The following is a 115,343-nucleotide window of genomic DNA, read 5'->3' as shown; positions in this document are numbered from 1 at the left end:
CGGTGCATCCTGCTGCTGTCCGCCATGAACCGAGCCGCAGGGCTCGACCCGTTCGAGATCGGCGACGTGTGGGCGAAGGTCGGCGACCTTCGCCCGGCGGTCAACCCGCCGGATGCGCCCCACCGGGTGTCTGCGATCACCGCCATGCGGCGCCTCATGAACGCCGACGCCGCCCAGCGCGACACCACCGAACCCGGCTGGCCTGACCGCGTCGCCGCCTTCGAGGACACCGGCCGACGCCTGGCCCGTCTCGCGGCTGGCGGGCAACTCCGGCGAGGGCTGCGCGCGGTCCTCGCTCACCACGTGATCTTCGCTTTCAACCGCGCCGCCATATCCGTGGCCGAGCAGGCCGCCGCGGCCTGGCTGGGCCGGCACGTCGCCTTCGGAGACGACGAGCCGGCCGTCGTGTCTACCAGCCAGTCCGCACCCGCAACCCCTACCTTCGAGAGGATGGAGAGCACCATCACCACGACCGATCCCACCGAGCTGCGCAACGCCATGGTGGACAAGTTCACCGGCTCGGGCCACCTACGCACCCCCGCGATCATCGACGCCTTCCGGGAAGTCGAACGCCACCACTTCACCCCGGAAGCCGACATCGCCGCCGCCTACGTCGATGACGCCGTGTCGGTGAAACACGACCACGACGGCGAGATGATCTCCTGCATCTCAGCGCCGTCCATCGTCGCCACCCAACTGGAGCAACTGGGTGCACAGCCCGGAGACAAGGTCCTGGAAGCGGGGGCGGCCACCGGGTACAACGCCGCCCTCCTCGGGCGGCTCGTCACCCCCGGCGGGCACGTGTGGACTGTGGACGTTGACACCGACCTCGTCAACACCGCCGCAAAGCACTTGGACGCCGCCGGCGCGTCGAACGTGACCGTGATGCTGGCCGATGGCGCGGCCGGGCTGCCCGAGCATGCCCCGTTCGACCGGATCCAGTTCACCGTGGGCGCCGGTGACATCCCCCTCCCCGTCCTGGACCAGCTGGCCCCTGACGGCCGGCTCGTCATCCCGATGCGGATCCGTGGCAGTATCTCCCGATCCTTCGCCTTCGAGCGTGACAGCGGAACCTGGAAGACCGTGTCCTGCGAGATGGCCACATTCGTCCCGCTGCGCAAAGGCGTGTGTGACGACGTCCGGACCGTGGTCTCCATGGCGGGAGAGGGCAACGTCCGGCTGGAGACCTACAGCGAGCAGCTCGTGGACCGAGAGGCGATGCGGACCATCTTGGACGCGCCCTCCCACAAGGAGTACACGGGCGTGAAGTTCCGGCAGGGCTCGGCCTGGGAGTGGGTCTACCTGTGGCTGGCGTGCGTCCTGCCCAACGGCCTGTCCCGGATGCCTGGCCGGCGGCCCGGGTTCACCCCGCACTTCGGGTGGGGTTCCATGGCGGCGCTCGACGGCGACAGCCTCGCCTACCTGACCGTCCGCGAGGGTGAAGACAGCGACGGCCGATTCTGGGAGATCGGCGTCATCGGCCACGGCTCGCGCGCCGCCTCCCTCGCCGAGCACGTCGTCACCGAGGTCCAGGAGTGGAACCGCGACTACGGTAACGACGCTCCGGCCCCCGGCTTCCGCATGGCCACGGCCGCCAACCGCGACCTGCTGAAGGCCGCTGACCCACGCTTCGTCATCGACAAGCCCAACAGCCGACTCGTCATCGACTGGCCGTAGGAGAGGAACAGCGTGATGAACCCCGCGATCGCCCGCCGTATCCCGCTCGTCTGCCGGCCCAAGCCGCCTGGACTTCCCCTGGACAGGCGCATCGCAGAGCTCACCGCGCTGACCGTCGACATGCCCAGCGCGGGCCACTCCCGGCGGGTGGCCCGCGCAAGCGGTGTCCTCAACATGGCCGCGCTCATCGCCTCCGACAGCGGGATGCCCGACCTCGCGGCCGAACTGTGCTGGAGGCAGCACAAGGTCTTCGCCGAAGCCAGGAGCCTCGACCAGGACATCGCCGTGATGTCGCTGATGCCGCTGGTGAACATAGCCCGGCTGCTGATCCGCGAAGGTGACGGCACCGCCGCCTTCGCGGTGCTTCAGGGGCTGTACCGGGCGGCCCAGCAGCGCGGAGCCACCGTCATCCGAGACCACGACGTCGACCTTTCACCGCTGATCCGGACCGTCGCAGATCACCGCAAGATCTGTACGGAGCTGTGGGTCGCCCTGCTGGTCGACGGCGCCAGAGCCCTCGCGAGTGTCGGCCGCTGGACCGAGGCAGCCGAATCCATGGCCGCGCACCGCGGCGTCGGCCAGCGACTCCTCGACGGCCGCCAGATCGCGATCATGTCGCTGATGGAACAGGACCTCCCGCAGCAGGCCGCCGCCATGATCGACTCCAGCGTTCCCGCAGAGCCCTGGGAGAACACCGTCGCCGCCATCCTGCGCATCTACTGCCGTCCTCCGGCCACGGCAGCATCACCGGACGAACTGGACCATGTGGTGCGTGAAGCGCTCACGCTGATCGCCGAGCCCGCACCGTTGACCGCGGCGTTCCGGATTCGGCTCGGCCTGACCGTGCTCGATCTGACTGCCGACCGGCCCACAGCACACGACTCCGGCCTTAGGTCCGCTGTCATCGGCGTGGCCTGCTCAGACGCCTACGCTGCCCGAGAGGTCCTAGGGCACCACGGGATACGTTCCCTCATGACCCCGCAACAGGAACAGCAAGTCGCCGACGTGCTCACCGCTTCGGGGTTCGGCGCCGGAAACCTCCCGGCCGTCCACCTGGATGCGCTCACTGCCGCGGCCCGTCAAGGTGAGGACAGCCTGCGCGACCTACTCGGCACAGCCACCCTCCAGAGCGGCCCTGCGTAACTTCGAACCGCGCGCCCGGCCGTCTACCCGAGAGACCGCCCAGGGCCTGCCTGATGAGGACCGTGCGATTTCAAGTCACCAGCAGCAGGAGTGACACCTGTGTCAAGCTGGTTCCGGTGGCAAGCGTTCGCACCCGCATCCGCGCGTGGTCGTGTACCCCCGCGAGGGAGGAACGTGATGATCAAGCGTTCGACGGCCTCTCCGGCTGGTGTGGGGGCGCCTTGTGGCGATCAGTGACGCGGACATCTCAAGCACACTTTCCGTCTACCTTGAGCGGTAACCAGACGAGGCCGCGCTGCTGTCCGAGCCGGTGCAGTTGCTGTCTCAGGGGCAGGATTTCGCCTCGCGACGGACCTTTCCGATGCACGTGACCGTCGGCGCGCTGCTGGTCCGTGGTGACGCCGATGACGCCGAGATTCTGCTTGTCGAGCACCTCGCTTACGGGATCATGTTGCAGCCAGGCGGCCACCTTGAGCCGACCGACACCACACTGATCGACGCGGCAGTGCGCGAGCTGGCGGAGGAGACCGGTTGTGACCCCGGCAAGGTCTTCCCGGCGTCGCAGACCCCCGTCTACGTCGAGTACGCCAGGGTTCCGGCACGACCGGAGAAGGACGAACCGGATCATTACCACCTCGACCTCGGGTACGCCTTCGTGACAACGCATGCGGACGTTGGGCGTATCCAGGAGTCCGAGGTGACGGGTGCCGCCTGGTACCCACTTGCCGTGGCCGAGCGCCTTGTCGGGCACCGTATTGCGCAGGCGCTCAGCGTACCGACCGAGATCGGTCGGACGAGCCCGTCGAATGCTTCCGGCCGGAGTTGAACGATCAGATGTGGTCGGCGGCACCGCTGGCGGCGTGGACCTGGAGGGCACCGGCGCCCAGGACCGCGACAATGAGGCGATCCTGGAGATCGGCGTCGCCTCGCTGGTCGACGGGCGTCCCGAGGGCGCGGGGGCCTACCACTCGATCGTGAACCCCGAGCGGCACGTGATGCACCGCCCTTGGTCACCGCCCGGTCTGACCAACGAGAAGCCGGCGCTCGGCCCGAGGCTGCGGCAGATCCTCTCCGAGTCGGCGGTGTGGCTGGATGGCACGTGGATCGTTGGCCACACCGTCAGCGTGGACTGGCGGTTGCCGTCGATGCGCTGTCCCGCGATCCGTCCTGCCGCGCTGATCGACACGCTGAAGCCGGCCAGGGCGGTCCGCACGGGGGAGCGGCGCGACAGGCTCAGCGCGTTGCTGACGCACTTCGGCTTGGTAGAGGCGCCAACCGCGCTTTAGCCGACCCGCAAGACCTGATCACCGCCGTCCGCCAAGGCCTACGCCGACTCCAGTATCGCCACGACGTTCTTGACGGCGCCCTTGTCGGCACCGGCCTCGTCCTCCACCCGCTCTGACTACATCATGCTTTCAACCCCTATAACAGGATTCCTAATTCATCCATTGGCCAAAATGGGCACCTCGAACCCGTCCAGTTTCATCGCCTCGCCCAAGCGGACGGCGAAGGTCTCGGCTGAGAAGTTCGGGTCACCCGCGTATGGGGGACGCCCCCACACCTCGGCGAACATGGCCACCAGTTGATCGGTGAGAGGGTCCGCCGTCTCGGCGTCGAGGTACCGCAGCTGCAGGTCGGGTACTGCCATATCCCATCGTCTGGCCTTGTTCAGGCGATGCTCATAGTGTTGCGGTCACCGTGCTCGCCTGGTCACACCTGCACGCGGTAGAAAACCTTCCCATCATGAACCTTCGCCCCCAGCGAGGCGTAGAACGCCTGCGCGTCCTGATTAGTGGTTTCGGTCTGCCATTCGACTCGGGTGCAGCCCTCGCTCCGGGCGATGTCGTACAGGCGCTGCATCAGCAGGTTCGCTACGCCGCGGCGCCGGTCCCCTTCGCGGACGAACAACTCCTTCAGGAACATCGATGCTTCGGCGGCGGCCGCCGGCCAGTGGTAGGAGTAGGCCGCCATTCCGACGACTCGGTCATGGTCGCGGGCCAGAAGGACCCATGCGGCCGGCTTGTCGCCGAACAACCACCTGTTGATCATCTCGACTTGTTCGGAGTCCGGCAGGATGTCGGCCGACCCGTAGTGGATTTCGATCTCCTGCACGAGCTGTGAGATCACGGATGCGTCGGCGGGAGTGGCCTGGTCCACCGTAAGGGACATAGATCATCCTTCGTTCACGTCTTGACCGGTCGAGGAGGAGACCAGCTCGCGAAGAGTGCGCACCTCCGGGAGCAATTGCCGCTTTTCGGGCGCGAGAGATGATCAGGGTGTTGCTGTGTGACACAGGGCGCAGGCGGCTGACTTGACAGCGTTTAGGGATGGCACCGCTTAGAGAGGGCGGGAATGCTGTTGATCTGATCTTCGCTCAGGTCGCCCCAAAGGATGCCTGCCGGTCGTCGTAGGGTCGGACATCGGATGACCTCCACCGGCGTAACGATGAAGTCGACCCGGAAGTCGTGCGCGGTTTCGGGTATCTCTTCGTCAATCACCTGGAGTTGATGCACCGGTGTGACGATTGCTGTCTCGTCGGTTATCAGCCCAGCTTCGATCAGCAGAGCCACCTCAAGGTCGGAGTAGCCTGCGCCCTTGCCGATTCGCGCACCGGAATGGTTGACGGCCACGCTTCCGCACACCACCAAGTCGATGGGCCTCATATCCTCAACGGCGACATGTGAGGCCACCCGCGCCGCGCCCTCCTTCTGTGCGGCCTCGTCGATGGAGGTGTCCAGCGCCACAGGGTCAAGCAGGTAGAAGGGATGAACGTCGGCCATTCTCGGGACGGCCATATAAAGCAGCTTGCCGTCCTTCAGCGCGCGTGCCCGTACATGCCGTTGCGCATAGTCGGGGTTGGCCTTCACGGTGGATGCCCGCCGCCAGACGTCCAACTCGGCGAGGTGCTCGGCAGTGGTGGCCGTCCCGCAAAAGTCGGGGATCGTGCCGTAGGAGTCCCCAGGAACGGCGTCGGCATCCAGGAGAAGTCGCCACACCCGGTCGCGAACGGCTTGCTTGGCCTGTTCGATGCTCATGTACACCTGTCCTACATCGTCGACATCAGGGCAAGGAGACGATCGTGGACATCCTGTACCCACGATTCGCTCCGCCATGGCCGCAGCGCTCTCCCCGCCGTAAACGCGAGATTAAGCCCGCCGCCTCCTCGAGTGAGCTCGACCGCGTCGATGGTGGCGTGCACGGCTTGTGCGGCTTCGTCCAACTTATGTTGCCGGATGAGCGACAAAGAGAGATTACCCAGAGCGATCGCTTGACTCTTTTCCTTAGATGCCAGTGCGTCGACCGTGGCGCGCAAGATCGGTTCGGCGCGGCTGGCCAGGTCGAGGAAAAGGTAGCAAGACCCAGCCATCCGGTTGAACTCGTCGATCGTGTAGTACTCCGCCGCCACATCGTCGGCATCGATCCGATCGAACTGGGTCTCGGCGCTTCTCAATGCTTCCTCGCATGGCTCCAGTTCGCCCTTCATGGCGTGCGCCTCGGCGACGTGGAGAAGCGACAGCCCGGTGAGCGCCGGACTCGTCTGTGCAGCAACCTCGGCGGCGTGGCGGGCGAGAGTCAATCCGATGACCGGGTCTTTGGCGCCGTACAGGGCCAAGAATGCCTTTCGGAGAAGAGCGTATGCCTCCGTCGAAGGATCTCGGACATGCCGGGCCGCCCGCACCGCATCATCGAGGTATTGCTGCGGAACGTTGTGATCACGTCTAAAACTTGCGTCCCAGGTCAATTGCCCCATCAATATCGCTGACGAGGCTTCCACTTCGGACAGGGCGCGTCGAACGCGAGGGTTGCGCGTATTCTCCCGAAGAAATTTCACCTGGCCATGTATCTGGCCGGCCGGGCCAAGAAGAGTCGCCGACGGGGCCTGATAGTAGGAGTCGTCGACCTCTCGAAGACGATCGTGCAGAAAGGCGACTGCCGTCAGATCGGTCGAAGCGGGATTGCGAAGCGCATAGGTCATGTGCTCGCTCGGTGGACTCTCGGTGACTGCTACGTCTTCGAGTAGTGATTGCAGCTCTTGCGACGACACGCGGAGGGCCCGGCTCAACTTCGGACGCAGCCACGGCTGCGGATCCGTCTCGGCTCGTTCCCATCGGATCACGGTGCTCCGCTCGACCCCGAGATGCTCGGCGAGACCCTCCTGCGTGAAGCCCATGCCTTTTCGACGCTGGGCGAGGCGCAGGCGTTTGGCCGCCATGACGTCATTCCTCCTAGGTCGGCGTGCATGTCAACCATAACGGCTGCTCGTCGATTGCGCAGGTCAGAGGCAGTGGTGCGACATAAATGCATCATTAATGCGACGTTCTTGCTGTGGGTGTGCCCCCGGGGGAGGGGCTTACCTAGCTGCTAAGGCTTACATGGCTCGTCGCGAAGTAATGATCAACCAGATCAGTGCAACACGGTGCGACCTGCGTGAACGCCGACAAGTGTGGACTAGGAATGCGGAGCCCGCTCGATGAGGCCATCACGCCGGTGGGTTCACTTGATCGCACATGGGAGGTGCGCCCCGTGAGGGACGGTACAACGGCGGGGGAGGCTTCGTGAGGGACCTGGCTCGTCCGCTGACTCCGGAAGAGGCTGCGAATCTGTGGAACCGCCCGTCGGCGGCCGGTGTCTATGCGGCTCTCCTCGGGCAGGACAAGGACGCCATGTTCAAGGAGCGGGAACTCGCCGCCACGCTGATGGCCATAACGCCTGGCATCACGAACATGGTCGAGCAGAACCGGGCGTTTCTCCGGCGGGCGGTCATCGCACTGGCGGCCGAGCAGGGCGTCCGCCAGTTCCTCGACATCGGCTCCGGGCTGCCGACCGGTGACAACGTCCACCAGGTCGCGCAACGCGTCGCCCCGGGGAGCACCACGGTGTACGTGGACAACGACCGGCGCGTGGTCGCACACGGCCATGCCCACCTGGCGACCGACGACCGGACGCATTTCCTGTGTCATGACCTGCGCCACCCAGGGGAGCTGCTGCACGTGCTGAGCACGCAGCGGCTGCTCGACTTCGACCGGCCGGTCGCCTTGTTCCTGGTCGCAGTCTTGCACCTCATCGGCGACGCCGACGAGCCGGAGGTGATCGTGGACACGCTGATGGCCGCGCTCCCATCCGGTTCGTTCCTGGTGCTCAGCCACGCGCTGGACGGGCCCACGCTGCGCCGTGCCGCGCAGGCGTACCGGGAGGCCGGCGTCGCCGGTACGGAGGCGGCGTTGCGCGCCGAGGAGCAGGTCGCCCGGTTCTTCTCCGGGCTGGAGATCCTCGAACCGGGTCTGGTGCCGGTGCCGGCGTGGCGGCCGGAGATCGAGGGCATGCCGCAGCCGCTTGGGAGGCTGCCGGTGCTCGGCGGCGTGGGGCTTAAGCCGTGACCGGGTCGCTGTCCGGTGGTGACGTAGAGGTCCTGCCGGAGGACGCGCGAGCGGCGGTGCGGTGCACAGCGGCTCGCGCGAGCGCAGCCGTCCGCCGCTCGGTGACCGAGCAGACCGGGCAGCAGCGATTCGAGCGCGCGGAGCTGGACGCTGCAGCTGATCGTCTCGGGAGACAACGGCTGACCGACGAGGAGTGGGCGGCTTACAGCTCTGGCGCCGGAGATGCTCCTGGCGGAGAGGCGGAGCCTCCCGGCCTGCGCGCGTAGGCCCTTTCGACCCCTGGCCGGCCGCGTACCCCCGTCCGTCAATGAGTCGATGCGGGGTCGGCCAGGTTCCATTCCTCCGGGTGTTCCCGGGAGATTCGCATCGGATGAGGACTGCCTCATGAAACTACATAGGGCAACAGCCCTGTCACTTTTAGTCGTTGCCGTGGTGGCGGCCGCTTCCTGCGGTCGCGGCACACCGACCCCGGCGGCCCCTGGCGTGGAGAAGGCCACGATCGTGGTCGGCGCCATGCCGAACCCCGACAGCGCGCCACTGCACATGGCCGTGCAACGCGGGTACTTCGCCCAGCAGGGGCTGACCGTCAAGATCAGGGAGATCCAGAGCGGAACCGCCGCTTTGGTTCCTCTGCAGGGCGGCGGCCTGGACTTCACTCTCGGCAATTACGTCAGCACCTACGCGGCCCAGTCGCAGGGCGCGGGGCCGTTCCTCCTTGTGGAGGACGCCTATGAGGCTGCGCCGGGCACGTTCCTGCTGATGGTCCCGCCCAAGTCCCCTATCAAGGGCCTCACCGATCTGCGGGGTAAGCGCATCGCGGTCGCGTCGGTCCGCAGCATCGTCACCTTGGCGGTCGACAACGCCCTGGAGACCGCCGGCATGTCGGAGCAGGACGTGCAGTTCGTCTCCATGCCGTTTCCGGACATGTTGTCCCAGCTCATGAACGAACGGGTTGACGCGGCCGTGCTCATCGAGCCGTTCATCTCGCAGTTTCAGAAGGACTTCGGGGGCCGGGAGGTCTGGGATCTGATGAGCGGATCGATGGGGAACTTTCCCATCGCCGCGTGGACCACGACCGTCCGGTTCGCCAAGCAGTACCCCAACACCACCGCGGCGTTCCAGCGGGCGATGGCTCGCGCGCAGAACGACGCATCCTGGTCCCACAAGGCCGTCGTGGACATTCTCCCGACCTTCACGAAGATCCCGTCGACGGTCGCGGAGCACATCACGATGGGGAACTTCCCGGTGAACCTGTCGGTGACGCGTGCTCAGCGCGTCGCCGACGTCATGGCCGAGCACGGCTACCTGGACAAGCCGCTCGATGTCAAGGCGATACTGGCCGCCCAGCCAACGGCAGGAGGGGCGTCATGAGCGACCTCCCTCGCCGCGGCGAGCCGGTCCCGTCCCTGGAACAGGCCCAACTGACGTCTCCTGCTGATGTCATCCAGGAGATGATCGCCGGAGCCTGGCGCCTGGAGGCTCTGCGGGCGTTCGTGGCCTACGACTGCGCGCAACTGCTGCGCGCCCATGGCGCGCTCACGGTGCGCGAGCTCGCCGAGCATGCCAACGCGCACCCGGCCGGTCTGGAGCCCGTGCTGATGGCGTTGGAGCCATTCGGGTACGTGCGGTACCAGTCACGCGAGGAGGAGGCCGGGCTGTACCGGCTCGGCCCGGTGGGTGAGTACCTGCTGCCGGACCACCCCACCACGATGCTTCCCGCTGTGGAGTGGAACGCTTACCCCCTGGTCGCCAGAGCGATGGACGACCTGGTGCACACCGTGCACGAGGGCAGGCCCGCCGTCGTTGACGCGGCCGGTGGCATGTACGGCTACCTGCAACGGCACCCCCGGGCCCGGGAGCTGTTCGACCAGGTCATGGCCGTGCGGACGGCCCGTATCGCCCCGATCGTCGCCGGCCGCGAGTTCGGGGACGAGATCGTGGACCTGGGCGGCGGCATCGGCGTCCTGCTGGCCCACACCCTCCGCGCGCACCCCCAGGCACGGGGATACCTGATCGAGCGTGAAGAGGTGGCCAAGCGCGCTCAGGAGCACCTCGCCGGCGAGCAGGGCATCGAAGGCCGCTGGGAGGTGCGCGCCGGGGACATCTTCAACCCCGTGCACATTCCCGAGGGTGTCGGTGACTACGTCGCGGCGAGCATCGTGCACAACCTGCCCGAACAGCAGGCGCGCGAGCTGCTCACCACGATCCGCGGCCGCATGGCACCGGGAAGCCGGTTGTGGCTGGTGGACATGGTGGTCCCCCCAACCCCCGAACCGCACCCCAGCAGGGACCTCGGTCTGCGGATGCTGAGCCTCTTCGGCGCCGGGGAGCGGCGCCTGGAGGCGCACGTGTCGCTGCTGGAGAGCGCGGGCCTGCGCATCGCGGAGCGGATATTCCCCCTGCCCGGAGGGCTGTCCCTGATCATATGCGCGCCGGACGGTTCCGAGGAACCGCGCTGAACACGCGCCCCGCGCTCTGTGGGGAGGCGCGGGGCGCGTGAGCCCGGCTGTGTGGCTCGCCACCGCCGATGGCTGGAGCCCGGCCGGGACACAGGTGCGGGGAGAGAGCCGCCCCCTCTCTCCCCGCGCCACTCCTCCCTTCTCCCTTGTCACTGTTCGCGCCTTCAAATGGAGTGCTACTCGCATGGCTGATGAGCTGCGGCCCGGCATCAGTGTCACCGGCGACGACCCAGGCCCGGACCGGTGGGCGCATCAGGGCGAGGCGACCACCGCGCTGGCACGAGCGTTGGGCGGGGGTGGGCGGGCGATCCTGGAGATGGCGTGCGGGACGGGCAAATCCGCCGTCGCCGCCAAGGCGGTCGATCGCCTGACTCCGTTCGGGCGGGTGCTGATCGCGGTGCCGAACCTGGAGTTGGTCGCGCAGATGGTCGGCACGTTCCGCGCGTACGGCACGACCGGTCTGGGCCAGGTGGTCGGCGTGTGCTCCAACTCCGAGATCCGCTACCTGCCCCGCGGCGAGGGGTTGTCGTCGTATCCGCGGGTCACCACCCGGCCGGCGGAGGTGGCGGCGTGGACGGCGGTCGGCGGGCGGGTGACGGTGCTGACGACCTATCACAGCCTGCCGGTGATCGCCGCCGCGCACGCCGATCACGGCATGCCGGCGTGGGATCTGCTGATCGCCGACGAGGCGCACCGCACCGCAGGCCGGCCGGGTTCTCCCTGGACACGGATCCACGACGACGTGGCCTTCCCGGCGGCGCGCCGCTTGTACATGACCGCGACCCGGCGCATCTACGAGGACGGCGGCGAAGCCACCGCCGTGTCCATGGATGACGAGAAGGTCTTCGGGCCGGTCGCCTACCGGCTGTCCTTCGGAGAGGGCTATCGGCGTGGCCTGGTCGCCGGCTACGAGATCGTGGCGGCCGCGGTGACCGACGGCGCGGTCAAGGCTCTCACCGACGACCCGGACGCCCGTGTGAAGCTGGACCGGGCCGCGGTCAGCCCCCGGGTTCTGGCCACGCAGATCACCGTGCTGCGCGCTGCCGCCGAGTACGGCGTGCGCAGGGCGATCACCTTCCACAACCGGGTCGCCGACGCGCGCGGATGGGCGCAGACCATCGGGCAGGCGTGGAGCGTCATGCCGCCCGATCAGCGGCCGGCCGCGGTCAGCGCGTCCTTCATCCACGGCGATCAGGACCTCCAGGTCCGCAAGGCCACCCTGCAACGGCTGCGTGACTCGGCCGCTGATCCAGGCGAGTTGCGCATCGTGTGCAACGCGCGGGTGCTGACCGAAGGCGTCGATGCGCCGGCGGTCGACTCGGTGGTGATCGTCGACCCGCGCAGCTCTGTCGTGGACATCGTCCAGTCGGTGGGGCGGGCGCTGCGCGCCGACCGTCCCGGCAAGGTCGCGCGGATCATCGTCCCGGTCTTCATGGAACCCGGCGACGACCCCGAGACCGTCGTGGAAGGCTCCGAATTCGCCAAGGTGTGGCAGGTGCTGCGCGCGATGCGCGCCCACGATGAACGTCTGGCCGCCAACCTCGACGCCAGGCGGCTGAGCGTGGGCACAGCTCACACCACCCGGCGCGAAGCCGACACGCCGCCCGCCGGCCACGACGCCCGCGCATCCGACACTGCCATGCCCGCGTGGCTGTCCCTGACCGGTATCCCGGTGCCCGCCGGGTTCGCACGCGCGATCACCCTGCGTGCGGTGACCGCGGCCTCCTCAAGCTGGTGGGAGGCCTACGGTGCAGCCAAACAACTCCATGACAGCGGGCAGGACGTTAACGTGCCGGCCACCTACGTCACTGAGTCGGGCCTGCGTCTGGGCCAGTGGGTGCGCTCCCAGTCCCGGCATCGCGCCACTCTGCCCGCCGAGCGGATCGCTCTGCTCGAGGAGATCGGCATGGTGTGGAACAGGACCCAGCACGTATGGGACCAGGCTCTGGCCGCCGCGCGGGCCTTCGCGTCCGCCAACGGCAACAGCCTGCATGGGATCCCGACCGGCTATATCGAAAATGGTGTCCGCTTGGGGCGCTGGCTGATCAAACAGCGAACGCATTACCGCGCCGGCACTCTGGCACCGGAACTGAAGGCGGCGCTGGATGCCATCGATCCCACCTGGCATGACGGCGACCACGCCATCGTGGCCGAATGGGAGGCGCATTACTGCGATGCGCGGGATTACTTCACCCAGCACGGCCATCTACGCCCGCCGGACGACTACCGCCCGCCAAGCGGACGAGACCTCGGAGCCTGGCTCAAACGGCAGCGTATCGAGCACCGCGCCAAGCGGCTGTCCGCCGAGCGCCACGACCGGCTCTGCCAGATCGGCATGGTGTGGTCCATTCTCGATGACGGGTTTCGGCGCGGCCTGGCCGTGGCCAGGGCCTACGCCGCCGAGCACGGAAATCTCACCGTTCCGGTGGCCTTCGTCACCGATGACGGCTTTCACCTCGGCTCGTGGCTGTACCAGCGTCGCAGACGGGTGGACACCCTGCCGATCGAACAGCGTCGGGCGCTGAACGAGATCGATCCTCAGTGGGCGGCGCGACGCAGGTGAACGACCATGTCAACTACAGCGAGGTCAGACAATGACAAGACCCGTCGAGTGCGTCGCCGTCGATTTCGGCGGCACCATCGCCACAGGCGGCGAGGTGACGCCTGCAGCGGTCAATGTTCTGCACGAGCTGGGCCGGCGAGGGGTCCGGCTGGTGCTCGCCACCAACGTCGCCGCTGAGCGGGACCGGATGCCCGCGCTGCGCTCGGCCGGTGTCGCAGGCCTGTTCGCGGCGGTGGTGCAGTCCTACGCCGTGGGCGTCGCCAAGCCTGATCCGCGGTTCTATCAGCAGGTGCTGCTCCACGCCGGTTGCGACCCCGGTCAGGTGCTGTTCGTGGGCAACAACCTCGACCATGACGTCATCGGCCCGCTCGCCGCCGGTATGCGCGCGGTGCTGTTCCGGTCCGGCGCGTTGGGTGCCGGTGACGTGCCGGCGGGGGCGCTGCAGATCGGTGAGCTGGCCGAGTTGCTGGACCTGGTCGACGGGCGGGCAGACGACGTGGGCGCCACCGAGTTGACCGTCGCCACGGTCAACCTGGAGACCGGCGGCTGGGACGGCCACCACGGGCAGCACTACAGGTTGGACCTGCTGCCCGAGCTGGTCGCTCAGGTGCCCGAGGTCGACGTTCTGCTGCTGCAGGAAGGCAAGGAGTACGGCTTCCGCGGCCAGAGGTTGCGCTTCCACGCCGAGCGCCTGCTGAGCGGTTTCGGGCTGCGCAGCTTCATGACGCGCAGCACCCGGGGCGAGCTGCACGAGGTGGTGTTCGTTCGCTGGCCACGCCTCCGGCCGACCGCCCACTACACCCCGGACCTGCCCGGGGTGTTCCACGACCAGATCGGATGGCTGCGCTTCCAGGTCGACGGCCTGGAGGGCGAGGTGGCGATCCGGTCGGTGCAGTGGGCGAGCTGGAACGGCGACATCCGCCTGGACGAGGCACAGAAACTCACCCGGTACGCCGCCCCCGGCGTGGCGGCGATCATCGGCGGCGACTTCAACTCCCTGTGGCCGGACTGCCCAGGGCATCAGGAGTTCGAACCGGACTGGGAGGCGTTGCCGCCGCACAAACGCCTCCACAAGACCCTGCCTCCAGGGCTGCGCCCGGCCGGTCGGCTGGTCTCGGACCGGCGCGCGTTGACGGTGCTGGCCGAAGCCGGGTTCGTCAACGCCGGCTGCCTGGCCCGCGACCCGACGCCGACCGTGCACGGCACGGTCGACTACGGGCAGGGAGCCCGCATCGACCACATCGTGCTCAGCCCGTCACTCGCCGGCGCCCTTGTTCCAGGTTCCTACCGGGTGTGGACCGGCGAGCCGGGCGAGCGGGTGAGCGACCACCGGATGGTGTCGGTCCGCCTGGACCTGGATCGGCTGTCCAAACCGGGCCGGCTGCCCCCATGACGGCCCGGCCATGCGCCCTGGCCGATCGGCGCCCTCGACCTCCCGCGCATTGTGCCCTGGTCGGCGCCGCCGCACAGATCTCCCGTCCCCTACACCGCCGAACCGGCACCCGGACCAAGCCCTGAGCAAGCCCTGAGCAAGCCAATGAGTAATGCGGAGCAGCAGTGACCCACCCCCCATCTCCTAACGGCGCCGGAAGGTGCCCGATCTTCGGTGTCGACCGTACGCCGCTGTACGACGAGGCCTTCCACTCCGATCCGGCCGCGGTGTTCCGGCACCTGCGCGACACCGAAGGGCCGGTGGCCAAGGTCTGGCTCGAGCCCGGCGTCCCGGGGTACATCATCGTCGATCACCAGACGATGCTGGAGGTGTCCCGGGACGACACCTGGTCGCACGACTCGCGGCTGTGGCGGGAATGGCGAACCGGCCGCATACCGGACCATTCCGAGCTGGTGCCGATGATGATGTGGCGGCCTAACCTGCTGTTCGCCGACGGCTCCGACCACACCCGGCTCCGCCGGGCGGTGGCCGACAGCCTGGCCGAGATCGACCTGCGTGCGATGGAAGCGGACATCGCCACCATCGCCAACGATCTCATCGGCGCCTTCGCCGCGCAGGGCACAGCGGATCTGATCGCGCAGTACGCCGTTCAACTGCCGCTGCTGGCGTTCAACCGGCTGTTCGGCCTGGACGACCGAGCCGGGCGGGCCCTGGTGGGGATCCTGCGCCGCATCTGGGACGGTAGCGACGCCGTCCGCGCCAACACCGAACTCGAACGCATGATGGGCCGCCTGATCGGTACCAAACGCCGCACCCCGGGCAGGGATCTCACCACCTCGCTGATCAAGCACCATGCAGCGCTCGACGACGAGGAACTCATCCACCACCTGGTCGTCATCATCGGCGCCGGCAACACCCCGGTGGCCGATCTGATCGGCAACACGCTACGCATGATCCTGACGGACCGGCAGGCCGGCACCAACGTCGCCGGTCTACGCGACCACCTCACCATCCCCGAGGTGATCCACCGGGTGCTGTGGCTGGACACCCCGATGGCGGTCTACCCCTGGGTGTACCCCCGCCGGGACACGCGACTGGGCAACGTGATCATCCCCGCCGGGTCGGCGGTCGGCATGGCGCTGGCCGCAGCCAATCTGTCCGTGGCCGAACAGCGCAACGGTGCCCTGCTGCGAGGTAACCGGGCCTACACATCCTTCGGTGTCGGACCCCACAAGTGCCCCGCCGACGAGCTGGCGCTGCGCATCGCCGGCATCGGCGTCCAGACCGTATTGCACCGGCTACCCGAGCTGCGCCTGGCCGTGCACGCCCCGGCTCTCGGCTGGCGCAGGTCGGTGTTCGCCCGCGCGCTCACAGCACTGCCCGTGCAATTCACCCCCCTCGACCACCAGTCCTTTCGGGAAGGCACATGGAACCCTTCGTCCTCGACCCCCACGCCGACGTCCACGATCAGGCCACGACGCTCCGCGAGCTCGGGCCCGTGGTCCCTGTCGAACTTCCGGGCAAGGTGGCGGCGTGGGCGGTGACAACCCACGCCGCGGTGGAACGAGTACTGCGTGACCAGTGTTTCGCCAAGTCCCGTCGGCATTGGCGCGACTGGCAACGCGGAGACATCCCCTTCGACTGGCCGCTGATCTCCTGGGTCGCGGTCGACAACATGCTCACCGCGGACGGCGCTGACCACCGGCGGCTCCGCACGCTGATATCGGCGGCGTTCACCAACCGCCGCGTCCAAGAACTACACCCGCGCATCGTCGCGATCACCCTGGACCTGCTGAACCGCATGGCCGACATGGACGGCCGTCACATCGATCTCAAGAGCGCCTTGGCGTTGCCGCTGCCCTTGACCGTGATCAGCGAACTGTTCGGGGTCCCCACCGGTAAACGCCAACGGTTACAGAACCTGTGCTCGACCGTGTTCGACCAGACCATCAGCCCGGCCCAGGCGGCAGCCGCCCACCAAGGGCTGCACGACACACTGGCCGACATCGTCGCAGCCAAACGAGCGCACCCGGCCGACGATCTGACCAGCGCCCTGATCGCCGCCCGCGACGGACACGACCGGCTCAGCGAGACCGAGCTGATCTGGACGCTGGTCCTGATGATCGGCGCCGGCTACGAGACCACCACGAACCTGATCACCAACGCGGTACGGGCCCTGCTCACCCACCCCGACCAGCTCGCCCTGGTGACCAGCGGCCGGCGCCCATGGGACGCGGTCATCCAGGAGACCCTGCGCTGGGACCCGCCCATCGCCAACATGCCGCTGCGCTTCACCACACGGCCGGTCCAGATCCAGCGCGTCCGCATCCCCAAAGGCAAGGCGGTGCTCTTGTGCTTCGCCGCGGCCGGACGCGACCCCGCCCAGCACGGCGCCGACGCCGGCCGCTTCGACATCACCCGCACCCAGCGACGAAACCTCGCCTTCGGCCACGGCCCACACGTCTGCCTCGGCGCCGCGCTCGCACAACTCGAAGCACGCATCGCCCTCCCCATGCTGTTCGACCGATACCCCGACCTCGCCCTAGCCGTACCGAAATCCGAGCTTGAACACCTTCCCTCCATCGTCGCCAGCGGCCTCGCCGCCCTTCCCGTTACCTACTGACGGAGATGTGGGGGCACCGTCGCCGGGGCTGACGCAACAACTGACCGGCAGGGATGGGGCCAGCGGGTCCTGGCTACCCAGCGCAAGCAGTGACCACTGTGTCAAGCTCAAGCTTGCTGGCTTCCGGGGCCGAGCGCACATGACCGTATCCGTGCGTACTCGCGTGCTTACACAAGGGGGAGCGTAATGATCAAAACACCTGCGGTCTCTTGGGCCGGCGTGGAGGTGTCCCGTGGCCATCAGTGACGAGGCCATCTCCAGCGCGGTTTCTGCCTACCTTGACCGATACCCCGACGAGGCCGGGCTGCTGACTGAGCCGGTGCAGTCGCTGTCTTCGGCGCAGGGCCTCGCCTCCAGGCGGACGCTTCCGATGCACGTGACCGTCGGCGCGCTACTGGTGCGCGGTGAGGCCGATAACGCCGAGATCCTGCTTGTCCAGCACCGCGCGTACGGCATCACGTTGCAGCCAGGAGGCCACCTTGAGCCGACCGACGCGACCCTGATCGACGCGGCAGCGCGCGAACTGGCGGAGGAAACCGGCCTTGACCCCGGCAAGGTCTTCCCTGTGTCGCAGAGCCCCGTCTACGTCGAGTACGGCAGGGTTCCGGCACGGCCAGAGAAGGACGAACCGCCTCACTACCACCTCGACCTCGGATACGCGTTCGTGACAGCGCATGCGGACATCGGGCGCATCCAGGAGTCGGAGGTGACGAGTGCCGTCTGGTACCCGCTCGCCGTAGCAGAACGCCTTGTCGGGCACCGCATGGCTCGAGCGGTCAGCGCACCCACCTGGCTGGTTTGACCGGACCGTCGAACGGCTTTCGGCCGTGCGGCGGCACCAGGTCGTCGTGCCCACAAGCCGAGGCCCCGCGGTCGTTGTCGCCCTCGCTCTACCGCGCGCTCGCCGACGCAGACACCAGCAAGGCGTAGTCAGTGCTCGGGACGAAACGACCTCTGCATGCTCTCGTCTGATGACACTGACCGAGAGGTGGGCCATTTCGGCGTCGCCCCTTTTCCTGATCAGCCTGTCTCGATGTGAGGGCAGGGACGCCGCTGGGTGTAGCCGCCCGGCACTGCGGCTCCAACCGCGTCCCAGAAGGGGACGGCCTGACGGGAGTGGCCACCGAGTGTGTGCCAGGACAGGCCCGGGTAGTCGGAGCGCAGGGCGGTCAGCGCCGTGCGGGCCAGCCCGGAGCGCTGGAACACCGGTTCGGTGTAGGGATCTTCAACCCATCCCAGCCCGCAGGTGCGGCAGACCTGGTAGTCGACGGCGAAGGCGAAGGCGCCCGCCAGGTAGGCGGTCCGGGTGCGCCAGGTAGGGCGGTTGAAGGAGGGGACGTCGGTCCACGGCACGTCATCGGGCAGCCGGGTTCGGCGGGTGCGGTAGCGGCGGTACAGCCGGCGACCGCTGAGCCGATGGATCAGCTCATGCCACCGATCGCGATCCGGCGCCCACGCCACCTGGTCGGCGCAGGCGACCAGCTCGGCGATGGCCGCCCGATCGATCAGCGGCTCACGGTCGATATCCGGCAGCCCCGCAGCCGCGTTTTCCAGCTCCTGTTCGATGAGAGGGGAGGCGCTCGCGTCGTCCGGCGGACGGCCGGAGCCAAAAGCCGGTTCGGGATCAGCCGGTTCCGCGTCGATGACGGCCAGCTGCTCGATGAGTTCCTGGGCGCTGGTCTCGGCGACGGCGGGGATCGAACCCAACGCCATCATCATGGTCTCGTGCCGGCAGGAGGCGACCACCCGCTGCCGGGCCTTATCGTCGCGATGGCCGCCGGCGCCCTCGACCATGGCGGCCGCCAGGTTGCACAGGTCGGCCGCGCGAGTCCACTCGCGTGCGCGGTGCGGGCTCGCTGGAGTGCGGCGAATCGCTTCGGCCTGGCACTCGCGGGCCGCGGCCAGCAGCCGGGTATGGTCACCGTCGCACTTCACCAGCACGTTCATGGCGTACCCCTGCTGCCAGGCCAGGGAACGGGGGACCAGGTGCGGTTCCTGCGCTGTCCCGACGTTGAGTTCGGCGGGGCCGGGGTCGTTCTCGTACAGCAGGCAGTTGCGGGCATAGACCCATGCCTGGAACGCGTCTTGCTCGACCGGGGTGCGCTGTCTGGTCACGGCACAAGCCCTTCAGGCCACGGGGAGAATCGGCATTCACCATAGCTGGCGGGTGTGACAGTCCCTTCAACCTCGCGGCGTGACCACCAAGAGCCTGACCCGCCATGGCCCGGCCGGGGTCTGGACAAGCGTCAGACGGCCAGGCCGAGGTCCAGGTGGGATCGTTGAGGGACCAGAATTGTGTGAGGAACACGAGCACCGCCTACAGGACTGGTGCGCGGAATTCACCGCCGCGGGCTTCGCCATCGAGCAGATCGTCGAACACCAGCCGCCCGACGGCATGGAACTCCACCACCCCGCCGCCTACGCCACCTTGTCCCGCGAGCCCGGGTGCATCGCCTTCCGACTCGCCAAAACCGCGTCGCATGCGCCCGTCGATGCCGATCGAACGGGGCTACGCCATGGCTGAAGTGCCACAATGCAGTATGACCGTGCCGACCCTGACGGTGGTGTCCGGACCTCCTGGAACAGGGAAAACGACCCTGGCCCACAAGATCGCCCAAGTGGTCGGTTGCCCCGCGATCATCCGGGACGAGATCAAACAAGGCATGGTGCTCGCGGCCCCTGGCCACGATCCGTCCGGCGACGACCCGCTCAACCTGCCGACCCTCGACGCTTTCTTCGGCGTCCTCACCGTCTTGGTGAAGGCGGGTGTGACCTCGGTCGCCGAGGCCGCGTTCCAGGATCGGTTGTGGCGGCCGACTCTGCAGCCGCTCGTCGCGTTGGCCGACATCCGGGTCATCCGCTGCACGGTCGATGCCTCCGTCGCCCTCGACCGGATCGCCGGCCGCGCCGATCTGGACATCCGACGGGCCGCCCACGGCGATGCCGATCTCCTCAAGGCCATCGCCGCCGGCCGGCACACGATCGACTCATGGGTCCCTATCGCCATGGACCTGCCGACCCTGATCGTGGACACCTCTGACGGCTACCACCCGGCAATCCCCGACATCGTCAAGTTCATCGGCCAACCCGCCGGAGCCACGGCACATCCCACGACGTAACCAGCGGTCCACCCTCTGCGGCCCACGCTACCGGTCGCAGGACGCCGCCCTCCCGAGACGACTGAACACCACGTCAGCTGAGCTTGTCCGGCCGAGCCCTGGCGGGCCGGCCGGAGGGGTGTGTACGACGCTCTTGGATGGGCGCCGCGCCCGCACCACTGAGCGCCGAAGCCGCTTACGTGGTGGTGCGGGGGGCGAGCTGGGAGACGCGCTGGTGTGACAGAAGCAGGGCGCTGCCGATGTCGCGGGTGCTCCACCCTGCATGGATGAGGAGGCGGACGGCATGGCGGACGGCGTCACGTTCGGCCTGCTCGGCGAGAACACGCGCCGAGCGGGCGGCAATGACGTCGTGCAGGGCGGCCGCGGCTTCCGGGTCGGCGGGGAGAAGGTGGACGCCGATGGTTGCGTCGTCGTTGTGTATCTCGAAGACGAGGTCGGCCACGTTCCGCTTGACCTCGCGCCAGCTCGCGCCTTGGGCCTGGACGGTGTGTCCGCCGGGAAGATCGCGGGCGGTGGCGGTCCACTGCTTTCCGGTCCGGGTGGCAGTCGCGACGTAGGTGACGGCTTCGACCTCGGGTTCGTCGGTGGTGTCCACGAGGTCAGGCTGGTTGAAGATCGCTCCATGATCTAGACGCATGACCAGGATTCTGAATCGCCGACACACCACTGTCTAGTGCGATAGCCAGAAACCGTCTAGTGCTGTTACCGGAACGATCACCTGGTGGGACGCCGCCAGGCTGCTGCGGTTGCGAGTGGTCGTCCGCTCCACCGGATGCGCTTGCGGTCGCCTTCCCGGCATTAGATCGAACTTACCGTCCTTGCTCTGACGTGTCGTCCTGCGCAGTGGCGTTCAACGGTCGAGGCGGCGTTCCTGGCGTTGGTCGTGCTGCTGGGCCGGTGGTTGGAGTTGTTGGGTTGGCTGGGCGCGTTGGACGTGGCGGCGGTGTTGCTCGGCGCGTTGCTGTTGCTGTCTGCGGCGGGCTTGTGCTGCTTGGCTGGACAGGCGAGCCCGCTCTTTGCGGGCCTCGCGTTCGGCATCCCGTTGCGCTCTTCGTTGGATGGCCGACTCCACTTCCACCGGCTGCGGCTCGGTCGAAGGTGCGCCTTGCGGTCGCTCGGCTGCGCGCTGGGCGACCCTCGTCGAAGAGGCGGAGAGGTTGCCGCGTTCGAGGAGGATCTGTCGTAGGTCTTGGGCGTAGACCGGTCGGGTGACGGCGTGGTCGTCGATGCTGTGCCGGTCGCCGAACCAGAGTTCGCCTCGTCGGCGGGCGAGGTCGGCTTGGACGGCGGCCCGGCTGTCATCGGGGAGTGCGAGGTAAGCCTCGGCTGCCCCTTGGAGTTGCGTGGGATCGGGGACGGCGGATTGTCGTGGTGGTTCCAGGCCGGTGATGGTGCGGGCCGCGGCGATGGAGTCGACGGCGTGCCAGTACGCGGAGTGCTCGGGGCTGCCGGGCCCGGGGTAAGGGCCGAGGATTTGGTGGGGATCGTCGGTGGTCACCTTGTGCTGGTCGCGGTAGGCGGCGACGACCCCGATGTGACGTTCCCATTCGTCGCGTTGGTGCGGATCTGCGGGCGGGGTTCCGAGCGGGGTCAACCATGCCGGCTGGGTACCGGTGGCGATGCCGGTAAGGTGCCGGACACGGGCGGAGATCAGCTCGTCTGCATCGGCGACGTAGCGGACGAGGTGGGGGTCGCCGTCACTATTTCGGCGACCGGTGATGAGCCAGGGCAGGGGAGTGGGCTGCGGGGCGGCGTGGGACGGAGCCGGGTGCGCAGGCGCCGGGTGGCTTTGGAGATGGTCGCGGATGCGCCAGGCGAGCAGACGTCCCGGCGTCTGGGCGGTCAGTAGGTCGTCGTCTCGTGCGATGAGGGCGAGGAGGTATCGGGCCGGCCAGCCGCGAGTTTCGGCTTGGGCGAGGGCGGTGACGGCGGTGGGCCATGCGTCGCAGCCGGTGATGGTCCGCGCGAGTGGGCGGGGCAGCGTCTGGTGGGCGAGGTCGGTGTAGGTGTGCTGGGCGAGCAGGGTGGCGGCGTGCTGGCGGCGGGGGACGAGCGTGGCGAGGGAGCAGGCGTCGTCGGCGGCTCGCTGGATGCTCTCGGTGGCCGAGATCTCGTTGCCCTCGCGGCTGAGGATGTTGTGCAGGATCTCGCGGGCGGCGTATTGGCGGGCGTCGTGGCGGACCCGGTCGAGGCGGTCGTCGGGATCGTAGGCGAGCAGTTCGTGAGTGACGACGTGCAGGACGGTGCGCTGGCGGGCGCGGGAGAGCACGACGTAGAGGTTCTCTCTGGTCATCTCGGAGGTGATCAGCGGATGGGCGGTGTCGACGGTGGAGCCTTGGGCGCGGTTGGTCGTCGTGGCGTACAGCAGCTCGACGTTCGCGGCGGCGTAGTCGGCGGGTAGGCGCACGGTTCCGCGGTGCTCCATGTGCTGGACGGTCAGCGATCCGTCGCGGTGACGGGACACCACCGACCAGGCGTCACCGTTCTTCACCCAATCCTTGCCATGGTGGACGCGCAGGGTGCGGTCGTTGCGCCGGGTGACGATCCAGTCGCCGACGCCCGCCCGGTTGCCGTCGTGCAGCGCGATGCCCTCGGTCTCGACCTGTCCGGCTTCGACGCGGTCCAGCCGGGCCTGGGCGGCCAGTGCGGTGACGTTCACGCCGGTCGCGGCGGCCATGAGTGTGGTACGTCCGGCGAGCATGTCGGCCTTCCAGCTCGCGTAGGCCTCCTCGATCATGGCCTGCCGCGATCCTGACCTGATCCGGTTCTGGGTGAGGTAGAAGTCCAGACCGGCGGAGTCGCCGAGGCGGATCTTCAGGGTCGCTTCGGCTTCGGCGGGGTCGTCGAACCGGTAAAGGGTGGTGAGCTCGACCGCTCCGGCCTCGGTGGCGATCAGGCGTAGCGCGCCGCCGGATTCGACCGCGCCGAGCTGGCGGTGGTCGCCGAGCAGACGCACGACAGCGCCGCGGCTCGCGGCGATCTGGACGAGCTTGTCGAGCGTGAGAGTGCCCGCCATTCCGGCCTCGTCCAGCAGCACCACATCACCTGGGCCGAGGGCGAACATGCGCGCCTGTTCGGGCACCGGTTGCCCTGCCCGGAGCTGGTCGGCGTAGCGTCCGCTGGTGTGCTCGTGGACGAACTTGTGCAGGTTTTCGGCCCGCACGCCCAGCTCTCTGCCCAGGACGTCGGAGGCGGCCGAAGAAGTGGCGAGCGCCACGAGATGTTGCCCGGCATGTGCGGCGACGTGTGCGTAGGCGCGCATCGCGGTGGTCTTCCCGGCACCGGCCGGGCCCAGCCCCGCCACCACCAGCCGGTCGTCGGTGGCGAAGGAGGTCACAAGCCGGCGCTGCCCGGCGTCCAGCGTGATGCCGTGGGCGTCGAACGCTTGCAGCGCCGCGGCGACCTGAGCAGCGGTGACCCGCACACCGGTCGAGGTCGTGGCGGCGGCGACCAGGCGCTGCTCGGCGTCCAGGATGAGGCGGCTGGTGTAGCGCGTGGCGGCGTGCTCGGCGAACACCGAAGACCCGTCCGAGCGCCGCAGCGGCTCCGGTTCCGAGAGCGGGGTCGTCCCGTCCACTCGTATGCACAACGACGGTGACAGGCACGATTCGACGACCCGGGTGACCAGTGCCTGGTGCTGTTCGGGGCCGTCCAGGACAACCTCCGCTCGGACGAGCCGCTCGGCTTCGGCGCGCAGGTTCCACACCGTCCAGGTGGAGCGCATCTGCGAGACACCGGCCACGACCGTGGCGGCCAGAGCTGCGATGTCGACATCCGATGCGGCTGCGGATGCGGGCGGCGGGCCGTCCGGGACGGCGCTCATGAGGCGGCCGATGGCGCCAGGCCCGAACCGTTCGGTGAACGACTGCGCCCAGTCGGCGCGCATCTCCTGAAGGGAGCGCGGGGTCTTCTTTGCGTCGCGGGTTTCGAGGTTGGCTTGGCGGGCGAGCCGGTGGGCGATCTGCCGGTTGGGGTCGTGGCCGTGCTCGCGGCGGAACCGGCGCAGGAGCTGCTCGTAGCGGGCCTCGATGTCGGTGCGCCGTGAGGAGAAGAACTCGATGAACTCCAGACCGATGCCGGTGATCTCCCGGATCGGCTCCCGCTGGTCGCGGGTGTCGGATCGCACGGTGAAGGTGACCGGGATCCGCCGGCGCAGCTCGGTCTCGAAGGCGGTGTTGTAGAACTCGCTGGCCGCCACCGTGATGCGGTACAGCGCGCGGGCATCCAGGCTGCGCCACTTGCCGTCGACGCCTTGGACCTTGCTGGAGATGGCGACGTGGGTGTGCAGGTTGGGGTCACCGGCCCGGCTGTCGTAGTGGTCGAACATGGCGGCGATCAGGCCGTTCGTCTCGATCTGCGCGAGTCCGCCCTTGCCGGTCCGGGTGAACGCGGCGTGCTGCTCCAGCATCTGAAGCGCGGCGTCGCGGGCGGCCTCATGGGCGTGGCGGACGGCCTGCCGCACGTGCGGGCGCGTATCCAGCGCCCACAGCAGGGCGGCCGACTTGACCGGCGCGAACACGACGTCGAAACCGGCCACGGCGGCCCGCGCGCGGCGCGATTCCTCGGCCTGGACGCGGCTCACCTCGGCCTGGGTGGCCGCCCGGCCGGTCTGCTGCTCGATGACCTCCAGCCGCGTGCCGACCCGGCGGGTGAACTGCTCCAGTGGCTGGTACACCGGGAACCGCGCCCCCAGCGTGGCCGCGCGGATCGCCGCGTCCTGGAGCGCGTCGAGCTGCCGCTCGGTCATGTCGGCCCTGACGTTCTCGGCGAGGTGGCGCTGAATGATGGCGTCGGCACGCGGGTGCATGCCGGCTCCGTACAGGGCCTGCATCTGATCCTCGCTGACCTGCTGACCGTCCAGGCCCAGCAGAGCCGCACCCCGCCCCGTCCACCGGCCCGGGGGGTTGCCTTTGGCCGTGTAGTAGTCGGCCGCGGACTGCCCTCGTTCCCACTGCACGTCCCCGCCCGCGACCTGCCGGGTGAGGTAGGTGTAGCCGTCGCCGGCGGTCAGTTTGTGGATGGTCATCAACGTGACCACCCCGATGAACCTGGACCTCGCCAGGCGCGCCACCACCGGTTAGAGCCGTCGGACGGACGTGCCCCGGCCGGCTTGCGATCCGGCCCGGATGCACGCGGCGAACGCTCCAGCGTGCCAAGCGGGAAGGCCGCCGAAGACTGTTCGACGGGCGTGCGCTCGGCGCGGCCGCGGGGCTGGGCCGCACTCGCGGCGGGCTGATGCCGCTGGAGGTGCAAGAGGTGTCTTGTTGCTCTTTGGGTTGAGGTGGGCTGGTTCGCCGTCCTGGTGGATGGGCGGTGGGGAAGCGAGAGCTGGTGCGCGGGCCGGTGCGGGCAGGACGCGAGCGCGCACGCTGCGGCGGGGAACGGCCGGCGTGCGTGTGCGGGGAGTCTGGGGCGGATGCCGCAGTTGGGTCCTGCCTTGACAAGGCTCATATACGACAGTTTAAAGTAGGGGAGTTTTGTAAGCCAGTGTGTAAACGATGGTGAGGTGGGTGATTGGGGCAACGGACGACTTCTCGGCGTGCGGCCGCGCTGAGGAAGGCCAGAGAGGCCAAGGCCGCCCGGGACGCCGAACGACTGCTGCGCGAGCGTCGGGTCGAAGCGGCGCTCGCGGACTTCTTCGAATCAGCGAGCCTGGCGGAGCGGATCAGACATGATGCCGGTCGCAGAGCGGAAAGGATTCTGGCTGAGGCCGAGCGTGAGGCGCGCAACGCCGATGCCGCTGCCGGCGCGGCGATCGGATCGCTGCGCGAACTCGGCCAGACCAACGCGGAGATCGCCGAACTGTGCGGGCTGAGCGTTCCGGTCGTCAGGGCGATGGCCAACAGCGCTCCGGACAAGGCACCTGATGATCGCGTTGACGAGGTTCCATCGGTCCCGGCGCAGGAACACGACGGTGGGAGTGCTGGAAGTGGACCAGGGGCGCGTGCGGCGCCCTTGGTGACCACGCCGGCGCGGTTCTCCACCGGCCTTGCGCCCGAGGACGGCATCGGTGCGCCAGGCGTTCAGCTCCCGTAGGGATAGGAGGCCGGGCGGGGGCTCGCCTCCGCCCGGCGCCGCTCACCAGCGGGCGGCCGTCTCCTCGGGCAACTGCAGGACGGAGGTCTTGGCGTCGGCGATCCACGCCGCCACCTCAGCCTGCCACGGGTCCTGCTCCCCGCAGTCGTCCGCTTGGACGTCGAAGCCGCACAGGTCAGCGGGGGCAGGGAGCCACGCGGGACGCTCGACGTCGGTCGTGAAGGTCTGGAAGGCGGGAGGGTTCACGGGGGGGCTCCGTTCCGGGGCGGGAGGCTGAGGGCTCCCGTGCGGTGTTCCTGTGCCTCGACCCCAAGCGGGCCCGGTCGTGGCGCGCAACTTCCGCGCCAGGAGTTCCAAGATGTTTCGGACGAAGGAGAAAGATCTTGGAACTCCTGAGCCGACGCCGGTGCGGCACTTGGTTCGCGGAGCTGGCGGCAGGTTGCGCGACGCGGACGGGTCTGCTGCGCTCGTGGCATTGGAATGCCGTGGGGGAGCCCGACCCGTCGACCATGCGGTGCCCGGCACTCGCCCAGTCGGCCGATGCGGTGGCCACGGCCACCATCTCGCGCTCATGCCGTCGGCGCCGCTGAGACAGCGGGGATGCTGCACGTCGCGCAGCCATGCTTCCGCGCAGGACGACGGCCAGCCGCTGGGGAAACGGCAGGCGCGTCCAAGGAGGTGCCAGGGCCCCTCCCGGGACGCGCCGTCTGTGTCCTCACGCGTCGGGAAGCATCTCCAGCATGCCGTTGAACCGCTCACGCACGGTCTGCGGCGGGAGGCCGTAGCGCAGGCAGTCCTCGATCAGGGCGGCCATCCGGTAGGACGGGGCGACCTCGGCGCATCGCTCAAGGGCGATCTTGGCCAGCGTGCCGTTCCCATTGACGTAGGCGAGGAAGGCCAGCAGCGCCGCCGGCGCGGCGGCGTACTCGCCGACCGCGCGACGAGTGGTGTCCTGCCACAACCGCAACTGCTGCTGGGGATCCAGGGTGAGCAGCCGGGCCCATGCCTCGTCGCGTACGCGAAGGTTCGTCAGGACGATCGACAGCCGCGCCGTCTCCTCGTCGGTGAGCCTGCGATCCTCACCGATGAGCAGACGGACCAGCCGCAACCCTTCGTCGAGCAGCAGCCGGGAGGCCGGCCCGTCGCTCAGGAACTCCTGCTGGGCGCGCTCGGTTTCGGCTGCCATCCACACCCGATCCTCGCCCTCGACCGGTGCCACCATCACGGCCATCTCCTCGCGGCTGCGGTAGGCGACCAGCCCGGCGAACGTCGCCTGGGCGGCCAAGTGGGAGGCGTTGATGTCATAGGGCCGTCCTTCTGCGGGACAGCACTGCGGATCGGTGCACATCAACGACCACCAGCGGCCGCCGTCCACCCGGACCACGTCCTTCACAGTGAGAGCGTCGGCCAGCGTGTCCCACGCCTGGGCCAGCAGCGGGACCGCCATGTCCTCGCTGCCGTAGCCGAGCAGGACCGCGGCCTCGGCGTCGTTGCGAATCAACAGGTCGCGCATGTGCGCCAGCAGGACGCTGTAGTGCTCGCGCCCCACCAAATCGAAGCGCAACGTGAAACTGCCACCCGGTGCCAAGCCGATGACGACCAGTGAGTCGGTGGGGTGGAAGCCGAGCAGGTACGGCGTGATCGCGATGGCGTCGGACGGGCTGGTGATGACGAGCTTGCAGGGAAGATCCACGGCGAAGTCCTTTACATACCTCGACAGGCAACAGGAGCAGCGAGAGCGGCAGATTCCGGCGGGCACGCGCGGCCGGAACCGTGCAGGGGGAGATGAGGGCCGGTGTGCCCCGGGCGGCCTCCGCCGCCCGGGGCCAAGGACCGGTCAAGCGGCAGAGACCCCCGCCAAGACGGGGTCGTTCTGCGGGGTCTGGACCGAGACGTGGCGGATCTTCTCCAGCGTGAAGACGGCGCTGCCGGAGATCCACTCGCCCTTCTTGTTCTGCCAGGGCTTCTCCACCCGGACGTTGTCGGCGACGATCTCGACGAAGGCACCGATGGCGAAGTCGCGCACCAGGCGCTCGGACATCACCGTGTCGTAGGTGACGACCTTGACGCGGGTCTCGGCCGTGGTGGGAATGCCGGCGGAGTTGTAGAAGCGGCGGGTGACCAGGACCCGCAGCTCGCAGCCGACGCCCTCGCGCAGGGAGAAGGTGCGGGGCGCGGTGATGAGGTGGCCGACGATGTGCGCGGACAGCTGGCTGTTCATAGGGTTCCTCCCAGTCTGCTGCCGGGCGGGCCGGCCGCCCTGGGTGGCGGCCTGGGGTGTCTGCCCCGTCCCGGCAGCAGGCGCCCGCGCCGCACGCTCGCCGGGAGCGCAACCGGGTGGTCCCGGCCGCCAAGACGTTTTCCGACGAAGGAGGAAAAGATCTGTGGCCGGCCGGGGATGAGCGCAGCGAAAGCCCGGTTGCCGGGCACGGCCAGTGCGGCGCAGACTGCAAAGCCGGGTCAGGGAGCAGACAGACCACCGGCACAGGCGGCTGAGTCACCGTCCACAACCGGACCCGATCCCGCGAACGGCCCCGGCCGTGTCCTGACGGACGCCTCTGCTCGTCCGTCGTCCTCGTGCGCGCAGAGAACGACGAACATGCGTCTCAGAGATGATCACACACTCGGCAAGCCTGCGGACGCGCCGCGAATTGAGCCTTCCATGGTGAATACGACCTGAGCGTCTGATCGGTTACGACTCAGAACGACGGCGATCCGTCATGCCCGACGCCGGCAGGGACCGGTGCGCTCGCCCACGGGTCGGCCGGAGCGCCATTCCAGGAGCTGGGGGACGGCTGAGGCAGGTCCGCTGCGAGAGCCATGGTGGTGGCGCGCTGGGTCCTGGTCATCCTGGCGGTGGCGGTGGCCAGGCTCGGACCGATGTCTTCGGCGTCCAGCTCCACGACCGTTCGGCGTTCACCCTCCGGTGTCTCGTAGGAGCGCTGCTTCAGCCGCCCGCGCACGATGACCTTATGGCCGCGCTGGAGGCTTTCGGCGACGTTCTCACCTTGCTGTCCCCAGACATTGCAGGTGATGAACAGGGTGTCGGCGTCCTTCCACTCGCCACTGCTGCGATCGAGGAACCGGGGGGTCGAGGCTAGACGGACGGTGGCGACGGCTCGCCCCGAGGGGACGAACCGGAGATCGGGGTCGGCCACCAGGTTGCCGACCACGGTGATGACGGTGTCGTTACTCATGCGAATGCCTTTCGATGTGCTCGGCTGTAGGAAGGGCCAGGTCGCCGCGCTGCGACGATGCGGAGCCAGGGGTGAAGGAGGCGGCAAGGGGGAGTGGCTGAACGGGGCTGCCGTCGAGCAGGAGACGAAGGCGCCTGTCGCCTGCTTCAGTGCGCCGGTGCACGTCGACCACGATCGCGTCGAGGTCCTCCCCGGCCTGCGTGCTGGAGGCGGTGGGCTGGCTAGCGTAGAGGAAGACGACGACGTCACCTGCGTCGACATAGACGACCAGTACGCCGTCGCGGCGTTCCAGGCTTTGTACGGACATCGCCCCGGCGCCGGGCTCAGTCCTGGACGGGACCTCGGGCACGCTGGCGCCGCGCAAGCCTGACGCCTGGTCATTGCATGGGAAATCCGGTGAGGGTGGGGAGCCTCGAACACCGGATGCTGAACCAGTATGAGGATGAGGCGTCAATATGCGGCTTCCTGTGCGAGGGAAGAGAAGCCGCCGACTCCGCCCGGCGGCAGACCAGGCGGAGGAGGCGACACGGAGGGAACTGAGGCAAGCGGCGGATCAGCTGCGGGCGGCGAGCTGAAGGACCTGCAGGGCGCGTGACTCCATCTCGTGCGCGGCGTCGGCGTCGGTGAGGCTCTGGGCCACCGAGGTGACCGCGTGCATCACACCTCCGGCGGTCAGATCGCCGCCCTTGATGAAATGCCCCAGGATCGCGTCCTGGTGCTCCTCGGAGAAGCGCAGCTGCTGGGAGACGATCTGGATCGTCTCGGCGGGGTGCACGATGGGGACGCCGGCCTTGGCCTCCATCGTCGTGACGATCTTCCGCACGTAGGCGGGGGTGAGGAACCGGCGGACGGCGTCGGTGGTCTTGGCGGTGATGAGCTCCAGGTTCTTGCGGTGGGTTCGCCCGCTCCAGTCGATGACGCCTTCGTCGAGCTTGCCGCCCAGGTGCACAGCGCGATGGGAGTCGGCGGCGATGGTGTACCCGTTGTCGCAGACCCGGACGACCAGACGCGGGGTGATGGCGGCGGCTCCGCACCCGGTCTCGGAGTTGGTGATGACGAACCCGCCCCAGATCACCGGGTTGGCCGCACCTTCGGCACCGGTGAACGGGCTGCGGTAGCCCTCCAATAGCCGCGGCGCCACGACCTCGACGGCCGGGGAGAAGACCCGCACGTACATCCGCTGCTCGGTCAGATCGCACCCCTGGATCTGAATCGGCACGCCGGCCTGCTCGACCCCGTCCAGCGCCGCGGTGAGCACGTCCAGGTGGTCGACCCGCTTGTAGGAGTCCGACAGCAGCGCCCGCGCGACACCGGCCCCGCCGCCCGAGCCGCGGAAGGCGCGGACCAGGAACTTCTGATCACGGGGAAGCCGGTCCAGCCAGCCGTTGACGTTGGTGTCCCACAAGTCGACGGCCTCACTGCGGCATCGCCGCAGATACGAAAGGTTGATCTTCAGCTTCTCCGCGATGCCCTTTTCGCACGTGACCGTCGGCCGATATGCACCGTCAGTGCTGGTTACACCGGTCGAGGTCAGAATGGGCTCGGCGCCGGAGATTATCAGCCGGCCGTGGTCGGCTCGCAGCGCCGTGGGCGGGGTGACGATGTCGACCTTGCGGCCCTGCTGGTCACGCAGCAGCGCCACCAAATCCTGCAGGTCAGCATGCCGAGTGGTGAGTTCCTCAGCTGGAGCGGGCGTGGTCATGGGCTGTGGTCCTTCCGGTCCGGGGGAGGAGCGGAGGGCCCGCCCTCCCGGCGGAAGAACCCCTGCGACGGCCGCCCGCGCAGGGCAATCCCGCGGTCCGGACGGACAAGATGTTCTCCGACGCAGGAGGAGAAGATCTCTGCCCGTCCGGAACGAGCGCAGCGAGAGCGAGGATTGCCCTGCGCCAGGCCGACGCCACACCACCACCGCCCGGGAGGGCGCGAGTGCCAACGGCCGGGCAGTGGCCGGTGGCAGAACCCGCGATGCGGCGGTCGTGATGCGGCGGCGACGACCTGTCACAAACTGCGGACCGGGTAAAGCCAGGTGGTGCGGTACCTAACTGAGCAGAGGAACGTCGCACAGGCTGGGATCGCGAGTGCGACGCATCGTTGGTGCGATCACCTCAATGATGAGCATTTCGGTGAGGAACTGCACCTGCGCGTAACTGATGCAGTCGGCTGTGCAAGGCGGTGGGTGCTGCAGGCATACTCACCGGAGTTGGCCCGTATCAAGGACACGAAGCGTAACGGCATGACTCAATGGTGTTATGGACGTTGGTGAGGTCTGGGCGTTCAGAGATCAGCCGAAGGCTGTTGGCGAGCAGGTGTATCGGGTGGAGGTGGTGCGGAACGGTGGACCGCGGAAACGAGGTGATCTGCATGTGCGTTTCCTCGACGGCGAGGAGGCTGGGCTGCAGGAGTGGGTGGCGCGCGGGCAGTTGCTCGCTCAGTGGACGGATGTCGAGGCGCTCTTAGACGATGATCGTCGCTGGGCGTCGGTATTCGAGTGCTCGCGTGAGGTCCGTGGTAGTGCGGAATTCGAGGCTGCCAAACTGGTAATCGGTCACGTTCGGCCGAAGAACCGTATCCGTCTTCGGCATGCTGTCGCAGATGCCGGCGTGATGGAGATCGCCGATCTTGACGACGTGACGTCATGGCTTGATCTCGACCCGAAGGAACTACGCAGGCAGCCGCTGGCCTTTGAGGACAGGTTCGGGACATTCGTAACGGCGTGGCCGACGACTCGTCAGATTGCCAGGCGGGTGGCTGAGGTGCTCGGCAGCGACATTCTCAAGAAGATGATCGCGCAGGAAGAGGCGATGAAGACGGATCGCCGGGGCCAACGTTGGTACCGAGACGAGAAGACGGACCGTGAGCTCGAGCGGTTGGAGTCGATCGTGGGCGTGCTGCATGAGTGGTGTGGTAGCGACGACATAGATCGTTACGACGAGCTGAAAGCTCTGCGAGCTGAAGTCGAACGTCTCGGCGAACTGGTCCAGCGCGCAACCAGGGAGCTACGGCAGCGCAAGTGTCATACTATTGCCGCCACCATTGAGAGCGACCTCGGTATCCACGCCACCGACTTTCGTGGTCGGTATCGCTGACCTGCGCTCGCTGGGCGGATTGAGGCCGGTAGTACTCCTTATGGGGGCCGTAGGGACTCCAGTCGCCCAGGTAGGGGCGGAGGTCATCTGGAGCGGGCTCAGCGTCGAAATCCGCTTGGGCGAGTTGAGACGGGTTACGGACCGGATCCAAGCGATCGGCAAGAGATCGCCCCCACCCGACCCAGGATTGCAAGCACATGGCTTCCCCTGTCTCCTGGTAGTCGCCTGAGGCTCGTTCGAGCGCGGCGCAGAACTCACGGATTTCGGTGGCCGCCGCCCACGCCCCGAGTGCATCGGCGAATGTCCTATTGCGGTAGTCATCGATGGCGCTACCACGCGCCTGCGCCACCGCGGCCTCCCATCTGGCCCGTTCCGCGGCCTTCTGCCGTTCTTCTTCAGCGTCCCGCTCTTCTTGTCGCCGTTTCCAAGCCAGGGCAGCCTGTTCTTCGGCCTCGGCACGGTGCTCGATCTCCTTGATGATCTCGAGTACCTTGCTGTCCACCTGAGAGCGCGCAGTATCTGTCCAGTGGTCGCGTCGACCATGCTGTGAGTGGGTCAACTCCACCTGGAGGCGCCCAGACGGTACCAATTGGTACTGCACGGGGATTCGCTCCCAGGCATAGCGTGGTCGGCGTCGTCCTTTCTCCGGTTCCGGCTCGCGGACCACTTGGTCCTGTTCCTCTTTGATGGCAATGGGGTAGTGCCTTGTTGCGAGCTGTACGTACAGCCCCCGAGTCTTGCGTTTCTTGGACATCGCGAGCTTGTGGCCGCGGCGGCGAGCCGCTTCGGCGAGGGACCTGACGAGCTCCAGCGCGCGCGGCATCAGGGACTCGGAGACCGCTAAGACCTCCGGGTGATTCCGGAGCATTTCGACCAGCGCGCCGGTGTCGGTGACCTTGTCGCGTGCACCGAGGCGGATCCGGTTCCAGTCGGTCTCGTCCGGATGCGCATCGTCGAGGAGCCGGATGATGAGGTCGCCACCGTTGCGGCCGGTGTGGCGGAGTTGAAAACCCGCCGGCACGAGGCTGTGCTGTTTGGCCGCGTGAATCGCCCGCCGATAGCACGCGCGGGTCTCCTCGTCAGGGTTCTCGATCACGACGGTCCCCCCGTCGTTTTGCAGGCGCTTAAGTAACTCCTCCGCCACGCTGATGGGGCCTCGGTTGAGGCTACGTCGCCCGGAGGTGGTCGGCGTCGGGGTGGCGACGCTGCTCGCTCTGCCTAGGGTGGGCCGGTCCGGGTGATAGCCGTGATCCAGGTAGAACCGGCCGGTGTCGGTGATTTCGGCCTGCCAGACTCCGTCCTTACGAGGTGTGGTGACGAGGCCGCGGTCACGCAGTGCGTACACCGTGTTCGCCAGCTCGGGCGTCTTCGCGCTGACCGGCTCCAGGCCCTTGCCGATCCGCTGTAGCACCGTCCGTTGGCGATCGTTCAACTTGTCCCATCGCTGCACGTAACCAGATAACACCGCAACGTTGCCAAGTGCGGTCGATTTCTGGGTTTGCAACCCCATCGGTTGACGGCGAGCGCTTCGCTATCCCTTACCTGTCGAATGATCGATGGCGCGATATCCGGATTTGTCTGCTTCGGTTCGGTAAGAAGCGTCGAGGCGCTACGCTACGCCGCTCGGTGTCTCGGCGGTCGGTATGTGAGCGGACGTAGCGTGTGACCCCGGAGGTGGCCCCGCTTCAGATCGGAAGGTATGGGCTGGGCTTGCCGTGCCAGCTCACCGTCAGGGCGTCGCGGGCGCGGGTGGTGGCGACGAACAGTAGGGAGCGGGCCTTGCGCTGCTCGTGTTCTCCCCGTCCGAAAAGAGCGCAGCGAGAGCAAGGGTTGCCCTGCGCCAGGCCGGCGCCACACCACCACCGCCCGGGAGGGCACGGCTCGGCGCCCGAGGTGATGGACGCACAGGCCTGGTGACTCCGCCCGCCAGCGCCATCGGATGGGCTACATGCTCGTACGGACCTTGAGAGCCGGTGGCAGCCGAAGACGCTGCCCTTCTTCCCCGACAACCTGAAAATGTCTGTAGAGGAGCGTACCTTGGTCACGCAACCCAGCCGAGAGCGTACCGAGAGCAACATCGGGCGCCTGAGGGAAGGTTGGGCAAGTTCGGACTGTCCGCCTGAGAAGGTGGCTCACCACCAAGGTTTCGCAGCCATGGATGAACTGCTTAGCACTAACCATCATGCCCCGCCGCATGGTGATCGATCGGTGTTGCACTTCATGTTCGTCGTGACGGAGGTGTCGCGGTGATCCTGCCTGAGCCGAAGGACACTGACGTTGTCCAGTTGGCTGCATTGAGTGCGGTTGGCTGGGCCGAAGGGCTGTCGTTCCGACAGGAAGACGGTGACTACATCACCGTGATGCTGTTGGCGGCAGGGCTCGCGAGGATCAGGGACGATCGACGTCGTATGGATGCCGGTGAGTATCTGACCCGCACATCGGCGGACCAGGGACTGCTGCCAGTGCCGTGGCGGTCGGGAATGACGCGGTTGTGGTGGCGCTTCCGTACCGCGGGAGAGATCCCGCCGCAAAACGATCTGAAGCTTTTCGAGCTGTGCCGGAAGCCGTTCAGCGAGTGGCCGATCAGGCTCCGCCTGTCAGTGGCCGATATCGAGCAGAGCTTGCTGGACGGCGACGAGTTGACGCCGATGGCGGAGCAGGCGGCACGGCTGTCGGTCCGGGATGTCGAGGCTGAGCTGATTGAGAACCTGGTGTTCCGGGAGCTGATGCTCGTCGCGGAATTGAACGCGAGGGACGAGGCCGAAGTCCAAACCCACTACTGCGAACTGCGTCGGCTCCTCATCGACAACCCGATCTTAAGCGAAGCGCAGGTACGACGGCTCACCGGCCGGTTTCCCAAATGCGGAGGCAACGGACAGCCGGTCCTGCAGCGCTTTATCCAGGCGGCTTACGTGCATCGGGCGGCCCCGGGCAGAGTGAAGATCGCTGTCTGCGACAGGTGCGGTAACCCGACGCAGCAGGGTGTGGATGGCTGTGGCACCGTCGGCTGCTCTGGCCATCCAGCGGATCTCGTCATCGAATCGGTAGGCGGCTACTACGTCCAGCACCGAGCGACCAGGAGATTCTTCCACGATCCCGGACTGGTCGAGGCCAGAGTTCTGGACCGGCTCGCAGAGATATCGACGGAAGGGACCATCAGGGTCGAGGAGTGGCCGGGCCTGGATGCCTACGACATCCGGGTGTCGTTCCTGTCCGGACTCGATGTGATCGAGGTGTGGGGCGCGGACGCCAAGGATCAGGTGAGCCCAGGCCTCTTGGGGCTTGGATTCTCGTGGCGGCCCGACCCGCCATGCGACAGGCGTTTCCTCGTGCTGCCCAAACACCGCGCCGATCAGCCGGGTTATGTAGCCGACCTGACAGCTGAACTGCAGGGGAGGGCGTCGGACGTCTCGGTGGTCAGCGAGGACGCCTTCGTCGCCAGTGTTGTCGCCAGAGCTGAGGAGGTGACGGGGCGGTGAGGGATCATTCCTCGTGGCACCGCGAGTTGGTGGACGAGCTGAAGGCCAGCGGCGTTATCCCGGAAGGGCGTCTGGCGGCACGTGACTTGGTGGCGCTCGAACTCGGCCTACATTTCTTGCACCGTCATTTTGAAGGCGAGCCGATCGGTGCGCTGTGGCCGATCCTGTCCGGCTATGTGGTCGTGAGGCCTGAGCTTCAACCGGTAGTGCGCAGGCTCAGGCACCGGATGGGCGACATGGGCCGGCGAGGGTACTGGCGGCTGTCCCTCGATCTCTATCGTCGGCTGCCTGTCGAGGTCCGCGGTTTTGACCGCATGGATGACCCGACCCGGAAGATCAACGACAAGACCTGTTTCGTCCCGCACCGCTCGTCGGTGTGCCCGCAGCGGTTCGCCTACTATGAGGCGGCGCTGGCTGATCCAGTGCCCTACGCACTCGAATCCGTGCGGTCGCAAGCTGAGCCGGGCAAGCTCTACACCTTTTTGAGGCGCGACAAGGTCGAGGAACGCGTCCGCATCCCCGAGGACGTCGACGTACTGCCGCCTCCTCCTGCCTTAACGCTACGGCAGCATCGGGAGCGCCACGCTTGGCGAATCAGTTTCGAGGAGGATCTGGCACCGGTCGCCACGCGCTTCGATGGCGCGCTCGCAGGCAAGCCGGAGATCACGAACCGGAACTGGGTCGACCGCCTGGAGAAGATCGTCTTCTGTGCGGTCGACGACGAGACCGGCAAACTCATCGAGATGCCCGAGACCTTCGACATCGACGGAGTCGAGCACTTCGTCGGGCTGATGAACAGCGGCAAGTCCACGCTGGCCGATCTGATCACCGGGGACCGGGTCGAGAAGGGTTACCACGTCACCCTGGTGGTCGGGTCGGTCACCGACGTCTACGCCAAGGTGTCGTTCCTACGAAGCGTGGGGATCGATGCTGTGCCGCTGGTCGGCAAGAACAGCCGCACTGAACACGCGGCACGCTACTGGCGGTCGACGCTGGCAACCTCGACCACTGTCTTCCCCGCTGACGATGATCCCGCAGCCGACTTCGTCAACGCGATCTGCCTGCTCGACCCGCTGCGCGAGACGAATCATCCCGAGTGGGCACCGCTCTCCCCCGAGGACTTCCCCTGCCGGAACACCCTGCGCTCCACCGATGGGGAAAACAAGGTTCACGACTGCCCGCTGCTGGCCGTCTGTCCCCATCAGGAGACCGAGCAGCGAGTGGCTCACGCGCAGGTGTGGGTGACGACCGCCCCCGGTCTTGTCGCCAGCCGGGCCGAGCCGTCTGAGGCGAAAATGCGGTGGCTGGAAGCCTCCCAGCACCACAGCGACCTGATCATCATCGACGAGGCGGACAACGTACAGCAGGACCTCGACGACCGGTTCGTGCAGTACGAGACCCTCGTCGCCCCCGGTGAAGGCTGGACCGACCGGACCACGATCAGCAAGGTGAACGGCTTTGACCGGATCGGCCGGCTCCAGCTCCGAGACCGCAACGTGATCCGGTTCAACGACTACGATCGGATCCACCAGCGTGCCATCGACAAGTTGTACGAGCTCGTCCTGAACGACGAAAGCCTGTACGAGGTGATAGGTAAGGCGCCGTTCACCGGGTTCTCGCTGCTGCTGCAGGTTGCTCGAATCATGCACGGGCTGCCGCTGAAGCGCATGGACGACAACGCCGCGATCGAGGACGCTGCCGATGACTTCTTCCGCCAGCACTTGGAAATCTTTACTGAAGGGGTCCTGACCGAGGTTCCCGAGCAGGTCGCTCAGATGGTCATCGCGCTGCAAGCCGACATACCCGACGAAGACGCCATCGACAAGGCGATCAGCGGCTGGTTGGTGGAACACGCTCCGCCGGGACATCAAGCTCATGTTCGGGCCAATCTTGCCATGCTCACGATGCTCTTCCATGCGGGATTCTGGGCGAGCCGCATCACCACCTCGTTCTTCGAGATGTCGACGCTCTACCCGGCGGTGGCCGAACCCCTGCATCTTGACGATGAGGACACTTTCTGGCGGCAGCAGCCTCCCCGCGACTACCAACCGCTGATCCCCGAAGCACCCATGGGGAACCTGCTCGCGCTGCAATGGCTGCCCAATCGGCTGGGGAACACCGGCGCGTTAAGAATCATGTGGATCCGCGGCGTCGGCCGGTGGCTCCTGCACCACATGCACGACCTCCTGGAACCCGAGGGTGTCCAGGGGCCGCACGTCATTCTCACCTCGGCCACCAGCTGGGCGCCGGGCTCATCGTTCTATCACATCCCGATCCCTCCGTCGGCGGTCCTGCGGGAACCCCCGGAGGACCGGCGCGCGTTGGCACAGAGCAAGCTCTGGTTCCGGAAAATTCTGCGCCCGGACGGCAAGAAGTCCATCGCGGTGTCCGGGCGGCAGGGGGCGGAGCGCAATGATGCCCTCCGGCAGCTCGTCAGCGGGATCTGCCTGCCCCGGCCCGGAGCAGTTGTCAGCCTGCTGGAGCAAGTGCGGGCCGACCTTGACGACAACCGCAAGCAGGTCCTGTTCGTCGTGCTCAGCGGAGCCGAAGCGAAACTGGTGGCCGAGCACATCAACCTGAGAACTCCCTACCGCGCCCGCAACGTGACCCCGGACGCCAACGACCCCGGCCAGTACGGCCTCCACCGCCGCATGATCACAATGTTCCCGGAGTCCGGAGACGACATCCTCGTCGCTGCGGAGATGGCGATCCAACGTGGATACAACATCCTCAACGCCAACCGCACCGCCGCCCTCGGAGCGGTGTTCTACCTGGCGCGTATTCACCCGCCGCCCACCGACCCCAAGTTTCCGCTCTCCCTTATCAACCAGCGGGCCATGGCCTACCTCATGGACCCCGCCGGGGCCTCGTCAACGATGCCCCTGTCGTCGATCGCGGAAGCGGCCAAGAAACTGGGCAACAAGGCGCGCGCCGACTGGTACAACCTGATGAGCCGTCCAGTGTTCTTCCGTCGGCTGGACGATCGGACCGAGCGGCCCGCCTTCGTCGCCAACGCCCTCGTCCCGATGGGCCAGACCATCGGACGCAGCATCCGTGGCCACCAGCCCACGCACGTGATCCTTACCGACGCGGCATTCGCTCCCCGATACGCCGATCCGGACGAGCGGGCACCAGACACGCACAAAACCAGCCTGATCGTGGCAGCCGACCAGCACTTGTCCCGACTGCTGGCAGAGCCCGCGAACAGTGCATCTACGGAGAAGATCCGTGACCACGCCATCGCTGAGGCCGTGTGGGGCCTGCTCGGCGACCTGTTCCGCAACCGAGACATGGGGCACTGATGCCGCGTTACGACCATCTCCGACTCATCGCTCATGAAATTGCACCCGGAGCGTCGCTACCGGTGACCTGCCTAACGGCAAGGTTCCCGAAACTGTGGCTGCGTCGGATCAGGAGCCAGGCCCCTTATGGAGATGACCGCAAGCTGCCCACCTGGTCACTCGTCGAGCTCCTGGACACCCTCGACCCCAACATCATCCACGTGGCCAGCAAGGTCGACGACGAGCACTGGCTCATCAGCCACGCCCGCGTCGACAGGCAGGTCGTCCGCACCGCCGTCGCTGTCTGGGCGTCGACGCGCGTCACGCCCGACCGGCCGGACCTGGACTGGTTCGACCTGCTCAACGATGAAGAACTCGATTGGCAGCCGACCGAACTCGACCTTCTCGCCGGCCGGACCCACCCGAACGGCACTGCCAAACCCGATCCGGCCGTCTTCCGAATGCTGCCCGGCTATCTCGCCGGGCTCGTCGCAGCCGTGGGGATGCAGATCCGCGGAGGACACCGGCCGTTCATCCTCGGCCCGGTCGACAACTCTGGCCGCCGCTCTGCCATCTGGTGGCCGCCCGAGCGCATCGACGATCCCAAGCTCGGAGCCGGTCTGTGGGCCCCAAAGATCGACTTCCATGTGGAGACCGTGCCGACTCACGGCCGAGCCCGCGTCCATGCCGAACTCAGTACTGTCCGCTTCCCTCTGCAACCCGTCCGATACGTGCCCGCGAGAGGAGGTAAGTCGCCAAGCATGACGCTCTGGCTCCTCGCAGGTAGCGGCTACCTTCGGGCGGCCGAACAGCCCACCCTCGTGAGCGCCAGCATCGGGCGGCGCCGCTTCGACGAGGGCTACCGGTGGGCTTGGAACCCCGGACTCGCCCACGCCCTGGCCCGCCTCACCCACCACGACTTCCCCGACCCGCACGACGTCGTCATCGCCCCTGCCGCCTATGTCGGTCGGCCGGTTTCCGCCTACGTTCTCTACTCCACCGGCACCAAGCTCAGCGCTCCCAACGATGAAGAGGCCGACGATAAGACAGTGAAGTCGGTGCTGCACGCGGCCAAAACAGGGTTCCTGCCCATCGACCACTACGACCTCCACACCAGCATGAGGGAGATCCTCGAGCCACTGGGAATCGTGGCGGTGCCCGACCTCAGAGAAGCCAAGACCCCTGTTCCTCGGCTCTTCCGTCCCGCCGCAGACGCCCATGCGCCCTACACGCTCGAGTTGTGGACGGAGTCACCGGTCACCAGACAGGCCATCCTCGCCGCGATCACGCAAGAACTCGGCTACAACGAAACAACTTCAGCTACCCGAAGCGCAGAGGATGGTGAGGTCATCGAGGTCCGCAGCTACAGCGGTCCATGCAATCTCACAGTGGAAATCCGCGACCAGCACGACATTGCCGCAGGCATCCCCCGGCCCGCTAAAGGCGAGAAGCAAGGAGACCAGGCGGCCCACCGGATCAGGCACATCGAACGAATGATCGGTAGAAGCGCCGATCGCCGCGCGGCCATCGTCGAGATCCGCACCCCGGCCTACTTCGAGGCGATCAATAAGGACGACCCCTACAGCACTCTCAAGCAGGCATTTCCGCCGCTGAACCGGCGCCTGCAGTGCATTCACCCCATCAACCACTACATTCCGAAGCCCGGCGCCAAGGTGGTCAAGAAGACTCTCCCGGGCACGCAGTTCACTCTGGGCGACATTCACCGCGCCACCGCATCGGTCCAGGACGCACTGCGATCCCTCGGACGCGTCGGCGTGCTCCCTGCCCCACCCGGAATCACCGGTGACTTCGAACTGATCGGCATCTGGCTCGAGACCCACAACGGCGCCGACATTCCCATCGTCGTCCGCATCACTAACGACGGCACCGCGACCGCCCAACTCGCCACCAACGACGGAACCGAGGAACTGCCCTACGCCGATCTGCCCCTCGCCCTGACCGCTGGCCAAGGAAGGCTACCCCGGCCGAAGGGCGGCAACTTCCGGATCCGGATCGCCGAGTTCCTCACCGCAGCACTTGGCATCGACCTGGCCACCCACGACCGTGCCGTCTTCATCCGGACCAGCACCTTCCGCACCCGCGGTTGGGACTGGCTCCAAGACCAGCACCTCACCCCCGACCGCCTCGTCCTACCCGGCCAGGACCCCGTGGACGACAGCGTCGAGCACCTCACGCCCGTGAAATGCCCCGGCCTTCGCGTTATCCGCATCCGTGAACGCGACAGCCAGGAAGAGGTCCCGCGAGGGCTCGGAGTCAAGGAAGAGGCGTACGGCCGGACCAGCGGCGTATACCCGTTCAACGATCATGTCTTCTACGCCGTGAACCCCAGATCCGACCAGATGCAGACTCCCCTCACGGTCACCAAGCTCGATCCCGACCAAACCAGAAACGCCCTCAAACAAGGCAGCAACCCCAACCCAGTCGAGGTCGTCACCGCTTTCCTCCAGCCCGGAGACGACCGCCACGCCTGGGTCGCCTACACCCAAGCACTTCGCCGCGCCTCCCTGCACACCGATATCTCCTCAACCCTTCCTCTACCACTCCATCTGCCCTCCCTGGCCGATGAGTATCTGCCCTGAGGGGAGCGTCGACGTTCCCGCACTAAAGCCCCTGAGACAGCAGCGGATGTGCCCGACAGGCCCCTCTTCGCGATTCGCTTGGGTAAGTCGGGAACCGATCCACCACAGGCGCGGACGAAGATGATCGGAGTGGAGCATCCTCCGTCTTGTGCACATTGCGCTGCAGTTTGCCGAGCTGTCACGCAGGGAGGCTGGCTTTGCCAGCCATTCGAACCTCCCTCCGCGTCGCCTGAGGATTCGCTGCCAGTTCAGCGACAATACGACTCACCTGTGACAGGATCACCTCCGGTGGTTCGGTGAGGTCGAGCGCGTGACAAACGATCTCTATCCCCGCATGCTGCACGACATGCGTGGCTGCATGTACGTTTCCCTTCGCGTAGATCAGATGCCCGCGCGGCAGCCGCAGCGCCGTACAGTAGGCCAGCATCTGGTACAGGTCCGCGTCCGGGTACCCGCCCGGCTTCTCCTGCTTGTATTTGGCGTCGGCTACTGCCTGAGGGCGGCCATGCATCTCCCACACCAGGTCGGGCCGCATCCGCACGGCCAGCGCCTCGTCCAGGTGACACTCGTACTGCGGGTAGGCCGCTCCGCCGTACTGGGCGTGTAACTCCTCCGAGACCGCCACGGTCACGAAGTCCTCGAAGATCTTCGGGAGGTCGAAGAGGAATCCGTTGGCGGCCACCGCTCCGGGGGAGTGCTCGGGGGACGTCGCCCGCCACACGATCTCCGACAGCCGTAGCGCGGTGTGATAGCGGGTGTTCAATCGTGATGGCTGCCAGGCTGGCAGCTTGGTGCCGCGGACCAGGCTGGTCACCTCCGCCAGCCTCCTCCGCAGCGCGGCCAACCGCCGCCGAGACTCGCCGTCCACCCGTGGCACGGTCAGCAGGCGCGTGATGGCCGCCAGCAGGATCTGGTTTTCGGGAATGTCGACGGTGAAGTCGTCGTGCCGGATCTCTATCGGGATGACCCGTCCGTGGTGCCACCGCAGCTGGTCGCCCTCGCGGAGCCGCCCGCGGAGCACGTACGAGGACTCCTCAACAGTCCGGTACCCCTGCAGCAGCCCTTGCCGAAGGACTCGTTCGGTCTGCCGCCATAGCGCCTGTGCCACGGCGGGGATCAGTCCTGTCCGGACGTCAAGGAGAACCGTTTCGTCGCGCCACCCTTTCGGGTCAGCTGTGTACCCGACCAGGAACAGCAGCCGGTCGATCGCCAACTTCGGGATCACCCACACCTCGACGTCCCCGACGAGGGCGACGCCCACCTTGCCGCGCGGGGTGATCTCCCACAGATCCGTCTCGTACGGCGAGAGCCGCGCCTCCACGACACCGGAGCCGGCGAGCCGACGACCCTGCTCAGGCGCGAGCCGCACCAGGATTTGGCCGGTCTCGGCGACCTCTACCCGATTCATTCTGGTACGGCCAGCGCTCGGCGGAGAGTAGGAAGGCGGTAGCGATCCAGGACGTTGGGCGGGCTGCCGTAGTGATGCTCGGCGAGCAACGGCAGGATCGCAGTCTCCCAGACGACCGCTAGGCCGTTCTCTCGCCGGTAAACGCCGGATTTCATCAGGTACGACGGACCGATCGCCAGGTCATGGTCCTCGATGCGTGCGTTGAGGGCGTCGAGCACATCGGGGGCGTCCAAATTGTGCACGGCAAGCTCGTCGGTTTTGCGTAGATTCTCCAGCCAGCGGCCGAGCAGACCCTTGATTGGATCCAGGCCCGGGTGGAGTTCGACGAACCGGAACCGGCGGCGCATCGCCGCGTCCACCAGCGCGATCGACCGGTCGGTGGTGTTCATGGTGCCGATGACGAACACGTTCGGTGGCAGCGTGAAGTCCGCTTCGGCCGAGTACAGCAACCCGATCGCGTCGTCGCGGTATTCGAGCAGAAAGTACAACTCGCCGAACACCTTGGCCAGGTTCGCGCGGTTGATCTCGTCGATGATGAGGATGTACGGGTCGGACGGGTGCTGCCGGGCCGCTTCGACGAGCTGTCGGAACGGTCCCGGACGCAGCTCGAAGGCCAGTTGCCCGTCCGCCTGTTGCACAGGACGAAAGCCTTCGAAGAAGTCCTCGTAGGTGTAGGACGGGTGGAACTGCACCAGCTTGACCGCGCTTGGCTCGGCGAGCTCCCCGGCCAGCTTGCGGGCAACGAACGTCTTACCGGTGCCGGGCGGGCCGTACAGGATGAGCTGCTTGTTCTCCCACAGTAGGTCGGCTAATTGCTGGAGCTGCTCCCGGTCGATCAGAATCTCGCCGGCCAGGTCCTGCCCGATTGCGGGGAAGGCCAGCAGTTCCCGGGGTGGTTCGGACGTGGTTTCGCCGAGGTCGATGTCGAGGGCGGTCAGCAGCTCCTCGATCGCCGCGATGTCATCGGTCAGCTCGACCACGTCGGACTGGCCGTGCAGTTTGGCCGGGAGCGGCTGTGGCAGGTTCGCGAATGGCACTGGCCGGGTAGCGTTCAGCCACTCCACTGGACGGCGGATATTGGAGCGCTTGTCCGAGGAGGCCACATAAACGGCGTCTCCGGTGATCCGCCCGACGTATGCCTTGCCCTGCGTGGTGGTGAGCACGTAGTCGCCGGGCCGCATCCGGTTGCAGAACGCGTCGAACTCGGCGAGCTTCGCCTCCCGGACCGCATACGACTTGTGCTGGTAGTCGTCTTCGACGATCGTCTTCAGTTCATTCCGGCTGATCGGGACGGCAATCTCCCGCAGGCTTGACGCGGCCAGCGAAGCGGATTCCTTGTGCAGCCACACCGGCACCAAATCACGCCCGTCGACCGACGATCCACGGACCAGCCATGCCCGCTGCACGGGAGGTACCTGCACCACCTCGGCCAGAATCTCGCGGAAATCATCAGCGGTAACCAGCTGAGTACGATTCGCACGGCCTTCTGAGTCGAATTCCAGTCCTTCGCGCTCCAGTACCTCTCGCGGGTCGTCGGTCCGGTTGGGCCGCGCCCACGAAAAATGTAGTGGAATTTCTCCCTGGTCGGAAAGCACTCGGTGGGAGGTTGAGGACGGGTGCTCATCGAAGAATCGGCCGACCCTCGACCTGATGTCGGGGTCAGCTAATTTCCTCAGCTCCTCAAGGGTGGTCCAAGTGCCCGGTTCAAGTCGTGCCATCGCTTCCGCAATGATCAACCAACTCCTGTCCGAGTACCGCTGACGAGATGTCGGCCGCCGAGCGCGATACTCACGCATCAGTTCCTCGTACAGTTCAACGCCGGGAAAGTCATCCAGCGCCTGAATGCCCATCTCTGTGATCGACCAGGCGCCCCGCTTGGTCAGCCATCCGATGACCCCAGCCTCGCTGGTGCGAAATCCTAGCTGCACTCGCCAGCGGACGCGGCCGCCCGAGTCGACGACAGCCAATCCGGGAGGGATATCGACACGGCGCTCGACCTCGTCCATCACTTCCTGACGGGTCAGCGGTCGGTCCGTGTCACGCAGCACCTCCAGAGCTGAGCGGATGAGCGGCGCGATGCGTTCGGCGTAGGTCGACACTGTGACGCCCTTCTGTTCAGTTGTCAGTCCGGTTGTCAGTCCGTGCGGGGTGACGGGGACCGTGGCCTGGTGGAGGGGCAAGGACAGTCCGGTACGGTTTCTGCTCGGCGATCGCGTCGCTCATGGCATCGTAAATCTCAACGATCGACTTCTTGGTGCGCGCGAACAGGTCAGGATTGACGTTCCGGAACGCCCGGAAAGTGTCCATAATGTAGTCGACGTCGTCCCGGGGCACCCCGTAGAGATGAAAGTAGGCCGCGTCGAGTTCGGCCCGAAGCCAGAATCGCCGCTCCTCATCCCAGCGGTACGGCGGACCGTCGTCGCCGTGATCGTGGGCGAACGCCGCCATGCCGTACGAGGTGTACGCCAACTCCAGCGCTCGCGCTCGCACCCAGTTGTCCAGTTGCTCACCGCTGTCCCACGAGCAGTCCTTCTCGTACGCCGAAGGCGGCAATACGGGAAGCTGCTTAAAGATGAAATACTTCAAGGACGTGCCGGAGACCTTCTGCCGGGCACAGAAGTCGAGCACGAATGACGACAGGTTGGCCTGGAGGAGGAGGCCACTTCTCTGAGGGAGCGCCAGGAGGAACTTGTCGCCCACCGCGGCACGTGGGATCGCCGTGCTGATCACTGTGCGGGTGTCGGAGCTGCGGCAGATGTCGCGCCAGCCGAGCAGCCAGTCGCGGTCCCACTGGAGGACTCGGCGATTACCACGTGACCCTTCAACAGGGCGGAGCCGAGCTGTGACCTCCCTCTCGGGCACCCAGTACGACGGAGTCGTAGCATAGGCCGGGTTGTCCTTGTCCTCCGGTGTGGAACGGGGGAGGGTGCCTTTGTTAAGTTGCGCCTGAGTCGCGCCTTTGTAGGTGCTGAACCGGTCATCGAAGTGGTGCAACATCTTCGCTTCGTACAGCGGCAGCAGCCGTTCACCGTCGCGAACAAGAATGTTGCCCGTAGGTTCCCAGCCGGCGTCGAGCATGTCCTGGAAGGTCTCGTTGTCGGCGGCGCTGGGCCGGAACAGGCCGGAGTCGTTTGCCATGTCCAGCATGCGAAGGAAAGAGAGACCCCAAGGGTTGATCCCTTCTCCGCTGCTGGCGGACTCTTGCCAGAGGACGGGGATGCGACGGTAGATGCCAATCGTGATGTCGGCGTTGCGCTTGAAGTCGAAGACCGGGAGGGTGCCGGTGTTCGGGTTCAGCCGGATGATGTCCTCGGGCGTCAGCGTGAACCGGCGTTCGGCGATCTGTGGGACTTGTCGGGCCCGGAACGCCAGGGCGATCCGCTGCTGAGGGGCGAGGCGGCCCGATGCGCTCCATAGGCAGAACCGGAACTGGTTATGAACGTTAGGAAAGACCTTTTCCTCGTTCTCGAAGTCATACAGTGAGGCGAGCGTCTTGGTCTCCACCATGTCCTTGAAGAAGAACTGGGTGGTGGCATCGGTCGCGATGCCGGTGGGCAGGACCATCCCGACCCGGCCGTGCGGGGAGGTGATCATCCTGCCGGTCTCGGCAAACACGGCGTAGGTGTTGATGTCGCCCCGGCCGGTCAGTGGATAGCGGCCGGAGTCTCGCAGAAGCAGTGTGGTGCCGTCCGCTTGCCGCAGTTCGTTAGCGAACGCGGCGTAGAGGTTACGGTCGGCCTCCTCTTCGCTGTCCTTGAGCGTGGCGATGGCCCTCTTACGGGCGGCAGCGTTCTTGGCGCCCGCGATCTCTTCGCTGCGCGAGGCGAAGAACTCCTTCTCCTGAATCTTTACCCGCTCCCAGGGCGGGTTGCCGATGACGCAAGTGAAGCCGCCGTTCCAGCCGGTACGCGGATCCTCCCGGCCGTCTTGCGATACCTGGAACAGGTGCGGGAACTCCACGTGCCAGTGGAAGAACCGGTAGTCCTTGCTGAGGTCGTCGACCCGGCTGGCGATCCGGCGTTGGCGCTCGTCGTACTCTTCGCCACCGATCCAGTCCAGGGCAGATTGAGTGATCGCGGACAGGCGGGTCTCGGGGGTGAGCGCTTGTACGAATGCGGCGCACCAGGCATCGGCGACACGCTTGGCCGATCGGCGATCGGTGTCGATCAAGCGCAGCCTGCGCCGTTGCACAACGGCTCCGGTGAGCTCGTTGGGTAAGGCGGTGACGATTTCACGGGTGTTTGTTGCGATCTTCGAGTTGGAACGGTCGAGATTGGTCTCGTCGAACAGGCTGTCCTGGACAAGGCCGTGGGATCGTTGGTCCTGCTGGGTCGCGCTCTCCTTGGCCACGGCCGAGGCGACCATTCGGTCGTCGCCTTCAATCGGCTTGAACGCCTCCTTGGGGATGCCTCTCTCGATCAGGGCTGGCGTGGTGCCGAGTAGGGCGTTGCCGACGCGGATGTTGGTGTCGAGGAACGCCAAAGGCTTACCGGGTTCAACCGACTCGATCCACAGCGACACCTTGGCCAGTTCGGCGGCCATCTCGTTGAGATCCACACCGTAGATGCACCGCGACACGACCTCACGCATCGCTCGCCGTGCGAGATCGGGGGAAGGTTCGTCCTCGCCGGAGCGGATCTGCGCGACACGTCGGGCGATCCGGCGAGCGGCCGCGACGAGGAAGTGACCCGAACCGCAGGCCGGGTCGCAGACCGTGACATCCAGCAGGGCTTCGACCTTGGCCTCAACCGTGTCGGCGCCGCTCGCGGCTTCGTCCAGCACGGGGTCGAGCGCGGTGTCGAGCAGTGCTTCAGTCAGTGATGAGGGTGTGTAGTAGGAGCCGGTGTTCTTCCGGTCGCTGCCGTCCGCTTTCAGCAGAGTAAACGTGCGCGCGGCGGCGTCGAGGTCGACGTGGAACTCGAGCAGCCACTCGTAGACGCTGCCCAACTCCTCCGAGTCGAGCTCGCGGAAGTTGACCGGCCGGCGCTGGGATTGGGAGTCCACGACGGCCAGATAGCGAATGGCCTTGAGCAGGTATCCGTTCTCGATCCGCATGTCCTCCAGCGGCGCGTCCAGTTCGTCTGGTCGGCTTGATTCCAGGACTGTCTCGTCGTCCAGTCGCGTGATGCGCTCGAACAGGCCACCGAGGCCGGGGATCGCCAGTTCGGGGCGGCCGTCCTCCTCGCCGAGCCCTCGCAGCACGAGTTGCACGGTCTCCCAGAGGTCGTCGTGGTGATCGGTGCCGCCTCGGATGGCACGGTCGCGCAGTCGCTGTGCCGAGAAGTACCGGGTGTAACGGTCACGTGCGGCCAGGATTTGCTTGCGTTCGCCGGCATGGGCCGGGTCCTCCGGGACCGGGATCAGCAGGACGTCGCGGTCCTCGGCCACGAACCAGAACAGCAGCCGGTAGACAAGGCGCAGGATCGCCCGGTTGTAGTCCTCCTTGCTGAGCCGACCGAGCCTGCCTGGCCTCCCCTTATCCCCGGTCGCCTGGACGGAGTCCGGTAACGACGTCCGACCTTCGAGCTGTCTGCGCAGCCGGTCGTTGGAGGCGTGCCTGAGAAGGCCTGTGCCGAGGGTGTTGATGGCCTCTTCAACGCCCTTGCGTAGCCGGGCCAGGGCACGTTCGCCGACCTGGACGGCGTCGGACCGCCAGCGCTCCAGCCAGCAGTCGGCAGGGGTCTTGTCGGCGGGTATGGCGAAGCGGGACGCGTGGGCGAGGCGAAACAGCAGGACGAAGTCGGCGAACAGCTGCTCGGAGAAGATCAGCTCAAGGTCGAACTCGACGAACGCCGACCCGGCCAGCGAGCGGGAGTCGCGCAGCAGCCGCAGCTTGCTGCCGTTGGACAGGATCGCCCACAGGTGGTCATCGCTGCGGTTCAGCAGCTCCTGCACCATCGACTGCGGCGCCTGTGCGGTGATGCGCGGGGTGCGGTGGTCGAGGTCGACGTTCCAGCCGAGCAGGTGGATAGGGACGTGCTCCCAGCGGTGGCTGACGGGATAGGAGACGCCGTCGATCGTGAGGCCGGCAGCAGGGGTCAGGTGGCCGTAGTCGAGCTGGCGTAACAGCGGGATGAGCCACCGGTCGCGGGTACGTGGTGCCCGGCCCTCCTGGGCGGCCTTCTCTCTTTCTTTGGTGAACGCTTGCCAGGCGCCGTTTAGGTAGTCGAAGGCGCGGGCGGCGGCCTCGCGGACGTTCTCATGCGGGAGCAGTCCGTATGTTTCCGGCTCGCGGCCGGGCAGCGCGCTCTCTCCGGATTTGGCTTCAAGGACCCTGTTGAACAGGTCGGCCGGGAGCAGCCCTCCGGCCGTACGGACGGAAGGGAACGGTGAGCGGCTCATACGCTGTCCTCGCCTTCGACTCGGATCGGCATGAGCGGGGCACTGTGCTCGGTGGTTCGTTCGCTTCGCTCTCTCACGAGGTGACTCCGGGGACGGCCGGGAGGTAGATGTAGACGCCGAGCAGGTCGGCAGGCTTGTTCGCAGTAACGGTGATCTTGCTGCTTCCGCTCTGCCGGGCGGCGGCCCGTACCCGGGCATGCGAGTCGCGCAGCCGTTCGGCCAGCGCCTCTGCTTCGGCATCCAGGGCGGGTTCCAGGTGCCACATCAGCCGAGGCTTGGTCTGCTCGAGGCCGTCAGGCTGCTGGCGGGTTTCGAGGGCGAGCAGCCGGTCAAGGTCGTCGCGGGCGAAGTCAGGAGCGACGTTGCCGTCGGGCTGGGCCACCAGCAGCGCCTCGACTTCGTCCTGTGACAGCCATCCGGGGTGGTCCGGTTTGCCGCGGAAGGCAAGCACGCGCGCTTCCTCCGCGACGAGGGGTTTCTTGCCGTCCTTCACGGAGAGTTCCAGGTGCATCCGGAACCGGGTAAGCAGCAGCGTCGTACGGCGCTGCACGGCATGGGTGCGCATGACCCCGAAGCGGCTCGGCCGTTCAGAGGTGGGCCAGGGGATCGTACGGTCCAGCGCTGCGTCCAGCACATAGCGGGCGATCGCGCCGATGGACGGGTCGGTGCGGTCGAGGTGAGCGTGACGGCGCGGTACCGGGAGGGCACGGTGGAACGGCAGAGGCTGAGCCTGTCCGGGCGGGAGGGTGTCGCGCAGGCCGTTCGGCAGGGTCGCGGTGACCGCTGTGAAGCCGTACTCCTGGTTCGTCAGGGACGAGCCGAGCGCGTCAAGGGCCTCGCGCGTGAACGTCTCGATTTCGCCGGAGGAGCCGAGGCTGGCGCGGATCTCGGCCAGTTCTCGGGCGACTTCGTCCGGCTTGATGCCGACCTGGGCGAACTTGGTGCGGGACGCCCGTTCCTTGGCGGCAGAGCTCTCCCACTCGGCGTGCAGGTCGCCCGCGCCCAACCCGTCGAGGGGAAGCTGTTGCCAGGTCTCGCCGCCCGAAGTCAGCAGCTCCTCCATCAGGGCTTCGACGACCTGGTTGGAGGAATTCGGTACCGGGACGCTGACGCCCAGGCTCTTACGGATCTCCTCATGCTTGCGGATGAGGACACGCATGACGATCTCGTCGATCAGGTTGTCCGCGCCGATGATGGTGACCGCGCGGACCTTGTCGGCGGGCTGTCCGAACCGGTCGACGCGGCCTTCGCGTTGCTCATGGCGGGTGGGGTTCCACGCCAGGTCGTAGTGGACGACGGCCTGGAAGGCGTCCTGCAGGTTGACGCCTTCTGACAGGCAGTCGGTGGCGACCAAGACGTGGCGGCCCTCCGTCGCGCTGAGCTCGCCGATGCGGGCCTCTCGCTCGCTGGGTGGGAGCATGCCGGTGACGCAGCCGACGTGCGCCGCGGTGCCGAGCGCCGTTCGGAGGTGTTCGGCGACGTATTCGGCGGTGTCGATGAACCGACAGAACACGATGGGGTCGTAGCCGTCGGCAAGCAGCCCCTGGACCACGTCTTTGACCTTGGTGAGTTTGGAGTCACCCTTCCCGGCCAGTGCGCCCGCCTGCTTGGCGAAACGCAGCAGACGGGCTCGTTCGGTATGGTCGTCGTCCTTGAGATCATCGGCGCCGGGGAGGACATCGACCGACTCGGAGGCCTCGTCCTCGGCCATGTCCAGGACGGTGGCGCGGCCGAGCCGGTCGGCCTCTTCCGTGGTCTCGGATCCCACACTCTTAGCCCGGGTCTGCAAGGTGGCGGCCGCGGCCTGTGGAGAGGAGGCCAGCGCCCGCAGCAACGCCAGCACCGACCAGTAGCGCACCCTCTGGCGCACCTGGTCGCGAGATGCGCCGCGGATTGTCTCCTTGGCGTAGGCGAGGACCTGACGGAACAGCTTGCGGTAGTCGTCGGTGAGGTAGTAACGCTCCTCGTGAGTCTCCCGGTCGGACGGGAACTTGGTCTCTTCATCCAGGTATTTCCGGATGTCGCCGCGTCGGCGCTGCACCATGTAGCGGGCCAGTTCGTCGCGACCCTTCGCGTCGTTGAGGTCCAGGCCGGGCAGGGCGGGGTCGAGCAGGCCGATCAGGTTGCGGAAGCCCTCGTCCTTGCCGCTGTGCGGGGTGGCGGTGACCAGCAGCAGGTGGCGGTCGGCCTTGCCGGCCAGCTCACGGATAAGGTCATAACGCTGGGTGCGGCCGCCGCCCGTCGAGCCGTCCGCCACGCACGTATGTGCCTCGTCCACGATCACCAGGTCGGGGCACGATTGGATGAACTCCTTCATCCGTGCCGGCGATTTGATGAAGTCCGTGGAGACGACCGTGTGCCGGTAGTAATGGAAGATCGACTCGTCGTCGGCCAGGACGGCGTTCTTGTGTAATCGTTTGACCGTGCTTGGCAGGACCAGCTCGGCGTCGATCCTGAACTTCTCGGCGAGTTCCTGCTGCCACTGCTCGGCGAGCGCAGGGCTGCACAGCACGGTCAGGCCGGTGGCGGTGCCCTGGGCGAGCAGTTCGGCGGCGATCAGGGACGCCTCGATGGTCTTGCCGATGCCGACGTCGTCGGCGATGAGCAGCCGCACGGTCTGCTGGCGTAGCGCCATCAGCAGCGGCACCAGTTGGTACGGCCGCGGTTCGACCGCAAGGCCGGCCAAGGATCGGAACGGACCGGCAGTCGCGCGGAACCCGACGCGCAGCGCCGTACGCAACAACCCGGCGCTCACCGAATTGCCGGCGTCGTCCGCATCCGGAGGCGGGAACGTGGCCGGGGTGACGGTCTCGAGGTCGGTCAGGATGCCGGCGATCTCGTCGTCGCCACCGCCCAGTGGTCGGGCGACCAAGAATCCCGGGGTGGTCTCGGGCAGCACGACCCAGTCGCGGCCACGGGCGCGGACCAGAGATCCAGGACTGTAGACGGTGCGGGGGGTCACCGCTGCTCCCTTCGGCTTGTACCGAAGACACTCGGGTATTTTTTGACGATCTGGGAGAAGTCCCCACCGTAGGGGACTCGTACGACACTCCACCCTAGATCGCGGAGCTCGTCTTCCGCGTCCTCGTCGCGGCCGGGACCGGCGGCGTTACCGTGGCCGTCGACGAACACCGCGACCGGCCCGGTCGGGGTGTTGTAGACCATTTCGGGCCGTGCGCCGTTCACCTCGGCGTTGAGGGTGTCCGGGGCGCGGTACTCCCATTCCTCCAGCCAGCACACGAACGCGTGCAGCGGATCGTTGGGCTCGGCGTCGAAGCGAACCGGTTCCCATATGTCCTGTGCCCCCGTCGTCGGAGGTTCCGGGACGCGGGCCTGGGCGAGCGCCAGCAGCAGATCACGGGTCAGATGCCGGTCGATCTGCTCGTGCCTGCCCTGATTGCCGAACGACAGCAGGCAGTCGTAGCAGGCCTTGGCGCATCGCTCCCCATTGATCGCGCCTCCGGTGTCCTCTCCGGTGTCGGGGTCGAAGTGGGCGATCTGTAATGCCCGGCGGGCGGCCTTGGCGAGGGCGTCGTCCTCCATGACCAGTCGGCGTAACACGCCCGCGCCGCCCTCGGAGCTCTCGATGAACAACGCCCGGCCCCGGTGCGCCTCATCGGGCAGCAGCTCGCTGGTCAGTTCGCTGTCTTCGAGCTGGAACTCCGCCTCGATCCCGCGCTCCAGCGCGTACATGAAGCTGATCGCGGCTTCGTCGCTCACGGGCGAGGTCATGCGAGTCACCAGGATGTTCCGGCGATCCTCGACGTACGGGATGACCTGCTGTTTGGCCTCGACCCGGCTGGCGTCATCGATGGGACTGGGATCGGGCGTCAGCGCGTCCTTCTCCGATAACCATCGGCCGGTCTGGACGTTGATCCAGAACCCGTCACCGGTGTTCCGCTTGCGTCCCATGTTGGTGACCCGCACCGTTGCGGTGTCCCCGTACTGCAGTTGCAAGACCGCGCTGCCCCGTACAGCTGTTGCGTCGAGGCGCCCGGGACGCACGCCGTGATCATTGAACCGATAGGAGGTGATCAGGTCGTATCCGGCGCGGCGCCGCTCTTCCTCATCGGAGGAGATCCGGTCGCGACGGATCGTCTTCACGGTCTGCAGCCGCAGCAGCCGATGCATGGTCTTGCCGAGGCGTCCGCCGCAGGATTCGCACACGTCGATGCCGACGACCGAGTCGTGCAGGTAGCCGCAGAACTCGCAACGCCGCGCCGACTTGGTGTCCAGCCCGCCGCCGCCCTGTTCGTTCGGTGCGAGCTGGACCTCCTTGACCTGGTAGCGCGACCCCTCGTGGTAGATGAGCGCGTCCGGGCCGAACTCGCGGATCGCGATGAACCGTGGCCGGTGGATGAATTCGACCTCGGTGGTCTTGCCCTTGCGGGCGGCGATGTAGGCGCGTAGCGGCAGGCGAGGGAAGGAATAACCGGGCAGGAATCCTTCCGAGGCCAGGTACCGGTAAGAGTAGAAGTCGGTCTGGAAGTCCGCTGAGTCCTCGTTACGCAGCAGCTTGAGCTGGTTCTCGGCTTCTCGGCGTCGCGCGGTCGCGATGTCGCGATCCTTCTTGCCGGTGGAATGGTCACCGATGATGCGGTGCTGCTCCTCCCGTTCGGCCTGGGCCGTACGGTAGAGCTCACGCCAGCGGTCGAAGGCCGCGTCGAACTCCTTCGGGGCGTCGTGGACGGTCCGGTCGATCCAGTCGTCGTGCCACCACGAGGTGACCTGTAACTCACTGGCCCGTTCCGCCAGTACCGCGCGCGTCCGCTCACCGGCCCGTTGTTGGGCGTGCGTGCCGGCCACCGCCATGCGCGCCCTCGGTAACAAGGGGAAGCCGGGTACGTCGACGTCGAGGATCCCGCTGATCGAGCTGTCGAGTGGCAGCCCGGTCTCGGCCAGCCAGATCGCGTGCACGTGGGAGCGGATCAGATCCTCGTTGGTGAGGTCGAGCCGGGGCGCGGCCACCGAGCCGCCCACCATCTGGTCGCGGTGGCGGAAGTAGTACTGGTCGTGGGCGTTGCCGGTGGCGCAGTAAGTGACAACCAATGCCGGCTGTCCCGACCGGCCCGCACGGCCCGCACGCTGCGCGTAGTTGGCAGGGGTCAGCGGAACGTTGCGCATTCCGACCGCGTTCAGGCCGGCGATGTCGATACCCAGCTCCATCGTGGGCGAGCAGTACAGCACCTGGAGGTCACCCTCGCGGAACTGCTCCTCACGGATGGTCCGCAGCTCGTTCATGACCTGCGCGGTGTGCTCACGCGCCTGCAACCCGGCCAGATTGGCGGCCTTCTCCCGGTACAGACGCTGGAAGAACGGATTGACCCGCGGGCCCGTGTCGGCCGCGACGTGCTTGCGGATGCGGTCCTCGGCGCCGGACCTGCCGTCGCCCAGCCGCCAGATGACCGACGATGCCTTGAGCTGGTAGCCGTCCCGCTCCATGGTCAGGATGCCGCAGCGTTCGAGGATCGCCAGCATGTCGCGGATCATCGCGTGCGCGTCATCCCGCGCGAGGCCCGTGTGCTCGCGCAGCAGGTACTTGCCGTAGGCGCCGAAGCCGGTCAGGTGCAGGTCGCGGGTGGACCGCATGCCACCGTGCCGACCGGCGCGCGGGTATGCGACCGCGGCGTAGACCACGTTCTCGGTCTGCTCCATCGCCCACGGATCCTTGAGGTAGTGACGGCTCTCCTCCTTGATCTGCATGAAGCCCGGCTCGGTCAGGCAGTCCGCGTCGATGGCCAGAACGCGGCGCAGCTCATCCAGCAGGGTCCGTAGAAGCTCCTCGCGCAGTCCGGGCCGGTCGTCGCGCAGTGCGTAGTGCGCACCGTCCCACAGATCCTGGGCTGCGGCGATGTCCGGCAGATCCAGGTAGTCGACCTTGAGCAGCCCGGTCTGCTCGAGGTTGGGCATCGTGATCCGCCAGCCGCGCTCCAGATCCAGGTACAGCCGGTAGTTGATGAGCTGGCGCAGCGCCTTCCACGTGTTGCGCTCCGCGGTGAACCTGGCCTCGGGGTTCTGCGCGAAATCGGCGAACTCAAGGTTCAGGGCCTCTGTCACCTTCTGGGCGATCACCTCGTGCGTAAGTCCCTCCGGAGCCGCCTGAAGCGCCCGATACAGGGCGCCACGCAGCTGGACGACCTGCACGAAGTCATTGAAATGACCGGCCTGCAGGCTGGCGTCCTGCCGGTTGTCAGTGAAGGCCAGCAGCTTCCGCTGGGATTTCCCCAGCTCCACGTCTTCGCGCAAGGTGCGGACCACGGTCGAGCTGATCACGCTGGTGGCCGAGCTGCGGCCTTCCACCGCGAGCGACCCCAGCTTCGCGAAGTCGTTGCCGCGAACCTGCTCATACGACGTACGGCACGCCAGACAGAACATGAACGGCGCGGCGATGTAGGCGGCGCGAGTGCCGTCCTCCCTCAGGTGGCCGTCGGGGGCGACATGCACGATCTCGGGGAGATACTTCCGCTTGGCCGCGATGATGCCGGGGGAGCCGTCGCCGGAGGTCTCCAGCCACGACTCCGGCACTCGTTGATCGTCTATGGCGATCCTCGTGGTGTCCGGCCACGGGAAATCGCTGGAGATATAGAGGTAGCCGTTCAGCTCCTCGCCGCTGGAATCGATGTCGCGGCGCGAGGTGAACCGGGTGGTCCCCTTGTCGTCGATCCGCCGCACGGTCAGGTATTCCTGACCGCACTCCCGGCAGAACGACGCCGGGATCAGGATGTGATCTTCCTTGCCCGGCTTGGGGACCACCGTCTGGTAGCGGCTGGTGATGTACCGGACGTCCTCCGGCTCGATGCTCAGGTGGACGTCGTCGCCCTTGGACAGGAACTGATGCAGCCGAAACGCGAACACCGGCCTTTGAGTCCGCGGATTGTCGATCGCCGCGCCCCGCTTCAGCGTCTCCTGGATCGCCGCCGCGCACTCCTCCGGTGTGTGTCCAGTGAGCGTGGCCAGATCGTGGGCTGCCTCGCGGACCGTGCGGGGCCGGGGTGGGCGTGTCAGGGTGCCAGTGACCGGATCGGCGACCACGCCGAACTGAGCTTCCACCCACGCGGCCAGCGGATCGGCGACGAAGCTGTCATAGTCCTGCTCGGGAATCTTGAGACCGGTGACGGAACCCGGATCGGCCGTGGTGGCACGCTCCAACGTCTCGCCGATGACGTGCGCACGTGCGACCGGCATGCCGAACAGCCGGGTCGCCGTCTCGGCCACCTTCGTGCGGCGGTGCTGCTCGCCGCCCTCGGTCGTCATCGTCGCCGATGTGCCGACGCACTGGATCTCGTCAGCCTCGCAGGCATCCCGTACCCGGCGGACCAGCATCGCGACATCCGCGCCCTGCCGGCCGCGGTAGGTGTGCAACTCGTCGAGCACCAGCCAGCGCAGGCCACGCGCCGCGGTGATCAGGTGGTCCCGTTCATAAGGCCGGGTCAGGACCAAATCGAGCATGACGTAGTTGGTCAGGAGGATGTCCGGGGGATCGGCGAGGATCTGCCGCCGCTCGTGCTCCTTCTCCTGGCCGGTGTAGCGGCGGAACGTCACCGGCTCACAGCCAGGGCCATACCCCTCTTTTAGGAACTTGTCGAGCTCGTGCACCTGGCTGTTGGCCAGGGCGTTCATCGGATACACGATGATCGCCTTAACACCAGGCCGGTAGGCGCCGCGCTCCTTCTGCCGTAGCACCCAGTCCACAATCGGGACGATGTAGCTGAGGCTCTTGCCCGACCCGGTACCGGTGGTGAGCACGTAGCTCGCGCCGGTCCGGGCGATCTCCACAGCTTCGCGCTGGTGACGGTGCAGGTTCAGCACGTGGCCCTGTGAGGAGTCATCCTTACCGACTCGGAAAATCCGCTCACACTCCATAGTGAGCAGGTCACGTTTGATGAGATCCGTCACGGAGCCGCCGGGCGCGAAGTTCGGGTTCAGTGACAGATACGGGTCCGGCCACTGGTCGCCCTCGGCGAGCCTCCTCCGTACGTGCTCCTTGATCCTCTCGTCTTCGATCTCGGTGAACCCCGAGGTGAAGGCTGCATAATCGGCGATCAGCTGCTCATGAACCTTGAAGACGTCCATTCCGCCCGTATTCTGCGATCTTCGGATCTAGTGAAGAAGCACGTTACCTCCCGACTCGCCTGCCGTTAAGGCGTTTGCCGATAGGGAACCCTCTCTGTCATCAGCCTCCCGTTACGCATCGTTACATGACGTCGTCAGGGCATCGCGCGGGATCAAACCCCGGTTCCCGGAGGCACTACGGTGTCGATCACGGATACGGGCGCCCCATACTTGCTGATCCCGAGCGACGGCAGGCGATCACTTGGGTGCTGGGGGAGCAGCGGATCGTTGCCCCGCCGACCTCCCGATTCCAGGTGGTTGCGCTGCGGCCGGCGGGTGAGTTGCTGGCTGGTTACACGTCACAAGGTGTGTACCGCGGATCCGACGCGTGACCACAGGACTTGACCGCGCCTCATACGTGATGTGGGCCGACATCACCGGGACGGCGATACTGCCCAGCGAGGCCAGGGGACGCAACGTTCGATCACTGGATAGACCTCTCCCATCAGGTCAGGACACGGAGTTCCGGGCAGTAGTGTGCGAGGAGGACTCGGGTGAGCTGCTCGCCTCGGATCGTCAGGTTGTGGAAATCCTCGGCCGGGATGGCTCGGAAGTTGGTCGGGTAGGTGATGACCTTCTCGCGAGAGACGTAGTCGGCGACTGGTACGGGCAGGTTGCGGTCCTGCATGGCGAGGTAGGCGTGAAGGAAGCCGCGGATGGTGCCGTGCTGGGCCGCCAAATTCAGCTGTGCGCGGGCGGCGTCCTGGGTCTTGTTGTATGTGATATCGAAGCTGCGTGCCAGCCGTGGCAGGAGGTACGGTGCGCCGTGCTTGGTCTTCCGGCCTCGTCCGGCGTCGATGGCGAAGACGTAGTCGAGGTCGTACACGTGCTCGGTATGAGCTCGAGAGCGGCCCGGTTGCAGTGCGCTCAGGCCTAGATTGTCGTACACACCGCCATCGGTCATCGCGACCGTGTGGGGAGTGGTACGCCCCTGGTTATCTTGGAACTCGTAAGTCCTGACAAGAGAAGGCAGCAGGATCGGGAACGCTGCAGACGCGGCCACGGCGTCCGCGACCGGGATCGGTCCGCGTATGGGTCCGATGGCCGAGCAGGCGCTGGCGTGGCTGCCGAACCGGACGGCGTTCGTGGTGATCAGGTCGGTGGCGGTGATGACCGTGGCCAGGTTCGGGTGGGTGACGTCAGTAATGTCCCGGGAGCCAAAGGGCCGCGCCTTGAGCGCGGCGACCAGGGCCTCGGTCCTGGCGTGTGTGCGGAGCCGCTGTCCGGGAAGTCCGGGGAACGCTTGGATCTTGCTGGCCATGCCCTTGATCATCCGCCGCGGCGCTAGCGCGCGTTTGGCGAGTTCCCCCTGCAGGCCTCGCCTGACCAGGGTGGTGACGTCGTCATCAAACTCGTCGAAGTTGGCGGGGCCGTAGGCCCACATGGCGGCAAGGAGGCTGCCGCCGCTGATCCCAGAGACGACCTTTACTTGAGAGAGCAGACCGCAGTCGTGCATCGTGCGCATGGCCCCCAGCCCGAAAGCGGTCGCGCGGAAGCCGCCGCCGGATAGGGCGAGCCCGATCGCGGGCTTGTCGTTCACCAGCATCTCCATCTAAGGCGGCGTCTTTGTACCTGGCCATCCGCCTCCGACGCGGGATAGCTGTAACCGCCGGTGAAGTAGCGGCCGGGGGGACGATCTGTTTGGCCGGGTTGAGGTTCCGTGTTCGCTGGCTGCCGGTTCTCAACGATTCTGACGTAGATGTGCGGGTTGCTGGCGCCGCCCCTCCAGGCGTTCCATACGAATTCGGGCCCGCCGAGGATTAGCATCACAGCACGTCGGCTTCCTCCCACGAAGGAGGTGATCGTCGCCATGCCCGCTTCGTCGATGGCACTCGGTCGTGCCTGCCCATAGGGATGGGTATGCCACATTCCGACGAAGGTAGTGAGTCCCTTGGTACGTCGATTGTGGTGATCGATGAGTTCCTGGGCTCCGACGGCCCCATGCTCGAAGTACTCCTCCGACAGGAGGCTGTCGGGCGGAGGCCCAGTGGCGACATCGATATGAACAACGCCGACCGCGTCGTCGAAGGCGCCAAGGAGCATTCCGCCGGTTTCGATCCTGGGGCTGCGGACGCGGGCGCCGCGACGGGTCTCGATCCGCATCTGGGCGAGGGCGTCCCCGCAGATTCTCACTTCATAGCCCGATTCCGGGTCGACGCAGATCAGATCGTCGTCCCAGGTGAGGAGAGGGGTACGCGTGTGGCCTCGTGCCCGGACGGAAGGCTGGTGCACCGCCGCGGCTGTCATCGCCGCCCGTTCGCGAGGATCGGTCGAAACGATCTTAAGGGCCTGAATGATCATGCTGGCTGCAAGGTTGCCGATGTCGGCCGAGGAGGCGACGAAGGTGGGTGCCGAACAACCGGGCTCCGGAAAGAACATCTCGGTGCGGGGCGGGTCAGGGAAAAAGTCGTCGGCTACGTCTTTCCATGTACTCTCCTGCGGTCCGCGCGCACGAATCGCGGTTCTCCGCAGCACGTCATGGCCTGCGCCGGTGGCCATGGGGGACGAGACAGTGAGCAGGCCATGATCAGCGCGATGTCCGATGATCATTGTGACGACCGGTGGCCAGTCGTACCGGCTACCCTTTCGCGCTCGTTCTAGGGCGGCACGCACGCCGATGTCGGCCGTCGCGTCGATGACCAGGTCGAAGTCCTCTGGGGTGAACGAGGAGGCCACGAGGATGGCGATTGCGTCCAGGTGGACAGCGATCGTGGTGGGCTCGCGGGTGAGGGTGTTCAGCCGGGCGGCGAGGGCACGTGCCTTGGACTGGCCGATGTCGTTGTAGGTGTAGGGCTGGCGGACCAGGATGCCGGGGTTGACAGTCCTCCGGTCGACGACCGTCAGGGTCTTGGTGCCGGCCCGGACGCAATGTTCGGCGACGGGTGCGCCCAATGCGCCCACACCCAAGACGAGGACCCGCTTTCCGTGCAACCAGGACAAAGGCGTGCCCTCATCGCGGCGACGGGTGACCTCGGGGCGGGCCTCATGCACGGTCATCCACCGCACGGCCGCGGTGTCGAGCCACCTGTGGGCCAAGTCTCGGACCTTGCCGGTGATCTCCTTGTTGTCGAGTTCCTCGGCGCGTCCCAGCAACGAGGCGATGTCCGCGCCAAAGGCATCAAGGTTCCAGGCGACGAGATGCGCGAGTCTCGTGTCGCCTTCGATTCGCCTGGACGGGGTGCCTAGCAGCATGGTCACGGGATCGGCGTTGGGATCGTCGGTTTCGGGATCCTCCGTCCACCGCAGCAGCCGGTTCAGCCTGCTGCTCCAGGTGAGGTCCCGCAACAGGGAATCACGTGCGTAGCCGATCCTCTCCAGTCCTGCGGCGAGCTCGCTCGCGCTGGATGGGTACTCCCACGTGATGTGGTCGTTAACCAGCATGACGGGAATGAGGAAACACGGTCGTCCCTGCTCGTCGACCGCCCGAACGTCCTCAGAGAGGACGCGCTCGAAGGCCTCAAGCTCGTTGAGCCATTCGAGTACCTCGATGCGGCCGAAGTCTCTGATGCACCAGGCGAACATCGTCGAAGGTCCGGGGGTGGCGTGCTGCTCCCAAGGCGCGCGCGGGCCAAGGTCGGGATGGACGATGATGTGGCCGGCCTCTGCTGACGGGTACACCGCTGGCGGGTGGAGCGGCTGCCCATCGGGGTCGAGGGTGCCCGCAGCGGCCCTTTCCAGCCAGGTCACCAGCCTGTCGAGGAGCCCGCGGATCCCGTCGGAGGGGTTCCATTCCACCGACGCGGCCGCGTACAGGCACAGGTGGCTGCCCCAGTTGACATGGGGAGTCCCCCGCCAGCGGTCGTGGAGAACCCGTACCGTGGGGGGCGTGAACGGAAACGTGTCCGGAATGATCAGCCGGAATCGTTCCCGACTGCGCAGCCTGATACCCGGACCGCGCGGAATATCGCGCAGGTCCAGGGCGATCACCAGATCGTTCTCCTTCTCGGCACGTTCGGGCAGCACCTCCACGACACCGTTGCTCACCGTGGCTAAAGCGGCGAGCTGACGGGCGGCGAGCTCGTAGCCGGAATGGCTCACCGGCCGAATCCCACGGGCGGGGGGGCGACGTCGCTAGCTCCGCGGTCGGCCGCGATCGCGGCACGGATCCTGTCAGGGCCTCTGGAGGTCTGGCCCCGAGCCTTGGCGATGTCACAACCGACCGCGGTGGCCGCTGACGTAATGACGGCCAGGCGCCGACCGCGCCGGAAGGCCTTGCCCTCGGTGACCGCCGTGCGGGCGGAGGCGACGGTCGCTTCGCGCAGGACGCGAGCACCGTCGGCGTCGACGGCGAACACGACCGGGGTAGGGGCGCCCGCGTCCGGCCACTCCATCGTGCAGATCAGCTCGTCGACGATCTCCTCATACTCATCGGCCGCCTTGCGATGCGGCGGATTCTTCCCAGGTTCGTCGCTGGAGGGGATCACCCCGCTGCTGGAGACCACGATGGCCCCGTGGCGGGAATGCCGGGCGAAGGCGTCCATGATGTCCTGCTGCAGCACGTCTTTGCCGTCCTGGGGGAGGAACATGACCTTCTTGGAGCAGTGGTGGGGTGCGAGGAGCACGTCCCACTCTAGGTAGTGGTTGCGCTTGTGCTTCTCGCTGTAGGTGAAGATTTTCATGATCGTCTCATGGGCGAGGTCACCGAACAGGAGGATCTTGCCGGTCTCCCCATCGGTCTCGGTGAGTGCCACCTGCATCGCCACCGAGGTGTCGTTGCGTTCGGCGGCGCAGTCGGCCGCGAACGGTGCGTGGATGAACGCCTCGAATCGTCCCTCGCACGACTGTCCGTCCAGGGTCGTGATCGACTTGCCGGGCCCGGACTTGTACTGCTCGGGGAGCTCGTCGTAGGCGTGCTTGTCGTGGTCGGTGTCGTAGCCGATCACAATGACGCGGTCGCCGCTGACGGGCTCCTTGCCCTCCTCGATCGCCTTCTTCACTGCCTTGACGCGTCGCTCGGCCTCGTCCTGGAACGCCTTGGCGTCCTCGCAGAGCTTCTCGTCTGCGGCCTGCTCGTACTCGCGCCACAGGCGCGGGGTGGCCCACAATTCGCCAATGTCGACCTTGTTCAGCAGGTCCGCGAACCCCAGACAGTGATCTTTATCGGCGTGCGTTAGGACGAATACCGCCAGATAGGGCCGATCGCCGACAGTGGGGAGTGCCTCCACGAGCCGGTCGACGACCGGCACCTCGGGATTGTCATCGTCGTCGGCCTTAGCCATGTCGTGCAGGTCGACCTGCACGACGACATCCTCGCTCACCACGATCGTGGTACTGTCGCCGGTCCCCACGGGCCAGAACACCACACCCATGTTCGGCAGATCTTCCGTCACGGATTCATCCTCCTCGAAACCGCTGATCCTCGCGTGTCGTCGGCCAAACGGGCAGACCGAGGGTGGCGCGGCACCCGGATCATGACGATCGCCACCACTATCGGACGCGCGATCATCGAACATGTTCGAATTTTCGAGCAAACCATAGCGGGTGGTGTTCGAGATGTCGAACGGTGATAGAAATAAAGACACGCCGAAACAGGAGCACGACATCATGCCGCGAACCCGAATCGACGTGCCGAAGCTCTACGCCGCGCTCGACATAGCCCGTCGCGAGCGTGACCGGTCCTGGCGACAACTGGCAACAGAGGTCGGGGTCAGTCCCTCGACCATGACCCGGTTGGCCAATGACTATCGGCCCGACGTCGACGCCTTCGCCGCCCTCGTACGCTGGCTTGGCGTACCCGCGGAAGAGTTCATGACCGAGGACGCCGATGCCCTGCAACACGAACCTGAACTCCTCGTCCAACTCGCCCCTCTGCTCAGGGCGCGTAGGGATCTTCGTGAGGAGGACGTGCGGTATCTCGAAGAGGTGATCGGCGCGGCTATGCGTAAATTCTCCGCCGAACGCGACATGCGGGCCGGGTGACGGTGCCGTAACGCTGGACACCGAGTTCTATGAAGGATCTTGCCGTCGGCGCCGAGGTGGACTTGCTCTCAACTCGTCGTTCCGTCCCTGCCGGCTGTGCTCCGACCACGGGTGTCGGTTATCAGTTCGAGGGCCTGTAGGAGTTCGAATGCCCAGCCGAACGATCGCGCGCTTCTCCGTGCTGCGCCCGGCATCCGGCCCGGTGGCAGTCGCCCTTCGTGGAGACCGAGGGGCGCAACGAGATTGGCCAGTCTACGCCGCCTTGGCGTATGTGGGGCAGTTATCCGCGGTGACCGAGAGGCGCAACCTCCGAAATCCGAGTGTGTCACTGGTGCCAGCGAGGATCCTCCCGTCTGAACGGTTCAGCTGTGACCTGGGTTCTGGGTGACAAACTGGGTGACAACGGGCGTGGACAAGGCTGGACGGTGGGGGACTGCTGGGGAATGTATGGGCAGGTCAGAGCGGGTGATGGTGCAGGCCCCACCACTGTCCGGTTTGACTTACAAGCGAGGGGTCACTGGTTCGAACCCAGTAGCGCCCACCAGCCAAAACGCCCCGTCTCCGATCTAGGAAACGGGGCATGGGCGACTAACCGGGTGACCAAGGATTTCGGGCCTCGGGAAGATGCCGACCCTGGCAGTCGTGTCCCCGACCTGGCTGTCAGCGCCAACACAGTTAGATGTCGAGCATAATCAAAATTCGGCGATCGGCGATCGGCGACCCGCGCTCCCGCGGCGGCTACAGGGGTCGGTGACGAACTGCCCGGGGCGGGTGGCTCCTCGGGCATCACCATGGCGTGATGGCGGTCATGCCGACTTCACACTGGTGCCTCGCTGACGGTGTGATCCAGCCGTTGCCCTGCCCGGAACAGCCATTGGTTGATCTTGCGGTGTCAGGGCACCACGATTCGGTAGTCCGAGACGGGGCTGTATCCGATGCGCTGGTAGACGCTGTTGCTCGTCGGATTGGCGAGGTCGGTGAAGAGGAGTACGTGTTCCGCACCGGCGTCGCGGGCTGCTTGGGAAACGGCTGCGGTGACGGCGGAGCCGTAGCCCCGGCCGCGTTGGCCGGGCAGCGTGTAGACGGGGGTGAGGCGAGCCGTGCCGGCCACCACCGACGTCATGGCGGCCATGGCCACTGGTTCGTCCCCGACCGTCCACAACCGCCAACCGCGCCGGCTCATCCGCTCGTCGATGAATGCGTCGAGATCCGCTCCGAGCGAGCCGGCTTCCGTAACGAAACGGGTGCACCAGTCGTGGAGAAGAGCCCGGTCACCGTCGGTCGCCGTCCGCGGTGCCCCAGGCGGTGCGACGTCGGGGCACACGAGCCGGCCAAGACGATAGAGGCGCAGGTGCGGTCCGCTCTCCGGCGCGGAGCCGGTGGTCGTCTGCCACGCTTCGGAGAAGGCGCGGACCGATGAGTCGTCGGCCAGGAGCTCAAACGGCTGAGCTCGGGCGGCCAGGAGTCCGGCCAGGTACGTTGCCGCGGCCTGGGAAAGGCGGCTCGCGGTCAGCAGGTGCGGTGGCATCCACACGAACGCGGCCGTCGTCGCTGTTTCATCCGGTTCCCGCCACCAGCCCAGCACCGTGGGCGGGGGTTCACCCCCGGACCGCAGCTGCTCGATCGTGTCGAGTCCGGACAGCAGCATGGTGTGCAGATCGGGACGCGCGGCGAGAAAAGGCCCCGCCTCGGAGCGAAACACTTCGGGCTTGTCCGTAATGAACCAGGTCACGAGATCGCATCTCCTGCTTGCCCACGAACGGCAACCCGCGGAGCCGTGGGAAAGCGGTCGGGCCCGTCGGCCGCGGCGGACGCGGCCGGCGGGCGGTAGGGGCAGCCTGGGCTCACGCTCCGGCTGGAGTCCGCTCAGGGCGGTCAGGAAGTCGCCGACACCCTCCTGCCGGTGAAACTCCCACCAGAGTGCCGGGTCGCCGCCCGCGCGTCCACGTGATAGATGTCACCAATTATCTATGAGGCGAGGGCAAGCCACCCTCCCGCAAGGGAAAACCCCTCCCGGCCTGCCGGCGGCGCGACTTGATCAAGTTGTCCGCCCGGCCGCATCTCGTGCTTACGCTCACAATCCAAGAGGCCTGCGCAGTGTCGATGATCGCCTCGATGGGGTACCACCCTCATTTGGATCATGGCCGACATCTCGGTTGCGCGAATCGCCGCCCACTGAGTTAGATTGTGTCAGTAATCTAACTGTCGCTACGTGCCCACCACGCCTAGCCGCCGCGAGAGGAACCTCCGATGAGTACCTACCTGATCAACCATCTCCGCATCCCTGGCGACGTCCCGAACGAGCAGGGACTGTCGTACCTGGAGCAGGTCGAGGCCACTGTCCAGCCGTTCGGCGGGAAGTGGCTGGCCAACGGAACAGCCGACGTGATCGAGGGTTCGTGGCCGGGTCTGGTCGTGCTCATGGAGTTCCCCGACCGTGCGGCCGCTGAGGCCTGGTACCGCTCGCCCGAGTACCAGGCGATCCTGCCGCTGCGCGTGCGCAACGCGATCTCGGACATCGTCCTGATCGACAGCCTGCCCCCGGGCTACACCGTGAAGGGGTTCGCACAGGAGGTACGTGCCGCGGTCGCGGCGGCCGGCGCCTCCGAGTGACGTCGTCATCCCGACCGGAACCGGCCAGGTGAACGGCCCGGGAGCTGAAGACGCAACGGCGCTGACCCCTACGGTCAGGGCCGTTGCGCGTGGGGGCTTGCTTTCACGTCATCGATCTCACGAACACGTACTCGTTCGGCCACGCACAGCCTGACGGCTGCACTCCGTCCAATTCGGAACCCGAACGGCGCATCACATCGCGAAAGGCGGACGCGTGAGTGACGAACACGCGCCGAAGGTCTGCACGCGGGCGTCCGCGCCGACTGAGGTCACCGCGGCGCGATCGCGTCCCGAGTCCACGCCTGCGAGGACGGATCCGCCGGAGGAGGTAACGGTCAGCCCCATCAGCACGGGCAACGCGGAGGCGACTGCCGGCAACACCGGCGCCGCGCACACAGCCCTGCGGGACACCAAGAGGGCAAGCACACCGAGGTGGCCTACACGTCAGCGGTTTCCGGTTGACCACTGTCGGCGGCCCTCGCCGCCGCCGCATGTGCCGCCTGCAGGATCTGCTCCGACAAAGGCGTTCCTGCGGTGGCACGGGCAAGAAGTATGCCGCCGACGAGCGTGGCATAGGCGGCCAGGCCGGCGTCACCAGGCGTGATCCACTCCGCGAGTTCCTGGACGCCCCTGGCGTAGGTCTCCCTGTGCTCGGGCTCACGCGCGATGTCGCCCGCGAAACCGGCTGCGGGACAACCAGTGCCGGGGTTGTCGCGATGCTCGACGGAGAAGTAGGACTCGAGCAGCGACTGCCACGCCGCCTGATGCCCCCCTGCCTCGTGGTCCAGAGCCACGAGGTCTTGCAGGTTGTCGGCAAAGGCCTTTGCAGCCGCCTCGTCAACGAGAGCATCTTTCGAGGCGAACTGCTTGTAGAAGCCGCCTTGGGTCAGTCCGATCGACTGCATCACATCCGCGATGCCGACTTTGACCACACCGTGCTCACGGAACAGCCGAGAGGCCGCAGCCACCACCCGTTCTCGGTTGACCTTCGCTTCTGCTCGCGAGACGCGACTCATTCATCACCCTCCGTAATTACGGCCTTCTGTCCGTCGCGGGTCGTCACATCGACCAGCGGGCCAACACCGCGAGTTTAAGATTACGCCCGCCGTCTATCGCTTGCCCGGCTCCCTGTCATCGCGCTTTCGTTTGTCCCGCACCAGCGTCTTGGGCGCGGCGCCCAGCATGCGCAGCAGGGTCCACATCCCGGCGAACAGGTCACCGGCCGCCCGGGAGGGCGGCATCCTTACCAGCAGCCACCGCGAGTACCCGCAGACCATCACCATCACCGGCAGGCCCGCCCTCTGCCCGGTTACCACCGGTACCTTCACCGGTGGGAACCACAGATCGCATTGGGCCGGCTCAGGCGAGGGGTCGCCGGTTCGAACCCAGTAGCGCCCACCAGCCAGAACGCACCGCTCCTGATCACGGAAACGGGGCGTGGGAGACAAGCTGGAGGCGACGGGTCTTCGGCATCGGGAAGATGCCGTCCATGGCGGTCGCACCCTCTTGGATGACCGGCCTGATCTGGTGGCGGGACGGTCTCGGTGACCACCGTGTTGGAATGCGCCACCAGCCGGGAGATGTCCTCGCTGGACCGGACGCCCTGGCCGCTGATTGAGATCTGATGCGAACGTCGCTGTCGCCTTCTGCCGCTCCGGAATTGCCGCCGCCGGCTGGAACGGTGGCAATTCCGTCTGCTGTGCCCGCTAAGAGAGCAGCAGATACGCTCCTGCGGCTACGGCGGCGGCGACGGGCGGTGTGCACAACCATGCGATCAGAAGGTCACGGACCGTCTTCTTGTTGAGCCTGGAGAGATCATTGGCCGCGATGCCGGAGATGGCCCCTGCCGACACCTGCGTGGTCGACATGGGCAAGCCCAACATGGCGCCCAGTCCGACGAGGCTCGCGGTCGTGAGGTTGGCGGTGAAACCTTCGACATGAGGAATCTTGATAACGGAGTACGCGAGCCGGTCGGCGATGCGGGAGCCCGCCGCGAGACCTCCGATGGCCATGGCCGCGGTGACGGCGAAGAGCAGGCTGGTCGGGGTCATGCCGCCCACCAGCGCGAAGGAGCCGATAGCAACGATCTTGGGCGCGTCGTTGAGGCCCCGGGCGAAGCTCGCCAGGCCGCTTGTCGCCCAGTGAGCGATCCCGATGGCTTGCTGCGCTTTGGTCGGCTCGACCTGCGTCGTCATGGTCGCGGTCGGCGCCGCATCGCCGTCGGGGACCGGAGCCTGGATCCTTTCTTTTCTCGCAGTACGGATCGTCACGGCTTTCCGGGTGATGATTCCTAATACGGCGGAGATGGCGTAGGCCACCAGGATGCTCAGCAGCAGCGGCTGCACGACCTTCCCGAGCAGTCCGTTCCACTCGACCGCGGAGCCGGCGAACAAGCTTCCGGCACCAAGAAGCGAGCCGACCAGGGCATGGGTGGTGGAGACGGGCAACTTCAGAACCGTGGCCAAGACGACCCAGAATATGGTTCCGATCAGCACCGCGACCGTGAAAGCCGGGGTGGGCTTGGCGGAGACGATTCCTTTGGAGAAGAGAGCGGTCATCTTCGAGGCCAGCGTCAACGAGACGAGGCAGCCGAGGGCGGTGGCTACCGTGCCCCATGCGATGGCCGTGCGGATTTTCGTCACACCCGCGCCGGCGAGCGTGGCGACACCCTTCGGTACGTCGTTCGCTCCGTTGGCGGCCGCCAGTAAGAGCACGAGCAGAAGTACGAGCAACTCCATGGGTATGCCTCCGGGGGGTAGCGGTGCTCGTGTGAGAGCGCGCAGCGAGAGGTACAGCTGGGCCGGCCTACGTGTCCGAGGGCATCAGACGGAAGAGCAACTCTCGAAGCCGGCGCATCAGGCGCCGTCTTCCACAGGGTCAGCAGCCGCAGTTGCCTTCGGGGCCGACCTGGCCCCTTGGTGACCTTGATGCGATGCCGGACGAGCGTGCCCCCGTACTCGGCCGGCGCCAGGCGGGGCGACGCCGGGCTCACCAAAAATCATCGATCCGGTTGAGACGTACTGACGAGTCGCGCACGTTAGGTCTCCCCTTGACATGACATACCGCATGATGCTCTGGTGCACCGCACCAGCCGACCTGTCATCACATGGCCCCAAACGCCACTTCCAGCACCATTCGCATCGATATTTACAGATATCGATGCGGATGGGTAGCGTCAATTTCCGGGCTCTCGAATCCACCTGCACGGCCACCATGACCGCGTCGCTGCCGGGTGTGGACGAGGTCTGGCCGGTGTCCGCTTGGCGCTCGTCCAAGCTCAGAGACGGTGATGTTCGCCGGCTTTCGTGAGTCACTTTGGAGGACTGGCATTCCTGAACCCCGAGAGAGGTCGGCATGCCGGGGGCCGCCTTGCGTTCCCGTTTGGAGCATTGCCGTCTTGACCTTGCCATTGGCGTCATGGTCTAAAGATCTCCCGCATGGACAGCTCACTGCAGGACATGGTGGCCATCGTCACCGGGGCCGGCACAGGCATCGGCCGTGCGACGGCGCGGATGCTCGCAGGGCAAGGCGCACAGGTAGTGGCGGTGGGCCGCAGGGCCGAGCCGCTGGCAGAGACCGCGACCGGCTATGACAGCATCCACCCGGTGATCGCTGACGTCACCGCCGAGGACGCCGCGCAGGAGATCATGCGCGGCGTCATGCAGTCACACGGCCGGTTGGACATGCTGGTCAACAACGCGGGCATCGTTCGCAGCGCGACGCTTGGGATGTTGACCCGAGACTTGATCGAAACGCAGATGACCACGAACCTGGTCGCGCCGATGCTGCTGGCGCAGGCCGCGTTGCCCGCGCTGGAAATGCGCGGCGGAGTGATCGTGAACGTGAGCACGTCGATCGGGCAGCGTGCTTGGCCCGGCAACGCGGTGTACGCAGCGACGAAGGTCGCCCTGGAACTGCTCACCCGAAGCTGGGCGGTGGAGTTGGCGCCACGCGGGATTCGGGTGGTCGCGGTGGCACCCGGCGGGATCGATACCCCGATCGGTGAACACCAAGGGCTGTCGCCTGAGCGGAGGGCCGCGGTCAGGGAGTGGCAGATGGCCCACACGCCGCTGGGGCGGATCGGCCGCCCGGAGGAAGTGGCGTGGGCGATCATGCAACTCGCCTCGCCGCAGGCCTCATTCGTCACGGGAGCGGTGCTCCCGGTAGACGGTGGCGCGGTGGTCGCGTGATAAGACTGGCGGCGGAGGTGGGATCAGTGCGCATCGGCGAGTTGGCGCAGGCCACAGGCACGTCCGCGCGTGCGCTTCGGCACTACGAGAATGAAGGGTTGATCACCTCCACGCGGGCGCCCAACGGCTATCGAATCTACGATGAGGACGTAGTGGTACGGGTCCGTAACATCCGTCACTTGCTGGCCGCGGGCCTCACCCTGGCAGATGTCCATGCGTTCGCGCCGTGCCTGGATGGCGACGTGGTGGCCGCGCCACCGTCGGACAGGGGCATTCAGGTCGCGCTGGATCGCCTTGCCGTCCTTGAAGAGCGCATTGCCGCCCAGATCGAGGCACGCGACCGGTTGGCGGCGACGCTGCGTCCGGTGATCGAAGGGAAGATCCGCTCGGTCGCCTGATCCGCTCTCCACAGTCACAGCCACGTTCATCACCCATGGTGCCCTGACGGAGGGGCGACCCGGCCGAAGTAAAGCACGCTTGACATCGCGGCGGCCTCCTCCTACCGTGTCAAGTGTCCTTTACTTCGTGCCGCAGGAGGATGACCCGTGCAAGCACGCACCACGACCGGGGACTACCGGGAGCCGGCCAAGGCGACCATCCGGCTCGTACTCTGGACGCTCGCCTGGGCGGCGACCCTCGCCTCGGCCAAGTTCGGCCCGGAACTCGTGTGGAACTCTCGGCATCCGGTGGCAAGCTGGGCCGCGGTCGCCGTCAACCTGGCCATCGGCATCGGATGGATCGTCGCCTTCACTCGCTTTCTTCAGAGGATCGATGAGCTGCAGCGCAAGGTCATGCAGGAGGCTCTGGCCATCTCCCTGGGATCAGGGTGGGTCGTCGGATTCGCCTATGTCGTCGCGGATGCCGCCGGCCTCATTACGTACGACGTCAACATCGCGGTTCTGCCCGCGCTCCTGGGAGTCGTCTTCATGATCGCTTTCGCCGCTGGCATGATCAGATACCGATGAAGAACCGCATCACGGACCTCCGGGCCGAACGTGACTGGACACAGGCTGATCTGGCTCAGCGGATCAGTGTGTCGAGGCAGACCATCATCGCGATCGAAAAAGGCAAGTTCGACCCGAGCCTTCCCGTCGCCTTCCGCATCGCCAAGGTGTTCGACCTGACGATCGAAGAAGTCTTCCTCGACGAGCAGTAGAGCTTCATCTGAAGTAGCTGAACACCGATCGAGCGGCCACGGAAGCACTCGCGCGATGGATCGCCCTTGCGATCCCGTACGCGTACGTGCTCGGGAAGAGCATCTGTCGGAGGAGTTCGGGATCACAGAGCCGCGCGACGAGATTCGCTTCTACGCCCGATTCGCCCTGGGCGTCCAACTCAGCGCCACCCGTGAGGTCGCCCAGGGCGGCCGGCTGTGGTGGCCTGAGATGGCCGGATTCCGCGTCGCCGACCCCACGGCGACCGTGCCACGGCAGGCGGATCCGTTGCCGAGTACTCAGGGCATCTGGCCGGTAGCCGCCGGCCTGTCGAGGGGCCTGCGCATCCAGATCGACGCTCCCGCGCAGAGCAAGCCGATCAGGAACGGATGGGTGGCGCCGCGTTCGATGAGGCCGATGACGCCGATCGTGGAGTCGCCCGCGGAGGAGACGATCAGGAGGAGGTAGAGCGCTGTCGAGAGCAGGCCGATCACGCCGGCCGTGGTCAGCGCTCTGCCGATCGCGGGAGTGAACCCGACGCGCAGGCGCATACTTCCGAGCATGGTCGCGAGCACGTTCGCGCCGATGAAGCCCGCGAAGGCTCCCATGCTGTGATAGTCGCCGGTGCCGTCCTGCAGCGCCTCGCCGGATCCGGGGAACAGGCCGATCAGGATGCCGCCGACGGCCAGCAGCGTCGCGGGAATGAGCGTTCCCCAGCGGCGCCTGCCCGACAGGCCGCGCAGCAGTGCGACCCCGGCGAGGATCGTGATCCCGAACAAGATGAAGCCGGTGTTCATCACCCAGGCGAGAGGCGAGTACATGTACTGCCCGAACAACGTCGAAGGGCCGTGGACTCCGAGGTTGCTGATGAAGTCGTATGTGTAGCTATAGGGCGGATCTGTCCACGCCGCAGCGGCGATGAACTCCGCGAGCAGGAATATCGCGGGTCCGGCGATGAGCAGCGCTCCGGCGGCCCGCCGCTGCGACAGCCGGAGCACGTCGGGGCCGTGTGCGTCGGGTCGTGCGCTACTTGCGGGCTCTCCGCGCTCGGCGCTGGAACGCGAGCTGGGGTTCACGGTCATGGTCATGGTCCCTTCGGTCGTCGATGCCGGGGCCGGCATCGGGGTGGTGGAACGTCTCGCGAGTTCGGTCCTGCCGTCCAACTCGTGTTCCCGGGCGGCGCGAGCGGTGGCCGCGTGTGTGAGGTCGTCTCCGCCGGAGATGCCGGGCGACGGCAGGGCCAGGACTCGCCCTCGGCGGGGTGACCAGGGGCTTGTCGGTCACAGAGGGGAGGAGGACGACTGTGATGACGGGACGGGGACGAGGTGGAGGACCGGCCCCGGACACTGTTTAGCTTCACTCACACACTTACTATACCGAGACTACTTTTAGGGTCAATATACTTTTAGTCCGGCGCTAGTAGGATCCAGGCATGGTGGATGGAACGGCCGTGGGACGGCGCGAGCGCAAGAAAGCGGCAACGCGGGCAGCGATCCTTGACGCGGCGACGACGCTCTTCCTCGAACGCGGCTTTGACGCGGTCACCGTCCGCGAGATCGCGGACCAGGCGGACGTGTCCCCCAAGACGGTCTTCACGCACTTCCCTCACAAGGAGGCGCTCGTCTTCAGTGACGAGGACGAGCGGCATGAACGTCTCGTGGCCGCGATCAGCGGCCGGCCACCCGGGACCACGATCTCCGACGCGCTGAAGGCTCATTACCTTTCCGAGATCGCCGAACTCCGGTCCGAACCGCAGCGCCGGATCCTCGCTCTCATGGAGAAGACGCCGGCCCTCGTCGACTACGCGGAGAAGATGTGGTTCCGTCACGAGGACGCCCTCGTCGCCACGATCACCGACGAGCTGGGGTTCGCTGAGCCGAGCGACGAGATTCGCTTCTACGTCCGATTCGCCCTGCACATCCAACTGAGCGCCACCCGCGAGGCCGATCCAGGACCGAGCATCGATGCGGGCTTCCGACTGCTCGACGAGGGCTGGACGCGCTATCGCGAGGCCGGAGACCACGAAGCGGTCAATGAGCCTGTGTCATCGTGAGTTCCCAGGTCGACGATCCGCCCGTACACACCACGTGACAGGCGTCGTACTCGAGTTGCTGGGACTGTACGGTCTCCGGCCCGAACTCGTTATGGCCCGCCACCACGCGCGGTGGTGGCGGGCCGGTGTCCGGCTGGAGCGAAGGTGAACAGCGGAGAACGGCTGCCGCCGGTCCACCGGCCTGGGCCGCCTTCTTCTGGCCACCGGTCACGTGACGCTTGCGTCAGGGGCCGGTGCACGTAGCGGTGGGGGTGGCGGCTCCCGGTGCCGAGCAGGCAGTACGCGATCGGCGCCGGGGGCGTGAGAGGGGTACCGCGGGGCCGCGGTCATGTCGGGACGACGATTAGACGGCCGTGCGGGACCACTGCTGGTTGGTGCCGGTGTTGCAGGTGTACTGCTTGAGGATCACGCCCTCCGCCGTTGACGCGGACGGGACGTCGACGCATTTGCCGCTGTGGCGGGCGCGGAGTTGGAAGTAGCCGCCATTGGTCACCATCTGGAACTGCTGGTTGGTGCCGCTGCCACAGGTGTACTGGATGAGTTCGGCGCCGTCGGCGGTCGAGGCGCTGGTCACGTCGAGGCACTTTCCGCTGTGCCGGCTGATGATGCGCCAGTAGCCGCCGCCGGCGTCCTGGAAGCGCCACTGCTGCCAGGCGTTGCCGCCGTAGGTGTACTGGTCGATGCGCGCGCTGTTGTTGGCGCTCCCTTGCTGGATGTCCATGGCCTTGCCGCTGTGGCGCACGTTGAGCCGGTAGTACGTCTCCGGTGCCGGTGCCGGCGTCGGTGTCGGCGTGGGGGTGGGGTCGCCGACGTTGTCGCCCCAGGCGTACCGGACCCGGTTGGCGCCGTAGCCGTTGCGGGTGGACAGGTTGAGGGTGGTGCCGCTGCCGCCGAGAGCGAACATCGAGTAGTGGTCGTAGCCGAGGCCCGCGGTTATCTTGCCGCCGAGGGCGGGCCAGTAGGTGCCGCCCATCTGGTTGTCCCGCATGACCTGCGTCACGGCGCGGAGGTAACGCACGAAGTTGTCGGTGCTGTTCGGGTCGGCGTAGTTGAGGCCGGTGGCCATCGGCGCGCCGAACTCGGTCACGACCGCGCGGGAGGCGCAGTTGCCCAGAAGCGACTGCATGTGGCTCCGGAAGCCGTCGTAGGTCATCGCGCTGTAGAAGAAGGCGTAATAGTGAAAGGACATCAGCGTCGAGTTGAAGCGGCTGTCGTTGCAGATGTCCCGCAGGTCCTGGCTGAAGCCGGTGCCGCCGATGAGCACCCGGCCGGGCACCGCCGCGGTGTGCGTGCTGAGCCAGTTCGCCGCGACGTTGCGCCACTCCGACGACGAATAGCCGTGCGGCTCGTTCATCGGCTCGAAGTAGACGTTGCCGTTCGAGCCGTACGTGCTGACCACGCTGGACCACATCGCGTTCCATGCGGCGAGGTTCGTGATCCTGCCGCCGGAGGCGGCGCCGTCCTCCCAGTAGGCCAGGATGACCTTGAATCCACGTTCGGCGGCGGCGTCGATGGCGCCGCGGTAGGCGTTCCACCAGGTCGTGTTGGCCACAGTGTGAGTGTTGATGGGCAGCCGGACGGTGTTGACCCCCATCAGGTATTCCATGCTGTCGTAGATCGAGTTGGCCTTGGCCCGCACCGTCGCGTTGCTGTCGGACTGGCTCAGGCCCTGCAGGACGAGCGGGCCGGTGCTGAAGTTGTCACCCAGCACGGCCCAGTTCATGCCGCGGAACTGGTTGGTGGCGGCATTGGCCGACGGCGCAGAGACGAGGCCCGCCGCTGCGGTGAGCGCGGTCACCATAAGGGCGATCAGCAGCCGGCGCAAAGACATGGTGCTCCGCGATGGTCCTGGGGAGTGACCATCAGCCGCCGTGATCAGTGCCATGAAATGTCCCATCACTAGATGTGAATCGCTGGGTCGAACCCTCACTGGTGACCATCGTGATGCCGACGTACGTCCGGCCGCATAATCAGGGCCCCAACGAATGTTAGCGTTAACATTTAAATGACAGGATTACCTCGTGCGGCAGGGCGCAGGCTTCGTTTCGCCGAGGAGCCGAACGCGCATCCTGTATCTGCGATGGAAGTGAAGGTTACATCAGACGTCACAACAGTGTGGGCGATCACAACTGTGTGGTCAATACCCGAAAGCGGGCGCCGCGGCCTCGACGGCTTGGCGCAGAAGCCGTGGCTCAGGTGTCCAGGAACTTGTTGTCGAACACCTGCGGCAATTTGCGCAAGGGAACCACGTTGAAAGCGTTCGGCGATGAAATTTTCAGCGTCGGCCCCTCATCGCCAAGGTGGATCGATCCCGATGTCGCAGACCGGCGCCCTCAACCGCTGCCGGCACTCGGTTCCTCGGGATACCTGCGAGGTGGCGTCGCGAAGACCTCCCTTCTCGATCTGCACGAGCAGGCCGGCTTCAAAGGTCTCCCGCGAAGCGGAAACGCGCGTCGGGTCCAGGCGAAGCCGCCTGGACCCGACGTCTGCGATCGGCTAGCGGGTGGTCAGGCCCTGGTCCATCTCTGGCTGGCCTGGCCGTTGCAACTGGCGATGGTCACGCCGGCGGTGTTACCGGTGCCGGTCGCGTTGAGGCAGAGGTTGTTGGCGCCGTTGGTGATGGTGCCGCTGGAGGTGAAGGTCCACTGCTGGTTGCTGTTGGTGTGGCAGTCCCACAGCTGCACGCGGGTGCCCGAGCCGGCGTTGGTCGGGGAGTCCAGGCACTTGCCGAGAAGCTCCAGCCGGCCGGCGTTGTAGGTGAAGCGCTGGTTGGCGTTGGTGTGGCAGTCGTAGACCTGGAGCTGGGTGCCGTTGGCGGTGGCGCTGTTGGGCGAGTCGACGCAACGCCCGGCGCCCTCGTTGCGCAGGCGGAAGCTGGTGGCGGGGGTCGGCGTGGCCGTCGGGGTCGCCGTCGGGGTCACTGTCGGGGTGACGGTCGGCGTGGGGGTGGGGTTGGGGTTCGAGGTGCTCTCGAACTGGGAGAAGAACTTCCACACCTCGCCCTTGGTCCAGGTCTGGGCGCCGTTCCCGGTGTAGGTCCCGTCGACGGGGTCGGGCAGGTGGCCGTTGTCGAACGCGGCCCAGACGACCGGGTATCCGGCGCGGCATCCGGAGTAGGCGGTGACGATGTGCGACCGGCTGCCCTGGCCCGGCTCAGGCGGGTTCTGCGCGGTGCAGCCGTTGAGCTGCACGAACTTGTCGCGCAGCGCCCGTCCCTGCGAGATGTTCAGGACGTTGTCGGTGATGCCGTGCAGTCCCATGTAGGCGACGGGCTGGGTGCCACCGTTGCAGCCGCTGAGTTGCGCGCCGGAGAACACCGCGACCGCGCGGAAGACGTTCGGGCGCGAGCATGCGAGGGAGAAGCTCATGGCGCCGCCGTAGCTCCACCCCATGGCGAAGCGCAGCGAGGTGTCGACGCAGAGGTCCGACTCGACCTGGCGCATGATGTCGTCGACGAAGGTGACGTCCTCGCCGCCGTTGTTGGCCCAGCCGTTGTTGAAGCCCTGCGGCGCGACGAAGATCGCATTGTTGTTCGACAACTGCCGCTGCCCGTAGTACGACCAGGAGGCTCCGGCGCTTCCGCCCGAGTCGACGTCGTTCATGGTGCCGTTCAGCCAGTGGAGGCCGATGAACAGGCGGTACTGCGTGTTGTTGTTGTAGTTCGAGGGGATCCGCAGGATGTACTGGCGGTTCTTGCCGCTGGTCGTGATGTTCCGCGTTCCGCTGGTCAGCGTCGGGTTCTTTCCGCATCCCGCGGTTCCCGCGAGCGCGGCGGCGGTGCCCGCTGACGCTTGTGTGCTGCTGCCGCTGCTCATCGCCGCGTGCCCCGTGGTCAGGACTACAGCAGCCGCGAGCGCCACGGCGCCGAAGATGGTCCTATGCTTTAACATTCGCGATTCCCTCTGGCCGTACGGACGGGGCCGATGTCGAAAACATTTGCTGCGTTCCTCTCCATCAGCGGCATCGAATGCCCGGTGCTGTGAAACCGGAACCGAGGTATGAGCGCTAACATTCAGCAGAGGGTTATCGGCATGCCGCTTACGTGCTGTAAATGGGTAGCGTGAGGGAGCAAATACGACCCGGTTGCGAATGTCAAGTAGCTTGACTCCTGGTCCGGGGCGCCGGTCCGGTGGGGTGCTCCTTCTGTGCGTGCTGACCAGGGGATGTTCGCGCCCGCGCCTGGCGCACAGGATGAAACTTTCGTAGTGAAGCGGACGATCGCCTGCCGGGCAGGGGAGGGACGACTCCCGGGTAACGATCATGGGATGCCATCGTCACGTGCTATGAACCTCCGCCCGGAATTTTTTGCCAGAATTCCGATAGTTTCGGCAGGGATCGGCGTGAGTGGGGTTTCCGGCCGTGGGCCCGGACGTGACACCGCGCCTCGGCCGGCCGACTTCTCGATCCGGTCCGGTCCGCGCGATGTTCCGCGGTTCGCGGTAGCGTCCGGATCGGGATCTTCAAGCGGCGGCGTCGCCTGCGATCCTGATATGTCGGTCGCGACGTTGGAGGTGATCACGGTGCATCCGGTCTTGTGACAGCCCCAGCCCGGGGCTGCACGGAGCCGAAAGGTGACCGTATGAGCAAGACCGACAAGACCCGGCCCTGGTGGGTACGAATCGCCGACGCGCCGATGGTGACCTGCCGCCCCGTGCATGATCATCGATTCGGGCCGTGCACACTGCCCGACGAGATCACCCCCGGCACCGTGGATCTGGACCTCCGTACGGGAGGCTGTCACTGGCGCGCGGCTTTCTATTTCTGGTGCCTTTACGGCGGCGTCGACGGGAGCCGGGAGTGGAACCACTTCCGCCGCCAGGAGCGCCGCCGCGACCGTCGCCAGGCACGCCGCGAGCTGCGCGCCTACAACGGCGAAGACTGAGCGAACGCGGGGCGGGGGGCCGTGATCTCCTCGCCGTACTCCATCACTCGATCAGCCGTGCCGGCCGGCCCTGGTGATGAGTTATCGCGTCCGCAGCCGTCATATCCATGTCAGGGCACGACAAGGCGGAAGGATGACGTGATGAGTACGGACACGCGGCTGGAGGCGCGGAGCTCGAGCGGTCTGCGCGAGGTCGACGAGCCGGCGTTCTCGGGGCTGGCGGAGCGGCACCGGCGGGAGCTGCACGTGCACTGCTACCGGATGCTCGGGTCGTTCGAGGACGCCGAGGACACCGTGCAGGAGACGTTCCTGCGTGCCTGGCGGCGGCGGGAGACCTTCGAGGGGCGGTCGACGTTCCGTGCCTGGCTGTACCGAATCGCCACCAACGCCTGCCTGGACCTGCTCGCCAAGCGGCGCCCGGAGCCCGCGACCGGCGGCGAGGTGCTGTGGCTGCAGCCCTACCCGGACCGGCTGCTCGACGAACCGCCCGCGGGCGACACCGACGAGCCGGAAGCGGTCGCCGTCGCGCGGGAGACGATCGAGCTCGCGTACCTGGTCGCGGTCCAGCACCTCGCGCCGCGCCCGCGGGCCGTGCTGATCCTGCGGGACGTGGTCGGCTGGGCGGCCAAGGACGTCGCGGAGCTCCTCGGGGACTCCGTCAACTCCGTGAACAGCGCGCTGCAGCGGGCCCGCGCCGGCATGCGGGAGCACCTGCCCGCCGAGCGGCAGGACTGGACGGGCGGCGAGGAGGACGCCGGGACGCGCGAGCTGGTGCGCCGCTACACCGACGCCAGTGTGGCCACGGACGTCGACGGGCTCGCCGCTCTGCTGCGGGAGGACGTCCGCTTCTCGATGCCGCCCACGCCGGGCCTGTACGTCGGCCGCGACACGGTGGTGAACGGCTGGGTCGAGCACGGCTTCGAGGGCATGAAGCCCCAGCGCGCCGTTCTCACCGCCGTGAACCGGCAGCCCGCCGTGGCCTTCTATCTCTGGCGGAAGCAGGAGGGCGCGTACCTGCCGATGGCGATCGACGTCCTGCGCGTCACCGGCGGGGTGATCAGTGAGATCACCACGTTCCACGCCGAACGGTTCCCGCGGCTCGGGCTGCCGGAGCGCCTGCCGGCGGACGGCACGGAGTAGTCCAGGTTCGGATGCGTGCGGGCGGAGGCCGTTGAGGTCCGCGACGGGATCGTCGTGGACCTCAACGGCTGGACCGACGCGGCGGGGCCACGTCGGTCCAGGCGGAACTCGTCGCCCTCAGGGGAGCACCTCAGGACGGCCGGCGTGACGCCGTGGAGAGCCGAATGAGCGACGCCGGGTGGGGCAGTGGCACCTGACCGGCCGGGGGACTCTGGCCACAGCGTGCCGGACGGGTGTCACGGGCGGCTGGTGCAGGTGAGGGAGGGAGCCGACGCCGTACCGGTGCCGAGGAAGCCGAAGGTGGTGGAGCCGGACGCCGGGAGCGAGCCGTTGTAGGAGGCGTTCGTCACCGTCACCGTGGAGCCGCTGACCGACAGCGTGCCGTTCCACACCTGGCTGACCGTCTGGCCGCTGCCCAGCGTCCACCTGACGGTCCACCCGCTGATCGCCGAGCCGCCCGCCGTCACCGTGACCTCGCCCTGATGGCCGCCAGGCCAGGAGTTCGTGGTGCGGTAGCTCGCGGTACAGGCGCCCGCGGACGGAGAAGGCGACGGGGAAGGCGAAGGGCTGGGGGACGGAGAGGGCGACGGGCTGGGGCTGGGAGAAGGCGACGGACTGGGGGACGGGGAAGGCGAAGGGGAGGGGGAGGGGGAGGGCGACGGGCCGCCCGGCGGCACGTACGGGCACTTGTTGCGGTACATCGAGATGTTGCTGGAGTCCATCAGCGGACACAGGAACTGGGTGTACCGGGTGTCGTTGTCGACGAAGATCTTCAGCCACGGGATCAGCGTCCGCATCTCGGTGGTGTTCGCCCTGGTCGCGAACAGGTGGTCCACACCGGTGATCTCCACCCAGGCGCTCGGTGTCGAGGCGGGCAGAGTGGTGTACAGCCCGTTGAGGTAGGACTGCGTGACCGTCGTGTCCCGCTGCCCGGAGATGAACATCATCGGCACCCGGTCATTGGCCAGGCTCAGGTTCCCCGTGGGGGAGCCGGGCGCGAGCCCGACCGCGGCCTTCAGCGAGGGCCGCTGGCCTGTCGCGAGGATGACACCGGCGCCGCCCGCGGAGTGGCCGACCACCGACAACCGGCTGGAGTCGACGCGGTCGCGCACCGAACTCCGCTGGGTGAGATAGTCCAGCGCGGCGAGCAACTGGGTCGCTCGGGCGTCGGCGCCGTCGGTGCGGCTGTTGGTCTCGATTCCGATGACGACGAAGCCGAAGGACGCGAGCCAGGGGCCCATCCAGGCCTCTTCGTTGGCGAACAGGGCGGAGTAGCCGGGCACGATCGCGACCCCGCCGAAAGTCCCCTGGCTGGTGTCCGTCGGATAGTAGATCACCCCACCGCCGAAGCCGTTCCCGGCCGGCACGCTGAGCTGCGCGGTGGCGAAGGTCCCCCTCGTGGCGGACACACTGGCCAAGGTGGGGTCGGGACCGCGCTGATAGGGATTGTCGGCCGCCGATGCCGGCTGAGTCGCGATGGCCGCCACGAGGAGCCCGAGGACGACGATCACCGCGGCGATCGCCCGCTTCCCCAACCCGCCCTGTGGACCGGGTTCCGATCGGAGCCCCCTGACGGCACGAGGCGCCGGAGTCTCACTCACACGTCGTCGCACTGTGGTGTTCCTTCTCTTCGGGTGAGCCCTCAGCGGGATCAGCACGTGGCGGCCATCGCCGAGTGGTCCAGTGCGGCGGCTGGCATCGCACCGTCGTCTCCCTGTCCCGGCACCGGAACGCACACCACGAGGGCGTCGCGATCGGCGGCCCCTGCGCCAGACCTGGCCGAGCAAGCCGCCCTGGGGACTCAGTGTGGAAACGCCGGTAAAACGTGTCAAGATTCGTTTAAAACTTTCGGCGCCCCGTGCCGGGCGAATACGTGTCCTATGGTGTACCGGCCCAGGAAGTCAGTGACAAAAGCAGCTGAAACTTTCATCCATCCGGACACCGCTCGACGGCACGTCCATGGCTCGGATTCGCTCCATCCCTTCTGATGGTTTCCGAGGTGGATCGCTGGACTTCTGTGCCATTCGTGCGAAGGACCGCTCATCGCACCGCGGTCCGCTCAGGCCAGGCGGGCCCGGCCGCACGACGTTGACGCCGCTCCTGCGGACGACTCGCGGCCCCCGTGGGGTTGACGACGCGGTACGTGTCCTCTACGCCGCATCGGCCCGCTCGGCGGGTCACTGATCAGCCGGCGAGGAGGTGCTCTCCCGCACCGTGAGGGTGGTGGCCAGTTCGAGGCCGACCCGCGGTGTCTCCTCGCCACGCCCGAGCGCGAGCGCCAGCTCGGTGGCGGCGGCGGCCATCTCGGTGAGCGGCTGGTGGACGGTGGTCAGCGGAGGATCGATGAGCGCGGCGATGGGCAGGTCGTCGAAGCCCACCACGCTCACGTCCGCCGGTATCCGCAAGCCCAGTTCCCGGGCGGCCTGGTAGACGCCGAGCGCCTGCAGGTCGTTGCAGGCGAAGATCGCTGTGGGTCGCTCCGGGCCGCGCAACAGGTCGAGCGCGGCCACCCGGCCGCCCTCTCTGGTCAGGTCGGCGCGTACGACGAGGCCGGGGTGCACGGGCAGGCCCGCCGCCTCGAGGGCGGAGCGGTAGCCGTCCAGTCTGGCCCGGCAGCACAGGATCGTGTCGTGGCCGGCGATCATCGCGATGCGCTGATGCCCCAGTTCGATCAGATGGCGGGTCGCCGAGCGGCCACCGGCCCAGTTGGTCGCGCCGACGTAGGGGACGCCGTCCGGTAGTTCGGTGGTGGGGTCGAAGACCACGAACGGGATGTCCTTGGCTTGTAACTCCTCGCGCTGCTCCTGCGACAGCTGGGCGACCGTGACGACGCAGGCCGGGCGACGGGCCAGCGTGTCGCCGATCGGATGTCGCACGAGGTCGTGCCGCGGCCCGAACTCCGTCAGCACGACTCCGACGCGCTGCTCACGGGCCACCCGCTCGACACCGCGGATGATCTCCATGCCCCACATGTCCTCGAGCTCGGCGAAGACGAGTTCCAGCAGGTTCCTGCGGTTGGTCTTGCGGTAGCCGTACTCGCTGATCAGCGCCTCGACACGGGCGCGGGTGTCTGCGGACACGCCGGAACGGCCGTTGACGACCTTGGACACGGTCGGGATGGACACTCCGGCCGTCTCCGCGATGTAGGAGATGGTCACCGGCCGGGACGGGTCGCCTTTCGAGTGCTCCGGGCCGGCGACGGGTCCGCCTGACTCGGCGTAGGACAACCTGGCCCCCTTCGTCCCCGGCTCCGCCCGCGCGCAGGCGCGTTCACGGCGCAAGGATAACCCGTCGGCCCGTGACGGCATCGCGTACGTCCTCATCGAGGGGTGGTCCGCAGCCGGACCGGCCTGGGACGGGATAGGCCGTCCGGCCACCGTCGTGCGTCGCAGGCCGCTCTGAAATATTCAGAAGATCTTAGCTGGAAACTTTCTGTCCGTCCGGCCTTCCTCAATCGGCTTCGGCCACAAAACCGATGGTGGTCGGCCGACCGATGGCGGGCAGAAGTGGGCGGCCTGTCGTGCAGAGCACGCCGCGTAAGCCGGTCGTACCGATCCGAGGTGGACGGGCACACCGCCTCTCCCTACTTTATGTTTCTGGCTGTTCAGCGAGAAAGTTTCCAGTATCGAGCTGGTTCGCCGGTCGATGTGATCAAGGTGGCGGTCGTCGTGCCGGCGATCGGGCCGATCGTCGCCACAGGTCTGTTCGTCCAACGCCACTTCATCAAGGGAGTGCTGATCGGCGCCGTTGAAGGCCGACGCCATCGAGGGAGATCAATTGTGAAACCGCACAGCTTACGAAGGGTCCGTCTGCGGGTCGGTGCGGTCCTCGCCGCGCTCACCGCGCTTGTGTCGACGGGGATGATGACGGCCGGGACCGCGCACGCCGCCGCGGGCTGCGGCGTGACCTACACCGTCTCATCACAGTGGCCAGGCGGATTCACCGCGAACGTCAGCGTTGACAACCTGGGTGACCCGGTCAACGGCTGGCAGCTGGCATGGACCTTCCCCTCGGGCCAGCAGGTCACCCAGGCGTGGAACGCGACGGTCACCTCCTCCGGAACGCAGGTCACCGCGGCGAACGTCAGCTGGAACGCGGCCATCGCCACCAACGCGAGGGTCTCGTTCGGCTTCAACGGGTCGTGGTCCAGCGCCAACACCGCGCCGACGTCCTTCACGCTGAACGGCGTCAGGTGCACCGGTGGAGTGGCGAGCCCGTCGCCCTCGCCCAGTCCATCGCCGTCACCGTCACCTTCACCCAGTCCGTCACCCTCGCCGCAGCCGGGTGACGCGATGGCCACCGTGGCCGCCATGCAACCCGGCTGGAATCTGGGCAACACCTTCGACGCCATCCCCGATGAGACGGCGTGGGGCAATCCGCCCACCACGCAGGCCATGCTTCACCAGGTGCGCTCGCAGGGGTACAAGAGCATCCGGATCCCCATCACCTGGAGCAACCACCACGGGCCGGCGCCCGACTACACCATCGACTCGGCGTGGCTGAACCGCGTCCGCCAGGTCGTCGACTGGTCCCTGGCCGAGGGCCTCTATGTGCTGATCAACCTGCACCACGACTCCTGGCAGTGGATCAACACCTACCCCACCGACAGCACGACGGTGCGCAACCGCTTCGACGCACTGTGGCGCCAGATCGCCGTCACCTTCCGCGACCGCTCACCGAAGCTGCTGTTCGAGAGCATCAACGAGCCGCAGTTCGCCGGCACGTCCGGTGACGACCAGAGCGACCAGGTGCTGAACACGCTCAACACCGAGTTCGTCCGCCTCATCCGCCAGACGGGCGGAACCAACGCCACCCGGGTCCTGGTGCTGCCCGCGCTGTACACCAGCAGTGAACAGGCTCGCCTGGACGCGCTGAGCGGTACCTTCGCCACCCTGCGCGACCCGAACCTCGCCGCGACGGTCCACTTCTACGGCTGGTGGCCGTTCAGCGTGAACATCGCCGGCGGCACCAGGTACGACGGCAATGTCGAGCAGGACCTGATCAGCGGGTTCGACCGGGTGCGCAACACGTTCGTCTCCCGCGGCATCCCGGTGATCATCGGGGAGTGGGCACTGCTCAGCTACGACTACACCCGCCCGGGAATCATCGAGCGCGGCGAATTCCTGAAGTTCATCGAGGCCGTGGGCTATCACGCACGCACGCGCAACCTCACCACCATGCTCTGGGACGCGGGCTCGTTCCTGGACCGCGACCAACTGCGCTGGCGAGACCAGGGGGTGTTCGACATGATGAAGGCGAGCTGGACCACCCGCTCCGCCACCGCCTCCTCCGATCAGGTGTACCTGCCGCGAAGCGGCACGATTCCCAGCAAGACGCTCACGCTCAACCTCAACGGCACCACTTTCCAGGGAATGCGCCAGGGGGCCACCGCCCTGCGCCAGGGCACCGACTACACCGTGTCCGGCACGACGCTGACGCTCACATCGAGCGCCCTCACCCGGCTCGCCGGCAATCGGGCGTACGGGGTGAACGCCACGATAGAGGCGCTGTTCTCCCAGGGCGCGCCCTGGCAGATCAGCGTCATCTCCTCCGACACGCCGGTCCAGTCCGCCGCCACCGGGACGACGAGCTCGTTCGCGATCCCCACCCAGTTCCGCGGTGACCAGCTCGCCACCATGGAGGCCAAGTACGCCGACGGCAGCGGTGCCGGACCGGCCGACTGGACCACGTTCAAGGAGTTCTGGTCGAGCTTCCAGCCCGACTACACCGCCGGCACCATCATCCTGAAGCCGGAGTTCTTCGCCGAAGTCAACGACGGCCGCGTCACTCTCACCTTCCACTTCTGGAGTGGAAAGCAGCTCACGTACTCCATCACCAAGTCCGGCACGACGGTGACCGGTGGCGCCGGCTGACGATTCGCGTGGCGGAATCGAATCGATACGATTTCCTTTATCACCAGGAGTCGGTTTGTCCTCCCTCAAACTGTCACGCCTCCGCAGATTGACCGCATCGGCCGGCACCGCTCTGCTCACCGGAGTTCTGCTCACGGCTCCCGCCGCGACGAGCACGGCCGCGGCGGCCCCCGCCGTCTACGAGCCCACCTGGGCGTCGGTGGACCGGCATCCGGCCGCCCCGGAATGGTTCCAGGACGCCAAGTTCGGCATCTACTGGCACTGGGGCGCCTTCGCCACGCCGGAGTACGGCACCGAGTGGTACCCGCGAACCATGTACCTGCCGGGCTCCCCCGAGAACAACCATCACAAGAGTGTTTATGGTGATCCCTCGGTATGGCAGTACCACAACTTCATCGACGGCGCGCGGGACAAGGCCGGAAACTGGGTGCAGTTCGCGCCGAAGCTCAAGTCCCAGGGCGGTGACTTCGATCCCAACGAGTGGGCGCAGCTGGTGGCCGACTCCGGGGCCAGATTCGCCGGGCCGGTCGCCGAGCACCATGACGGCTTCTCCATGTGGGACAGCCAGGTCAACGAGTGGAACTCGGTCGCTCGCGGGCCCAAGCTGGACCTGGTGCGGCTGTTCGCCGACGCGATCCGCGCCAAGAACCTGAAGTTCCTGGTCACGCTGCACCACCTCTACAACTTCACCGGCTACTACGACCACGTGCCCGCACAATCGACCACCACGCTGAAGAAGCTGTACGGGCAGCTGGGCAATGCCCAGGAGCAGCAGCTGTGGTACGACAAGCTGAAAGAGGTCGTCGACAAGTACCAGCCGGACATGATCTGGCAGGACGGCGGCCTTTATCTGGTCGACGAGGCCAAGCGGCTCAATTTCCTGTCGTACTACTACAACCAGGCCAACGCCTGGGGCAAAGAGGTCGTCGCCGCCTACAAGGACGGCTTCAACACCAACGGCGAGGTGTACGACTACGAGCGCGGTGGTCCCGCCGACATCCGCAATCCCTACTGGCTGACCGACGACGCCGTCAGCAACCCGTCGTGGTCCTACACCCCGGCGATCACGTACTACAGCTCCGCAGCGCTGGTCCACTCGCTGATCGACCGGGTCAGCAAGAACGGCAACATGCTGCTGAACATCTCACCCAGGGCCGACGGTTCCATCCCGCAGGCGCAGAAGGACCTGCTGACCGCCATCGGCACCTACCTGCGGCGTAACGGCGAGGCGGTCTACTCCACCCGCGCCTGGACCGCATACGGCGAGGGACCGACCAAGATGGGCGGCGGCAGCTTCGTGGAGCCGCGGGCCGGCACGGCGCAGGACATCCGCTACACCCGCAGCAAGGACAACACCGTGCTGTACGCCACCGTGCTCGGCTGGCCGGGTTCCACCCTCAACCTCGCCTCACTGGCCGGTGGGCGGATGGATCTGTCCAACCTGAGCAAGACCGAGCTGATCGGCAGCACAGCCGGCACCTCCATCGATCTGCCCAGCCGCACTCAGGACTCCACTGGTCTGCACATCGGCATGCCGAGCCAGCCCTACTCCGCGCTGGCCTACGTGGTCAAACTCACCTTCAGCGGGCCGATGAAACCCCCTGCCAGTACAAGTGGCCCGCTGCGCAATGAGAACGCCGGGAAGTGCCTGGACGTCGCCAACGCCTCTCAGGCCAACGGCACACAGGGGCAATTGTGGGACTGCAACGGTCAGCCCAACCAGCAGTGGACCTTGACTTCAGCCAAAGAACTCAGGGTTTACGGCAACAAGTGCCTCGACGCCTCCGGCCAGGGGACGGCCGACGGCACCCAAACCGTCATCTGGGACTGTAACGGGCAGAGTAACCAGAAGTGGAATCTTAACGCCGATGGCACTATCACCGGTGTGCAGTCCGGAAAGTGCCTGGACGCTAACGGGGCCGACACCGCCAACGGTACCAAGGTGATCCTGTGGAGCTGCCACGGTGGCAATAACCAGAAGTGGACCCGGACCTGACCTCGTGACAAGGGCCGATTCGTCCCTGTGGAACAGGTCGGGGCGGGCTGGCTGAGCCTTCCTGCCGAGCTTCTCCTCCGGCATTGCCGGTGCGGCCGCCACTGTTACTCGGCCGAGTCCGGATACGGCCACACCGGCATGATTTCTGCGGGTTCGTCGCCATGGGGAAGCAGTGTGGTGCGCAGTGCCACCGACGCGCTCTGGTCGATGCGAGATAGGCCGACAGTGCCCCTTCCCAGGCTGTGCCCGTCGCGAGATGTCCTTGATCGGATGTGATGTTCCGATCGGGGACATCTCGCCGTGCCGTGGTTCCCGCCAGGGCTGAAGCGTTCTCATGGGGAGATCGAGCGGCTGGAGACGCTCTGCCGGGTGGCCACTGATCAGGCCCACCCGTTTGCGGCGGCCCGTGACGTGAATGGTGATGTAAGGATCTGCCAGGATGGCCGTTTCGATGATTGTGTGATATCCGAAATCGATGACATTTCCGGAGTGCCGGTCCGTCACCTCCTGTGCCCTATAGCCTGCGCGAAGTCACGCTTCTTGCGGGGAGTTCCTGAGGGGGGTCGGTATGTCATTGTCGTGGGGCGAACTCCCGGTCGGGAGGGTGCTCCGCCTTGCGGGAGTCAACGCCGACATCGATGCAAATATGCTGGAATTGGTGCTCGATCCGCTGCCGGAGACCGGCCCTGTTCTCGTCACCTACTCCGTGGCCGAAGGTGATTCGGTCTCAGAGTTGGTGGAGTCCATCCTCGGTGAACTGGAAACACTGGCCATTGGGCTTTTCCCGGGTTGGTTGCCCGGTGGGGAGAGGCTTTCCGGGCCGGGCGGCGGCGGAGTAGCGGCGGCCAGGGCTCTCGCGATACGTGCGGCATCGAGCAGCCGTCACTTCGGACCGTTCCTGGCCGACCTGGCCGACCGGGCCATCCGGCATCGAGGGCCATTGGCTCCTGGACGGCCTGCGCCGAAAGGGCGGTCGTTCCCCGCGGAAGCGCGGGCGGCCGGGCTGGCCCGGGTGATCGCTTCTACGTTCGACCGCGAATCGGTGGCCCTGGTCATCCACGTGCCGGAGAAACCGACCTCGCATGGAGAGAGGGTCCTGGTCGCCGGATTCGAGTGGCTGGCGCACCGCAGCGGTATGGGGATCTGGCTGGTCGGTCCCGAACTGCGCAACGTCGATACGCACTATCTGGAGATACCGGCGGCGGTCCGGAGGCTGGCCGATGAGATGGCGCCACCGTCGCGGCGCGCGGCGGTGGGAGTGCCACCGGTCGCCGGCCGGCCACACCCGGGCAGCGAGGTGGAGCAGGCGATGGAGGCGGCCCTGACGGAATGCGACTGGGCTCATGGTCGGACGTGGAATCGGACGTATCGGTCCAGGGATCCGTTGTTCGTCATGATTCGCACCGATCTGATGTGGGCGCGGGAGAAATGCGTCGTTGAGATCGACGGGCCGGAGCACGAAACCTTCGCCCAGATGGAGCGTGACCGCACTCGTGATCGGCACCTGGAGCGTGACGGGTTCACGGTGCTGCGATTCACCAACCAGCAGGTGAGGGGCGACCTGCAGGGTGTTCTGCGGCACATACACGATTTCCTCCGGGCGCGGCGCCTCGGAATGAGCGAAGGAGCAGGTTGATGTCCGAAGAAAGACTCACGTACCGGCAGGTCGCGGCTCTGCTCGTACTGAGAGAACTCGGCCCCGCGTTGGCTCACAAGGAGTTGTACGAAGACTGGGGTGTGGAGCTCGATACCAAGAACCGCTCGGGTCTCGTCGAGGCCAAGCTGATCGATTCGGAGGCCAGAGCCAGGCGGGCCTTGTGGTACACGATCACACCCGCTGGTGAGGATCGTGCGATCGAGGAGGTCCGCAAGGGGGTCCCCGTGTCCTCTCGTTCGGGCAAGGCACTGGCTCTTCTCTACCTGCGGTCCCTTGTGGCGCCCAAAGCGGCGGTCCCGGTCGTCGAAGGGAGCGTCCGAACATCGGCCACGATCCGGTCGCCGGAGGAAGTGGAAGGCAGGATTCGCGAGGCCTATGCGAAGATCACACCTGGCGCGGGTCGATGGGTATCGATGACCAGGCTGCGAGCGTTCCTGGCGGACATCGACCGTGACCTCCAGGACGATGTGCTGCGCACCATGATGCTGGCAGGGCGGGTCGACATCGTGCCCGTCGCCATCACGGGGGACCTGAGTCCCGAGGACCACGCTGCCGCGATCATCATCGGCAGCACACCCAACCATCAGTTCCGTGTGGGGGCGTGATGATGGTTACCGAATGGTACGCGTTGGACAGCCTGAAGATCTTCTCGACCGTCAACGCCAGCGAAGATGTCTGGCAGCCGGTTCCCTATCATGTGCCCGAGATGCACCCGGAGGCTTCCTATGCTCTCCGCTCGGGACTGGACGCCGCCACCGGCTCTCCCGTGACCAGCCCCATCGGGGTGGTCCTTGAAGGCGGCTCAGGAAGCGGGAAGACGCACCTGATGAGCTGGCTGCGTGAGCAGGTCGTCCAGCGCGATGGCTACTTCTTCCTTATGAGCATTCTCGACGCCCGCAACTTCTGGGACAGCGCCGTCGTGTCCATCCAGGACGGGCTGGCCCGGGTCGGCGCGGATGAGGAGACCCAGCTCAAGCGGTTCCTGCGCAATCTCACGGGCCTGATGCGGCTCCCGAGGAAGACGCAGCAGACGATCATCGGTAATCAGATGGTCACTCGGGAAGATCTCGATCAGTTCATCGACGCCCTGTACAGAATCGATCGCCGGGTCGGGAGGGACGCACAAGATGTCGCCCGGGCTCTCGTGCTCCTGGCGGCCGATGACCACGCCCTGGTCGACATCGGAGAGTCCTACCTCTGCTCGGTCGAGGATGGCGAGAGTTACCGTCTGGGCTGGGGATTCCGGCAGGTGCGCAAATCTCCCCAGGAGATCGTCCGGGACATCTCGCGGCTGCTGGCGTTGACCGGTCCGAGTGTCATGGCCTTCGACCAGCTCGACGGCTTCATCGCGCAGAGCAGCCCGTTCTCCGAGAGCGGTTTCAACGGTCCGGCGGCTTCGGGGGTTCTTCAATTCGCGCACGGATTGACCAATCTCCGTGAAGTGACCAGCCGGACTCTGACGGTTCTCTCCTGCTTGCCAGAGACGTGGACCACGCTGGAGGAACTGGCCGTCAACAGTTTCAGGGACCGTTTTCGGAAGGCCACCTACCTTCGGCGTATTCCGTCTCCTGAGGTGGGGGCGGAGCTCGTTACACTACGCCTTGCGGAGCACTTCAAGAACATCGGGTTCGACCGGCCGTATCCGACCTGGCCGATCAAGCCGGAGGCCTTCGCGCGGGCTCCGTTCTACACGCCACGTGAGATACTGCAAGCTCTGTCCAGACACATCCAGAAATGCCTGCTTCAGGGCGAGATCACGGAGTTGGACAGTCTCGACGCGCCCTCAACGGTGGTCGTGCCGCCAAGGAAGCCCGATCGCGAAGAGGAAGTGCTTCGGGCGATCGACATCAAGTTCGCGATGCTGGCGGATTCAGCCGACGTCAGCGGGGCGCTCGACGCCGAGCTGGAGGACGTGGTACTTCCCGGGCTTGTCTCGGCGGGTCTACGGGCCTGGATCGTGGAGCAACGCGGGACGTCCTCGCGCTATCGGATCGATCCGCCGATGGGCCGGAAGACCTCTCTTCACGCCGGTCTCAAGCAGGTACTGAACGAGGCGACCGAAGACGAGATTCACTGGGCGTTCCGCGGCATCGCCGCCACGCACCACCTCGCGGCATTGAATCGGCTTCGCAAGGCGGTGCTCAAAGCCGGTCTCACGGCGGAGAGTCCCAAGCGCCGGTTGATCATCATTCGGAACATCCCGTGGAACTCAGGGCCGGTCACACAGAAAGCGGTGGCCGAGTTCCAGGTCAGAGGAGGCCGGGTGATCACGGCTGACGAAGAGGACCTCAAGGTGCTGTACGCCCTGCAGGATCTCTTCGCGGAGAGCGTCACGCACCTCGACCGGTGGATCGCCAGCAGAAGACCGACCGCCGACCTCAAGCTCTTCAAGGACGCGCTGGGCGATTGGCCGGATCCGACCGCTCCGCAAGAGCCCCCGGCGCCAAGAGCCCCTGAGGGGCCGCCCGTGCAGGCGAGTCCGCTTCCGAATAAGGAGACCGCCGTTTCGGACCACCCTCTGGAAGGCGGGCCGGCCGGGGTGCCGTCGCTGACCGTGGGGCGCTCCTACGATCGCGGGCTTCCGGTCTCCGTCGAATTGGAGGCGCTCCGCAAGCACATCGCGATCTTCGCGGGATCCGGCTCGGGGAAGACCGTGCTGATCAGACGGATCATCGAAGAGTGCGCCCTTCAGGGGGTGTCCTCGATTGTGCTCGACCCGAACAACGACCTCGCCCGTCTCGGCGACCCTTGGCCGGAGGAGCCCGCCGCCTGGGGGCGCGGCGATGGGGACCGGGCCACTCGTTACCTCGCTGACACCGATGTGGTGATCTGGACACCAGGGAGAGAGAAGGGACGTCCGCTGGCATTTCAGCCGTTGCCCGACTTCGCCAGCGTCCGAGACGACGTCGATGAGTTCAACGAAGCTGTCAACGCCGCCATGGCGGCACTCATCCCACGAGCGAAGGTGGAAGGGGGCAGCGGCAAGTCCCAAGTCGCGCGGGCGGTGCTCATGGAGGCGGTGGTCCACTTCGGAAAGTACAAGAGCGGCGGCATCGAGGGACTGATCAACCTGCTCGCGGACTTCCCCGAGGACCTCAGCCAGATCACCGGAGCGGCGAAGATCGCAGATGGGCTCGCCCAAGTGCTCCGGGCCGTTGTCGTGACTGATCCACTGTTCGGCGGAGAAGGTGAGCCCGTCGACCCGGGGCGACTCCTCACTCCGGTCACAGGAAAGCGGGCCCGGGTTTCGGTCATCAGCTTCGTGGGCCTGCAGAGCGACGCTGAGCGGCAGTCCTTCGTGAACCAGTTGCAGATGGGGCTGTTCGCCTGGATCAAGAAGAACCCCGCAGGTGACCTGCCCCTCGGTGGGCTTCTCGTCATGGATGAGGCGCAGACGTTCGCTCCCTCTGGCGCTGTGACCGCGTGCACCCAGAGCACACTCGCCTTGGCTTCCCAGGCGAGGAAATACGGGCTCGGACTGGTGTTCGCCACACAGGCCCCCAAGGGCCTGCACAACCGGATCCCGGGAAACGCCGCAACACAGTTCTATGGTCTGCTCAACGCGGATGTTCAGATCGAGGCCGCCAAGGCGATGGCCCGCGTCAAGGGCGGCAGCGCCGATGACATCGGTGCGCTCGGCAGCGGCGACTTCTACGTCGCACCTGAGGGCGGGAGGTTCACGAAGGTGCGTACACCTTTGTGCCTGACCCATCACCCCAGGGCGCCGCTGACGACGGAGGAGGTCATCGCCCGAGCGAGGCAGTGAACGTGCCGGCCGGCCGAAGCTCGCGGCGTGGTCACCTCGCGGGGAGGATCGTCCGGCAGGGCGGTCGGCGCCTGTGCTGATCAAGGGGACACGGAGTCGATCCGGTAGCCCGTCGGCGCGATGCCCGCCCTCTTGGCCGGGAACGGGGCTTGCTCGTCGAACTCCTTCATAGCGATTCGCACTAGGCCGGAAGGTCGTTCAGTGCGCGTCATCGACGGCGTGCGACATGGGTGCCATGTTGGGGGCCACGCCATGGCCGTGGGGGAAGGTCGGCGTCGATGGAAATTTCAACTTGTTCGGTGCGCCGGTCTGGGCGGTCTCGCTGGTCAGGTGGGGGAGTAATGGTCGGCTGGGGGGCGGAGCGCGGGGGTGGTGCTTGACATGCCAGGTCACCTCGGATTTGCTCCGCTACACCCTCACTTCCGGCACGCCTAGAAGAGGAGCGTCCAGGCGAGCGAAGTTGTTAACGTTAACAAATTACCTTCTCGCCGTGTCCGATCGAATCGATTCGCACCGGAAATACGCCTGTACGCCGGCCGGCCGGAATGCGCACGTGCCGGTCGGCCGGGACTTCCGTGCGAAACGGCAGGCGACCGGCTCTTCTGTTCGAGTGTGTTCACCCGCCAAACCAAAGGGAACGTCCGAATGTTACGAAAAAGATCCTTCTATGGAGCGATCGCGGCAGCGGCGCTCCTCGTTCTGGGCACAGGTCACGCGGCGATGAGCAGCGATCTGGGCACGACCACGTCGTCCAAGGCCGTCGCGGCGGCGACCGCCGGATGTGGCAAGTCCCCGACGCTGAGGAGTGGCAACCAGACGATCCAGAGCAACGGGAAGACCCGCAGCTTCATCCTGCGGCTTCCCGACAACTACCAGAACAACACGCCCTACCGGCTGATATTCGGATTCCACTGGCGGGGCGGCACCGCCAATGACGTCGACTCGGGGGGCACCAGTGGGTATCCCTGGTCCTTCTACGGTCTGCGGCAGCTGTCGAACAATGGTGCGATCTTCGTCGCGCCCCAGGGCTTCGGCAACGGCTGGGCCAACTCGGGTGGCGAGGACCTGACCTTCGTCGACGACCTGGTCCGGTTGATCGAGGGAGACCTCTGCGTCGACACGACGCAGTTGTTCGCCACCGGTTTCAGCTACGGCGGTGGCATGAGCTACGCGATCGCGTGCGCCCGGGCGAACGTCTTCCGCGCGGTGGCGGTGTTCTCCGGTGCTCAGCTCAGCGGGTGCAGCGGCGGTACGCAGCCCATCGCGTACATGGGACTGCACGGCATCACCGACAACGTCCTGCCCATCTCGTCGGGACGGTCGCTGCGTGACACGTTCGTCCGCAACAACGGGTGTACCGCCCAGAGCCCGCGGGAGCCGGCGTCGGGCAGCCGGACGCACATCGTCACCACCTACTCGGGGTGCCGGGCCGGATATCCGGTCGTCTGGGCCGCGTTCGACAACGGTCACATGCCGGGACCGGTGGACGGGACCTACTCCGAGAGCGGCATCACGACCTGGACCAAGGGCGAGGTGTGGAAGTTCTTCACCCAGTTCCAGGGCACCAACCCCTCCCCGAGCCCGAGCCCGTCGCCCAGCCCCAGTCCGTCGCCGAGCCCGAGCCCGTCGCCGAGCCCGAGCCCGTCGCCGTCGCCGGTACCCGGGGGATGCGCGGCCACGATCGAGACGACGAACTCCTGGCCCGGCGGCTTCCAGTCCACGGTCACCGTCCGCGCCGGCACCAGCCCCGTCAACGGCTGGACGGTCAACTGGACCTGGCCCGGCGGGCAGAGCATCAGCAGCCTGTGGAACGGTGTCCGCTCCGGCTCGGGTGCCGACGTGACCGTCCGCAACGAGGCCTACAACGGGTCGATCGCGGCGAACGGCACCACCACGTTCGGCTTCACCGCCAGCGGCTCCGCCGCCACCCCCGCCGTTTCCTGCAGCGCCTCCTGACCAGGACGCGCTGACGCGATGGACGAGTGCCCGCGCCGGGCCGACCGAGCCCGGCGCGGGCACTCTCCGAGACCCACCAGCGCCGCGGCGGCCCGCCATAAAATCAGCGGCGACAGCGCCGATCGAGGGTGATGGGGCCGGGCCACGTGGAGATCGAGGGGTCGTTCTGGCGGGCCATCGCGGTCTACCGTTTCGCGTCCCTCGGCTACGCCGCGCTGTTGCTGGCCGGTGCCGGCGGTTACCTGCGTCCGATCGCGGGCTGGCTCGTCCTCGGCGTGATGACGCTCTGGACGGTGGCCACCACCATCGCGTACGCGACGGCCAGGAGCCGGACCCTGCTGGCGCTGGATGTTCTGGTCACCCTGGGCTGCATGCTGGCCTCGCCCTATGTCCAGGGGCCCGAAGCCGGACCGGCGGGGGTGATGCCGATCACGGCCACCTGGATCGGCGGTCCCGTTCTCGCCTGGGCCGTGTACGGAGGGCGGCGGGCCGGCGCGGTGGCCGCGGTCGTGCTGTCGATCGGCGACCTGTGGCTGCGCGGCCTGGACAGGTTCGACCTCTCCGCCCCGGTGAACGGCGCGGTGCTGCTCATCCTCGCGGGTACCGTCCTCGGGCACGTGGCCCGGCTCACCGAACAGGCGCAGAAGCGGCTGCAGCGGGCGGTGGAGATGGAGGCGGCCGGGCGCGAACGCGAGCGGCTCGCTCGGGGCATCCACGACTCCGTCCTGCAGGTGCTGGCGCTGGTGCAACGCCGCGGGCTGGAAATCGGGGGCGAGGCGGCCGAGCTCGGACGGCTCGCCGGGGAGCAGGAGGCGGCGCTGCGGGAGATGATCCGCAGCGGGCCGGTGATGGCCGGGCGGGACGGCACGGGATTCGTCGATCTGGGGGCCGAGCTGCGCCGCTACACCACCGGGACGGTCACCGTGTCGGCGCCCGCGACCCCGTTGCCGCTTCCCGCCGATCAGGCGCGTGAGGTCGTGGCGGCCGTGGGCGCGGCACTGGACAACGTGCGGCGGCACTGCGGCCCGGAGGCCAGGGCCTGGGTGCTGGCCGAGAACGACGGCGCCTCGATGACGCTCACCGTGCGCGACGAGGGGCCGGGCATCCCCGGGGGACGCCTGGCGGAGGCGGAGGCCGAGGGCAGGCTCGGCATCGCGCAGTCCATCCGGGGGCGCATCGCCGCACTTGGCGGCACCGTCGGTCTCACGTCGGTGCCAGGCCAGGGAACCGAGGTCGAGATGGTGATCCCCGCTCCCGCGCGGCCTCCCGGCGAGGGCAAGGCCCGCACACCCTGACCGGGTGCGCCGGCCGGGTCTACAGTTGCGCCATGACCGGCGCTGTGCGGGTGATGGTGGTGGACGACCATCCGATGTGGCGGGACGCGGTGGCCCGTGACCTGGCGGACGCCGGGTACGAGGTGGTGGCGGCCGTGGGGGAGGGCCGCCAGGCGCTCCGGGTCGCGGCCGCCGTACGCCCCGATGTGGTCATCCTCGACCTGCGGCTTCCCGACCTGCCGGGGGTGGACGTGGCCAGAGGGCTGGCGGCGTCCGAGCGGCCGCCGCGCGTGCTGATGCTGTCGGCGAGCGGTGAGCACGAGGACGTGCTGGAGGCGGTCAAGGCCGGAGCCTCCGGCTATCTGGTCAAGTCGGCGAGCCGGGAGGAGTTCCTGGACGCCGTGCGGCGCACGGCCGACGCGGAACCGGTCTTCACCCCGGGCCTGGCCGGGCTGGTGCTCGGGGAGTACCGCCGTCTCGCCGCTCAGCGGCCCTCCGATGACGGGCCACGCCTCACCGAGCGGGAGACCGAGGTGCTGCGCCTGGTCGCCAAGGGCCTGTCGTACCGGCAGATCGCCGAACGGCTGGTGCTCAGCCACCGGACGGTGCAGAACCACGTGCAGAACACCCTGAACAAGCTCCAGCTGCACAACCGGGTGGAACTCGTGCGCTATGCGATCGAGCGGGGACTGGACCGGGCATAGGGCGCGCGACCTCAGAGGCCGTCGACCTTGTAGGGGTCGTGTTCGGAGAGCAGTTTGTCGAGGCGTGCCTGGTCGACCCGGCTCGACATGCTGACGATCTCCTGCCGGTCGCGTACGCACTTGGCCAGGACGAAGGCCGACGTCACCGTGTACAGCACGGCGACCGCGAGGAAGGCGCGAACCCAGGGGGCGACCGGCAGGAAGATGATGCCGAGCGCCACACTGCCGAGTGCCACGCCGAAGGAGATGACGCACTGCGCGTAGTACGCGGCCGTCATGGCGGGCCGGAGTGGTTTGTCCATGCGATCAAGCGTCCGGCACCGGCCGCCTCCGCGCCTGAGTACGCCTACCCAGCCGGCGTGAGTACCTGAACGCGATTCGACAGCAGACGCGTACGGCGCTGGCCCTGCGCCGCGCCACGGCCGTCGCCGCTCCTGGCGGTCAAAGTGCTCGCGGGTGGCGGGGTGGATCGGCGGTGATCTCGATGTAACCGGCGATGGTCGGTTGCTGTGACAAGTCTGTAACGCCGGTTTTTTACCTTTTCCGGGTTGGATCTGCCCGATGCGGCCGCGGCGTGCCCACTGATCGGGGACGGCGTCCAGGCCCGGTCGAAGGGGAAGGGCCGATGACGGCGACAGACCCGGACAATGCCATCGCGCCTGTGCGGACCGTCTGCTCCTACTGCGGAGTCGGGTGCGGGATCGTCCTCGACGTGGCGCGGGGCCCGGACGGGCGGCGCAGGGTCGTCAAGGTCTCCGGGGACCGGAGCCATCCGGCCAACGCCGGTCGCCTGTGCACCAAGGGGGCCACCAGCGCGGACATGCTCGCCGCGCCGGACCGGCTGGAACGGGCGCTCGTCCGGGCTACCAGGGGCGTGCAGCCGGAGGAGACCGGCGTCGACGCGGCCATCACGGCGACCGCCGGGCGGCTGCGCGGGATCCTGGACGAGCACGGCCCGGACGCGCTGTCGTTCTACGTGTCCGGGCAGATGACCCTGGAGGCGCAGTACCTGGCCAACAAGCTGGCGAAGGGCTTCGTCGGCACCAACCAGATCGAGTCGAACTCGCGCCTGTGCATGGCCAGCGCCGGGAGCGGCTACAAGCTGTCGCTGGGCTCGGACGGCCCGCCCGGCTCGTACGAGGACTTCGACCGTGCCGAGGTGTTCTTCGTGACCGGCGCGAACATGGCCGACTGCCATCCCATCCTGTTCCTGCGCCTGATGGACCGGGTGAAGGCCGGGGCCAAGCTGATCGTGGTGGACCCGCGCCGCACCGCCACCGCCGCCAAGGCCGACCTGTTCCTGCAGATCAGGCCCGGCACCGACCTGGCGCTGCTCAACGGGCTGCTGCACCTGCTGGTGGAGAACGGGCACATCGACGCGGAGTTCATCGCCGGGCACACCCGCGGCTGGGAGGCCATGCCGGAGTTCCTCGCCGACTATCCGCCGGAGAAGGTCGCCGAGCTCACCGGCATCCCCGAGGAGTTGCTGCGCCAGGCGGCCCGGTGGATCGGCGAGGCGGGCGAGTGGATGAGCTGCTGGACGATGGGGCTCAACCAGAGCACCCACGGCACCTGGAACACCAACGCGCTGGTCAACCTGCACCTGGCCACCGGGGCGATCTGCCGCCCCGGCAGCGGCCCGTTCTCCCTGACCGGCCAGCCCAACGCGATGGGCGGCCGCGAGATGGGGTACATGGGTCCCGGCCTGCCCGGGCAGCGTTCGGTGCTGATGGAGGAGGACCGCCGGTTCGTCGAGGACCTGTGGGGCATCGCGCCCGGCACGCTGCGCACCGACGCCGGGCAGGGCACGGTCGAGATGTTCTCCCGGATGGCCGAGGGCGAGATCAAGGCGTGCTGGATCATCTGCACCAATCCGGTGGCCAGCGTCGCCAACCGCAAGACGGTGATCGCGGGCCTGGAGGCCGCGGAGTTCGTCGTCACCCAGGACGTCTTCGCCGCCACCGAGACCAACGCCTACGCCGACGTGGTCCTGCCCGCCGCGCTGTGGGCCGAGACCGAAGGCGTGATGATCAACTCCGAGCGCGACCTGACGCTGCTCCGGCAGGCCGTCGACCCGGTGGGCGAGGCGCTGCCGGACTGGCAGATCATCGCCCGGGTCGCCTGCGAGATGGGGTTCGAGCAGGGCTTCTCCTACTCCAGCGCGGAAGAGATCTTCGAGGAGATCAAGCAGGCGTGGAACCCGGCGACCGGGTACGACCTGCGCGGCGTGACCTACGACCGGTTGCGCCGCGACCCGGTGCAGTGGCCCGCCCCACCCGGCTCCGGCGAGCGCAATCCCGTCCGCTATCTCAACGACGGCCGCAGCCGGGCGATGGTCACCAGGGAGGACGGCAGCAGCCCGCGGCTGGCCTTCGCCACGGCGGACGGCCGGGCCGTGTTCTTCCCCCGCCCGCACCTGCCCGCCGCCGAGCTGCCCGACGACACCTTCCCGTACGTGCTGAACACCGGGCGGGTGCAGCACCAGTGGCACACGCTCACCAAGACCGCCAAGATCGCGAAGCTGAACAAGCTGAACCCGGGCCCGTTCGTGGAGATCAACCCGGCCGACGCGGCGGAGCACGACATCGGTGCGGGCGATCTGGTGGCGGTCTCCTCGCGGCGCGGGCGGGCCGTGTTGCCGGCCGTGGTGACCGACCGCGTCATGCCGGGCAACCTGTTCGCACCGTTCCACTGGAACGACCTGTTCGGCGAGTACCTCAGCGTCAACGCGGTCACCAGCGACGCCGTCGACCCGGTCTCGTTCCAGCCCGAGCTGAAGGTGTGCGCGGTCGCGCTCGCCAAGATCGCCCCCGACCCGGCCGCGGCCACCTCCGGCCCGGCTTCCGGGCAGGCGCAGCCTGCCGCAGCCGCCGAGGAGCTCCGGACGCCGGTCGCGGCGCTCCACGGCCTGTTCGGGCTCGCCGACGAGGCCCCGCCGGAGCTGTCCGCACCCGAACGCCGCTACCTGTCCGGCTTCCTGGCCGGCCTGGCCGGCACTCCGCTCGACGGGACGGACGTGCCGGTGCTGCCCGGCCACGCTCCCTTCGCACCCGACCACGCGCTGTGGGTCAACGGGGCGCTGGCCGGCGCGTTCTCCCGCATAGCGCTCCCGGCACGCGCCCCGGACCCCGCCGAGCCGGAGACCCGGGCGCGCGAGATCGTCGTGCTGTGGGCCTCCCAGACGGGCAACGCCGAGGAGTTCGCCGCGGCCAGCGCCGAGCGGCTGTCGGGCGCCGGATGGCACGCCCGGCTGGTCAGCATGGCCGACTTCGTGCCGCGGAGCCTGACGCCGGAGGCGGACCTGCTGGTCATCTCCAGCACCTTCGGCGACGGCGAGGCGCCGGACAACGGGGCCGCCTTCTGGGAGGCGCTCGCCGAGCCCGAGGTGCCACGGCTGGACGGTGTGCGTTACGCGGTGCTGGCCTTCGGCGACTCCAGCTACGACGACTTCTGCGGCCACGGCCGGCGGCTCGACCGGCGCCTGGAGGAACTCGGCGCACTCCGCGTCGCACCACGCCTGGACTGCGAGCCGGACGAGCACGAGCGCGCCCTGGCCTGGCTGGACCGGCTGCTGACGACCCTGACCGATCCCGGCCGCCCCGCCACCGGACCGCAGCGGAGCGAGACAGCCGCGCCGCCCGCGCCGGCCCGCGCCGGCACCACCGCGTTCACCGCGGCCCTGACCGGCAACCGGCTGCTCAGCCTGCCGGGCTCGGCCAAGGAGGTCCGCCAGTTCACCTTCGACACCGGCGGCGAGCTGACCTACCAGGCCGGCGACGCCCTCGGCGTGATGCCGGTCAACAGCCTCGATCTGGTGATGGAATGGCTGACCGGCACCGGCCTCAGCCCCGCCGGCACCGTCGAGCTCCCCGGAGTGGGCACGCTGCCGCTCCGCGAGGCCCTGCACCGCCACCTCGACATCACGAAGATCACTCCGGGCCTGCTGAAGTTCATCGCCGAACGCTCCCGCGACCGCGACCTCACCCGGCTGCTGCGTCCCGGCAACAAGGGCGAGCTGGACAAGTGGATGTGGGGCCGCCAGGCCGTGGACGTGCTGGCCGAGATCCCCGTGCGGGCCACGGCGCAGGAGTGGGCCGACGTGCTCAGGCGGCTCCGGCCCCGCCTGTACTCCATCTCCTCCAGCCCGCTCACCAGCCCCGGCCAGGTGCGCCTGACGGTCTCGGTGGTGCGCTTCCCCAACCCGCGCGGCACGGTGCGCAGCGGAGCCTGCTCGGCCTACCTGGCCGGCAGCCCCGAGCAGACCGCCGTCGCGGTGCACGTCCAGCCCACCACGCACTTCCGGCCGCCGGCCGACCCCGGCACCCCCATGGTGATGATCGGCCCGGGCACCGGCGTGGCCCCCTTTCTGGGCTTCCTCGACGAACGCCGGGCTCTCGGCCACCACGGACGCAACTGGCTGTTCTTCGGTGAGCAGCGCCGCGCCACCGACTTCTACTACCGGGACGAGCTGGCCGCGTTGCACGACGACGGCCTGCTGACCCGGCTGGACGTGGCCTTCTCCCGCGACCAGCGCGCCAAGGTCTACGTGCAGGACCGGATGCGCGAGCACGGCGTGCAACTGTGGAGCTGGCTGCAGGACGGCGCCCATGTCTACGTGTGCGGCGACGCCACCCGGATGGCCAGGGACGTCGACCAGACCCTGCGCGAGATCGCGGCCCGCCACGGCGGCCTGACCCCCGACGCGGCCGCCGCCTACGTCAAGCAACTGGCCGCGGCCAGGCGCTACGTGCGCGATGTCTACTGAAGCGGCCGGCTCACAGGTGGGCCAGCAGCCGGTCCAGGGGACGGGGCACGTGGCCGGGGTCGAGTGCCGCGACGAGCGGGCCCGCGTAGCGGATCTTGCGGCCGCCGCCCGATCCCATGAACCGGCGTAGCTGGTCGTGGGTGGTGCCCTCCCGCCATGCGGGTTGCTTCTGCAGCGTGCGGAACGAGCCGAGCTCTCCCTCGGACGCGACGACGCGTTCGACCGTGGCGGTGCCGAGGGCGCGGATCAGCTCGTCCTCCAGGTCGGCCACGCACACGAAGAAGCCGAGCGCCTCCAGGTCGTCCCGGCCGAGGCCGGATCCGAGCCCGGCCCGTTCGAGACTCCTGCGGAAGGCGCCTTCCTCGCGGGCGTCGCACAGACCGGCCAGCCGCAGACCGAGCCCGGACGGGCCGAATCTGGCGAGGTAGGCCCCGATGTTGGTGGCACCGCCCATCGCCTCGACCGAGATGCCTTCGGCCGCGAGGTCCCGGCCCCGGCGCGCGGCCAGTGCCTCGATGGCCGACCTGTCGCTGATCCCCTCGACCAGGACCACGGTGTGGGTACGGTTCACCCGCCCAGCCTCGCACCGAACCCGGCGAAGGTCCCACCCGTTTTCCCGGGCCGGCGCGCTCGCGATCGGCGGGGAATGGTCACCCGGCGAGCCGCACGGTCGTGCCGGGGCGCGGCTCGCCTCTGCTCGGCGGTGGCCCGATGTCCTGGTTCGTGCATGAGTGGGCGCTGACTGCTGCTTCAATGATCTCCACATCGGCGGCTGAGGGGGCCGCGGCCACAGGGGGGACACGGGTGAGACTGCGCGAGCGTCTGCGGTACTGGTTCGACGGGACGATGGATCGCGGGACGCCCGCGTTGATCGGCTGGCTGGCGCTGGCGTCCGTCGTGCTCATCGTGGTGGTCACGGCGGCGGTGGTCGGCCTGACCTGGACGGAGGCGGAGAAGCAGGGGAGCTGGGGCGGCGTCGCCTGGCTGACGTTGATGCGCGCCATCGACCCGGGCACGATGGGCGGGGACGCCGGCAGCCCGGTGTACCTGGCGCTGATGCTCACCATCACCATCGGCGGCATCTTCATCGTCAGCTCGCTCATCGGCGTGCTGACCACCGGCCTGGAGAACCGGATCGCCGAGCTGCGCAAGGGCCGGTCCAAGCTGATCGAGCAGGGGCACACGATCGTGCTCGGCTGGTCGGAGCAGATCTTCACGGTGATCGAGGAACTCGTCAAGGCCAATCAGGGGCAGCGGCGCTCCTGCGTGGTGATCCTGGCCGACCGCGACAAGGTCGACATGGACGACCAGATCCGCGCCCGGCTGGGCGAGACCGGGCGCACCCGGGTCATCTGCCGGTCCGGGAGCGCGCTCAAGCGCGCCGACCTGGAGCTGGTCAGCCCGGACACCGCAAAGGCGATCATGGTGTTGCCGTCCCCGGACAAGGACGCCGACGTCGATGTGATCAAGGCGCTGCTGCTGCTGAACAACCGCACCTGGCGCGGTGTCCGGCCGCACGTGGTCGCCGCCGTGCAGGAGTCGGAGAACCTCGTCGCCGCCCGGCTCGCCGGCGGCGAGTCGGCCATCGTGATCGACGCCGACGACATCACCGTCCGGCTGGTCGCCCAGTCGCACCGCCAGTCGGGGCTGTCCACGGTCTGCACCGACCTGCTCGACTTCGACGGCAACGAGTTCTACATCCGTCCCGAGCCCGCGCTGACCGGGCGGACCTACGGCCAGGCGGTGACCGCCTACGACCGCGGCATCCCGGTCGGCCTGCGCAGGATGGACGGGCGGGTCGTGCTCAACCCCGCGCCGGAGACCCTGATCGGGGCCAAGGACCATGTGATCGTGCTGGCCGAGGACGACCTGCTCATCCGGCTGGCCGATTCGGCGCCCGCGACCGTCGAGCCGGCGATCGCGACGGCGCCCGACCCGGGGCAGCGGCCCGACCGTACGCTGCTCGTCGGCTGGAACTCCCGTGGCGTCAAGCTCATCGGCCTGCTCGACCGCCTGGTCGAGCCGGGGTCGGTCGTGGACATCGCCGCCGCCCACCGTCCACTCGACGTCCTGGACACCGACCGGAAGAACCTGACCGTCGGCTACAAGGCCTGCCGGCCGACGAGCCGCCGCTCGCTGGAGAGCCTCGACCTCGGCGGCTACCAGAACGTCGTCGTGCTGGCCGACGACGAGGTCGAGGCCGAACGCGCCGACGACCGGACGCTGGTGACCCTGCTGCACCTGCGTGACATCAAGCTGAGCCTCGGTGACCCGTACACGATCGTGACGGAGATCAACGACGACGCCAACCGGGAGATCTTCCAGGTCACCAGGGCCGACGACTTCATCGTCGGCACCAAGCTCATCAGCCTGCTGCTCACCCAGCTCGCCGAGAACCGGCACCTGTACGGCGTGTTCTCCGAGCTCTTCGACCCGGCCGGCTCGGAGATCTTCCTGCGGCCCGCGTCGCACTACCTCACCCCTGGTGTGGAGGCGAACTTCGCGACCGTGATGGCGGCGGCCACGCGGCAGGGGCAGACCGCCATCGGGTACCGGCTCAAGCGGAACAGCGACCAGGCGCCCTCCTACGGCGTGACGCTCAACCCGCCGAAGGGCGCCCCGCTCACCCTGGGCGCCGACGACCAGGTCATCGTTCTCGCCGAGGACGTGTGACGTTCGCCGGGCGGAATGTCGGATAACGGGGTTTTCGGGGCTGGCCTGAGGGAGAGCATCACCTAGCCGCCGGAACCGGAGCTCGCTGTTGATCGTTCAAGGGGCGGTCCGATCCTCGAACGATCAACAGGGAGATCAAGCAGTGGTCTTCAAACGGATGCTGGGCGCCTTCGGCGTGGGCGCCCCCTCGGTGGACACCGTTCTGGCCGACCCCCGGGTCCGGCCCGGCGGCCCGCTCGACGGTGAGGTGCGGCTCAAGGGCGGCGACTTCGACGCCGAGATCGAGCACATCACCCTCGGCCTGGTCGCCCGGGTGGAGCTGGAGCACGGGGACGGCGAGAACACCGGGATCGGCGAGTTCACCCGCGTCCAGGTGTCCGGCCCGTTCACCCTGCGCAAGGGCGAGGACCGCGTCATCGGCTTCCAGGTCCCGGTGCCCTGGGAGGCCCCGATCAGCGAGATCGGCGGCGAGCACCTGGCCGGCATGGAGCTGGGCGTGCGCACCGAGCTGGCCATCGCCAAGGCCGTCGACAAGGGCGACCTGGACATGGTCGCGGTCGAGCCGCTGCCCTCCCAGCTGCGCGTGCTCCAGGCGTTCCTCGACCTGGGCTTCCGGTTCAGGTCCGCCGACCTGGAGGTGGGGTACGTGCACGGCGCGCGGCAGGAGCTGCCGTTCTACCAGGAGATCGAGTTCTACCCGCCGCCGCGGTACGCCGGCCTCACCGGCGAGGTCGAGCTCACCTTCGTGACCAGTGCCGAAGGGCTGGAGGTGATCCTGGAGGCCGACCAGCGCGGGCACTTCTCCGGTGACGCCATCGGGCGCTTCCACGTCGGCCACGAGGAGGCGCTCGGCACCGACTGGCCGGGGGAGATCGACCGCTGGCTCGGCACTCTGGCGGCGCACGGCCCGGGTGGGTACGGCCACGGCGATCCGCACGGCGGTCACCATGACGACCACGGACACCACGCACCGCACCAGGGCGGGCCGGGCTGGGGGACGGTGGCGGCGGCGGGCGCGGCCGGTGTGGTCGGCGGCATCGTCGCCGGTGAGGTGGTCGAGGAGATCTTCGAGGGGGACGACGAGGAGGACGGCGGGGGCGACTGGTAGGCCGCCCCCGGTGACGGTCAGCGCCTCGCCGCGTGTCGCGTGGCGGGGCGTGCGGCCAGTGCGGCCGAGCAGGCGGCGAGGGTCAGGCAGACGGCGATCACCCCGGTGATGAGCGGCCAGGGCACCACGAGCGGCACGTCGGTGTGCATGGCCGTGGTGAAGGCGCGTCGCATGCCCAGCAGCGCGGGCAGCGCCACCACCAGCCCCAGCCCGGTGCCGAGCAGCACCACCAGCACCGCCTCGGCGGCCACGGCCCAGGCCACCTGCCGGCCGGTCGCGCCGGACAGGCGCAGCACCGTGAGGTCGCGGACGCGCCCGGCCGCCGACATCACCATCGTGTTCACGATCGCCGCACCGGCGTAGACCGTGGACACCAGGACCAGGAGCGCGGTGGCGATCCACACCAGCCGGTCCTCCTGCGCGTCGGCCTCCACGGCGTAGGTGGTGACGTCCACCACCCGGGCCCCCGCGCCGGGTGGTGTGGGCGCGCCCGCGACGTACGCCTCTCTGGCGAGGGCCACCGGGTCGTGCGCGCGGAGCAGGCTCCGGGAGAGCAGCACGTCGGCGTCCGCGTCCCGGATCACGCCGGCCACGGTCGGCGACGCCGAGGTGCCGTCCTCGAACGACACCGGCAGCTTCGCGCCCGGCCGCAGCCCGCGGTCGGCGGCCAGCCAGTCCGCCACGAGCACACGGTCGTCGCCGCGCAGCGCGTCGAGCGAGCCGGACACCACCTGGACGTCGCCCGCGCGCTCCAGCAGCTCCGGCGTGGCGCCGATGACGCTCAGGACGCCGCCGTCCGGCTCGAACAGCCCGCTGAACAGCGACGACTCCGCACCTCCCGCCGACGCCGCCGCGTCGGTCAGACCGGGCGTGCCATCCGGCACGATCACCGCGTCCGCCCGGATCGTGGTGGCGCGCGCCTGCGCGAACCCCGCCGCGGTCGTCTGCACCATCCCGGTGATCAGCACCGTGCACCCCACCGTGACCAGCACCGGCGTGGCCGTGGCCGCGGTGCGGCGGACCGCGGTCAGCGCGCTCTCCCGGACCAGCATCCCGGTCGCCCCGCGTCCCCGGGCCAGCGGCCACGACAGCAGCCGCGCCACCGGCGGCACCACCGCCGGGGACAGCAGCGCGAGCCCCGCGATCACCCCCATCGCCGCGACCAGGCCCGACATCACGAACGCGTCCGAGCCGTCCGAGGCGGCCGCGTCCGCCGCGGCGGCCAGGCCCAGCGCGCAGCACGCCGCCCCGGCGATCCACCGCACGAGCGGCATCGGACGGTCGTCCACCTCGGCCTCGCGCAGCGCCTCCAGCGGAGGTATCCGCGCCGCGCGGCGGGACGCCGACCACACCCCCGCCAGCGTGACGACCACGCCCACCGCGAACGAGCCCGCGAGCGGCGGCGGCGAAACCTCCACGGCGAAGCCCGGCGGCTCGAAGCCGACCCTGACCAGCAGGTCTCCCAGTACGGGACCGAGTGACGCGCCGGCGGCGACGCCGCCCGCCGTCGCGACGACCCCGACCACCAGCGCCTCGCCGTACACCATCCGGCGCACCTGGCGCGGCGTCGCGCCGATGGCGCGCAGCAGCCCGAACTCCCGGCGCCGCTGCGCCACCCCCACCGCGAACGCCGACGCCACCACAAGGACCGACACGAACGCGGACAGCGCGGCCATGCCGGTGAGCACCTGCAGGCCGATCCAGCGGGTCCGCTCGTGGTCCCGGGACTCAAGGACACCGCGCCCGTCCCCGGTGCGCACCACCCCGGCCGGGCCCGCCGCCGCCCGTGCGGCCGCGGCGACCGCGGGGATGTCCGCCCCCGGCTCGGTGACCAGGCCGATCGCGCGCACCCCCGCCGAGACGCGGGCCGCCTCCGCGTCGCTCAGGTACACCCCCGGACCGTTCACCGTGCCGGACACCGTGTACGTCACCGGCCCGTGCACCGTGAGCACCGGCACCCGCGCCCCCGGCGCGAGGCCGAGCGACCGGTCCAGCGCCACCTCGCCCTCCCGTGGCGCGGTGCCCGCCGTCAGCCGGTACGGCGCCAGCATCGCCGCCGACCAGGCGTACCCCTGCTCACCCGCCACAGGCCTGCCGCCGATGACGGGCTGCGCGTAGAACGTCCGATCGGGTATGGCGTGCGCCACTCCGGGGATCGCGGCCAGCCGCTCCCGCAGCGACGCGACCATGTCGGGCGACCACGGGCGGTCCGGGGCGAAGTCGCCGTCGCCACGCTCGGGCATCGGCACCGAGACGAACACCGGCGCCCCCGCCAGCCGCTCGGGCACCCTCGCCCCGGCCGAGGCCAGCGCCAGGACGCTCATCGACACCATCGTCATGCCGAGCACCAGCACGGTGAACCCGCCGGCGAAGGAGGCCCACCGCTCCCGCAACGTCGCGAAGGTCAGCACGGCGCGGCCTCCAGGGCGGTCATCCGGGCGGCGACCAGTTCGGCGGTGACGGTGCCGGCGTACTCGTCCACCACCCGCCCGTCGGCGAGGAACAGCACCCGGTCGGCGTAGGAGGCCGTCACCGGATCGTGCGTCACCATGATCATCGTCTGCCCGTGGTCGTCGACCAGCCCGCGCAGCATGCCGAGGATCTGGCGGGACACCCTGTAGTCGAGCTGGCCGGTCGGCTCGTCGGCGAACACCACGGCGGGCTTGGTGATCAGCGCACGCGCGATGGCCACGCGCTGCTGCTCGCCCCCGGAAAGCCCGCTCGGCCGATGTCCCGCCCGGTCGGCGAGGCCGACCTCCGCCAGCGCCGCCCGGACCAGGCCGGGCGGCGCCGCGCGGCCGGCCAGACGCAGCGGCAACGCCACGTTCTGCTCGGCGGTGAGCGCGGACACCAGGTTGAACGCCTGGAAGACGAACCCCACCCGCTCGCGGCGCAGCAGGGTCAGGCCGTGCTCGCTCAGCGAGCCGAGGTCGGTGCCGTCGATGACGACCGTGCCATCGGTCGGCCGGTCCAGCCCCGCCGCGCACTGCAGCAGGGTGGACTTGCCGGACCCCGACGGCCCCATGATCGCCGTAAGGGTGCCCGCGTGGAAGCTCGCCGTCACCCCGTCGAGGGCCTTCACCGTGCGGGCCGCCGTGCCGTACAGCCGGCGCACCGCCGTAAGGCGCACGGTCTCCGGACCAGGGTGCGCGGCGGCGTCCCGGCCGCCGGTGCGCGTCGTCGAGTGCATGCCGTCAAGCCAACCGCCCGTGCCGGGCTGGCGCACTGGTGCTGGGACGAGACAGCAAGGTAGACCTGGCACTACCGCGCCCGCGCCTCCCGATGGGCTAACGTCGGGGAGTGCTCGCCCGTACCGCCCTGGCGGCGATCACCCGCAGTCCGGCGGCGTTCCTGCGTTCGTCGTGGCCCTGGCGTTCGCTCGCCTACCTGCTGTGCAGCGCGGTGCACGCTGTGGCCGCCTGCATGGTGATCTACGCGGCCTACGCCTACGGTGCCGGGCTCGCGACCTTCGCCGCGCTGCTCGCCGTGGCCGTGCTCACGCCGCCGGCCGCGGCGTTCGAGCGGTGGCGGCTGCGCCTGGTGGACCGCGCGCCCGCGGGCGACCCGCACCTGAAACCACCGCGGCCGGGTCCGCGGGCCTGGCTCGCCACCCGGCTGCGCGAGCAGGTGACCTGGCGGGAGCTGGGGTTCACCGTCGTCGCGGTGTCGGTGCTGTGGCTGATGGACATCGGGCTGGTCTCGTCGGCGCTCTGGCTGCCGCTGCTGTTGATGTCGGCGCCGTTCCAGCCCGGCATGAGGCCGCTGGACGGCCTGCCGCTGTTCGCGGTGGGGCTGCTGATGTTCCCGCTGTTCGCCTACCTGGCCGCCGCGTGGGCGGGCACCCGCGCCCTGCTCACCCGCGCCGTCCTCGCGCCGGGCGACGCCGAGATCATCCGCTCCCGCGCTCGCCTGGTCGACGCGTTCGAGGCCGAACGCCGCCGGATCGAGCGCGACCTGCACGACGGCGCCCAGCAGCGCCTCGTCTCCCTGAGCATGAAGCTCGGCCTCGCCCGGCTCGACCTGCCGCCGGGGTCGCCCGCCGAGGCGCAGCTCGCCGAGGCGCACGAGGAGGCCAAACGCGCCCTGGCCGAGCTGCGCGAGCTGATCCGGGGCGTCCATCCCCAGGTGCTCACCGACCGGGGGCTCGGCGCCGCCGTACGCGAGGTGGCCGGCCGCTCGCCCGTCCCGGTCGACGTCGACGTCGCGCTGCCCGGCCGGTTGCCGCCGTCGATCGAGGCCACCGCCTACTACGTCGTCTCTGAGGCGATGGCGAACATCGCCAAGCACAGCCGGGCGCGGCGCGGTTTCGTGTACGGCCGGCTTCAGGACGGCGCGCTGGTGGTGGAGATCGGCGACGACGGCGTGGGCGGCGCCGACCCTGCGGGCGGGTCCGGGCTGGCCGGGCTCGCCGACCGCGTCGCCGTGACCGACGGCGAGATGACCCTGTCCAGCCCGCCCGGCGGGCCGACGACGCTGCGTGTGGAGATCCCGTGTCCCGTCTCCGAATAGCCCTCGCCGAGGACGGCGTGCTGCTGCGCGAAGGGCTCGCCGGGCTCCTCGAGCGGTTCGGCCACGAGGTCGTCGCCTCGGTCGGCGACGGCGCGGCGCTGGTCGCCGCCGTGGCCGAGCACGAGCCCGGCATCGTCGTGGTCGACGTGCGCATGCCGCCCGGCTTCACCGACGAGGGGCTGCGCGCCGCGCTCGCGCTGCGCGCCGCTTATCCGGGGCTCGCCGTGCTGGTGCTCAGCCAGTACGTCGAGCAGACCTACGCCGCCGAGCTGCTCGACTCCGGCGGCGGTACGGGCATCGGGTACCTGCTGAAAGACCGCATCGGCGACGTGCGGGAGTTCGTGGCGGCGGTGGAGCGGGTCGCGGAGGGACACACGGTCGTGGACCCGGAGGTCGTGCGGCAACTGCTCAACAGCCGCCGCCGGCCGCTGGCCCGGCTCACCCCGCGCGAGCGGGAGGTCCTCGGCCTGGTCGCGGAGGGCCGCTCCAACGCCGCCATCGCCCGCGCGCTGGTGGTCACCGAGGCCGCGGTGGCCAAGCACATCGCGGGCATCCTCACCAAGCTCGACCTGCCCCCGGCCGCGGACGACCACCGGCGCGTCCTGGCCGTCCTCGCCTACCTGCGGGGCCGGCCGGGCGGGCCGGAGGCGGAGCGGCCGCACCGCCGCTGACGCGCGAGGCCTGGCACGTCAGCGGGCGGGCGAAGGCCCCTCGCCGGGGCGGGTCGCCTCGGCGAGGGGCTTTGAGATCTCAGCCGCGGGTCCACTTCTGGCCGGTGGCGCCGTTGCAGGTCGCGATCTGGGCCTTGGTGCCGTTGGCGGTGCCGTTGCTCGCCAGGCTCAGGCACTTGTTCGCGCCGACAGCGGTGATGGTGCCGTCGCTGTTGAAGCGCCACTTCTGGTTGTTCTGGTTGTTGCAGTCCCAGATGATGACCGCGGTGCCGTCGGCGGTGCCGGCGCCGTTCACGTCCAGGCACTTGTTTCCGTACACCCGCAGCTCACTGGCGCTGGTGGCGTTCCACTGCTGGTTGGCCTGGCCGTTGCAGTCCCAGATCTGCGCGGCGGCGCCGTTGGTCTGGGAGGCGCCGTTGACGTCCAGGCACCGGCCCGAGGCCTGTGCCCGGATGGTGCCCGTGGTGCCAGGGGAGGGGGAGGGGTTGGTGCCGGTCTGCGGTCCGGCCGCGGCCATCACGGCCTGGGCGCCCGAGGGCCACTGGCCGTTGCTGACCGTGACGTTGTTGTTGACGACGTTGCCGCGGTCGCCGTTGGTGATGTTGGTGCTGCTGTTGCTGGTCCAGTTGCCGGTGACGGTGAAGTTGCCCATGTTCTCCCCGCCCCAGTAGTTGGCGGTGGCCCAGGTGCCGACGGAGGACATGACGTTGTTGCGGACGGTGTAGTACTTGGAGCCCTCGTCGAAGTAGACGCCGAAATAGCCGTTGGTGCGCAGGCAGTAGTTGTCGGTGATCTGCGCGCCGGGGTTCCAGGACAGGGTGTAGATGCATCCGCCGTCGGTCATCTGCTGCATGACGTCGTGCACGTAGTTGCCCACCAGCCGGTTGTTCGAGGCGGTGGTGGCGGTGGTGTACCGCGGCTGGTAGTTGTACAGGCCGCGGTTCGTGTAGGAGGTGTTGCCGCCGGGCTCGTTGGCGCCCCAGCCGTAGCCGATCGACATGCCGGTGTAGGGCAGGTTGTACACCTCGTTGTGCGACACGTCGCTGGTGGTGACGTAGGTCGTCAGGACCGAGACGATGCCGCGGTAGTCCAGGCCGAGGTCGTGGATGCGGTTGTTGGTGATGGTGATGTCCCGGTTGATCATCCGCTGGTCGGAGGGGTGGTGGGCGTCGGCGCGCACGCCGCCGGCCACGACGCCGCCCGCGGAGTTGCGGGCGATCTCCGAGCGGGTCACCGTGATGTTGGACGCGCCCAGCCCGACCCCGCTGGCGTGCGCGTTGGCGTCGTTGCCGATGCCGATCGCGGTCTGCCCCAGGTTGACGAACTGCGAGTCGGTGAAGGTGATGTTGTTGGCGGCCGACACCTGCACCGCGGCGGGCATCTGGAACCAGCCGGGCCGCGCGGACTCGAACGCCTGGCAGCCTTCCTGGCAGGAGGTGAGCCGGTCGGCGGGCCAGTTGTAGTTCCCGGCGATGTAGGAGCCGGTCTGCTGGTCGGCGAATCCCTGGTTGCTGCTGGGGCCGAGCCAGCTGGTGCCGGTGAAGGTGATCCCGCTGAAGGTGAGGTGGTGGGCGGGGGAGTCGTAGGTGCCGCCGACGTTCACCAGCGACTGCAGGACCGGCAGTTCCACGGCGAGGTTGTTGATGTTCTGCCCGGACGGGGGGATGTAGTACAGCGTGCCGGTGCCGGTGTTGAGGTACCACTCGCCGGCGGAGTCCAGGAACTCATAGGCGTTGGCCAGATACAGCGGCCCGGCCCGGTGCGGCCGGGTGAAGGTGTCGTAGCCGAAGGTGTTGTTGTTCCAGCCCGGCTGCTGCATCGTGAGGAAGTTCCCGCTGATGCTCTGCACCGTGACGTACCGGTCGGTGAAGGAGCCGACGCTTTCGAGCTCCACCCGGTTCTGGGCGGCCAGGTTGTTGAGGTAGTTCAGCGCGGAGTTGGTGAAGCGCAGCCCGGTGGTGGTGGCGGTGAAGTCCGACCGGTTCACCTGGGTCCGTGCCCGGGTGGCGAGGGCGCCGTTGACGTACAGCTGGCGGGCCTCGATCCCGGTGCCCACACTGGCCCGCCAGATGTTCTTGCCGGCGTCGGCCTGCGTCCACCCGGTCACCGCCCGGGCGCCGCTGATCACCGGGCGCGCGCCCGATGCCGCCTGCCAGATCACCCGGTAGCCGTTGTTGCCCGAATCGGCCGCGGCGAACCGCAGCGGCGCGCTCTGCCGGTACACCCCATCGGCGAGCTGCACCACGATGTCACCCGACATCGCCCCATTGATCGACCGCACCGCCGTCTGCGCCGCCGCCAGCGAACACGGCTGCGCCGCGGAACAGTCGGAACCGGAACCGGAAGGAGACGCATAAAGGGTCGTGACGGCCGCGGAAACCGGAGAGACCGGTGCCCAGAGCGCGGCCGCGGCGGTCAAGCCCAGTGCGGCGACTCCGGCCGACACCATCCTTCGCAGCCCGGGCAAAGATGATTTGAACACGACAACTCCAAATATGGGGGGTGGTCAGTGCAGGCCCGGCCGGCACCGATCGGGCGGGTGCGGTCTGGCGGTGTTCCCGCGAGCGTCACGGTCCGGCCGGCACACGCGTACCGCACTTTCCGCCGGTGGCGTTCGGCGCGGCGCCGGTGTGAGCCTGCCCGGGCCGGGATCGCGGCGTCGGACCGCCGGTGCCGCGGGATCGCCGCCTGCCGGGTCCGCTCATCGCCGCTCACTTTCCCTTGTGGCGGCCGGTGATCCCAGCCGTCTGGTGGAAGGTAATTCGTATGACGTCGGCCGTCAATAGCGGCGCGTCGACGGTCCGGGCTCCGGAGGGCCGGCGGCATGGTCGCGCACGGGGGTGACGGCGCATCGCCGCAGGCGGACCCGTGCACGTCGCCGGAGGGAAGCGGGTGACCCGGCTGCCCGGAGGCCGCCGCTGCGCGGGGCCGGCGTGATCGCTGAAAGTTTCAGCCCGGCGGATCGGCAGGGTGCCCGGCCGCCGTCCCTGGTCGGGCACCCGGGGAACGGGCCGTGTCAGGTGCGGCAGGGAACGACGGGCGCGACCGGCGCTTGACAGATCTCGACGCCGTCATATTTGCTCCGCTGCACCTTCGTCCGCAGAGTCGCCGGAAAGAAAGGAGTGGTACACGCCGAACCTTGTGTTAACGCTAACAGAATTCTATTGAATCGCCCCTTGATATCCCGGCGAATCGGATTCCGTACCGCTGAGAGAATCCGCCGAGGCCGCCTGGTGTCCGCCATAGGAAAAGCCGTTCACACCGGCCGACCGAGAATCCCCCCGACCAGGAGGAGCAATGTTCGCGCTACCCGGATGTTCCGAGACCCGATCAGTAGAAGGAGCGGTGTGATGTCCAGGCGCAGATCCATCCTCGGAGCGATCGCGGCCGCGGCGCTTCTCGTGCTGACCACGGGCCACGCGGCGCTGAGCGACAGCTCCGGCACCTCCACCTCGACCGCGCGCGCTCTCGCGGCGACCGCCGGGTGCGGCAAGGCGCCGGCATTGAGCAGCGGATCGCACACGATTCAGAGCAGTGGCAAGAACCGCTCCTTCATCCTGCGGCTCCCCGACAACTACCAGAACAACACCCCGTACCGGGTGTTCTTCGGTTTCCACTGGAACGGCGGCACCGCCGGTGACGTCGACGGGGGCGGCACGAGTGGGTACGCCTGGTCCTACTACGGCCTCCGGCAGCTGTCGAACAATGGCGCGATCTTCGTGGCGCCGCAGGGCCTCGGCAACGGCTGGGCCAACTCCGGCGGCGAGGACACCACCTTCGTCGACGACATGCTGCGCCAGATCGAGGCCGGCCTGTGCGTCGACACCTCCCAGCGCTTCGCCCTCGGCTTCAGCTACGGCGGCGGCATGAGCTACTCGCTCGCGTGCTCCCGCTCGAACGTCTTCCGCGCGGTCGCGGTCTACTCCGGCGGCCAGCTGAGCGGATGCAGCGGCGGCACCCAGCCCGTCGCCTACATGGGACTGCACGGCATCAGGGACAACGTGCTCAACATCTCCGCGGGGCGGTCGCTGCGCGACACGTTCGTCAGGAACAACGGCTGTACCGCCCAGAGCCCGCGCGAGCCGGCGCAGGGCAGCCTGACGCACATCACCACCACCTACTCGGGCTGCCGCGCGGGGTATCCGGTCGTCTGGGCCGCGTTCGACCAGGGCCACACGCCCGGCCCCGTGGACGGCAGCAACTCCGACAACGGCGTCACCACCTGGACCAAGGGCGAGGTGTGGAAATTCTTCAGCCAGTTCGGCAGTGACCCCGGCCCGTCGCCGTCCCCGTCGCCCACGGTCTCTCCCTCCCCGTCCCCGTCGCCGTCGCCGGGCGGCACGGGCACCATCCGGGCACAGGCGTCGGGGCGGTGCCTGGACGTCAACGGCGCTTCGCAGTCCAACGGCGCCGCGGCGCAGATCTGGGACTGCAACGGCCAGAGCAACCAGCAGTGGACCGCCACCAGCGCCAGTGAGCTGCGCGTCTACGGCAACAAGTGCCTGGACGTCAACGGCGGCAGCACCGCCGACGGCGCGTCGGTC

78 protein-coding genes and 1 pseudogene (1 of these 79 only partly in view) are annotated in these 115,343 nt (G+C 67.7%); 43 read left to right on the top strand and 36 right to left on the bottom strand.

Annotated elements, in window-relative coordinates:
* The 4 genes from fxlM to IEY93_RS12690 all read left to right on the top strand — a co-directional run.
* Positions 1-1,677 carry the 3' portion of a methyltransferase, FxLD system gene (fxlM, locus tag IEY93_RS12705; RefSeq protein ID WP_189163223.1) on the top strand. The gene continues 366 nt to the left of window position 1, outside the view, so 1,677 of the gene's 2,043 nt are visible here — the last part of the coding sequence; its start codon lies off the left edge, out of view; it ends in the stop codon at positions 1,675-1,677.
* 174 nt (positions 1,678-1,851) lie between these two features.
* A complete protein-coding gene (locus IEY93_RS12700) occupies positions 1,852-2,820 on the top strand; it encodes a hypothetical protein (protein WP_203968794.1) in 969 nt (322 codons plus the stop codon).
* A 310-nt stretch (positions 2,821-3,130) separates the two neighbouring features.
* Positions 3,131-3,646 carry an NUDIX hydrolase gene (locus IEY93_RS12695; protein ID WP_229691081.1) on the top strand — a complete coding sequence of 172 codons (516 nt, stop codon included), beginning with the start codon at positions 3,131-3,133 and terminating at the stop codon, positions 3,644-3,646.
* 10 nt (positions 3,647-3,656) lie between these two features.
* Positions 3,657-4,106: a 3'-5' exonuclease gene (locus IEY93_RS12690; protein WP_189163221.1), complete on the top strand. Its 450-nt coding sequence runs from the start codon at positions 3,657-3,659 to the stop codon at positions 4,104-4,106.
* A 155-nt stretch (positions 4,107-4,261) separates the two neighbouring features.
* Here the strand turns inward: IEY93_RS12690 and IEY93_RS12685 are convergent, their stop codons facing one another.
* The 4 genes from IEY93_RS12685 to IEY93_RS12670 form a co-directional block, all read right to left on the bottom strand.
* Positions 4,262-4,468, bottom strand: coding sequence for a hypothetical protein (locus IEY93_RS12685; protein WP_189163220.1), 207 nt, complete (start codon positions 4,466-4,468; stop codon positions 4,262-4,264).
* 62 nt (positions 4,469-4,530) lie between these two features.
* Positions 4,531-4,989: a GNAT family N-acetyltransferase gene (locus tag IEY93_RS12680; RefSeq protein ID WP_189163219.1), complete on the bottom strand. Its 459-nt coding sequence runs from the start codon at positions 4,987-4,989 to the stop codon at positions 4,531-4,533.
* Between the two features lie 152 nt (positions 4,990-5,141).
* Complete coding sequence (locus IEY93_RS12675; RefSeq protein ID WP_189163218.1) at positions 5,142-5,855, bottom strand: 5-formyltetrahydrofolate cyclo-ligase; 714 nt, start codon at positions 5,853-5,855, stop codon at positions 5,142-5,144.
* An 11-nt stretch (positions 5,856-5,866) separates the two neighbouring features.
* Positions 5,867-7,033 (bottom strand): helix-turn-helix transcriptional regulator, encoded by a 1,167-nt coding sequence (locus tag IEY93_RS12670; protein WP_189163217.1) that lies wholly within the window; start codon positions 7,031-7,033, stop codon positions 5,867-5,869.
* 343 nt (positions 7,034-7,376) lie between these two features.
* On the opposite strand from IEY93_RS12670, the gene IEY93_RS12665 reads away from it, so the two are divergent.
* The 8 genes from IEY93_RS12665 to IEY93_RS12630 all read left to right on the top strand — a co-directional run bounded on the left by IEY93_RS12665 (position 7,377) and on the right by IEY93_RS12630 (position 18,038).
* Positions 7,377-8,198 carry an SAM-dependent methyltransferase gene (locus IEY93_RS12665; protein WP_189163216.1) on the top strand — a complete coding sequence of 274 codons (822 nt, stop codon included), beginning with the start codon at positions 7,377-7,379 and terminating at the stop codon, positions 8,196-8,198.
* Positions 8,199-8,582: 384 nt separating this feature from the next.
* On the top strand, positions 8,583-9,569 hold the full coding sequence (locus IEY93_RS12660; protein ID WP_189163215.1) for an ABC transporter substrate-binding protein: 987 nt from the start codon (positions 8,583-8,585) through the stop codon (positions 9,567-9,569).
* The gene (locus tag IEY93_RS12655; RefSeq protein WP_189163214.1) at positions 9,566-10,657 is read left to right on the top strand and encodes a methyltransferase; all 1,092 of its coding nucleotides are present in this window, start codon (positions 9,566-9,568) and stop codon (positions 10,655-10,657) included. Before IEY93_RS12660 ends, IEY93_RS12655 begins: the two co-directional genes overlap by 4 nt.
* Before the next feature lie 184 nt (positions 10,658-10,841).
* Positions 10,842-13,220, top strand: a complete 2,379-nt coding sequence (locus tag IEY93_RS12650; RefSeq protein WP_189163213.1) for a DEAD/DEAH box helicase — start codon at positions 10,842-10,844, stop codon at positions 13,218-13,220.
* A 31-nt stretch (positions 13,221-13,251) separates the two neighbouring features.
* The gene (locus IEY93_RS12645; protein WP_189163212.1) at positions 13,252-14,613 is read left to right on the top strand and encodes an HAD family hydrolase; all 1,362 of its coding nucleotides are present in this window, start codon (positions 13,252-13,254) and stop codon (positions 14,611-14,613) included.
* Positions 14,614-14,777: 164 nt separating this feature from the next.
* The gene (locus IEY93_RS12640) at positions 14,778-16,157 is read left to right on the top strand and encodes a cytochrome P450 family protein (protein WP_189163211.1); all 1,380 of its coding nucleotides are present in this window, start codon (positions 14,778-14,780) and stop codon (positions 16,155-16,157) included.
* Positions 16,154-17,236, top strand: a complete 1,083-nt coding sequence (locus IEY93_RS12635) for a cytochrome P450 family protein (protein WP_229691080.1) — start codon at positions 16,154-16,156, stop codon at positions 17,234-17,236. Before IEY93_RS12640 ends, IEY93_RS12635 begins: the two co-directional genes overlap by 4 nt.
* A 232-nt stretch (positions 17,237-17,468) precedes the next feature.
* Complete coding sequence (locus IEY93_RS12630) at positions 17,469-18,038, top strand: NUDIX hydrolase (RefSeq protein ID WP_189163209.1); 570 nt, start codon at positions 17,469-17,471, stop codon at positions 18,036-18,038.
* A 218-nt stretch (positions 18,039-18,256) separates the two neighbouring features.
* On the opposite strand, the gene IEY93_RS38080 is transcribed toward IEY93_RS12630, so the two are convergent.
* Positions 18,257-19,351 carry a hypothetical protein gene (locus IEY93_RS38080; RefSeq protein ID WP_203968795.1) on the bottom strand — a complete coding sequence of 365 codons (1,095 nt, stop codon included), beginning with the start codon at positions 19,349-19,351 and terminating at the stop codon, positions 18,257-18,259.
* A 178-nt stretch (positions 19,352-19,529) separates the two neighbouring features.
* Between IEY93_RS38080 and IEY93_RS12620 the strand changes: the two genes are divergently transcribed.
* Together IEY93_RS12620 and IEY93_RS12615 are read left to right on the top strand one after the other, a co-directional pair.
* Positions 19,530-19,760, top strand: coding sequence for a hypothetical protein (locus IEY93_RS12620; RefSeq protein ID WP_189163208.1), 231 nt, complete (start codon positions 19,530-19,532; stop codon positions 19,758-19,760).
* Between the two features lie 16 nt (positions 19,761-19,776).
* Entirely contained in the window at positions 19,777-20,355 is a 579-nt protein-coding gene (locus tag IEY93_RS12615; protein ID WP_189163207.1) for a P-loop nucleotide/nucleoside kinase family protein, read from the top strand.
* Between the two features lie 175 nt (positions 20,356-20,530).
* Here IEY93_RS12615 and IEY93_RS12610 read toward each other — a convergent pair whose 3' ends face one another.
* Both IEY93_RS12610 and mobF read right to left on the bottom strand, forming a co-directional pair.
* On the bottom strand, positions 20,531-20,992 hold the full coding sequence (locus tag IEY93_RS12610; RefSeq protein ID WP_189163206.1) for a hypothetical protein: 462 nt from the start codon (positions 20,990-20,992) through the stop codon (positions 20,531-20,533).
* 213 nt (positions 20,993-21,205) lie between these two features.
* Positions 21,206-25,381: a MobF family relaxase gene (mobF, locus tag IEY93_RS12605; protein ID WP_189163205.1), complete on the bottom strand. Its 4,176-nt coding sequence runs from the start codon at positions 25,379-25,381 to the stop codon at positions 21,206-21,208.
* A 488-nt stretch (positions 25,382-25,869) separates the two neighbouring features.
* On the opposite strand from mobF, the gene IEY93_RS12600 reads away from it, so the two are divergent.
* Positions 25,870-26,391 (top strand): hypothetical protein, encoded by a 522-nt coding sequence (locus tag IEY93_RS12600; protein ID WP_189163204.1) that lies wholly within the window; start codon positions 25,870-25,872, stop codon positions 26,389-26,391.
* 42 nt (positions 26,392-26,433) lie between these two features.
* On the opposite strand, the gene IEY93_RS12595 is transcribed toward IEY93_RS12600, so the two are convergent.
* The 6 genes from IEY93_RS12595 to IEY93_RS12570 form a co-directional block, all read right to left on the bottom strand.
* The gene (locus tag IEY93_RS12595; protein WP_189163203.1) at positions 26,434-26,637 is read right to left on the bottom strand and encodes a hypothetical protein; all 204 of its coding nucleotides are present in this window, start codon (positions 26,635-26,637) and stop codon (positions 26,434-26,436) included.
* Positions 26,638-27,106: 469 nt separating this feature from the next.
* Positions 27,107-28,084 carry a DUF4192 domain-containing protein gene (locus IEY93_RS12590; RefSeq protein ID WP_189163202.1) on the bottom strand — a complete coding sequence of 326 codons (978 nt, stop codon included), beginning with the start codon at positions 28,082-28,084 and terminating at the stop codon, positions 27,107-27,109.
* A gap of 144 nt (positions 28,085-28,228) precedes the next feature.
* Positions 28,229-28,612, bottom strand: a complete 384-nt coding sequence (locus IEY93_RS12585; RefSeq protein ID WP_189163201.1) for a hypothetical protein — start codon at positions 28,610-28,612, stop codon at positions 28,229-28,231.
* Positions 28,613-29,090: 478 nt separating this feature from the next.
* Entirely contained in the window at positions 29,091-29,588 is a 498-nt protein-coding gene (locus IEY93_RS12580) for a single-stranded DNA-binding protein (RefSeq protein ID WP_189163200.1), read from the bottom strand.
* The gene (locus IEY93_RS12575) at positions 29,581-29,952 is read right to left on the bottom strand and encodes a hypothetical protein (protein WP_189163199.1); all 372 of its coding nucleotides are present in this window, start codon (positions 29,950-29,952) and stop codon (positions 29,581-29,583) included. The genes IEY93_RS12580 and IEY93_RS12575 overlap by 8 nt, the downstream gene beginning before the upstream one ends.
* A gap of 189 nt (positions 29,953-30,141) precedes the next feature.
* Entirely contained in the window at positions 30,142-31,290 is a 1,149-nt protein-coding gene (locus tag IEY93_RS12570) for a DUF932 domain-containing protein (RefSeq protein WP_189163198.1), read from the bottom strand.
* 547 nt (positions 31,291-31,837) lie between these two features.
* Between IEY93_RS12570 and IEY93_RS12565 the strand changes: the two genes are divergently transcribed.
* A complete protein-coding gene (locus tag IEY93_RS12565; protein WP_189163197.1) occupies positions 31,838-32,674 on the top strand; it encodes a PE-PGRS family protein in 837 nt (278 codons plus the stop codon).
* On the opposite strand, the gene IEY93_RS12560 is transcribed toward IEY93_RS12565, so the two are convergent.
* Positions 32,607-34,184 carry a hypothetical protein gene (locus IEY93_RS12560; protein WP_189163196.1) on the bottom strand — a complete coding sequence of 526 codons (1,578 nt, stop codon included), beginning with the start codon at positions 34,182-34,184 and terminating at the stop codon, positions 32,607-32,609. The two genes, IEY93_RS12565 and IEY93_RS12560, sit on opposite strands and share 68 nt — an antisense overlap.
* A 736-nt stretch (positions 34,185-34,920) precedes the next feature.
* Between IEY93_RS12560 and IEY93_RS12555 the strand changes: the two genes are divergently transcribed.
* From IEY93_RS12555 to IEY93_RS12545, 3 genes are read left to right on the top strand one after another with little or no spacing between them, the layout of a single operon-like run.
* Entirely contained in the window at positions 34,921-36,153 is a 1,233-nt protein-coding gene (locus tag IEY93_RS12555; protein ID WP_189163195.1) for a restriction endonuclease-related protein, read from the top strand.
* Between the two features lie 29 nt (positions 36,154-36,182).
* Positions 36,183-39,455 carry a pPIWI_RE_Z domain-containing protein gene (locus IEY93_RS12550; protein WP_189163194.1) on the top strand — a complete coding sequence of 1,091 codons (3,273 nt, stop codon included), beginning with the start codon at positions 36,183-36,185 and terminating at the stop codon, positions 39,453-39,455.
* A complete protein-coding gene (locus IEY93_RS12545) occupies positions 39,455-42,034 on the top strand; it encodes a pPIWI_RE module domain-containing protein (protein WP_189163193.1) in 2,580 nt (859 codons plus the stop codon). Before IEY93_RS12550 ends, IEY93_RS12545 begins: the two co-directional genes overlap by 1 nt.
* A 178-nt stretch (positions 42,035-42,212) precedes the next feature.
* Here IEY93_RS12545 and IEY93_RS12540 read toward each other — a convergent pair whose 3' ends face one another.
* The 8 genes from IEY93_RS12540 to mblB all read right to left on the bottom strand — a co-directional run bounded on the left by IEY93_RS12540 (position 42,213) and on the right by mblB (position 63,349).
* Positions 42,213-43,442, bottom strand: a complete 1,230-nt coding sequence (locus IEY93_RS12540) for an McrC family protein (protein ID WP_189163192.1) — start codon at positions 43,440-43,442, stop codon at positions 42,213-42,215.
* Entirely contained in the window at positions 43,439-45,541 is a 2,103-nt protein-coding gene (locus IEY93_RS12535; RefSeq protein WP_189163191.1) for an McrB family protein, read from the bottom strand. The genes IEY93_RS12540 and IEY93_RS12535 overlap by 4 nt, the downstream gene beginning before the upstream one ends.
* Positions 45,542-45,557: 16 nt before the next feature.
* Positions 45,558-49,784: an Eco57I restriction-modification methylase domain-containing protein gene (locus IEY93_RS12530; RefSeq protein WP_189163190.1), complete on the bottom strand. Its 4,227-nt coding sequence runs from the start codon at positions 49,782-49,784 to the stop codon at positions 45,558-45,560.
* 73 nt (positions 49,785-49,857) lie between these two features.
* The gene (locus tag IEY93_RS12525) at positions 49,858-52,683 is read right to left on the bottom strand and encodes a DUF8741 domain-containing protein (RefSeq protein WP_229691079.1); all 2,826 of its coding nucleotides are present in this window, start codon (positions 52,681-52,683) and stop codon (positions 49,858-49,860) included.
* A 59-nt stretch (positions 52,684-52,742) separates the two neighbouring features.
* Positions 52,743-57,857: a DEAD/DEAH box helicase family protein gene (locus tag IEY93_RS12520; protein ID WP_189163189.1), complete on the bottom strand. Its 5,115-nt coding sequence runs from the start codon at positions 57,855-57,857 to the stop codon at positions 52,743-52,745.
* 484 nt (positions 57,858-58,341) lie between these two features.
* A complete protein-coding gene (locus IEY93_RS12515) occupies positions 58,342-59,436 on the bottom strand; it encodes a patatin-like phospholipase family protein (protein ID WP_203968797.1) in 1,095 nt (364 codons plus the stop codon).
* Complete coding sequence (gene cap2-3, locus IEY93_RS12510; protein WP_189163188.1) at positions 59,433-61,934, bottom strand: anti-phage 6A-MBL system cap2_3 protein; 2,502 nt, start codon at positions 61,932-61,934, stop codon at positions 59,433-59,435. Before cap2-3 ends, IEY93_RS12515 begins: the two co-directional genes overlap by 4 nt.
* Positions 61,931-63,349, bottom strand: coding sequence for an anti-phage 6A-MBL system MBL-fold protein (gene mblB, locus IEY93_RS12505; RefSeq protein WP_189163187.1), 1,419 nt, complete (start codon positions 63,347-63,349; stop codon positions 61,931-61,933). The genes cap2-3 and mblB overlap by 4 nt, the downstream gene beginning before the upstream one ends.
* A 28-nt stretch (positions 63,350-63,377) precedes the next feature.
* Here mblB and IEY93_RS12500 point away from each other — a divergent pair, with 28 nt between their 5' ends.
* Complete coding sequence (locus tag IEY93_RS12500) at positions 63,378-63,815, top strand: helix-turn-helix domain-containing protein (protein WP_229691078.1); 438 nt, start codon at positions 63,378-63,380, stop codon at positions 63,813-63,815.
* A gap of 892 nt (positions 63,816-64,707) precedes the next feature.
* Here the strand turns inward: IEY93_RS12500 and IEY93_RS12495 are convergent.
* Positions 64,708-65,547: a GNAT family N-acetyltransferase gene (locus IEY93_RS12495; RefSeq protein ID WP_189163186.1), complete on the bottom strand. Its 840-nt coding sequence runs from the start codon at positions 65,545-65,547 to the stop codon at positions 64,708-64,710.
* Between the two features lie 518 nt (positions 65,548-66,065).
* Here IEY93_RS12495 and IEY93_RS12490 point away from each other — a divergent pair.
* The gene (locus IEY93_RS12490) at positions 66,066-66,428 is read left to right on the top strand and encodes a DUF1330 domain-containing protein (protein ID WP_189163185.1); all 363 of its coding nucleotides are present in this window, start codon (positions 66,066-66,068) and stop codon (positions 66,426-66,428) included.
* 437 nt (positions 66,429-66,865) lie between these two features.
* On the opposite strand, the gene IEY93_RS12485 is transcribed toward IEY93_RS12490, so the two are convergent.
* From IEY93_RS12485 to IEY93_RS12475, 3 genes are all read right to left on the bottom strand, one after another.
* Complete coding sequence (locus IEY93_RS12485) at positions 66,866-67,444, bottom strand: TetR/AcrR family transcriptional regulator (protein ID WP_189163184.1); 579 nt, start codon at positions 67,442-67,444, stop codon at positions 66,866-66,868.
* Between the two features lie 93 nt (positions 67,445-67,537).
* Positions 67,538-67,744 carry a hypothetical protein gene (locus tag IEY93_RS12480; protein WP_189163183.1) on the bottom strand — a complete coding sequence of 69 codons (207 nt, stop codon included), beginning with the start codon at positions 67,742-67,744 and terminating at the stop codon, positions 67,538-67,540.
* Positions 67,745-68,134: 390 nt separating this feature from the next.
* Positions 68,135-69,166, bottom strand: coding sequence for an inorganic phosphate transporter (locus IEY93_RS12475; protein WP_189163182.1), 1,032 nt, complete (start codon positions 69,164-69,166; stop codon positions 68,135-68,137).
* 699 nt (positions 69,167-69,865) lie between these two features.
* On the opposite strand from IEY93_RS12475, the gene IEY93_RS12470 reads away from it, so the two are divergent.
* The 4 genes from IEY93_RS12470 to IEY93_RS12455 all read left to right on the top strand — a co-directional run bounded on the left by IEY93_RS12470 (position 69,866) and on the right by IEY93_RS12455 (position 71,774).
* Positions 69,866-70,618: an SDR family NAD(P)-dependent oxidoreductase gene (locus IEY93_RS12470; protein ID WP_189163181.1), complete on the top strand. Its 753-nt coding sequence runs from the start codon at positions 69,866-69,868 to the stop codon at positions 70,616-70,618.
* Between the two features lie 26 nt (positions 70,619-70,644).
* Entirely contained in the window at positions 70,645-71,016 is a 372-nt protein-coding gene (locus tag IEY93_RS12465) for a MerR family transcriptional regulator (RefSeq protein WP_195826252.1), read from the top strand.
* A 147-nt stretch (positions 71,017-71,163) separates the two neighbouring features.
* Complete coding sequence (locus IEY93_RS12460; RefSeq protein ID WP_189163180.1) at positions 71,164-71,583, top strand: hypothetical protein; 420 nt, start codon at positions 71,164-71,166, stop codon at positions 71,581-71,583.
* Complete coding sequence (locus tag IEY93_RS12455) at positions 71,580-71,774, top strand: helix-turn-helix transcriptional regulator (RefSeq protein WP_189163179.1); 195 nt, start codon at positions 71,580-71,582, stop codon at positions 71,772-71,774. The genes IEY93_RS12460 and IEY93_RS12455 overlap by 4 nt, the downstream gene beginning before the upstream one ends.
* A gap of 297 nt (positions 71,775-72,071) precedes the next feature.
* Here IEY93_RS12455 and IEY93_RS12450 read toward each other — a convergent pair whose 3' ends face one another.
* A complete protein-coding gene (locus IEY93_RS12450) occupies positions 72,072-72,854 on the bottom strand; it encodes a DUF998 domain-containing protein (RefSeq protein WP_189163178.1) in 783 nt (260 codons plus the stop codon).
* A gap of 350 nt (positions 72,855-73,204) precedes the next feature.
* Here IEY93_RS12450 and IEY93_RS12445 point away from each other — a divergent pair, with 350 nt between their 5' ends.
* Positions 73,205-73,825 carry a TetR/AcrR family transcriptional regulator gene (locus IEY93_RS12445; RefSeq protein WP_189163177.1) on the top strand — a complete coding sequence of 207 codons (621 nt, stop codon included), beginning with the start codon at positions 73,205-73,207 and terminating at the stop codon, positions 73,823-73,825.
* Positions 73,826-74,168: 343 nt separating this feature from the next.
* Here the strand turns inward: IEY93_RS12445 and IEY93_RS12440 are convergent, their stop codons facing one another.
* Complete coding sequence (locus tag IEY93_RS12440; RefSeq protein WP_203968800.1) at positions 74,169-75,656, bottom strand: RICIN domain-containing protein; 1,488 nt, start codon at positions 75,654-75,656, stop codon at positions 74,169-74,171.
* A 676-nt stretch (positions 75,657-76,332) separates the two neighbouring features.
* On the bottom strand, positions 76,333-77,715 hold the full coding sequence (locus IEY93_RS12435) for a ricin-type beta-trefoil lectin domain protein (protein WP_189163175.1): 1,383 nt from the start codon (positions 77,713-77,715) through the stop codon (positions 76,333-76,335).
* A 689-nt stretch (positions 77,716-78,404) separates the two neighbouring features.
* On the opposite strand from IEY93_RS12435, the gene IEY93_RS12430 reads away from it, so the two are divergent.
* Together IEY93_RS12430 and IEY93_RS12425 are read left to right on the top strand one after the other, a co-directional pair.
* The gene (locus IEY93_RS12430; protein WP_189163174.1) at positions 78,405-78,707 is read left to right on the top strand and encodes a hypothetical protein; all 303 of its coding nucleotides are present in this window, start codon (positions 78,405-78,407) and stop codon (positions 78,705-78,707) included.
* A gap of 141 nt (positions 78,708-78,848) precedes the next feature.
* Positions 78,849-79,847: an RNA polymerase subunit sigma-70 gene (locus IEY93_RS12425; RefSeq protein WP_189163173.1), complete on the top strand. Its 999-nt coding sequence runs from the start codon at positions 78,849-78,851 to the stop codon at positions 79,845-79,847.
* Between the two features lie 236 nt (positions 79,848-80,083).
* Here the strand turns inward: IEY93_RS12425 and IEY93_RS12420 are convergent, their stop codons facing one another.
* Entirely contained in the window at positions 80,084-81,334 is a 1,251-nt protein-coding gene (locus IEY93_RS12420; RefSeq protein ID WP_444544677.1) for a poly(ethylene terephthalate) hydrolase family protein, read from the bottom strand.
* 690 nt (positions 81,335-82,024) lie between these two features.
* The gene (locus IEY93_RS12415; protein WP_229691076.1) at positions 82,025-83,074 is read right to left on the bottom strand and encodes a LacI family DNA-binding transcriptional regulator; all 1,050 of its coding nucleotides are present in this window, start codon (positions 83,072-83,074) and stop codon (positions 82,025-82,027) included.
* A gap of 363 nt (positions 83,075-83,437) precedes the next feature.
* Between IEY93_RS12415 and IEY93_RS39555 the strand changes: the two are divergent.
* From IEY93_RS39555 to IEY93_RS12375, 9 genes and pseudogenes are all read left to right on the top strand, one after another.
* Positions 83,438-83,983, top strand: a pseudogene (locus tag IEY93_RS39555) (cellulose-binding domain-containing protein); the annotation flags it as partial.
* A 174-nt stretch (positions 83,984-84,157) separates the two neighbouring features.
* Complete coding sequence (locus IEY93_RS12410) at positions 84,158-85,720, top strand: cellulase family glycosylhydrolase (RefSeq protein ID WP_229691091.1); 1,563 nt, start codon at positions 84,158-84,160, stop codon at positions 85,718-85,720.
* Positions 85,721-85,808: 88 nt separating this feature from the next.
* Positions 85,809-87,716 carry an alpha-L-fucosidase gene (locus tag IEY93_RS12405; RefSeq protein WP_229691075.1) on the top strand — a complete coding sequence of 636 codons (1,908 nt, stop codon included), beginning with the start codon at positions 85,809-85,811 and terminating at the stop codon, positions 87,714-87,716.
* Positions 87,717-88,374: 658 nt separating this feature from the next.
* Entirely contained in the window at positions 88,375-89,352 is a 978-nt protein-coding gene (locus IEY93_RS12400; protein ID WP_189163168.1) for an endonuclease domain-containing protein, read from the top strand.
* Positions 89,352-89,978 carry a hypothetical protein gene (locus tag IEY93_RS12395; RefSeq protein ID WP_189163167.1) on the top strand — a complete coding sequence of 209 codons (627 nt, stop codon included), beginning with the start codon at positions 89,352-89,354 and terminating at the stop codon, positions 89,976-89,978. Before IEY93_RS12400 ends, IEY93_RS12395 begins: the two co-directional genes overlap by 1 nt.
* Entirely contained in the window at positions 89,978-93,139 is a 3,162-nt protein-coding gene (locus tag IEY93_RS12390) for an ATP-binding protein (protein ID WP_189163166.1), read from the top strand. Before IEY93_RS12395 ends, IEY93_RS12390 begins: the two co-directional genes overlap by 1 nt.
* Before the next feature lie 720 nt (positions 93,140-93,859).
* A complete protein-coding gene (locus tag IEY93_RS12385) occupies positions 93,860-95,095 on the top strand; it encodes a CE1 family esterase (protein WP_203968802.1) in 1,236 nt (411 codons plus the stop codon).
* Between the two features lie 146 nt (positions 95,096-95,241).
* Positions 95,242-96,390, top strand: coding sequence for a MacS family sensor histidine kinase (gene macS, locus IEY93_RS12380; protein WP_203968806.1), 1,149 nt, complete (start codon positions 95,242-95,244; stop codon positions 96,388-96,390).
* A gap of 32 nt (positions 96,391-96,422) precedes the next feature.
* Positions 96,423-97,073: a response regulator gene (locus IEY93_RS12375; RefSeq protein ID WP_189163163.1), complete on the top strand. Its 651-nt coding sequence runs from the start codon at positions 96,423-96,425 to the stop codon at positions 97,071-97,073.
* Positions 97,074-97,084: 11 nt separating this feature from the next.
* Here the strand turns inward: IEY93_RS12375 and IEY93_RS12370 are convergent, their stop codons facing one another.
* The gene (locus IEY93_RS12370) at positions 97,085-97,375 is read right to left on the bottom strand and encodes a YiaA/YiaB family inner membrane protein (protein ID WP_189163162.1); all 291 of its coding nucleotides are present in this window, start codon (positions 97,373-97,375) and stop codon (positions 97,085-97,087) included.
* Positions 97,376-97,698: 323 nt separating this feature from the next.
* On the opposite strand from IEY93_RS12370, the gene IEY93_RS12365 reads away from it, so the two are divergent.
* A complete protein-coding gene (locus IEY93_RS12365; protein ID WP_189163161.1) occupies positions 97,699-101,838 on the top strand; it encodes a bifunctional nitrate reductase/sulfite reductase flavoprotein subunit alpha in 4,140 nt (1,379 codons plus the stop codon).
* 10 nt (positions 101,839-101,848) lie between these two features.
* Here the strand turns inward: IEY93_RS12365 and IEY93_RS12360 are convergent, their stop codons facing one another.
* Positions 101,849-102,409, bottom strand: coding sequence for a TOPRIM nucleotidyl transferase/hydrolase domain-containing protein (locus IEY93_RS12360; RefSeq protein WP_189163160.1), 561 nt, complete (start codon positions 102,407-102,409; stop codon positions 101,849-101,851).
* A 233-nt stretch (positions 102,410-102,642) separates the two neighbouring features.
* Between IEY93_RS12360 and IEY93_RS12355 the strand changes: the two genes are divergently transcribed.
* On the top strand, positions 102,643-104,511 hold the full coding sequence (locus IEY93_RS12355; protein WP_307837608.1) for a CASTOR/POLLUX-related putative ion channel: 1,869 nt from the start codon (positions 102,643-102,645) through the stop codon (positions 104,509-104,511).
* Between the two features lie 142 nt (positions 104,512-104,653).
* On the top strand, positions 104,654-105,619 hold the full coding sequence (locus tag IEY93_RS12350) for a sporulation protein (RefSeq protein ID WP_189163158.1): 966 nt from the start codon (positions 104,654-104,656) through the stop codon (positions 105,617-105,619).
* Between the two features lie 17 nt (positions 105,620-105,636).
* Here the strand turns inward: IEY93_RS12350 and IEY93_RS12345 are convergent, their stop codons facing one another.
* Complete coding sequence (locus IEY93_RS12345; protein WP_203968803.1) at positions 105,637-108,030, bottom strand: ABC transporter permease; 2,394 nt, start codon at positions 108,028-108,030, stop codon at positions 105,637-105,639.
* Positions 108,024-108,809 carry an ABC transporter ATP-binding protein gene (locus IEY93_RS12340; protein WP_189163157.1) on the bottom strand — a complete coding sequence of 262 codons (786 nt, stop codon included), beginning with the start codon at positions 108,807-108,809 and terminating at the stop codon, positions 108,024-108,026. The genes IEY93_RS12345 and IEY93_RS12340 overlap by 7 nt, the downstream gene beginning before the upstream one ends.
* Before the next feature lie 110 nt (positions 108,810-108,919).
* Between IEY93_RS12340 and IEY93_RS12335 the strand changes: the two genes are divergently transcribed.
* Together IEY93_RS12335 and IEY93_RS12330 are read left to right on the top strand one after the other, a co-directional pair.
* On the top strand, positions 108,920-110,128 hold the full coding sequence (locus IEY93_RS12335) for a sensor histidine kinase (RefSeq protein ID WP_189163156.1): 1,209 nt from the start codon (positions 108,920-108,922) through the stop codon (positions 110,126-110,128).
* Positions 110,110-110,799, top strand: a complete 690-nt coding sequence (locus IEY93_RS12330) for a response regulator (RefSeq protein WP_189163155.1) — start codon at positions 110,110-110,112, stop codon at positions 110,797-110,799. The genes IEY93_RS12335 and IEY93_RS12330 overlap by 19 nt, the downstream gene beginning before the upstream one ends.
* A 79-nt stretch (positions 110,800-110,878) precedes the next feature.
* On the opposite strand, the gene IEY93_RS12325 is transcribed toward IEY93_RS12330, so the two are convergent.
* Complete coding sequence (locus tag IEY93_RS12325) at positions 110,879-113,059, bottom strand: ricin-type beta-trefoil lectin domain protein (RefSeq protein ID WP_229691074.1); 2,181 nt, start codon at positions 113,057-113,059, stop codon at positions 110,879-110,881.
* Between the two features lie 1,090 nt (positions 113,060-114,149).
* On the opposite strand from IEY93_RS12325, the gene IEY93_RS12320 reads away from it, so the two are divergent.
* A partial coding sequence (locus tag IEY93_RS12320) for an RICIN domain-containing protein (RefSeq protein WP_229691073.1) occupies positions 114,150-115,343 on the top strand: 1,194 nt, incomplete at its 3' end.

Source organism: Sphaerisporangium melleum (genome assembly GCF_014646695.1).
In the GTDB taxonomy this organism is placed as follows: Bacteria; Actinomycetota; Actinomycetes; order Streptosporangiales; family Streptosporangiaceae; genus Sphaerisporangium; species Sphaerisporangium melleum.
This window is presented reverse-complemented; position numbering and strand designations above follow the sequence as displayed.

Coding starts and splice junctions, on each gene's coding strand:
- IEY93_RS12445 (WP_189163177.1), top strand. CDS start 73,205: ATGGTGGATGGAACGGCCGTGGGACGGCGCGAGCGCAAGAAAGCGGCA.
- IEY93_RS12615 (WP_189163207.1), top strand. CDS start 19,777: ATGACCGTGCCGACCCTGACGGTGGTGTCCGGACCTCCTGGAACAGGG.
- IEY93_RS12530 (WP_189163190.1), bottom strand. CDS start 49,784: ATGAGCCGCTCACCGTTCCCTTCCGTCCGTACGGCCGGAGGGCTGCTC.
- IEY93_RS12475 (WP_189163182.1), bottom strand. CDS start 69,166: ATGGAGTTGCTCGTACTTCTGCTCGTGCTCTTACTGGCGGCCGCCAAC.
- IEY93_RS12585 (WP_189163201.1), bottom strand. CDS start 28,612: ATGAACAGCCAGCTGTCCGCGCACATCGTCGGCCACCTCATCACCGCG.
- IEY93_RS12660 (WP_189163215.1), top strand. CDS start 8,583: ATGAAACTACATAGGGCAACAGCCCTGTCACTTTTAGTCGTTGCCGTG.
- IEY93_RS12560 (WP_189163196.1), bottom strand. CDS start 34,184: ATGGGGTTGCAAACCCAGAAATCGACCGCACTTGGCAACGTTGCGGTG.
- IEY93_RS12395 (WP_189163167.1), top strand. CDS start 89,352: ATGTCCGAAGAAAGACTCACGTACCGGCAGGTCGCGGCTCTGCTCGTA.
- IEY93_RS12450 (WP_189163178.1), bottom strand. CDS start 72,854: ATGACCGTGAACCCCAGCTCGCGTTCCAGCGCCGAGCGCGGAGAGCCC.
- IEY93_RS12520 (WP_189163189.1), bottom strand. CDS start 57,857: ATGGACGTCTTCAAGGTTCATGAGCAGCTGATCGCCGATTATGCAGCC.
- IEY93_RS12580 (WP_189163200.1), bottom strand. CDS start 29,588: ATGAGTAACGACACCGTCATCACCGTGGTCGGCAACCTGGTGGCCGAC.
- IEY93_RS12470 (WP_189163181.1), top strand. CDS start 69,866: ATGGACAGCTCACTGCAGGACATGGTGGCCATCGTCACCGGGGCCGGC.
- IEY93_RS12540 (WP_189163192.1), bottom strand. CDS start 43,442: ATGAATCGGGTAGAGGTCGCCGAGACCGGCCAAATCCTGGTGCGGCTC.
- IEY93_RS12435 (WP_189163175.1), bottom strand. CDS start 77,715: ATGTTAAAGCATAGGACCATCTTCGGCGCCGTGGCGCTCGCGGCTGCT.
- IEY93_RS12385 (WP_203968802.1), top strand. CDS start 93,860: ATGAGCAGCGATCTGGGCACGACCACGTCGTCCAAGGCCGTCGCGGCG.
- IEY93_RS12375 (WP_189163163.1), top strand. CDS start 96,423: ATGACCGGCGCTGTGCGGGTGATGGTGGTGGACGACCATCCGATGTGG.
- IEY93_RS12570 (WP_189163198.1), bottom strand. CDS start 31,290: ATGACCACGCCCGCTCCAGCTGAGGAACTCACCACTCGGCATGCTGAC.
- IEY93_RS12645 (WP_189163212.1), top strand. CDS start 13,252: ATGACAAGACCCGTCGAGTGCGTCGCCGTCGATTTCGGCGGCACCATC.
- IEY93_RS12610 (WP_189163206.1), bottom strand. CDS start 20,992: ATGCGTCTAGATCATGGAGCGATCTTCAACCAGCCTGACCTCGTGGAC.
- IEY93_RS12685 (WP_189163220.1), bottom strand. CDS start 4,468: ATGGCAGTACCCGACCTGCAGCTGCGGTACCTCGACGCCGAGACGGCG.
- IEY93_RS12325 (WP_229691074.1), bottom strand. CDS start 113,059: ATGTCGGGTGACATCGTGGTGCAGCTCGCCGATGGGGTGTACCGGCAG.
- mobF (WP_189163205.1), bottom strand. CDS start 25,381: ATGACCATCCACAAACTGACCGCCGGCGACGGCTACACCTACCTCACC.
- IEY93_RS12650 (WP_189163213.1), top strand. CDS start 10,842: ATGGCTGATGAGCTGCGGCCCGGCATCAGTGTCACCGGCGACGACCCA.
- IEY93_RS12390 (WP_189163166.1), top strand. CDS start 89,978: ATGATGGTTACCGAATGGTACGCGTTGGACAGCCTGAAGATCTTCTCG.
- IEY93_RS12700 (WP_203968794.1), top strand. CDS start 1,852: ATGGCCGCGCTCATCGCCTCCGACAGCGGGATGCCCGACCTCGCGGCC.
- IEY93_RS12655 (WP_189163214.1), top strand. CDS start 9,566: ATGAGCGACCTCCCTCGCCGCGGCGAGCCGGTCCCGTCCCTGGAACAG.
- IEY93_RS12485 (WP_189163184.1), bottom strand. CDS start 67,444: ATGAGTCGCGTCTCGCGAGCAGAAGCGAAGGTCAACCGAGAACGGGTG.
- IEY93_RS12670 (WP_189163217.1), bottom strand. CDS start 7,033: ATGGCGGCCAAACGCCTGCGCCTCGCCCAGCGTCGAAAAGGCATGGGC.
- mblB (WP_189163187.1), bottom strand. CDS start 63,349: ATGTTCGATGATCGCGCGTCCGATAGTGGTGGCGATCGTCATGATCCG.
- IEY93_RS12340 (WP_189163157.1), bottom strand. CDS start 108,809: ATGCACTCGACGACGCGCACCGGCGGCCGGGACGCCGCCGCGCACCCT.
- IEY93_RS12565 (WP_189163197.1), top strand. CDS start 31,838: ATGGACGTTGGTGAGGTCTGGGCGTTCAGAGATCAGCCGAAGGCTGTT.
- IEY93_RS12365 (WP_189163161.1), top strand. CDS start 97,699: ATGACGGCGACAGACCCGGACAATGCCATCGCGCCTGTGCGGACCGTC.
- IEY93_RS12370 (WP_189163162.1), bottom strand. CDS start 97,375: ATGGACAAACCACTCCGGCCCGCCATGACGGCCGCGTACTACGCGCAG.
- IEY93_RS12425 (WP_189163173.1), top strand. CDS start 78,849: ATGAGTACGGACACGCGGCTGGAGGCGCGGAGCTCGAGCGGTCTGCGC.
- IEY93_RS12680 (WP_189163219.1), bottom strand. CDS start 4,989: ATGTCCCTTACGGTGGACCAGGCCACTCCCGCCGACGCATCCGTGATC.
- IEY93_RS12440 (WP_203968800.1), bottom strand. CDS start 75,656: ATGTCTTTGCGCCGGCTGCTGATCGCCCTTATGGTGACCGCGCTCACC.
- IEY93_RS12455 (WP_189163179.1), top strand. CDS start 71,580: ATGAAGAACCGCATCACGGACCTCCGGGCCGAACGTGACTGGACACAG.
- IEY93_RS12490 (WP_189163185.1), top strand. CDS start 66,066: ATGAGTACCTACCTGATCAACCATCTCCGCATCCCTGGCGACGTCCCG.
- IEY93_RS12410 (WP_229691091.1), top strand. CDS start 84,158: ATGCAACCCGGCTGGAATCTGGGCAACACCTTCGACGCCATCCCCGAT.
- IEY93_RS12430 (WP_189163174.1), top strand. CDS start 78,405: ATGAGCAAGACCGACAAGACCCGGCCCTGGTGGGTACGAATCGCCGAC.
- IEY93_RS12545 (WP_189163193.1), top strand. CDS start 39,455: ATGCCGCGTTACGACCATCTCCGACTCATCGCTCATGAAATTGCACCC.
- IEY93_RS12675 (WP_189163218.1), bottom strand. CDS start 5,855: ATGAGCATCGAACAGGCCAAGCAAGCCGTTCGCGACCGGGTGTGGCGA.